This is a genomic window from Paraburkholderia sp. CNPSo 3281, assembly GCF_024206515.1.
Taxonomy (GTDB): domain Bacteria; phylum Pseudomonadota; class Gammaproteobacteria; order Burkholderiales; family Burkholderiaceae; genus Paraburkholderia; species Paraburkholderia nodosa.
The window spans coordinates 1-112723 of sequence record NZ_JAMBPS010000013.1 but is presented as its reverse complement, the minus strand read 5'-3'; the positions used below and the strand labels follow the sequence as shown (position 1 = coordinate 112723).

The 112723-nt window shown below is 64.8% G+C and carries 105 protein-coding genes and 4 pseudogenes (1 of these 109 cut by a window edge); 47 read left to right on the top strand and 62 right to left on the bottom strand.

What is annotated here, in order from left to right; genetic code table 11:
* The 14 genes from M3I56_RS16085 to M3I56_RS16020 all read right to left on the bottom strand — a co-directional run.
* Nucleotides 1-312, bottom strand: the start of a protein-coding gene (locus M3I56_RS16085) for a hypothetical protein (RefSeq protein ID WP_254354830.1). It extends 336 nt beyond the left edge of the window; the window shows 312 of its 648 coding nt (coding positions 1-312); it begins with the start codon at nucleotides 310-312; the stop codon falls past the left edge of the window.
* 112 nt (nucleotides 313-424) lie between these two features.
* Nucleotides 425-1921, bottom strand: coding sequence for a DUF2235 domain-containing protein (locus M3I56_RS16080; protein WP_254354829.1), 1497 nt, complete (start codon nucleotides 1919-1921; stop codon nucleotides 425-427).
* A complete protein-coding gene (locus tag M3I56_RS16075; RefSeq protein ID WP_254354828.1) occupies nucleotides 1921-2271 on the bottom strand; it encodes a DUF3304 domain-containing protein in 351 nt (116 codons plus the stop codon). The genes M3I56_RS16080 and M3I56_RS16075 overlap by 1 nt, the downstream gene beginning before the upstream one ends.
* A gap of 178 nt (nucleotides 2272-2449) precedes the next feature.
* The gene (locus M3I56_RS16070) at nucleotides 2450-3352 is read right to left on the bottom strand and encodes a DUF4123 domain-containing protein (protein WP_254354827.1); all 903 of its coding nucleotides are present in this window, start codon (nucleotides 3350-3352) and stop codon (nucleotides 2450-2452) included.
* Between the two features lie 110 nt (nucleotides 3353-3462).
* On the bottom strand, nucleotides 3463-6015 hold the full coding sequence (locus M3I56_RS16065) for a type VI secretion system Vgr family protein (RefSeq protein ID WP_254354826.1): 2553 nt from the start codon (nucleotides 6013-6015) through the stop codon (nucleotides 3463-3465).
* A gap of 84 nt (nucleotides 6016-6099) precedes the next feature.
* Nucleotides 6100-7221 carry a type VI secretion system protein TssA gene (gene tssA / locus M3I56_RS16060; protein WP_254354825.1) on the bottom strand — a complete coding sequence of 374 codons (1122 nt, stop codon included), beginning with the start codon at nucleotides 7219-7221 and terminating at the stop codon, nucleotides 6100-6102.
* A 69-nt stretch (nucleotides 7222-7290) separates the two neighbouring features.
* On the bottom strand, nucleotides 7291-9951 hold the full coding sequence (tssH, locus tag M3I56_RS16055; RefSeq protein WP_254354824.1) for a type VI secretion system ATPase TssH: 2661 nt from the start codon (nucleotides 9949-9951) through the stop codon (nucleotides 7291-7293).
* A 31-nt stretch (nucleotides 9952-9982) separates the two neighbouring features.
* A complete protein-coding gene (gene tssG / locus M3I56_RS16050; protein ID WP_254354823.1) occupies nucleotides 9983-11068 on the bottom strand; it encodes a type VI secretion system baseplate subunit TssG in 1086 nt (361 codons plus the stop codon).
* Entirely contained in the window at nucleotides 11032-12870 is a 1839-nt protein-coding gene (gene tssF, locus M3I56_RS16045; protein WP_254354822.1) for a type VI secretion system baseplate subunit TssF, read from the bottom strand. Before tssF ends, tssG begins: the two co-directional genes overlap by 37 nt.
* Nucleotides 12871-12939: 69 nt before the next feature.
* The gene (tssE, locus tag M3I56_RS16040; RefSeq protein WP_028206759.1) at nucleotides 12940-13419 is read right to left on the bottom strand and encodes a type VI secretion system baseplate subunit TssE; all 480 of its coding nucleotides are present in this window, start codon (nucleotides 13417-13419) and stop codon (nucleotides 12940-12942) included.
* A gap of 84 nt (nucleotides 13420-13503) precedes the next feature.
* Entirely contained in the window at nucleotides 13504-14007 is a 504-nt protein-coding gene (locus tag M3I56_RS16035; RefSeq protein ID WP_028206760.1) for a type VI secretion system tube protein Hcp, read from the bottom strand.
* 139 nt (nucleotides 14008-14146) lie between these two features.
* Entirely contained in the window at nucleotides 14147-15640 is a 1494-nt protein-coding gene (gene tssC, locus M3I56_RS16030) for a type VI secretion system contractile sheath large subunit (RefSeq protein ID WP_028206761.1), read from the bottom strand.
* An 18-nt stretch (nucleotides 15641-15658) separates the two neighbouring features.
* Nucleotides 15659-16213, bottom strand: a complete 555-nt coding sequence (gene tssB, locus M3I56_RS16025; RefSeq protein ID WP_254354821.1) for a type VI secretion system contractile sheath small subunit — start codon at nucleotides 16211-16213, stop codon at nucleotides 15659-15661.
* 60 nt (nucleotides 16214-16273) lie between these two features.
* On the bottom strand, nucleotides 16274-16966 hold the full coding sequence (locus M3I56_RS16020) for a M48 family metallopeptidase (protein ID WP_254354820.1): 693 nt from the start codon (nucleotides 16964-16966) through the stop codon (nucleotides 16274-16276).
* Nucleotides 16967-17319: 353 nt separating this feature from the next.
* Here M3I56_RS16020 and tssJ point away from each other — a divergent pair, with 353 nt between their 5' ends.
* The 7 genes from tssJ (at nucleotide 17320) to M3I56_RS15985 (ending at nucleotide 24085) form a co-directional block, all read left to right on the top strand.
* A complete protein-coding gene (gene tssJ / locus M3I56_RS16015; protein ID WP_254354819.1) occupies nucleotides 17320-17934 on the top strand; it encodes a type VI secretion system lipoprotein TssJ in 615 nt (204 codons plus the stop codon).
* A gap of 114 nt (nucleotides 17935-18048) precedes the next feature.
* Complete coding sequence (gene tssK, locus M3I56_RS16010; protein WP_254354818.1) at nucleotides 18049-19395, top strand: type VI secretion system baseplate subunit TssK; 1347 nt, start codon at nucleotides 18049-18051, stop codon at nucleotides 19393-19395.
* Nucleotides 19392-20174, top strand: coding sequence for a DotU family type IV/VI secretion system protein (locus M3I56_RS16005; RefSeq protein ID WP_254354817.1), 783 nt, complete (start codon nucleotides 19392-19394; stop codon nucleotides 20172-20174). Before tssK ends, M3I56_RS16005 begins: the two co-directional genes overlap by 4 nt.
* Nucleotides 20175-20415: 241 nt before the next feature.
* On the top strand, nucleotides 20416-21501 hold the full coding sequence (locus tag M3I56_RS16000; protein WP_254354816.1) for an ABC transporter substrate-binding protein: 1086 nt from the start codon (nucleotides 20416-20418) through the stop codon (nucleotides 21499-21501).
* On the top strand, nucleotides 21498-22352 hold the full coding sequence (locus tag M3I56_RS15995; protein ID WP_254354815.1) for an ABC transporter ATP-binding protein: 855 nt from the start codon (nucleotides 21498-21500) through the stop codon (nucleotides 22350-22352). The genes M3I56_RS16000 and M3I56_RS15995 overlap by 4 nt, the downstream gene beginning before the upstream one ends.
* Complete coding sequence (locus M3I56_RS15990; RefSeq protein ID WP_254354814.1) at nucleotides 22333-23193, top strand: ABC transporter permease; 861 nt, start codon at nucleotides 22333-22335, stop codon at nucleotides 23191-23193. Before M3I56_RS15995 ends, M3I56_RS15990 begins: the two co-directional genes overlap by 20 nt.
* Nucleotides 23186-24085, top strand: a complete 900-nt coding sequence (locus M3I56_RS15985; protein ID WP_254354813.1) for a transporter substrate-binding domain-containing protein — start codon at nucleotides 23186-23188, stop codon at nucleotides 24083-24085. Before M3I56_RS15990 ends, M3I56_RS15985 begins: the two co-directional genes overlap by 8 nt.
* Here the strand turns inward: M3I56_RS15985 and M3I56_RS15980 are convergent.
* Both M3I56_RS15980 and M3I56_RS15975 read right to left on the bottom strand, forming a co-directional pair.
* Entirely contained in the window at nucleotides 24082-24984 is a 903-nt protein-coding gene (locus M3I56_RS15980) for a lysozyme inhibitor LprI family protein (protein ID WP_254354812.1), read from the bottom strand. The genes M3I56_RS15985 and M3I56_RS15980 overlap by 4 nt on opposite strands.
* 41 nt (nucleotides 24985-25025) lie before the next feature.
* Nucleotides 25026-25538 (bottom strand): hypothetical protein, encoded by a 513-nt coding sequence (locus M3I56_RS15975; RefSeq protein WP_254354811.1) that lies wholly within the window; start codon nucleotides 25536-25538, stop codon nucleotides 25026-25028.
* A gap of 46 nt (nucleotides 25539-25584) precedes the next feature.
* Here M3I56_RS15975 and M3I56_RS15970 point away from each other — a divergent pair, with 46 nt between their 5' ends.
* Nucleotides 25585-27405 (top strand): EAL domain-containing protein, encoded by a 1821-nt coding sequence (locus M3I56_RS15970; RefSeq protein WP_254354810.1) that lies wholly within the window; start codon nucleotides 25585-25587, stop codon nucleotides 27403-27405.
* A 425-nt stretch (nucleotides 27406-27830) separates the two neighbouring features.
* On the opposite strand, the gene M3I56_RS15965 is transcribed toward M3I56_RS15970, so the two are convergent.
* Nucleotides 27831-30353 carry a penicillin acylase family protein gene (locus M3I56_RS15965; protein ID WP_254354809.1) on the bottom strand — a complete coding sequence of 841 codons (2523 nt, stop codon included), beginning with the start codon at nucleotides 30351-30353 and terminating at the stop codon, nucleotides 27831-27833.
* 233 nt (nucleotides 30354-30586) lie between these two features.
* Here M3I56_RS15965 and M3I56_RS15960 point away from each other — a divergent pair, with 233 nt between their 5' ends.
* Nucleotides 30587-30790 carry a DUF3079 domain-containing protein gene (locus M3I56_RS15960; RefSeq protein ID WP_028206775.1) on the top strand — a complete coding sequence of 68 codons (204 nt, stop codon included), beginning with the start codon at nucleotides 30587-30589 and terminating at the stop codon, nucleotides 30788-30790.
* 9 nt (nucleotides 30791-30799) lie between these two features.
* Here the strand turns inward: M3I56_RS15960 and M3I56_RS15955 are convergent, their stop codons facing one another.
* Nucleotides 30800-31579 carry an SDR family NAD(P)-dependent oxidoreductase gene (locus M3I56_RS15955; protein ID WP_254354868.1) on the bottom strand — a complete coding sequence of 260 codons (780 nt, stop codon included), beginning with the start codon at nucleotides 31577-31579 and terminating at the stop codon, nucleotides 30800-30802.
* Between the two features lie 154 nt (nucleotides 31580-31733).
* Here M3I56_RS15955 and M3I56_RS15950 point away from each other — a divergent pair, with 154 nt between their 5' ends.
* Nucleotides 31734-32630, top strand: a complete 897-nt coding sequence (locus M3I56_RS15950; protein ID WP_254354808.1) for an AraC family transcriptional regulator — start codon at nucleotides 31734-31736, stop codon at nucleotides 32628-32630.
* Between the two features lie 77 nt (nucleotides 32631-32707).
* On the opposite strand, the gene M3I56_RS15945 is transcribed toward M3I56_RS15950, so the two are convergent.
* The 3 genes from M3I56_RS15945 to M3I56_RS15935 all read right to left on the bottom strand — a co-directional run bounded on the left by M3I56_RS15945 (nucleotide 32708) and on the right by M3I56_RS15935 (nucleotide 34757).
* Complete coding sequence (locus tag M3I56_RS15945; RefSeq protein WP_254354807.1) at nucleotides 32708-33487, bottom strand: ABC transporter substrate-binding protein; 780 nt, start codon at nucleotides 33485-33487, stop codon at nucleotides 32708-32710.
* Between the two features lie 328 nt (nucleotides 33488-33815).
* Nucleotides 33816-34064, bottom strand: a complete 249-nt coding sequence (locus M3I56_RS15940; protein WP_254354806.1) for a hypothetical protein — start codon at nucleotides 34062-34064, stop codon at nucleotides 33816-33818.
* A gap of 267 nt (nucleotides 34065-34331) precedes the next feature.
* Complete coding sequence (locus M3I56_RS15935; RefSeq protein ID WP_254354805.1) at nucleotides 34332-34757, bottom strand: hypothetical protein; 426 nt, start codon at nucleotides 34755-34757, stop codon at nucleotides 34332-34334.
* Nucleotides 34758-35046: 289 nt separating this feature from the next.
* Between M3I56_RS15935 and M3I56_RS15930 the strand changes: the two genes are divergently transcribed.
* From M3I56_RS15930 to M3I56_RS15910, 5 genes are all read left to right on the top strand, one after another.
* The gene (locus M3I56_RS15930) at nucleotides 35047-35538 is read left to right on the top strand and encodes an LEA type 2 family protein (RefSeq protein WP_375541735.1); all 492 of its coding nucleotides are present in this window, start codon (nucleotides 35047-35049) and stop codon (nucleotides 35536-35538) included.
* A 241-nt stretch (nucleotides 35539-35779) separates the two neighbouring features.
* Nucleotides 35780-36049: a CsbD family protein gene (locus M3I56_RS15925; RefSeq protein WP_254354804.1), complete on the top strand. Its 270-nt coding sequence runs from the start codon at nucleotides 35780-35782 to the stop codon at nucleotides 36047-36049.
* Between the two features lie 100 nt (nucleotides 36050-36149).
* A complete protein-coding gene (locus tag M3I56_RS15920) occupies nucleotides 36150-37355 on the top strand; it encodes a paraquat-inducible protein A (protein WP_254354803.1) in 1206 nt (401 codons plus the stop codon).
* The gene (locus M3I56_RS15915; RefSeq protein ID WP_254354802.1) at nucleotides 37352-38647 is read left to right on the top strand and encodes an MlaD family protein; all 1296 of its coding nucleotides are present in this window, start codon (nucleotides 37352-37354) and stop codon (nucleotides 38645-38647) included. The genes M3I56_RS15920 and M3I56_RS15915 overlap by 4 nt, the downstream gene beginning before the upstream one ends.
* Nucleotides 38644-39270, top strand: coding sequence for a membrane integrity-associated transporter subunit PqiC (locus M3I56_RS15910; RefSeq protein WP_254354801.1), 627 nt, complete (start codon nucleotides 38644-38646; stop codon nucleotides 39268-39270). Before M3I56_RS15915 ends, M3I56_RS15910 begins: the two co-directional genes overlap by 4 nt.
* A gap of 36 nt (nucleotides 39271-39306) precedes the next feature.
* Here M3I56_RS15910 and M3I56_RS15905 read toward each other — a convergent pair whose 3' ends face one another.
* Complete coding sequence (locus M3I56_RS15905; protein WP_254354800.1) at nucleotides 39307-40758, bottom strand: alkaline phosphatase family protein; 1452 nt, start codon at nucleotides 40756-40758, stop codon at nucleotides 39307-39309.
* A gap of 195 nt (nucleotides 40759-40953) precedes the next feature.
* Entirely contained in the window at nucleotides 40954-41799 is an 846-nt protein-coding gene (locus M3I56_RS15900; protein ID WP_254354799.1) for a helix-turn-helix transcriptional regulator, read from the bottom strand.
* An 80-nt stretch (nucleotides 41800-41879) separates the two neighbouring features.
* Between M3I56_RS15900 and M3I56_RS15895 the strand changes: the two genes are divergently transcribed.
* Nucleotides 41880-42785, top strand: coding sequence for an SDR family oxidoreductase (locus tag M3I56_RS15895; RefSeq protein ID WP_254354798.1), 906 nt, complete (start codon nucleotides 41880-41882; stop codon nucleotides 42783-42785).
* Nucleotides 42786-42878: 93 nt separating this feature from the next.
* On the opposite strand, the gene M3I56_RS15890 is transcribed toward M3I56_RS15895, so the two are convergent.
* Nucleotides 42879-44075, bottom strand: coding sequence for a phytanoyl-CoA dioxygenase family protein (locus tag M3I56_RS15890; RefSeq protein ID WP_254354797.1), 1197 nt, complete (start codon nucleotides 44073-44075; stop codon nucleotides 42879-42881).
* A gap of 109 nt (nucleotides 44076-44184) precedes the next feature.
* A complete protein-coding gene (locus M3I56_RS15885) occupies nucleotides 44185-45126 on the bottom strand; it encodes a LysR family transcriptional regulator (protein ID WP_254354796.1) in 942 nt (313 codons plus the stop codon).
* A gap of 185 nt (nucleotides 45127-45311) precedes the next feature.
* Between M3I56_RS15885 and M3I56_RS15880 the strand changes: the two genes are divergently transcribed.
* Nucleotides 45312-46823 (top strand): CoA-acylating methylmalonate-semialdehyde dehydrogenase, encoded by a 1512-nt coding sequence (locus M3I56_RS15880; RefSeq protein ID WP_254354795.1) that lies wholly within the window; start codon nucleotides 45312-45314, stop codon nucleotides 46821-46823.
* A 65-nt stretch (nucleotides 46824-46888) separates the two neighbouring features.
* Here M3I56_RS15880 and M3I56_RS15875 read toward each other — a convergent pair whose 3' ends face one another.
* Nucleotides 46889-47206, bottom strand: a complete 318-nt coding sequence (locus tag M3I56_RS15875) for a VF_A0006 family four-cysteine protein (protein WP_254354794.1) — start codon at nucleotides 47204-47206, stop codon at nucleotides 46889-46891.
* A gap of 216 nt (nucleotides 47207-47422) precedes the next feature.
* Here M3I56_RS15875 and M3I56_RS15870 point away from each other — a divergent pair, with 216 nt between their 5' ends.
* Entirely contained in the window at nucleotides 47423-48484 is a 1062-nt protein-coding gene (locus tag M3I56_RS15870) for a LacI family DNA-binding transcriptional regulator (RefSeq protein WP_254354793.1), read from the top strand.
* A gap of 10 nt (nucleotides 48485-48494) precedes the next feature.
* Here the strand turns inward: M3I56_RS15870 and M3I56_RS15865 are convergent, their stop codons facing one another.
* Nucleotides 48495-49361 carry a sugar phosphate isomerase/epimerase gene (locus tag M3I56_RS15865; RefSeq protein WP_254354792.1) on the bottom strand — a complete coding sequence of 289 codons (867 nt, stop codon included), beginning with the start codon at nucleotides 49359-49361 and terminating at the stop codon, nucleotides 48495-48497.
* A 148-nt stretch (nucleotides 49362-49509) separates the two neighbouring features.
* The gene (locus M3I56_RS15860; protein WP_254354791.1) at nucleotides 49510-50463 is read right to left on the bottom strand and encodes a LysR family transcriptional regulator; all 954 of its coding nucleotides are present in this window, start codon (nucleotides 50461-50463) and stop codon (nucleotides 49510-49512) included.
* Between the two features lie 110 nt (nucleotides 50464-50573).
* On the opposite strand from M3I56_RS15860, the gene M3I56_RS15855 reads away from it, so the two are divergent.
* Nucleotides 50574-51590: an NAD(P)-dependent alcohol dehydrogenase gene (locus M3I56_RS15855; RefSeq protein WP_254354790.1), complete on the top strand. Its 1017-nt coding sequence runs from the start codon at nucleotides 50574-50576 to the stop codon at nucleotides 51588-51590.
* A 68-nt stretch (nucleotides 51591-51658) separates the two neighbouring features.
* On the opposite strand, the gene M3I56_RS15850 is transcribed toward M3I56_RS15855, so the two are convergent.
* The 5 genes and pseudogenes from M3I56_RS15850 to M3I56_RS15830 form a co-directional block, all read right to left on the bottom strand.
* The gene (locus M3I56_RS15850) at nucleotides 51659-53011 is read right to left on the bottom strand and encodes a TRAP transporter large permease (RefSeq protein WP_254354789.1); all 1353 of its coding nucleotides are present in this window, start codon (nucleotides 53009-53011) and stop codon (nucleotides 51659-51661) included.
* A 7-nt stretch (nucleotides 53012-53018) separates the two neighbouring features.
* Nucleotides 53019-53498, bottom strand: coding sequence for a TRAP transporter small permease (locus M3I56_RS15845; RefSeq protein ID WP_254354788.1), 480 nt, complete (start codon nucleotides 53496-53498; stop codon nucleotides 53019-53021).
* A 78-nt stretch (nucleotides 53499-53576) separates the two neighbouring features.
* The gene (locus M3I56_RS15840) at nucleotides 53577-54536 is read right to left on the bottom strand and encodes a TRAP transporter substrate-binding protein (protein ID WP_254354866.1); all 960 of its coding nucleotides are present in this window, start codon (nucleotides 54534-54536) and stop codon (nucleotides 53577-53579) included.
* Nucleotides 54537-54657: 121 nt separating this feature from the next.
* Nucleotides 54658-54848: pseudogene (locus M3I56_RS15835) on the bottom strand (porin); the annotation flags it as partial.
* 204 nt (nucleotides 54849-55052) lie between these two features.
* Nucleotides 55053-56045 carry a LacI family DNA-binding transcriptional regulator gene (locus M3I56_RS15830; RefSeq protein ID WP_254354787.1) on the bottom strand — a complete coding sequence of 331 codons (993 nt, stop codon included), beginning with the start codon at nucleotides 56043-56045 and terminating at the stop codon, nucleotides 55053-55055.
* 174 nt (nucleotides 56046-56219) lie between these two features.
* On the opposite strand from M3I56_RS15830, the gene M3I56_RS15825 reads away from it, so the two are divergent.
* The 3 genes from M3I56_RS15825 (at nucleotide 56220) to M3I56_RS15815 (ending at nucleotide 59085) form a co-directional block, all read left to right on the top strand.
* Nucleotides 56220-57065 carry an NAD(P)-dependent oxidoreductase gene (locus M3I56_RS15825; protein ID WP_254354786.1) on the top strand — a complete coding sequence of 282 codons (846 nt, stop codon included), beginning with the start codon at nucleotides 56220-56222 and terminating at the stop codon, nucleotides 57063-57065.
* A gap of 293 nt (nucleotides 57066-57358) precedes the next feature.
* Nucleotides 57359-57757, top strand: coding sequence for a helix-turn-helix transcriptional regulator (locus tag M3I56_RS15820; RefSeq protein ID WP_254354785.1), 399 nt, complete (start codon nucleotides 57359-57361; stop codon nucleotides 57755-57757).
* Nucleotides 57754-59085 (top strand): type II toxin-antitoxin system HipA family toxin, encoded by a 1332-nt coding sequence (locus M3I56_RS15815; RefSeq protein ID WP_375541734.1) that lies wholly within the window; start codon nucleotides 57754-57756, stop codon nucleotides 59083-59085. The genes M3I56_RS15820 and M3I56_RS15815 overlap by 4 nt, the downstream gene beginning before the upstream one ends.
* Before the next feature lie 6 nt (nucleotides 59086-59091).
* On the opposite strand, the gene M3I56_RS15810 is transcribed toward M3I56_RS15815, so the two are convergent.
* Nucleotides 59092-60000: a LysR family transcriptional regulator gene (locus tag M3I56_RS15810; RefSeq protein ID WP_254354784.1), complete on the bottom strand. Its 909-nt coding sequence runs from the start codon at nucleotides 59998-60000 to the stop codon at nucleotides 59092-59094.
* Nucleotides 60001-60134: 134 nt separating this feature from the next.
* On the opposite strand from M3I56_RS15810, the gene M3I56_RS15805 reads away from it, so the two are divergent.
* The 3 genes from M3I56_RS15805 to M3I56_RS15795 are packed head-to-tail and all read left to right on the top strand — an operon-like array spanning nucleotide 60135 to nucleotide 64009.
* On the top strand, nucleotides 60135-61553 hold the full coding sequence (locus M3I56_RS15805) for a M20 family metallopeptidase (protein ID WP_254354783.1): 1419 nt from the start codon (nucleotides 60135-60137) through the stop codon (nucleotides 61551-61553).
* 10 nt (nucleotides 61554-61563) lie between these two features.
* Complete coding sequence (locus M3I56_RS15800; protein ID WP_254354782.1) at nucleotides 61564-62874, top strand: MFS transporter; 1311 nt, start codon at nucleotides 61564-61566, stop codon at nucleotides 62872-62874.
* A 40-nt stretch (nucleotides 62875-62914) separates the two neighbouring features.
* A complete protein-coding gene (locus M3I56_RS15795) occupies nucleotides 62915-64009 on the top strand; it encodes a serine hydrolase (RefSeq protein WP_254354781.1) in 1095 nt (364 codons plus the stop codon).
* Here M3I56_RS15795 and M3I56_RS15790 read toward each other — a convergent pair.
* From M3I56_RS15790 to M3I56_RS15780, 3 genes are all read right to left on the bottom strand, one after another.
* On the bottom strand, nucleotides 64006-67029 hold the full coding sequence (locus tag M3I56_RS15790) for an FAD-binding and (Fe-S)-binding domain-containing protein (RefSeq protein WP_254354780.1): 3024 nt from the start codon (nucleotides 67027-67029) through the stop codon (nucleotides 64006-64008). The genes M3I56_RS15795 and M3I56_RS15790 overlap by 4 nt on opposite strands.
* Nucleotides 67030-67035: 6 nt before the next feature.
* Complete coding sequence (locus M3I56_RS15785; protein WP_254354779.1) at nucleotides 67036-68322, bottom strand: MFS transporter; 1287 nt, start codon at nucleotides 68320-68322, stop codon at nucleotides 67036-67038.
* 135 nt (nucleotides 68323-68457) lie between these two features.
* Nucleotides 68458-69675 carry an alanine--glyoxylate aminotransferase family protein gene (locus tag M3I56_RS15780; RefSeq protein ID WP_254354778.1) on the bottom strand — a complete coding sequence of 406 codons (1218 nt, stop codon included), beginning with the start codon at nucleotides 69673-69675 and terminating at the stop codon, nucleotides 68458-68460.
* 162 nt (nucleotides 69676-69837) lie between these two features.
* Between M3I56_RS15780 and M3I56_RS15775 the strand changes: the two genes are divergently transcribed.
* Nucleotides 69838-70566: a GntR family transcriptional regulator gene (locus tag M3I56_RS15775; RefSeq protein ID WP_028206812.1), complete on the top strand. Its 729-nt coding sequence runs from the start codon at nucleotides 69838-69840 to the stop codon at nucleotides 70564-70566.
* Nucleotides 70567-70592: 26 nt separating this feature from the next.
* Here M3I56_RS15775 and M3I56_RS15770 read toward each other — a convergent pair whose 3' ends face one another.
* A complete protein-coding gene (locus M3I56_RS15770; protein ID WP_254354777.1) occupies nucleotides 70593-71546 on the bottom strand; it encodes a LysR family transcriptional regulator in 954 nt (317 codons plus the stop codon).
* A 165-nt stretch (nucleotides 71547-71711) separates the two neighbouring features.
* On the opposite strand from M3I56_RS15770, the gene M3I56_RS15765 reads away from it, so the two are divergent.
* Entirely contained in the window at nucleotides 71712-72902 is a 1191-nt protein-coding gene (locus tag M3I56_RS15765) for a M20 aminoacylase family protein (RefSeq protein WP_254354776.1), read from the top strand.
* The gene (locus M3I56_RS15760; protein ID WP_254354775.1) at nucleotides 72899-74203 is read left to right on the top strand and encodes an MFS transporter; all 1305 of its coding nucleotides are present in this window, start codon (nucleotides 72899-72901) and stop codon (nucleotides 74201-74203) included. Before M3I56_RS15765 ends, M3I56_RS15760 begins: the two co-directional genes overlap by 4 nt.
* A 120-nt stretch (nucleotides 74204-74323) precedes the next feature.
* Here the strand turns inward: M3I56_RS15760 and M3I56_RS15755 are convergent, their stop codons facing one another.
* Nucleotides 74324-74713: a hypothetical protein gene (locus M3I56_RS15755; protein ID WP_254354774.1), complete on the bottom strand. Its 390-nt coding sequence runs from the start codon at nucleotides 74711-74713 to the stop codon at nucleotides 74324-74326.
* A gap of 221 nt (nucleotides 74714-74934) precedes the next feature.
* On the opposite strand from M3I56_RS15755, the gene M3I56_RS15750 reads away from it, so the two are divergent.
* The gene (locus tag M3I56_RS15750; RefSeq protein ID WP_254354773.1) at nucleotides 74935-75489 is read left to right on the top strand and encodes a type 1 glutamine amidotransferase domain-containing protein; all 555 of its coding nucleotides are present in this window, start codon (nucleotides 74935-74937) and stop codon (nucleotides 75487-75489) included.
* Between the two features lie 21 nt (nucleotides 75490-75510).
* On the opposite strand, the gene M3I56_RS15745 is transcribed toward M3I56_RS15750, so the two are convergent.
* A complete protein-coding gene (locus tag M3I56_RS15745; protein ID WP_254354772.1) occupies nucleotides 75511-77445 on the bottom strand; it encodes a potassium transporter Kup in 1935 nt (644 codons plus the stop codon).
* Between the two features lie 191 nt (nucleotides 77446-77636).
* Between M3I56_RS15745 and M3I56_RS15740 the strand changes: the two genes are divergently transcribed.
* Nucleotides 77637-78617, top strand: a complete 981-nt coding sequence (locus tag M3I56_RS15740; RefSeq protein ID WP_254354771.1) for a helix-turn-helix domain-containing GNAT family N-acetyltransferase — start codon at nucleotides 77637-77639, stop codon at nucleotides 78615-78617.
* Between the two features lie 6 nt (nucleotides 78618-78623).
* On the opposite strand, the gene M3I56_RS15735 is transcribed toward M3I56_RS15740, so the two are convergent.
* The gene (locus tag M3I56_RS15735; RefSeq protein WP_254354770.1) at nucleotides 78624-79949 is read right to left on the bottom strand and encodes an MFS transporter; all 1326 of its coding nucleotides are present in this window, start codon (nucleotides 79947-79949) and stop codon (nucleotides 78624-78626) included.
* A 44-nt stretch (nucleotides 79950-79993) separates the two neighbouring features.
* Entirely contained in the window at nucleotides 79994-80878 is an 885-nt protein-coding gene (locus M3I56_RS15730) for an oxaloacetate decarboxylase (RefSeq protein WP_254354769.1), read from the bottom strand.
* 197 nt (nucleotides 80879-81075) lie between these two features.
* Here M3I56_RS15730 and prpR point away from each other — a divergent pair, with 197 nt between their 5' ends.
* The 3 genes from prpR to M3I56_RS15715 all read left to right on the top strand — a co-directional run bounded on the left by prpR (nucleotide 81076) and on the right by M3I56_RS15715 (nucleotide 84653).
* Nucleotides 81076-83037 carry a propionate catabolism operon regulatory protein PrpR gene (gene prpR, locus M3I56_RS15725; protein WP_254354768.1) on the top strand — a complete coding sequence of 654 codons (1962 nt, stop codon included), beginning with the start codon at nucleotides 81076-81078 and terminating at the stop codon, nucleotides 83035-83037.
* Nucleotides 83038-83176: 139 nt separating this feature from the next.
* Nucleotides 83177-83788: a LysE family translocator gene (locus M3I56_RS15720; RefSeq protein WP_375541733.1), complete on the top strand. Its 612-nt coding sequence runs from the start codon at nucleotides 83177-83179 to the stop codon at nucleotides 83786-83788.
* Between the two features lie 28 nt (nucleotides 83789-83816).
* Nucleotides 83817-84653 (top strand): alpha/beta hydrolase, encoded by an 837-nt coding sequence (locus tag M3I56_RS15715; protein WP_254354767.1) that lies wholly within the window; start codon nucleotides 83817-83819, stop codon nucleotides 84651-84653.
* On the opposite strand, the pseudogene M3I56_RS15710 reads toward M3I56_RS15715, so the two are convergent.
* A pseudogene (locus tag M3I56_RS15710) lies at nucleotides 84650-85045 on the bottom strand (LysR substrate-binding domain-containing protein); the annotation flags it as partial. The gene M3I56_RS15715 and the pseudogene M3I56_RS15710 overlap by 4 nt on opposite strands.
* A gap of 92 nt (nucleotides 85046-85137) precedes the next feature.
* Here M3I56_RS15710 and M3I56_RS15705 point away from each other — a divergent pair.
* A complete protein-coding gene (locus M3I56_RS15705; RefSeq protein WP_254354766.1) occupies nucleotides 85138-85341 on the top strand; it encodes a hypothetical protein in 204 nt (67 codons plus the stop codon).
* On the opposite strand, the gene M3I56_RS15700 is transcribed toward M3I56_RS15705, so the two are convergent.
* Nucleotides 85338-85610, bottom strand: a complete 273-nt coding sequence (locus M3I56_RS15700) for a hypothetical protein (protein WP_254354765.1) — start codon at nucleotides 85608-85610, stop codon at nucleotides 85338-85340. The two genes, M3I56_RS15705 and M3I56_RS15700, sit on opposite strands and share 4 nt — an antisense overlap.
* A gap of 377 nt (nucleotides 85611-85987) precedes the next feature.
* The gene (locus M3I56_RS15695; RefSeq protein ID WP_254354764.1) at nucleotides 85988-86278 is read right to left on the bottom strand and encodes a hypothetical protein; all 291 of its coding nucleotides are present in this window, start codon (nucleotides 86276-86278) and stop codon (nucleotides 85988-85990) included.
* Between the two features lie 158 nt (nucleotides 86279-86436).
* Between M3I56_RS15695 and M3I56_RS15690 the strand changes: the two genes are divergently transcribed.
* Nucleotides 86437-86823 (top strand): DUF3175 domain-containing protein, encoded by a 387-nt coding sequence (locus M3I56_RS15690; protein WP_254354763.1) that lies wholly within the window; start codon nucleotides 86437-86439, stop codon nucleotides 86821-86823.
* Nucleotides 86824-87003: 180 nt separating this feature from the next.
* Nucleotides 87004-89595, top strand: coding sequence for a bifunctional aconitate hydratase 2/2-methylisocitrate dehydratase (gene acnB, locus M3I56_RS15685; RefSeq protein ID WP_254354762.1), 2592 nt, complete (start codon nucleotides 87004-87006; stop codon nucleotides 89593-89595).
* Between the two features lie 114 nt (nucleotides 89596-89709).
* On the opposite strand, the gene M3I56_RS15680 is transcribed toward acnB, so the two are convergent.
* Entirely contained in the window at nucleotides 89710-90306 is a 597-nt protein-coding gene (locus tag M3I56_RS15680) for a TetR/AcrR family transcriptional regulator (protein WP_254354761.1), read from the bottom strand.
* Between the two features lie 115 nt (nucleotides 90307-90421).
* Between M3I56_RS15680 and M3I56_RS15675 the strand changes: the two genes are divergently transcribed.
* Together M3I56_RS15675 and M3I56_RS15670 are read left to right on the top strand one after the other, a co-directional pair.
* Entirely contained in the window at nucleotides 90422-90802 is a 381-nt protein-coding gene (locus tag M3I56_RS15675; protein ID WP_254354760.1) for a DUF4267 domain-containing protein, read from the top strand.
* Nucleotide 90803: 1 nt separating this feature from the next.
* Nucleotides 90804-91124: a DoxX family protein gene (locus M3I56_RS15670; protein ID WP_254354759.1), complete on the top strand. Its 321-nt coding sequence runs from the start codon at nucleotides 90804-90806 to the stop codon at nucleotides 91122-91124.
* A 72-nt stretch (nucleotides 91125-91196) separates the two neighbouring features.
* Here M3I56_RS15670 and M3I56_RS15665 read toward each other — a convergent pair whose 3' ends face one another.
* Both M3I56_RS15665 and M3I56_RS15660 read right to left on the bottom strand, forming a co-directional pair.
* The gene (locus M3I56_RS15665; RefSeq protein ID WP_309249162.1) at nucleotides 91197-91460 is read right to left on the bottom strand and encodes a BON domain-containing protein; all 264 of its coding nucleotides are present in this window, start codon (nucleotides 91458-91460) and stop codon (nucleotides 91197-91199) included.
* Between the two features lie 201 nt (nucleotides 91461-91661).
* Nucleotides 91662-92252 (bottom strand): LysR family transcriptional regulator substrate-binding protein, encoded by a 591-nt coding sequence (locus M3I56_RS15660; protein ID WP_254354758.1) that lies wholly within the window; start codon nucleotides 92250-92252, stop codon nucleotides 91662-91664.
* 89 nt (nucleotides 92253-92341) lie between these two features.
* Here M3I56_RS15660 and M3I56_RS15655 point away from each other — a divergent pair, with 89 nt between their 5' ends.
* Nucleotides 92342-92992 carry an ureidoglycolate lyase gene (locus tag M3I56_RS15655; RefSeq protein WP_254354757.1) on the top strand — a complete coding sequence of 217 codons (651 nt, stop codon included), beginning with the start codon at nucleotides 92342-92344 and terminating at the stop codon, nucleotides 92990-92992.
* Between the two features lie 38 nt (nucleotides 92993-93030).
* On the opposite strand, the gene tatA is transcribed toward M3I56_RS15655, so the two are convergent.
* On the bottom strand, nucleotides 93031-93258 hold the full coding sequence (gene tatA, locus M3I56_RS15650; protein WP_254354756.1) for a Sec-independent protein translocase subunit TatA: 228 nt from the start codon (nucleotides 93256-93258) through the stop codon (nucleotides 93031-93033).
* 697 nt (nucleotides 93259-93955) lie between these two features.
* On the opposite strand from tatA, the gene M3I56_RS41380 reads away from it, so the two are divergent.
* On the top strand, nucleotides 93956-94384 hold the full coding sequence (locus M3I56_RS41380) for a helix-turn-helix transcriptional regulator (RefSeq protein ID WP_309249161.1): 429 nt from the start codon (nucleotides 93956-93958) through the stop codon (nucleotides 94382-94384).
* Nucleotides 94385-94795: 411 nt separating this feature from the next.
* Nucleotides 94796-96988, top strand: a complete 2193-nt coding sequence (locus tag M3I56_RS15640; protein ID WP_254354755.1) for a glycoside hydrolase family 28 protein — start codon at nucleotides 94796-94798, stop codon at nucleotides 96986-96988.
* 310 nt (nucleotides 96989-97298) lie between these two features.
* On the opposite strand, the gene M3I56_RS15635 is transcribed toward M3I56_RS15640, so the two are convergent.
* From M3I56_RS15635 to M3I56_RS15625, 3 genes are all read right to left on the bottom strand, one after another.
* Entirely contained in the window at nucleotides 97299-97610 is a 312-nt protein-coding gene (locus M3I56_RS15635; protein ID WP_028206842.1) for a high-potential iron-sulfur protein, read from the bottom strand.
* Between the two features lie 224 nt (nucleotides 97611-97834).
* A complete protein-coding gene (locus tag M3I56_RS15630) occupies nucleotides 97835-98848 on the bottom strand; it encodes an NAD(P)-dependent alcohol dehydrogenase (RefSeq protein WP_254354754.1) in 1014 nt (337 codons plus the stop codon).
* Nucleotides 98845-99366, bottom strand: coding sequence for an SRPBCC domain-containing protein (locus M3I56_RS15625; protein WP_254354753.1), 522 nt, complete (start codon nucleotides 99364-99366; stop codon nucleotides 98845-98847). The genes M3I56_RS15630 and M3I56_RS15625 overlap by 4 nt, the downstream gene beginning before the upstream one ends.
* 120 nt (nucleotides 99367-99486) lie before the next feature.
* On the opposite strand from M3I56_RS15625, the pseudogene M3I56_RS15620 reads away from it, so the two are divergent.
* Nucleotides 99487-100190, top strand: a pseudogene (locus M3I56_RS15620) (LysR family transcriptional regulator).
* A 56-nt stretch (nucleotides 100191-100246) separates the two neighbouring features.
* Here M3I56_RS15620 and M3I56_RS15615 read toward each other — a convergent pair.
* Both M3I56_RS15615 and M3I56_RS15610 read right to left on the bottom strand, forming a co-directional pair.
* Entirely contained in the window at nucleotides 100247-100621 is a 375-nt protein-coding gene (locus M3I56_RS15615) for a hypothetical protein (protein WP_254354752.1), read from the bottom strand.
* A gap of 111 nt (nucleotides 100622-100732) precedes the next feature.
* Nucleotides 100733-101236, bottom strand: coding sequence for a LysR substrate-binding domain-containing protein (locus M3I56_RS15610; RefSeq protein WP_254354751.1), 504 nt, complete (start codon nucleotides 101234-101236; stop codon nucleotides 100733-100735).
* A 3-nt stretch (nucleotides 101237-101239) separates the two neighbouring features.
* Here M3I56_RS15610 and M3I56_RS15605 point away from each other — a divergent pair, with 3 nt between their 5' ends.
* From M3I56_RS15605 to M3I56_RS15590, 4 genes are all read left to right on the top strand, one after another.
* Nucleotides 101240-101470: a hypothetical protein gene (locus tag M3I56_RS15605; RefSeq protein WP_254354750.1), complete on the top strand. Its 231-nt coding sequence runs from the start codon at nucleotides 101240-101242 to the stop codon at nucleotides 101468-101470.
* A gap of 75 nt (nucleotides 101471-101545) precedes the next feature.
* A complete protein-coding gene (locus M3I56_RS15600) occupies nucleotides 101546-102424 on the top strand; it encodes a LysR substrate-binding domain-containing protein (RefSeq protein WP_028206849.1) in 879 nt (292 codons plus the stop codon).
* 158 nt (nucleotides 102425-102582) lie between these two features.
* Nucleotides 102583-103737: a methionine aminotransferase gene (locus M3I56_RS15595; RefSeq protein ID WP_254354749.1), complete on the top strand. Its 1155-nt coding sequence runs from the start codon at nucleotides 102583-102585 to the stop codon at nucleotides 103735-103737.
* 57 nt (nucleotides 103738-103794) lie between these two features.
* Entirely contained in the window at nucleotides 103795-104583 is a 789-nt protein-coding gene (locus M3I56_RS15590) for an ABC transporter substrate-binding protein (RefSeq protein WP_254354748.1), read from the top strand.
* 39 nt (nucleotides 104584-104622) lie between these two features.
* On the opposite strand, the gene M3I56_RS15585 is transcribed toward M3I56_RS15590, so the two are convergent.
* The 5 genes and pseudogenes from M3I56_RS15585 to M3I56_RS15565 form a co-directional block, all read right to left on the bottom strand.
* Nucleotides 104623-104859: a hypothetical protein gene (locus tag M3I56_RS15585; RefSeq protein WP_254354747.1), complete on the bottom strand. Its 237-nt coding sequence runs from the start codon at nucleotides 104857-104859 to the stop codon at nucleotides 104623-104625.
* A 33-nt stretch (nucleotides 104860-104892) separates the two neighbouring features.
* Nucleotides 104893-105471, bottom strand: a complete 579-nt coding sequence (locus M3I56_RS15580; protein WP_254354746.1) for a hypothetical protein — start codon at nucleotides 105469-105471, stop codon at nucleotides 104893-104895.
* Nucleotides 105472-105801: 330 nt separating this feature from the next.
* Nucleotides 105802-106839 carry an MFS transporter gene (locus M3I56_RS15575; protein ID WP_309249160.1) on the bottom strand — a complete coding sequence of 346 codons (1038 nt, stop codon included), beginning with the start codon at nucleotides 106837-106839 and terminating at the stop codon, nucleotides 105802-105804.
* Nucleotides 106802-108376, bottom strand: coding sequence for a bifunctional 3-(3-hydroxy-phenyl)propionate/3-hydroxycinnamic acid hydroxylase (locus tag M3I56_RS15570; RefSeq protein WP_254354745.1), 1575 nt, complete (start codon nucleotides 108374-108376; stop codon nucleotides 106802-106804). The genes M3I56_RS15575 and M3I56_RS15570 overlap by 38 nt, the downstream gene beginning before the upstream one ends.
* 73 nt (nucleotides 108377-108449) lie before the next feature.
* Nucleotides 108450-109300, bottom strand: a pseudogene (locus tag M3I56_RS15565) (fumarylacetoacetate hydrolase family protein).
* Between the two features lie 57 nt (nucleotides 109301-109357).
* Here M3I56_RS15565 and M3I56_RS15560 point away from each other — a divergent pair.
* On the top strand, nucleotides 109358-109726 hold the full coding sequence (locus M3I56_RS15560) for a hypothetical protein (protein ID WP_375541732.1): 369 nt from the start codon (nucleotides 109358-109360) through the stop codon (nucleotides 109724-109726).
* Between the two features lie 12 nt (nucleotides 109727-109738).
* On the opposite strand, the gene M3I56_RS15555 is transcribed toward M3I56_RS15560, so the two are convergent.
* The 3 genes from M3I56_RS15555 to M3I56_RS15545 all read right to left on the bottom strand — a co-directional run.
* The gene (locus M3I56_RS15555; RefSeq protein WP_254354744.1) at nucleotides 109739-110494 is read right to left on the bottom strand and encodes an IclR family transcriptional regulator; all 756 of its coding nucleotides are present in this window, start codon (nucleotides 110492-110494) and stop codon (nucleotides 109739-109741) included.
* Nucleotides 110495-110724: 230 nt separating this feature from the next.
* Nucleotides 110725-111468: an acetoacetyl-CoA reductase gene (phbB, locus tag M3I56_RS15550; RefSeq protein WP_254354743.1), complete on the bottom strand. Its 744-nt coding sequence runs from the start codon at nucleotides 111466-111468 to the stop codon at nucleotides 110725-110727.
* A gap of 258 nt (nucleotides 111469-111726) precedes the next feature.
* A partial coding sequence (locus tag M3I56_RS15545; protein WP_254354742.1) for an acetyl-CoA C-acetyltransferase occupies nucleotides 111727-112723 on the bottom strand: 997 nt, incomplete at its 5' end.

Below are 112723 nucleotides of genomic sequence, written 5' to 3'. Positions count from 1 at the left end.
CACGTAATCACTGTCGGCCTTGTAGATCAGGACATCGCAACGGCCCGAGCGCAGAGGATGATCGTCCGCGTTACCGTTGAGAACCGGCAGCAGCCATCCCTTCGTTCCCCCGGATTCGAAGGACACGATACCCACGGACTTGACATCGAACGCCTGATCGCCTCCCCGGTTGGTATAGAAGACACTGATAGACTGTTCGATCAGATCGGTAATGTCCGGCTTGTCGTGCTTCACGTGCGGCTCGGTGCCCCAGCATGCCGAGGCAAAAGCTGTAAGAATCGTGGCCGCTAACAAGGCAAATCGATATTTCATGGAGTGGCTGGGCACATCACCCTCTCAAATGCGATACTCGTTCGCGGTAGTTTTGTCGTCGTTGAGTATCAGATTGCGTTGCATGGTTAGCGCTCGCGAAGAGGATGCCAGCCTACGCTTGTTGCTCGAATACGCCGCGCGGCCGAAAATAGCTGAAAGGTTCGACATTCGCCACAAAATCGACCTTGGAGTTGTGAATGTAGTGCGAAAAAAAATTCACAATACTGTCAGGTGCGTTTGTCATCCACGCATCCAGGCGCCACTGCTCCGGCTTGAAAGCATAAAAAAAGACGCGCTCTTCGGATGTCCCACGATCAGTTACGACGACGTCGCTATGCGTCTTCAGCGCCTCAGCATAAGCAGGTGCCTCGATGTCAATAGTCCCCCACATTGCATGCTTGATGGAGCTACCATTGAACGAGGCCTGACCAGCGAGTGGTTGCTTTCGTCGTGAAAGCGTCCCGTTGCTTTCGTAGTATGCCTTCATATGGCACTTCATGTCGGCTTCCACCGACGTTCCCGGTGGGCTGGCGGCACTCATGTAACTCTGATAACTCTTCTGCGTGTCCGGCTTGACGGTAAAGCGGTCAGCGATGGGGGCGAGGGTAGCCTTGATCTCCGCAAGCGACAGCAAGCGAACACCGACCTTCAGCGCTTCCAGGTGCATATCGGCCATAGGAATCCGCGCATAATTTCCATCCAGATCTTGCTCACGTGGCCCATACCCGCCACCGATATCGGAATGCACACCGGGGTAAACCTTTTCAGTCCAACCCGCCTTGTATCGGCCGCCTTCACGAATCAAGTCCACGGGAAACGAGTACCGGAGTTCATTGGCTGCGACAAAGTGCACACAACGCTCGACACAGTTGGGAATACGCAGGTCACGTTGCTCCAGCGGCAGCGTGAGGTTGTGCGCCGGCAAACCGAACGAGGCAACGGTGTCGAATACGCCCAGAAACGTGAAGCGGACTGGGAAACCATTCAATGTCAGTGAACCATCGCCCTGCTTCTTGCACTGTCCAACCAGCATATTCACGAACGCACGTGATAGAGCCGCCCCGCGAGAGAACCCAATCACCGATATATTAATGACTTTGATAAGGCGATGTGCGCCAATCGCCTTGTTCAGATCATTCAGGCTTGCACTTCTGTTCTTGTCGACATACTGCTTGACCTCTCCCCCCATCTTCCTGGCGTTGTTAACCAGAGCCTGGCGTAGCGCCTGATTCATGCGATCTTCGCCGTCGAGCAGTCGGCGATCACCCCCTGCGCCGAACGCGCCACCTAAGACTGAATCCTCAAGCCAAACATCCGGTTTGTCCACCCAAGAGGCTTCTCCGTTGAATGGCGTGCCAACGCCGCTGATGTAGTAACTGTAGGTTCCTATTGACGGGTCATTAACCGAGGCATCGAACAATCTCGCGACATTGCTCCATCGTTGTCCTGCCGCATCGGCATCCCGATTATTTCCAGTGCCATCAAAGAAGAATGCGATGTGAACCACATCAGAACAATCCTGTTTCGCCGTTGGCGGCGCGTTCGGTACGTCGCGCGTGGCCGCTGCTATGATCTGCATCACCGAAGGAGGCTGAGGAAGCGAACTCATTATTTCTTTTCCTCCGGCTCTGGCCGCTCATCAACGTATTCTTTGGATGCTTCAGCTAAGGCAGTCTCATTTGGGTACACATGCACGGTGAGAACCTTGGAGTCCCCGGGCAATTCCTTCAGGACGGCAGTCGCATGAATTCTTTCACCCAATCTCGGAGCTCCTTCTGCGCCTCCGAGTGAATATTCGATCGATATCGGACCTGACGTCACCTTCACGCAGCAGACGATTTTTCCACCTGCTCCGCCAGGGTGATAGGCCATGAACGCGCCACCTGCGTATTGACCGTTAACAGCAACATCGTAAATCGCACGGGGCCAGTAGTTGTAAATAGCGACATCGAGATTCATGGGCCTCTCCGAGCAGGCAGTGAGTGGCAATACAGACAGCAGACCGACGAATAGGCATCGGCCTAAGGTGTTGACTGCAGCATCAGGTTTGAGCTTCATTCTTGTTGTCTCTGGTGTTTCGGTCGATATCGACAATTCGATGGGTCAACCTCAGCCGTTCGATTAGCGGGTGAAAAGATCACGAATGCGCCTCATCAATCGACGGGATATCCCGTGGAAAGTTCTTCATGAAATCGTCAAAGGTCAGGACCCTTGTCTTGACCTGCGTGAGCAACACGGCGACTTTCGGCAAGGTGTCAAATGAGTCCCCGTAAGCAAGTGCAATGCAGCAATAATTGACCAGATCGCCAGTGCCTTCCAGGCCATATTGTCGCGCATTCAGAATTTGCGAACGCACAAATGTGTACTGTGCCGATTCGGGGATTCGCAGCAGCAAGCCCGGCATGTTGAGACGGATATAGTACAGAATGCTGTCCGGCACGCTGACTTCAACCAAAGCATCGACCTGATGTTGGTCGAGATGAAATGGCGGCGGGCTTGACAACACATGATCTACGACTGAACTCTTATCCCAGTCGATCGATCGCAAGCGGCCGGCTCGATCCCAGTACCACCACTCGAGAACTGGAGCCAGGAAAGCCTGCTTCTGCTCGACCGTCAGCACCGGACCGCTAACATGCTGGGTGTCATCCCCCCTGGCTCCGTTCAGTACAGCAAGAATGCCGGGGTCCCAGAACGCAAGGGCCATAACGGTACGATCCGGCAAGACAACATCGACGAACGCGCTCAAGTGTCTGGCAAGCGCCTCTAGCGGCAGTGTAGAGAACAGTAGCGTCGCACACGGCACATTCGACACGTGACGATCCAGCCATTTCCCAGCGCGGAGATAGTTCGTCTCGTCGATCGGGATCAGATACGGAGCAACTGCTCTTACGTCGGCCCCACCGTCCAGCAGACAGACGGCCTCTGCGGATTCGAAGAGCAGTGCAGTCGGCAAAGTCTTGTCTTGGGCCGGATCGGCCAGCACATACGCGCGTGCGTGTTGGGGCCGTACCATCGAGAATACGGTTACTGCATCCATTCGTTCACGATCCCTTCTTGTTATCAAAAGCAGCCGGTGCGACTGCACGTCGTCGCAGGCATTCCGCACAGGTCGAACGCGTCGCCGGGCACTCGGGTACGAAAAGCACGTCAGACTCCCTTCGCAATAAGCGCATTGCGAGCCGCCGCGCGTTTCAACAGGCATTCGACGCAAATGGACTGAGGTAGCCCAGGCAACGGATAAGGCTGGCTTGCCGGGCCCGCAAACGAATGCTGCGCCCCCTTGATATCGATCGTCCCAGGAGCATGAATTTCTATGTTGCCATCTTTGATGCGGATATAGGCCCCGCCGGACGTCAGCAGGATTTCCTGTTTCGCGGCGGCTTCGATATTCTCTGTCGCGGAGAGCACCTTGACTGTCTTCTGTGCGGTCAACTCGATGTTGTCCGAGTGCGCTTGAACTTCGACCTTCCCTTTCGCCGCAAAGAGCTTCATCCCCGCGTTCTGCACGAACAGACTGATCTTTTCGGCCGCACTGGCCGCCAACGACTTCCCACTGGCGATGAACGTGCTCTGTCCACTGACGAGATTGGTCTGTCGATCGCTCGCCAAATGCACCGACTGCTGTGTCGATAGCGCAATACCAAACGGACTCGCCATCAGCATGACAGGCGACTTGAAGGCGTTTGCACTGCCGGTGCCGCCTCCCGCCGTTCTGCCGCCAGACGCCGTACCTTGCGCACTGCTCTGCGTCGCATCGGTAAAGGACTTGAGCGCATCGTGCCCGTCATTGAGACTCTCCGCCTGATGCGCCTCACTAGCCTGCGACATCGACTCAACCACGCTCCCGGCGCCCACGAGTTGCTGCCTGGCCTCGCTCACGTCCAGTTGGTGGCTGCCAGCCTGCTTAGGATGCGTTGTGACGTATAGCCCCTGCGAAGCACGCACCGCACCGTACGATTCCGTCTTCAGGTCGAACCCCGAGCCGAGATATGAACCGCGCGTATTCCCGCTCTGGTCGATCAGATACCCCAGGTGAAGCACGCTGTTACCCGTACTGCTGAACAACCTCGCACGATTCTGCCCCGTAGCATCGTCGAGAACCATTTCATTAAAGCCGGAACCCGAATACTCTTTCGACCGGTAGCCGGAGAGAATACCGTTGCTGTGCCACTGCGGCTGAACGCTCCCGTTGTACACGCGATGCAAAACGATCGGCCTGTCACAGTCGCCCCCCACATACCCAATGAGCACTTCCTCACCGACCCGGGGAACGTGAACGCTGCCGTACCCACCACCCGTATCCGACTGCGCGACCCGCACCCAGCACGAAGCGCCCGCATCTCCAGAATTCTGCCGGTCCCAGATGAACATCACCTTCACCCGGTTCAACTCGTCCGTGTAGACCTCTTCACCCTGTGGTCCAACGACGATAGCCGTCTCCAGGTGCATCTCCGGCTTCTTGTGCTCGAACGGGCTGCGGTACGGAACCGTCACGCGCTGCGCCTCAACTTCGACCAGATAAAAACCTGCGGAACCGTCTTCCTGGGTAACCGTCTCTCCGGTGTGCCCGGATTTGGCCCGCGCCAGTTCGTTCTGCAGGCTGTGCGGAAAACTCGCTGCGTGGTCCGAGAGCGGCAGGTTGTTTTCGATGTACCTGCGCACCTTGATCGCGGCGAATTCTCGCTGGCTCGCCGAATCGTGATCGTGCTCCGGGTGACCGGTCAATGCGAAGCGCAGTCCCGCATCGATACCGCGAACGCCACCCGCAGCGTAGAAACGCTTGGCCCGCGATTCCCACTCTTCCAGATGAACTCTTGAAAGCTGCTCGCCGCGAGTCTGGTCCGAGTACGTATAGGCACCGGTATATTCGTAAACTTCGGCCTGCTCCGGCAAATCCCCCTGGTTCGCCATCGTCGGCAGCGTTGTCCCTTTGGGATTGACCGCCGACGACGGTGCCTTGTAGTCGAACGTGCGCGTCGTATGCACCGTGCTCTGTAACGTCCGCGAACCCGACCATTGCGTGAAGGCGTCCGTTTCGCTGCCAGTGCCCGACCGGTAGAACGTAACCGGATTCGGCGACACCTCATCGAGTGAGTGGATGTCGTCGGTCACGACCAAGGTATGTGACTTGCCGTCCTTGGCCTGCCGCCAGAAGCCGAACAGGCCTTCTTCTTCCATCAGCCGGTGGACAAAGTTCCAGTCGGTTTCGCTTTGGCGACAATACGAGCGTTGCGGCAGCGGCTTGCTCAAGGCGAACTGGAACTGGCCGCGCGCCTGCGGATGCTCGTTGAATACGTCCGTGATGATGGCGTCGGCGCTCTTGTCCTGCCAGTACCGCATGTCGCTGCGGAACCGGAGAAAGTGCATCCATGAGGCGTAGGTCAGCTGGTAACTTGTGAAGCTGCCATCCGCGCCGAGCCTTCGGGCCGTATGAATATAGCCGTTGACCGGGAGATAGGACTTGTCCGCCTGCTGAATCCACAACGTCATTGGCTGCGCAATGAGCTTCTTGAGCTCGATGTCACCGGCTGTGGACACCATGTCGAGCGTGCCGCTGAAATCGCGCCCCAACTCCGAACAAAGAACTGCCCTGCGCGGCACGAGCGCAGTATCCGGTAATGCCGGAATATCTGTTTTGACCAGGCGGTCCTGCTGGATCAGACCGCCCTGAATTATCTGGACCAATTCAGTCAGGTTCATGCCAATTCCATATTGTTGTACGTTCCGGGCCATGCAAACAGCGCTGCCGACTTCCAAAACCTCGGAGCGAATGAATCAACACCCTCAACCCGCATCATCCGTCTTTACACCAAGCATCTCGCGGATCTGTGCGAGCGTGCCATCGTCTTTCACCACGGTCGAAAGCCACTTGTGCAGCGGCATTTCCGCCCACTCCGCCGCCTTGTCCGCGAGATAGGCGGCCGGGCTATGTGGTTCGGTCTCGCGAAAGAAGACCGCGACCGCACGCAGTTGCGCAACGGCTTCGGCACGGCTCTGTATGCCCGCGTACGCGCGGACCGGCATTCGAATCGGATTCGCCATGGTGTCCTCAACCGCCAAAGGTGTCTTGAAGCTCGGCTCCGCGCGCTCGACAGCAACGGTCGAAGCGGCAGGCTGCACGGCAGGCGCCAAAGCCTCCGCATTCAGGTTCACGCCCACGTCACGCGCGAACCGCTCCGCAAGTCCATTCACGCTCTCGCAGGCCTCGCGCGCTTGTCTGAAGCTCGGTGCCGCATCCCCGGCGCGCGCCTCGAGCACCGTATCGAGCGCAGCGAGCGCAGCTTCGAAGGCTTTCAGTTGCGCGAGCAACGTTCTATAGAAAGATGCGGGCGTGGCCCGTTTCGAGGCGTCGATCTGCTCGACCGAAGGCTTGCCGCGCGCGATATCGTCCGCGTGATCCGGATCGCGTTTGACAGCCTGCGCGACATGCATCGCAACATCCCAGTCGATCGCGCTGAACGCCACACCCGACTGCGTGAGCGGCACCGAGCGCAACAATTCCGCCGTGCGGCCCGCGAGCCACGCGACATTGCCGAGCCGATACTCCGTGTCGTCCCCGTCGGGCAATGGATGTACCTGCTCCCAATACTGCTCGACCAGTCCGGTCAGGAGCGCATAGCCCTGCGTGAGCCCCGGCACGCCCTCCTGAATGGCGAGCGCCTCGGTGAGCCACACGGCCAGCCGTAAGTCCTTCGTCTGCGTCCGCAGCAACGCCGTGCAACGTTCGACGACAAAAGGCCAGTCGGCCTCCTTGATCTCGGTGATCCACTCGCCCTGGTCGAGCGACGGGTCGTCGAAGCGGCGTGCATGCTGGATCGCGTCGAAATCCGCCGAAAACAGCAGGTCTGCGCCGCACGGCGACGCTTCATCAATGGGCGCTAGCAGCGCGGTCGTTTCAGTCGACATGGCGTTCTACATAAGGGCTAAGGCGGCGGGCTTCGAGCAAAGCATGGCGGCCGCGTTTCATGGTCATGGTCATTGCACCGCGTACTCGAACTCGCCTGACTCATCGGCGCGCACGCTCACGCACGCGAGCGACGTGCCCTGCGCGATGCGCTCCAGAATCTGCTGTGCGAGTTCCGGCAAGAGCGTGCCGTTCAGAATGTGATCGACGTTGCGCGCGCCCGAATCGACTTCGGTGCATCGCGCGAGCACCGCATCGACGAGTGACTCGTCCCATTCGAACGTGGCGCCGTGGTTCGCCTCGACGCGGCGGCGAATGCGTTCCAGCTTCAGCTCGATGATCTCCGCGAGCACGTCGTCGGAAATCGGGTAATACGGCACGACTTTCATGCGGCCGAGGAAAGCGGGCTTGAATGACTTGTACAGTTGCGGGCGCAGCAGTTCTGCCAGCGCCTGCGCATCGGGCAGTTCTTCATCTGACTTGTTCAGGCAGGCTTGCATGACGGCAGTGGATCCCACATTCGAAGTGAGGATGATGACCGTGTTGCGAAAGTCGATCGCACGGCCCTCGGCGTCGTCCATCGTGCCTTTGTCGAAAACCTGGAAGAACATTTCCAGCACGTCGGGATGCGCCTTCTCCACCTCGTCGAGCAGCACGACCGAATACGGGTTGCGGCGCACCGCCTCGGTCAGCACGCCACCCTCGCCATAGCCTACATAGCCGGGCGGCGACCCCTTCAGGCCCGATACGCTGTGCGCCTCCTGATACTCGCTCATGTTGATGGTGATGAGCTTGCGTTCGCCACCGTAGAGAATGTCGGCCAATGCGAGCGCCGTCTCGGTCTTGCCCACGCCGGACGGCCCCACGAACATGAAGACGCCACGCGGCTTGTTCGGGTCCTCCAGATTCGCACCCGCCGTGCGCACGCGCTGCGCGATGGCTTCGAGCGCGTGATCCTGGCCGATCACGCGCTCGGCCAGCAGCGGGTGAAGATTCAGCATGGTCTGGATCTCGTCCTTCACCATGCGGCCAAGCGGAATGCCGGTCCACGACGCAACGATTTCCGCCACGACCTGCGCGTCGACCTGCAGCGGCACCATCGGCGCGTTCTGCTGCAGCGCGTGCAGGCGCGCGATGAGCGGCGGCAACGATTCGCGCGCGGCATCGGATTCGCGTATTCGTTCGGATGACGTACTGTCTTCGCGCGCCGCGTCGATCTGGCCACGCAGTTTCGTGATCTGCGCCACGAGTTCGCGCTCCCCGGCGTGGCGCGCCTCGCCTTCGACCAATTCGCGCCCGGCGACGTCGCGCGCCTCGCGCAGCGCCGCTAGGCGCGCGTCATGCTCGGCGCCATGTACGGTTTCCCGCTCGAGCGAGGCGATCTCCGCCTCGATACGTTCGATGCGCTTCTTGCCGTCATCGATCGCACCAGGCGTCGCGCCCTGCGCGAGCGCCACTCTGGCGCACGCGGTATCGAGCACGCTCACGGCCTTGTCGGGCAGTTGCCGCGCACTGATATAGCGATGCGAAAGCCTCACGGCCTCGGTAATCGCCTCGTCGAGAATACGCACGTCGAAGTGGCGCTCCATGAGCCCCACCATGCCGCGCAGCATGGCCGCCGCAAGCGTTTCGTCGGGCTCCTCGATCTTGACCACCTGGAAACGCCGCGCCAGCGCCGCATCTTTCTCGAAGTAGCGCTTGTACTCGCTCCACGTCGTCGCGGCAATCGTGCGCAGCTCGCCACGCGCGAGCGCGGGCTTGAGCAGGTTCGCCGCATCGTTCTGGCCCGCCTGACCGCCTGCGCCGATGATGGTATGCGCCTCGTCGATGAAGAGCACAATGGGCTGCGCACTCTTCTTGACTTCGTCGATGACGCTTTTCAGGCGATTTTCGAACTCGCCTTTCACGCTCGCGCCAGCCTGCAGCAGGCCCATGTCCAGCACGCGCAATGCGACGCCGCACAGCGCCCCTGGCACATCGCCCGCGGCGATTCGCAGTGCGAGACCTTCCACCACGGCGGTCTTGCCGACGCCCGGCTCGCCGGTGAGGATCGGGTTGTTCTGGCGACGCCGCATCAGGATATCGATCGTCTGGCGGATCTCCGCTTCGCGCCCGATCACCGGGTCGACGTGCCCCTCGCGCGCACGCTGGGTCAGGTCGGTCGTGTAGGTGTCGAGTGCGGGCGTTTTCGAAGGAACGACACTTGTTGCGCTCGCAACTTCATTGCTGGCTTCTGCCGTGCCTTCACCCGGTTCGACTTCGACCGAACCTTGCGTCACCTCATCAGAGCGATGTTTAAGCTCAGCGACGGGAACCTCCGCGAAACGCGCCGACATGCGCTGCGCGAACTGGGCGAGGTCGGGCGCGCTCAACAGCGCGAGCAGCAGATGACCGGAGCGGATGCGCCCGATCTGCGAGTCGAGCGACGCGATCAGCCAGGCCTGCTCGAACAGTGCGATCAAATGCGGCGAGAACACCGGCGTGCGCGTATTGCCCGTCTTGAGGCGTTGCAGTTCGCGCTCCAGATCCGCTCGCAGCGCATGCGCATCGACGCGCGACGCACGCAGCACGCAGGCGAGATCGCTGGCCGGTTCCTCGAGCAGTGCGAGCAGCACATGCTCGAGGTCCACTTCGTAGTGCCCGCGCGACAGGCACGCGCTCGCCGCTCGCTCGGTAGCCAGCCGGCAGGTGGTGTTCAGCTTCGCGATCAGGGTCTTCAGGGGCGTGCTCATGTCGTGCTGTCTGGCCTCGGGTCTCGTGTGTTCAATGAATGACGTGCAGTTCGTAGCGTGCGTCGCGGCGGTCGCGTTCGGCTTCGTGCGTGCATAGGAAAGCGTCCCAGCCCAGGCGCGCGCCGGCGCCCAGGCGGCTTGGCCCCACTTCCTCGCGACGCAGCACCAGCAGCACCTCGTATTCGAGCGTCACGCGCGCGAGCAGCGTAAGCATGCGTTCGAGCGCGAGCGCGTGTTCCGCACCCGGCAGGAAGGCCTCATAGTCGGCCTTCGAAAGCGGCCCGATCACGAGGCGCGCACGCATGTCGCGTTGCCAGACGCGCTCGCCCGCAAGCGCCGTTGCACCGAGCATCACGTTGCGCTGGCCGAGCATGGAAAGCTGGTCGGGCGGCACGTCGTACCACTTGCCCACGAACTGCTCGACTTGCACGGGCACGCCGAAATAGTCGGAGAGCGTCTGGCGCAGATACGCGGCGGAAACCGGCTGATGACGCGCGGCCACGGCATGACCCGCGATCGCCTCGTCGAAAAGCGCACCGCCGCCGTCCTGCAGGCCCTCGCGCGACGCGTCGTTGGCCACGCCTGCAAGCGCCAGCAGCAGCGGCAGATAGCGTTCGTCGCGATCGAGCTCGTAGTGCAATGGCAGTCGGTACTTTTTCCACGCCGAATAGAACAGCGCCGTGGCGCGGTTTGAGAACACGTCAAAAAACTCGCGCGCCGCGCGGTCGCGCCGCAATTGCTCGCGCGCGACGATCTGCTCGGTATAGTTCAGCGGCAGCGCGCCTTGCGCGCCCAGCAGCCCGAAGAACGCGGGCGTGAGATCCACGCGTTCGAGTTCGCCCGCATCGAGCGCGGCCGCGCGTTGGCCGGCATCGGCCAGCGGCGCGCCAGCGGCGTCATAAGACACCGCCCCCGCAATTTCGCTGGCCGGAAACGCGAGCGACAGCGTGTTGCGAAAGACGATACGCTGCGGGAGCACGTCGCGCTGACGCGCGCCGGCCTTGTCGACGAACCAGCGTTCGAGCAGGCGCACCGCCTGGAAAAAGCCAAAGCGGTGCGGCTCCTCGAGCAGCCGCTCGATTACGCCAGAATCGATTCGCCGCTGCGCGGGTTGCATCGCATGATCTCCTCGCCGGTGCGCCGGGAGACGACGACCAGTTGCACGAAGCTGTTGATGTGCACGTAAAGCCCGAAAAACACGTCGATGACGCGCACGAACGTTCCGAGGCTAGTGCCGACGAAGTGATCTTCGTCGACGGTCAGGCGGATCTCGATGCCGCGCACGAAGGTCGCGAACGGTTTGCCGGGCAGCCATTGCACGGCGGCGCGCTGCTCGACATCGACGATACCGTCCACGTGCCGCGCCGACACCGCCGTGCGCCGCAGGTCATAGAGCGCGAGCATTTCCTTGAGCGTGGTGGCGCCGTGGTTCACCAGCGAGACGTGGTTGAGCGCGAGATGCGAAATGAGCCGCCAGTGCGCGGCCTGGCGGCGCTCGAAGCGCACGCACGGTGTTGGCCGCATCAAGAGCGCGATGCTGTTCGCAATCGCGCCGCCCTCGAGAAACAGATCGCCGCCTTCGAGTCCGGTCGCGAGCGCCGTGGGCAAGTCGCGGTTGGTACAGGTCAGCTCGAGGCTCAATGTTTCGTTTTGCTCGGTATCCACTTCGAAGTCGATATCGACGATCGAGATCTCGGTTTCGTAGCCCGGGCTCTTTTGCGCAACGGATTCGTCTCGCCGGGCGAACCAGTAGTGGCCGGCGCGCATCGATTCGCCATGCCGCAGCGAATAGAAAGGCCGGAACTCAACGACCGTTTCTTCGTGCGCGCGTTGCCGTACCAGTTGCACGGAGTCGATCGAATAGACCTCATAGGCGAATGCGCGCCGCCCCTCTGCCACCACGGGATACGAGACCGCCTGATGATCGAGGCGAATCGGCTCGCCGTGCTGCTTGAAGAGGTTCACCACGGGCGTGCAGAAGAGCCGCAGGTGGTGCGCCGCGAGCGCGTCGAGCAAGCGCGCCACGTGCGAGTCGCCGCGCACGTCCTTGAGCACGATATGAAGCGTGAGACGCTGGCAGCGGCCCGCCACTGCGGTCATTGCCGCGAGGTCGAAGTCGACGAAATCGAACTTGTCCGGAAACGCGAAATACTCCGTGAGCAGGCGGTACGCCGGGTGCGATTTCGCGGGATAGTCGATCAGCGCATCCGCCACGTCGAAGCCGGCCTGCGCGAACGGCAGCGCGGAGAGCGCGCGCCAGCGGCCATTGCGTTCGGGCTCGGCGTAAGCGGCAATCGCGTGCACGAACAGGCAGTCGCCGAGCGCCGCGATGAACGACTGCTCGCCGTGCAGGTAAGTGCGCAGCGCGCCGCTTCTCCACGCCGAGAGGTCGAACTGCGGCGACGTCGATTCGAACGTGATCGACAGGACGCCGGTTGCATTCGGCGGCAGCACGGTCGCGCTCGGTGCGATCGCCGCCGGCACGTAGCGCGCCTCCGAAATGCGGATCGGTGCGAGCGTCACGTCGTAGGCGGTGCGAAAGCGGCATTGCACGCCGCGGATCGGCCGCGACTTGAGTTCCGTGCCGCGCCCGATCACGGCCGGCTCGGTGAGATTGCCGAGCGCGCCTGCAGCGCCGAACTGGGCGATCGAGCACGAGGGGAACGGACGCAGATAATGCGGGTACAGCACCTCCAGCAGCGCCTCGGTGAACTCCGGGTAATCGTCGTCGAGACGCTTGTTGATGCGCGCGCCGAGCAACGCGAACGACTCGATCATCCGCTCGACGTGCGGGTCTTCGCAGTGCTCCCCCGTCATCGCGAGGCGGGCCGCGATCTTCGGATAGCGCTGGGCGAATTCGCGCGAATAACGCCGCAGGAACGACAGTTCGCGCTCGTAGTACGGCAACAGCTCTTCCATCGGTACGCTCCCGCCCCCCAAAACTGCCTTTATGTCAAGCCATGTCGCGCGCCGCCGGTCGCGGCCGCGTCAGGCTTTTGCGCGTGCGCGCGTGACCGAATACTGCAGCGTCGAAGGCTGCAGCATCGCGTCGAAACTCACCGGCTCCTGCGCCGGATGCACCACCAGCAACGCCTGAATCGCGAAGTACAGTGCGTTGGTCGAGCGCTCGTTCAGTTCGAGCGTCACTGAAACGCGCTGCAAACGCGGCTCGTGCCGCTCGATCGCCTGCTGGATCGACTTGCAGATGAACGCGCGATCGTAATGACTCGCAAGGCTCAAGCCAGCGAAATCGTTCAGCCCGTAGGTCAGGATCGAGCGGCGGCACTCGGGCAACAGCGCGAGTTCGTGCTCGGTGAACGCGATGCGCGAGTTCAGGATCGACTCCAGATCGCGCGCAACGCTCCCCTTGAGCTCTTCGATCGAGAACTGCCGCACTGCCGCCGGTGCCGGCGAATGCGGATCGTCGTCGAAGAGCTTGTCGAGTAGTCCTGGCTCGAAACGCTTCATCGGTTCAAATAGAGTCGGTCAGCCAGATGAAACAGGCGCAGGCAGTGCACGCGATCGCGCGCACGCCGCCTGCGCGCGATCGCGTCAGACCGCGTAGGTCTTGTCGTTCTTCGTGAGGCTCCATGCGCCTTGCGCATTGCCGCCCTGGTTGCCACCGATCTTCTGCTGCGTATACTTCCACTGCACGGCCGCATACTTCAGCGAGAACTGTTCCGTGGGCAGCCCTTCGCCGACCACTTCCGGCGTGATGCTGGAAATGATCACGTATTTGAGCTTGATTTCGAGGTACTTGATGCGGTTACCCTCGCCGTCCGAGCGCATGAAGTCGATCGTGACTTCGTCGAAGGTCGTGCCGCCCGAAGCGTGCTGATAGAGCAGCGGGCTCACGACGTCGATGTCCTTCAGGAAGCGCATGTCGGCATGCTCGCAGCGCTCGACCGTGTGACCGCCGGCCGTCGAGGCCGTTGCCGAACGCGGCTGCAGAATCGAGTGATTCCACGAATCGATTTCGATCCAGCCGGCGTGGTCCTTGTCCTGCGACTCGCCCTTGATGGCCGGATTTCCGAATTTTAGATAGATGTCCTTCATAACGCCTCGACTCCCCAGAGTGGTGGTTTACGGTAGTTTGCTAACGCGAGCCCAAAGGCGATGCCCCGGGTTGCTTCCCGGAGCGATCCGCTGGATGGCGGACCGCTCCTGCTCAACTCATTCGCGCGCTTGCGCGGTTTTATGAATTAGCCGGCTTCGGCAGATCCGCCACGAGCCGCAGCGAAATCGACAGCTCGTCGAGCTGGAAGTGCGGCCGCAGGAACGCGACCGACCGGTACGAACCCGGCTTGCCCGGAATCTCGCTGACCTGGATCGACGCCTCGCGCAACGGAAACTGCGCCTTTTGCTCTTGCGAGGCGTTGTCGTCGAGCAGCACGTACTGCGAAATCCAGCGGTTCAGGAACACTTCGACGTTCTGTGCAGACGCGAAGCTGCCGATCTTGTCGCGCATCATCGCCTTCAGATAGTGCGCCACGCGTGACACCGAGAAGATGTATTGCAGCTGCGCCGAAAGCACGGCGTTCGCGTTCGCGTTGTCGGTACTATATTTTTTGGGCTTCTGCACTGACTGTGCGGCAAAGAACGCAGCGTAGTCCGAGTTCTTGCAATGGACGAGCGGAATGAAGCCGAGGTCGCTCAGTTCCTTTTCGCGCCGGTCGGTGATGGCAATTTCGGTCGGGCATTTCAGCGCGATTTCGCCGTCGTCGGTCTTGAACGTGTGCGTGGGCAGGTCCTCCACGAGTCCGCCGCCTTCCACGCCGCGAATCGCCGCGCACCAGCCGAAGTCGTCGAATGCGGCGGTCAGGCGCGCCGCAAAGGCCCAGGCCGCGTTACACCAGAGGTATTTCGCGTGATCGGTGCCGTCCACGTCTTCGACGAAGTTGAAGCCTTCGGCCGTCGCGCCGTCCTTCGGATTGAACGGCAGGCGGCCGAGAAAGCGCGGCAGCGTGAGACCTACGTAGCGCGAATCTTCCGCGTCGCGGAACGACTTCCACTTCGTGTATTCGACGGTGTCGAACACCTTGCCGAGATCGCGCGGCTTGCCGAGGTCGGCGAACGACTCGAGCCCAAGCAGTTCCGGCGACGCCGATGCGACAAACGGCGCATGCGCCGCTGCCGCAACGTGCGACATCTGCTCGATGAAATACATGTCTTCGGGCTGGCGCGTCACTTCATAGTCGCCAATCAGCGCACCGAACGGCGCGCCGCCGAACGTGCCGAATTCTTCTTCGTAGATTTTCTTGAAGAGCGCGCTCTGGTCGAATTCGACGGCGGTCTTGAAGTCGCGCACGACGTCACGCTTGGGCGCGTGCAGCGCCTTGATCTTGATGGTCGAGCCGGTATTGCTTTCCTTGCACAGATACTCGAGGCCGCGCCAGGTGCTTTCGAGCCCCTGGAATTCCGGCGCGTGCATCACGGCGCTCAACTGCGCCGAGATCAGGCGGTCGAGTTCGGCCACGCGGGCATCGATCGTCGCGGAAAGATTGTTCGAGACGATCACGGTGCCTTCCAGCACCTGATGCACGAGCTCGCCAATGAGGTCTTTCGCGCGCGCGTGTTCGGATTCGGATTTGGCCACCTTGCTCTTTTCGACGATCTCGTCGAGCAACGAGGGCGCGGCCTGGGCTTCTTCCAGGGCCGGTGCGCGAACTGCGCCAGTCTGCTGATTCATGTCGATCTCCCCTGGCGCTTATTGCTCGTTGCCGTCGCTGGATTCGTCGCGCTCGCCACGATCCGCTTCGCCGGTGCCACTCGTTTTGCCCGCGAGCGCCTGCAACTGCTGCGTATTGGCCAGCACCTCGCTCAGCAGGTCTTCGAGCTTGTCGTTGCCGGCGAGCTTGTTGCGCAGGTCCGCGAGCTTCGAGCGCGCCTCGAGCAGACGGCGCAGCGGCTCGACCTGCGCGACGACTTCGTCGGGATTGAAGTCGGCCATCGAATGAAAGCGTAAATCCACGGCGAATTTTCCGCCCGCCTCGCTCAAGCGGTTCTCGACCTGGAACGCCGCGCGCGGCTCGATGCCCTTCATGACGTCATCGAAATTGTCACGGTCGATATTGACGAACTTGCGGTCGCGCAGCCGCGGCTGCTCGACTTCCGACTGACCCGCGAGATCGCCCATCACGCCGACTACGAACGGCAACTCCTTCACCTCAATGGCGTCGCCGAGTTCGACTTCGTACGTCAACTGGACGCGCGGCGGCCGCACTTTCTGCAAGCGCTTCTGAATACTTTCTTTCTTGGCCATCGAGGGCTCCCCTGTTCGAGTCGTTCAAGACCTGTTGTCAGCAATTCACCGCCGGGCGGTTCAGCGCAGTGCGCTGAACGGATCGGACGCACCACCGCTTGCAGCCGCTTTGGCCGGCGCCGCTTTGGCGGGCGCTGGCGCGGGAGCCGCAGCCGCGGGGGCAGCAGGCGCAGACGGTGCAGCCGGCGCGGCCTCGGCCGTTTCAACGGGCTTCGCCGCCGGCTTCTGCACGTGGCGAACGATGCGGCGCTTCTTCGGCGCGGTTTTTTCCGCCTGCTCGGGCGGGAACAGCGAATCCTCGCCGAGCGTGTCGCGCAACTGCTTCGCGAGCGCCTGCGCATCGGACTTCGCGTCGCCCTGCAGCGAGGCATCCTGGCGCAGTTCGCCGAGCGACTGCGTCGCGACACGCAGGCCGGCCACGGCCAGCACGCTCTTCGCGGCGCGGTCGGTCTGATCGCGCTGCAGCGCTTCCTGCGCCGCCACGATGGCCTGTCCATAGTGTTGCTGCTGGAACTGGATCTGCGCGATGCGCGACCACGGCTCTTCGCGCGTGGGATCCGCCGCGGCGAGTTTCTGGTAAAGCGCGATCGCGCGATCCTGATCGCCGCCCTTCGCCGCGGTATCGGCGTCGGCTAGCGCCTTGTTGAATGCGTCTGGCGACGCCGCGAGATTATGGTCCTGCGTAGCGCAGCCCGCGATTACCCCGCATGCCAGCACCACCCCGGAGAGCCTTGAAATGACCCGGTTTATCATTCTTTCACCAACGTGTAATTATTAATTCGATGGAAGGGAACTAGAGTTTTGCTTTAGCTCGAGCGCGCGGGTATAGTACAGCCCAAATTTTGATAATTCAACTTCTTAATGTAATGCGCCGACACTAAATCGCTTCTTTGATGCGGGGTTTACTGCCACAAGAAATTCACACAGGAAAGAATTTCTCACTCGTGCAATTGAAAACGCGAGCGAGCCGGAAAAGTTTGCCGCATCACATAATCAACCGCTTATCGGCGCCACGCGGGGTAAATGCGCTTTTATGCGGATAGCATTATCCGGATCGCATATCACCACTTAACGGACCCTGGGCATTCACGCCTGGCCAACAAATAATGAATGCGCGTGTTATTCGTTTCGCATCGCTCCTCGTCGCCACGGCGCAACTCGCCGGCTGCGCGGCGGCCGTGCCGGCGCTCGGCAGTGCGGCGTCGGCGGCCTTGCAGCTCGCGGGCATCGGCAAGCCCGACGTGCCGGACAGCCAGAAACCCCCGCGCGACCTCGGTATCACGCTATTGGCGGCGCAAAACCTCAACGCGGCGACCGACCGCAAGCCACTTGCGCTCGTCGTGCGGCTCTATGTGCTGAAGGACCCTACGTCATTCCAGCAGGCATCGTTCGATACGTTCACCGACCCGGCAAAAGAAAAGAGCGCGCTGGGCGCCGACCTGCTCGGCGTGCGCGAAGTGACGCTCATTCCCGGCCAGCGATATAACGCCACCGAAAAGGTTTCACGCGAGGCGCAGGCATTCGGCATCGTCGCGCTATTCCGCGATCCGGCCATGCAGCGTTGGAAGTTCGCCTTCGATCCTGCGAAATCCGAGAAATCCGGCATAATGGTCGGCCTGCATAACTGCGCAATGACCGTCACGAGCGGCACCGTGATCTCGCCGGACCAGGGATTACCGCCGCAGCAGCTGAATCTGCTTTCGTCGGTGACTTGCGGGTGAATAAAGGACAAAGCACCGGGCAGAGTAACGAGCACGCGGGATATTTAACAATTTCAGTCCGCCGATCGCCGGCGCGAGCGGCACGGGCCGAATCACGCATAAAGCCGATTTAACATGAGTTATTCCTCGAAAGTGCTTTGGGGAGAGGGCCTGTTCCTGAGGCCTCAGCACTTCCAGCGGCAGGACGCTTATCACGAAGCGCGCCTCTTCGAATCGATCCAGGCCATTGCGCCGTACAACTGGGGCGTGCGCACCGCGCGGCTCGACCACGATGCACTGGGCAGCAACATGCTGCGCATGAGCGAAGTCGCGCTCGTGTTCCCGGACGGCACGCTCTACAGCGCGCCGCAGGCCGACGACCTGCCGCCGCCCGTCGCGCTCGACACGCTGCCCGAGGGCATCAACGAATTCACGTTCTACCTGGCGCTGCACCAGATGCGCGAAACCGGTACGAACTACGCGCCGGATCGCAACGAGGGCTTCGTCACACGCTACGTGAGCGAGCAGGCGAGCGTTGCCGATCACTACACGGACGCGGCGCAGGCCGACGTGACGTTCCTGAAGACGAACGTCAAGCTGATCGCGCACAGCGAGCCGCGCGACCAGTTGCTCTCGGTGCCCGTCGCACGCGTGCGGCGCACCGCGACTTCGGGATTCGAGGTCGACGAAAGCTTCGTGCCACCGAGTCTCGCCATCGAAGCATCGCCGCTCCTGCACCAGCGGCTGCGCCGCCTCATCGACGCGCTGCAGGCCAAGGTCAATGCGCTCTATGGCTTTCATCGCGAGCCGACCAAGAACATCATCGAGTTCCGTTCGGGCGACATCGCCTCGTTCTGGCTGCTGCATACGGCGAGCGGCGCGTTCGCCACGCTCGCGCATCTCTATCAGCATGCGGCGCTTCACCCCGAGCGGCTCTTTCACGAGCTGCTGCGCCTCGCGGGCCAGCTCATGACGTTCTCCAAGGGCTACGCGCTGGCCGACCTGCCAGCGTACCGCCACGACGATCCCGGCCCCGGCTTTGCGCGCCTCGATACGATTCTGCGCGACCTGCTCGAAACGGTGATCTCCACGCAATACTTCGCCATTGCGCTCGAAGAAGTGCGCCCGTCGTTCCATATCGGCCGACTCGATTCGGGCAAGATCGACGACAAGACCACGTTCTACCTCGCCGTTTCAGCGGACATGCCCGCCGTCGATCTCGTCGAAGCCGTGCCAGCGCGCTTCAAGGTCGGCGCGCCCGACGACGTCGACAAGCTCGTGCTCTCGGCCATGCCGGGCGTGCGGCTCGTCTACACGCCCCAGGTGCCGCCCGCCATTCCCGTGCGACCCGGCGCATGCTACTTCGCGTTCGAGGCGCGCAGCACACTTTATGAGCGCATGGTGCAAGCGCAGTCGGCCATGGTCTACGCGCCCTCGGGCATCAACGATCTCAAACTCGAACTGATCGCGGTGACGTCATGAGCAACGCCCCTTCCCTTTTCGGCGACGCGGCGCCGGCCGTGAATCACCCCGCGCCCGCCACAGAACCCGCTTACCAGGTGCGCTCGCTGCTCGATCTGCTCTACGACGGCTTCTTCATGCTGTTCCTGTTGAAGAACGGCCGCGAGCCTGGCGACGCCAGCGAATTCGGCGCGCGCGTGCAGCAGTTTCTGGGCGACTTCGAGCGCGGCGCGAAGAAACTGAACGGCGCGGCCGAAGACGTGTACGCGGCCAAGTTCGCGTTCTGCGCCGCACTCGACGAATCGGTGCTGGCGTCCTCGTTCCGTATTCGCACCGAGTGGGAACGCCGCCCCTTGCAGCTCGCGCTGTTCGGCGAGCAGCTTGCCGGCGAGAAGTTCTTCCAGTATCTCGAGGAATGTCGCGCGCAGGGCGCGCCGCGACTGCAGTCGCTCGAGGTCTTCCATATGTGCCTGCTGCTCGGGTTCCAGGGCAAGTACATTCTCGAAGGGCCGGAAAAGCTCGCCTATCTCACGGCACGCCTGGGCGACGAGATCGCCCATATCAAGGGCAAGCGCGCGCCCTTCGCGCCGCATTGGCCGCTGCCCGATCAGGTTGCGCACCGCCTCAAGCGCGAGGTGCCGCTGTGGTCGATCGGCGCGGTATTCGCGCTGGTGGGTCTGCTCGCCTGGCTCGGCCTCAGCACCTGGCTGCGCGACAGCACGGTGCACATGCTCGCGCCGTACACGCAACTCATCAAGCTCGGGCCGCAATCGGCGAATCTGACGATCTCGCTGCCTTGAGCGTGTGAAAGCGGCGTGGCGCGCAGTCCGCCCCTTTCGCACCCGATCAACGCAAAAAGCAGGACCACCGCAGCAGCGGATATTTCGAAGCACCAGCAGAAGTAGCCGGATTGGCGCCTTGTCGATACGAACAACTAAGCAAATCATAATTCGTTGGTTTGCCTGAAATCGTTGCAGATCGACAATCATCGAGCATCGTCAATTCACTTACCTACCCTGCTCGTTGCCGAGTCTCCCGCTCATGAAGGCGTTCTCCCCGAAAATCCGCCGGCACTCCACCGGAACCGTCCTGCTTGCCGCCTGCGCGGCTTCGGCCCTGATTCTCGCAAGCGGTTGCAAGCCGCATGGAGAGCAGGCGCAAGACGCGTCTGCCGCGACCCAACACGCGTCGGCGCAGCAGGAAATCACCTACTTCAAGTACCCCGACAATCCCGCGTTCGACCTTGTCTATCTCGCCGACAAGCTGGGTTATTTCGACAATACGAGCACGCGGCCCAAATATGTCGGCAAGATTTCCGCGCCGCAGATCATTCCGCTCGTAGGTACCGGCGATATCGACTTCGGCACGCGCATGGTGCCGCTCGTCATCTCCGCAATCGCCAGCGGCGCCGATATCAAGGTCATTTCCGCAGGCGGCGAAACGCTGCCCGACGCACCCCACATGAAGTATTTCGTGCGCAAGGATTCGCGCATTCTCGGGCCGAAGGACTTCGAAGGCAAAACCGTGGCGTTCAACAGCTTCGGCGCGTGCGCGGAGTTCGTCACCAAGAAGTATCTGGCGCAACACGGCGCGGATGTTTCGAAGGTGAACTGGCTCGTCGTGCCCGACAATCAGTCCGAGCAGGCGCTCGTCACGAAGAACGTGGACGTCGCGATCATTCATCCGCCCTTTTCCGGCTCGGCGGAAGCCGATCCGCAACTGCGCAAGCTGTGGAGCGACTGGGACGAGGATCACGGCCTTGGCGGCATGGCGCCCTATAGCGTGAACGGCGCGTTCGCCCGCGCCCACCCGCAGGCGGTGCGCGACTTCGTCACGGCCATCGCGAAGGCGGGCAATTGGGTCAATGCGCATCCCGACGAAGCGCGCAAGCTGACGGCCGAGCGGCTCGGCATCGACGTTCGGCTCGTGGAGCGCTATGCCTACGTGAAGGATCTCGTGGTCACGGAGCCGCCCATCCAGTACTACATCGATATTCTCGAGGCGGCGGGCAAGATTCCGAAGGGCAAGGTCAACGTCAAGGATGTCTACACGAACGACTTCAATCCGTTCGCGAAGCACGAGGCCCAGGCCAGCGCGACGACCTTGCCGAGCGGAACGCGCTCGTGAGCACGGCAACTGCGCTACGCGAGAAGATCGTCGCGCGCGATCTCTCGCTCACCTATGGAAACGCGCAAACGGACACGCATCATACGGTCCTCAAGCGCTTCGATCTCGCCGTACGCGACGGCGAATTCATGGCGCTTTTGGGCCCGAGCGGCTGCGGCAAGTCGACCTTCCTCAACGTGCTCGCCGGCCTCACGCCGCCAACCTCGGGCGATGTTCGCGTGGACGGCGACCCCGTGAGCGCCGTGCGGCAAAAGCTCGGCTTCGTGTTTCAGGGCTACGCGCTCTTTCCGTGGCGCACCGTGCGCAAGAACGTGGAAGCGGGACTCGAAATTCGCGGCATGAAGCGCGCCGCGCGGCGCAGCGAAGCCGAACGCTTTTTGCGCCTCGTGGGCCTGCTGGAGTTCGCGGATCATTATCCGCATCAGCTTTCCGGCGGCATGCGCCAGCGCGTGGCGATCGCTCGCGCGCTTGCTTATGGCCCCGAGATTTTGCTGATGGACGAGCCGTTCGGCGCGCTCGATGCGCAGACGCGCGAATTGCTTCAGCAGGAATTGCTCGCGATCTGGGAGCAAAGCGCCACGACCGTCGTGTTCGTCACGCACAGCATCGACGAGGCGATCTTTCTCTCCGATCGCATCGCCATTCTCGGGCGCGGCCCTGGTCGCGTAAAAGAGATCATCGACGTCGATCTGCCGCGCCCGCGCGACGCCGCGCTGCGTCACTCGGCGGCGTTCGTCGCGCTGCGGCAGCGCGCGTGGGCGAGCCTCAGCACGGAACTCGACACACGGCTCGACGTACAGCCGCAAACCGATGCATTGACGGGAGCCGATCATGTCCGATTCGATGTCTGACTCGATGTCCAACCGGGGCGCGGTCCGCGAATCCTCGCGCAGCCTGCGGCGCGTGCATGCAGCTTCATCTATCGCACGCCTTTATGTGGGCGTGGAGCGCTCCATCGCGCTCATCGCCTTCCTGCTGTTGTGGGAGTTGCTGCCCCGGCTCGGCGTGGTCAACGCGGCGTACCTGAGCCCGCCTTCACAGGTCGCCCTCGCAATCGCGCGGCTCTTCGAAAACGGCGACGCGTGGACGCATATCGGCGCGAGCGCCGTGCGCTCCATTAGCGGCCTGCTGCTCGCCGTGGCCGGTGGCATCGTATGCGGCTTCCTGCTGGGATGGTTCCGTCGCGTCGAGCGCATCGTCGATCCCGTCTTTCAGCTGCTGCGCCAGGTGTCGGCCTTCGCGCTCTTTCCGGTTTTCATGCTGTTTCTCGGCATCGGCGAGTCGTCGAAGATCGCCATTGTCGTGTGGGCTGCGTTCTGGCCGGTGCTGCTCAATACCATTGCGGGGGTCAAGCAGGTCGAGCGCGTGCTGATCGACTGCGCGCGCTCGATGGGCGCCTCTCAGCGCTTTATCGCGACGAGGGTCGTGCTGCCGGCGGCGCTGCCGCAGATCCTCACGGGCGTGCGGCTGGCGGGCGCATACAGCATTACCGCGCTGGTGGCGGCGGAAATGATCGGGGCGCGTTCGGGGCTCGGCTTCTATACGCTCAATTCGCAGGAGACGTTTCAGATTCCCGACATGTACGCGGGCATCGTTCTGCTCGCCATCTTTGGACTGCTGATCAATCAGAGCCTGTCGATCCTCGAACGGCAACTGCTGCGCTGGCGCGTCGGGCTCGCGCAGAATGGCTAGCAACGTTCCGCTCGACGCCTCGGCAGTTCCGCGGCGCTTGCGCTGGCCGGCCACCACGCTAACGGCCACGCTCGCATTGGTCGCATCGCTCGCGCTGCTCGCGTGGGTGCTGAACGGCGACTTGCCACGCACCCTTCCCGAGAGCGACCGGCCTTTCGCCGCTGCGACAGCGCGCGGCGTGCTGATCGTGGCGGTGCCGCCGCGCCCCGCGCCCACGCTTTACGTCGGCAAGGTCGACCGCACGGCGCGCTCGCCCGATCCGTTCGCGGCGGCGCTCGCTTCGGATCTCGCTCGCCGCGCGGGGCTGCCCGTGCAGTTCCTGCTGGTCGAACCGGCCGCCGCGCGTGCCGCCCTGCAGTCGGGCAAAGCCGACGCCGCGATCGCCGGCCTGGGCTTCTCTCCCGACGCGCGGGTTGCGTTCGCGCCGGCTTCGTATTCGAGCGGCCGTGGCATGGCGCTCGTGCTGGGCCATGGCACCGTGCGGACATGGCGCGACCTGCGCGGCCGCGCGATTTGCGCATCGCAAGGCAACCCTTATGCACAGCGCGCAGCGCGCGAGTACCACACGAACATGCACGGTTTCGATCGACCGCTCGATGCCCTGCTGGCGTTCCAGGCGGGCGATTGCGCCGCCCTCGTCGACGACGAGTTCGTGATCGAGGCGCTGCTCAAGCAGGCGGACTGGTCCTACTATCGCCCGCTACCCGGAACGATCGCTGCGCAGGCCGCGTTCATCGCGACGCGCGCGGGCGACGCGGCGAGCGCCGTCTTCGTCGGCGACACGGTGACGGCCTGGCGACGTAGCCGGTGGTTGGCGACCGTGCGCAAAGATCAGGCAATCAATCTCGCGTTCGACATGTTCAACGCGGAAAACGACCTGTATTGCCACTAACCGCGCCGCTTCAGTTCTGCTACGCGAAGCCGATAGCTTTTCAACAGGCACGCCTTGTCACCGCACGCATTGCGCGAGTTTCGAAGCCATGCCCGTTGCTCTGCCCTTAGCCGGTCTTTGTTGGTCGATACCTTCAGCTTCTGGTGATAGGCTTCTGCCATGGTCTTGTCGATGCTGGCGAGTTCCGAATCTCCGCAAACCAGCTGTGCCTGAGCGGAGATGAGTTCGCTGCAATTGAAGCTTTGCGCCAGCGCCGCTTTCGTTGCGGGCTGCGCTTCCAGCAGCCCAGGCCTGCAAAGCCCGTGAAGCAAAGTGCACGCGATATTGCGCCCGACCCACGCCATGTCTGCCGCACCATACTGCTCGACGAAGCGGTTGATGCCGGCGTGGCTCACGCCCCGTTGCATGGCGTTCGCCGCGATGATTTCGTTGCAGAGCGAGTCCTCGGCGTAGGTGCTCCCGGCGCGCCGATAGCAACTGTGAAAGCCAAGCTGCCCCGTGCCCATGACACTTCTACGCTCCCCTGAGGCGAACAGAATCGAGGCGCATGCGGACGCGCACCGCGCATTGTCCGCAACGATCGTATAGACCCTGACCTGATCCATTGCATCCACCACGCGAAAAGCCGCTTCGACGTTTCCGCCGGGGCTATCCAGGACCAGGGGCACGAGTCCTTCGCGATCACGGTCGGCGAGTTTGGCGGCTGCCAGAAACTTTTCGGCATCGCCGCTCTGAATCTTTCCCTTCCCGATCACCATCTTCAGTTTTAGATCGGGCTGGTAGTAGATCTTGAACTCCATTGCCCGCAAGACGCTGGGCAGCACGAGCAGCAAAGCCAAAGCCAATAGCCACGCGCGCGCGAGGCGGTGCAGGGTCGTCGAATGCCAGGCGTTGCGCATACACGCCTCCGCGCGGCGCACGCCTCCGAACGGAACCTGGTTTAGAAGCCGCGCCTCAGGTTCCGGTCGCGTAACGGATCAGTCGTCTTCTGCGTGAGCCGCAAGATGCCCTGATCGTCGAAGTAGAAGTGAAACATCATGTAATCGATGTTGTTCTCGATGTAGCGGTAGGACCAGACTTCCCGCTGCATGCGCGAAAAGTAGGCTGTCTCCGCGGGCCGGCCGAAATTGATCAGGACATCGTTACGTGTCCATTCGTTGACTTTCGCGCGATAGAACTCGCTCTCCTGCAAGACCTGACGCAAGCTCACGACCTTGCCGCTCGCGTCGATATCGGCAACGGTGTTCGTCGACCCCATCGGCTGGGTCGGCCACATGAGCCGTTTGCCGCCGTCCGGCAGGTTATAGGTTTCGCGCGGCGGCCCGAGGCGCGCGATCAACGCGGACTGGTCGGCGCCGGGCTCGACGCTTTGCCACGGCTGGGCGCAACCGGCCACGAGCGCCACCACGGCGGCAAACCATGCGTGCTTCACGAAGTTGGACAGAGTCCCCATTCACGCTCCCCTGAGCAGCGAACCTGGCGAGCAACACAGGCAGATCGTGCCGGACGTGGCGCATGCGCACAATCGGACCATGGTCCTACCGCCAGGACAACCGTGGCGCCTGCGCAAACGCCGCCAACGTGTTTGCCCGTTGAAAACGGAACGCCGAAGAGTATGCTTGGGCCTGATGTTCGGGCTCCCGAGCATCGGTGGGGCCGCCGCCCACGTGTGCGTCCAGCCTCTGGTTCGTTCCCTAACGTTCCATCCCCCGGGGTGCGAAATGATCAAGCGCATCACGCTGATTTCCGCTTCGGTCGCACTCGGGTGCCTCGCCACCCTCGTCCCCGTTTTCACGAGTCTTTACGTTGCGAACAAGGACGCCCAGCGGCGTGATCGCGCCGAGCTCAGGGAGTTCGCCGACAAGGCGGTGATGCGTACGGACCTCGTCACGTACCAGGCTTTTGCCGCCCTTTCCGACCTGGACCGGGAACCGGGCGCGCCCTGTTCGCCGTCCAACCTCCAACTGGCCGCGCGTGTCATCTACAACTACCGCTATGTTCAGGATGCTGGCGCATACGCCAAGGGACACTATCTCTGCTCTCCGCTGCTTGGTGACGTGCGCAACCAGGATCTCACGCTGCCGCCGCCCGACTATCGCAGCGACGACGGCTACCTGGTGTGGTTCCAGCAGAAGAGCCCGCTAAGCGACGTCCGCAAGGACATTCAGATTGGCCGCAATGGCCACTACGTCTCCATCGACCCGGGCTCCTATGTCGATCTCATCGATCCGGCGAGGCGCCCTATCGCCGTGGTCCAGATTTCGACGGGAAGGCTCCTCGCCGTCTCGGCCGGCGCGGATCCGGACGACATGCTCGATGCGTGGAAGCGCAGCGGCAACGTCAACAGCAATGACTGGAATTACGCTGTCGCCCGATCGTCGACACGTCCGCTTGGCGTCGTGGTGAAGTCGCCGCGCAGCAGCGTGGCGGGCGACTGGCCCAAGCTGCTCGCCGCGTGGCTGACCATCGGCGTGTTCGCGGGCGCCGCGCTCGCCTGGCTCGCCTACAAGCGCGTTTCCCGGCAACTCTCGTTCCCGTCAACGCTGCAGTGGGCCATCACCCGGCGCAAGATCGACGTGGTTTTCCAGCCCATCGTGCGGCTCGAGGACAACCAGTGCGCAGGCGCCGAAGCGCTGGTGCGCTGGACACTGAACGGGCGCGCCATCTCGCCCGAGGTCTTCGTGCGCGTGGCCGAAGACAATCACCTCATTCAGCCGCTGACCGATCTCGTGCTCGAAAAGACCATCGCGCAGCTAGGAAAACTGCTCACGGCGAACCCAGCATTTTATGTCTCGATCAACGTGAGCGGCGAGGATCTGCAGAGCTTGCGCTTTCTGAACCTGCTTAGCGCGTCGCTCGAAGGAACCGGCATCGCGCCCGCGCAAATCCGCATCGAGGCGACGGAGCGCAGCTTCATGAACGCAGAGGCCACGCGGGGTGTCATTGCGGCCTTCCGGGCCGCGGGCCACCCCATCTATATCGACGACTTTGGAACCGGCTACTCGAGCCTGTCGTATCTGCAGACCTTCGAAATCGATGTGCTGAAGATCGACAAGTCGTTCGTCGATACGATCGTCCAGGATACTGCCTCGAGCGTCGTCGCGCCGCACATCATTTCAATGGCCCACGAGTTGGGGCTGAAAATCATCGCCGAGGGCGTGGAGTCCGGCGCACAGGTGACGTGGCTGCGTAGCAAGGGCGTGCAGTATGGCCAGGGCTGGTACTACTCAAAAGCGATGTCCGCGGCCGATCTCGCGAAATGGCTGGGTAAGCATCGCGCGCCGCGCGAGCCAAACAGCATGCCGGCGAGCTTTAGTTGACAATTCAACTCGATGTCGCAGCCATCGCGACGGCACGAGCGCTCACGTCAAGCGCCCGCAAACCTGAAAATCGACACCGCCTGCTGCAACTGCGCCGCCTGATCGGCCATCGGCCTTGCCGCGGCGGCCGCCTGCTCAACGAGGGCCGCGTTTTGCGACGGCCACCGCAAATACGATCACAACGGCGAATGCTGTCAGCAGCTTTTTGAACACCGTCATGCAATCGAGCCACTTCATGGCTGTCCCCTTATTCGATTCTGTTTTATGTGGCTCACGGCGAGAATCAGCCAGCGCTTCTAGCGTCTAGCGGTGTCAGCGGAGTTCTGCTAACCCGCCACGCGCGCTGCGTTCCGAGCGGGACGTGGCATCCATGACGCGTTGCCGGGGCGCAAGCGCTGCCAGGCCGCCCGTCAGCCTGAGAACCCTTAATTTCCGGCCTGCTGCGCGCCGGCCGGTACGAGCTTCAGCGTGTGCACCGCCGTACCCGGCAGGAACGGCGCCGCGTCGCCATGCACCCACGTTTCATGCCCCGCGAGGAAATACGGCGACATGGGATTGCCCGATTGGCCGCCCGGCATCTCGAAGATGCCGTCCTGCTCGCGCCCCGGCGACACCGCGAAGCGCTCGGACGCGCCGAACGCCGGCGTCTGCACGCGCGGCATGTTGATGTCGCCGGGCAGCGGGTCATGCGGCGCGCTGAGCCAGCCGCGAACCCACGGCAGCCACGCCGGCACCATGCGCGCGAACGGATGCGCAATTACCGAGCGGTTGCGCACGCCCCAGCGCGCCTCTTCGAGCCTGGTGCCCTTGGGCAACCGGGCGATCGCGTGATCGATGCGGTCCAGCATGAACGCACGCCAGTCCGCAAAGCCGCCCGGTATCCACGCGCGATGATCGGCCAGCGTCTCCATCGTCGCTTCGTAACGCGAGTTCGCCGCGCGATAGCTGAGGTCCGGCGCAATCGCGGCCATCTGCTTGTCCAGTACACCGAACCATGCTTCGTAGAGCGAGTCGTAGAACGCACGCATCAGCCGGTAGCCGACTGCATTCACATCGGCGCGGCCATCCCACGCCTGAACGAGGCGCTGGAATTCGGCGCGTTGGGGATGACCGTCGAGCGCGCGCGCATCGAGTGCGTCGAGCGCCACGCGGCGCCAGTGCTCGATCCAGAACGCGCGGTCGTCGGTCTGCACCGCGAGCATGTCGTGCTCGCTCGCGTGCGGCAGCGCGAGCAGGTCGTTGCGAATCTGCGTGGCGCGCGCGCCGAGATCCGTGCCGGCGTCGCCGATCTGCGCCACCCCCTCCCTCGGCAGGGTGCGGTTGTTCGCGGTCCAGATGCGGCCGGCCGGCGGATCGACGCGTACGGGATACGCGTCGGGCGTCCGATACCCTTGCCAACCGGCGTACGTCCCGGAGCGGTACGGCAAGCCCGAGAGGGCTGCCGCCTGACCGTCCGCCTCAGCGTCCGCATCGGCATGCGCGAAGCGCGGCAGCGGTCCGGCAAGCGTCCAGCCGATATGGCCTTGCGCGTCGGCCGCCATGAAGTTCTGCGTCGGCATGCCGAAGGTCTGCGCGGCGCGCAACGCGTCGGCGACGTTCGTGATGCCTTCGAGCCGCATGAAGTTCATGTTGGTCGCCTGCCGATCCTGGGCGACCCAATGCAATGCATACGCGCGCTCGCCGACCACGAGTTGCGGCCCCCAGCGCGTTTGCACGACCGGCAGATCGACGCTCGCGCCGCCGTTCACGTCGAGCCGCTCGTGAATCACCTGCGCACGCTCCCATCCGCCGCCCGGGACACGGTAGCGCAGTGGATCGGCCGGATCGCGTTGAAGTTCGACCAGATCGACGAAGCGCCCGTAGCTGTTCGTGAAGCCCCACGCGATATGACCGTTGCTGCCGGCCACGACGAACGGCGTACCCGGCAAACTGACGCCCGTGACACGCCGCTCGCCGCCGTTGGGCGCGGGATAGACGAGCGAGATCCGGTACCAGATGTTCGGCAGCGACAGGCCGAGGTGCATGTCGCTCGCGAGCAGCGCGCCGCCGTGTGCGCTGTGCGCGCCGTCGACCGCGAAACCGTTGCTGCCGACCATCGAATCGACCGCGCTCCCGGCGCCCGCGAAGGCGTTCACGAAAGCAGGCAGGCCGGCGAGCAGCGCGGTGGCATCCGGTTCGGCAACGGCACCGGACTGCGTTGACGGCAACCATGATGGCGGCGCAGCGGGCAGCGCCGCCGGCGGCAGCGCCAACGCGCGCTGCCCGTCGAGCGGGGCGTCCCAGTGGCTCGTCTCAGGCAGCAGGAACGCAAGCAGATCGGCCGGCACGCGCTCGCGCAGCGCTGCGCGCGAGAGCACGCGCCTCACCTGGTCATACTGAAGATCGAAGTACATCGCGTAGACGGCGAGCACCGTGTCTTCCGGACGCCACGGCGCCGGTTGCGCGCGCAACAGCCAGTATTCGAACGGTCGCGCGCGAAGCGAGCGCAGGCCGTCGTTGACGCCCGCCGTATAGCGCTCGATCAGCTCCCGCTGGTCGGCGCAGAGCGCGGCGAGCGCCGCCTGCGCGTGTTCGCGAAAGCGCAAGGGCCGGTCGCGGCGGTCCAGCGCCAGCGCCGCCGGGCCGATGAGCGCCGCCATCTCGCCGGCCGCGACCCGGCGCAGCAAGTCCATCTGGAAGAAGCGGTCCTGCGCGTGAAGGAAGCCGCTCGCATACGCAACGTCGCCACGCGTGCCGCCCTGCACCGTCGGCACGCCAAGTGCGTCGCGCCCGATCGTCACCGGTGCGGAGAGCGGCGCGGCACGCGTGCCGTCCAGCTGCGGCAAGCTGCCGCGCAACGTCAGCCAGGCCGCCAGCACCATGGCAGCCAGGACGATGACGACGGCGCACAACAGCATCAGCGGCCACGCACGGCGCCGCTTTGGCGGGAGAAGACTCGAACGGGTCATGGAGAAGCACGCGGGTCGTTGTGTTCAGCGCTTCCAGGCGCGGCGACCGGATCGGCCGGACGCCGTACGACCATAGCATGACCCTGTGGCAACAACACGCAGGGAGAGCGACGCGACCTTTTCCCGTCTTCACCGAGCTTCCTGGGCGCGACACTCTGCCATCCGCCACCTTGCCGCGGAAGGAAGACAATCTCAATATTGCGTTTTGTCCGAGATTGCACAGGGGCGACGACATGGCAAAGAAGTTTCCGATTCACCCGCTGCACCCCGAGCGCCTGTGCTGGGGCTGCGACCACTACTGCCCGGCCAACGACATGCGATGCGGCAACGGCCAGAGCCGCACGCAGCATCCGGCCGAACTGCTCGGCGACGACTGGCTCGAACAGGGCGACTGGGGTATCGAAGTCGACGCCTCCGGCAAAAGCGTCACGCCTTAACCCGCGAAATCAAATATGAATGCCGCCGGCCACCTCGATGCGCTGCGCGTTCACCCAGCCAAAGTCATCCGACAGTAGACCCGCAATCACGGGCCCCACGTCAGTCGGCAATCCCGCGCGGCCCAGCGCGGTATGTTCCGCCACCGCCTTGTTGACCTCCGGATTGTCCCGCACGATGCCGCCGCTAAAGTCGGTCGCAATGGCGCCCGGCGCCACGACGTTGACCGCGATCCGGCGCGGCGCGAGTTCGAGCGCCATATAGCGCGTGAGCGCTTCGACGGCCGCCTTCATCGGGCCATAAATCGCGCGGCCCGGAAACGCGAAGCGCGCAAGGCCCGAGGAGAGGTTCACGATCCGGCCGCCGTCATGAATGAGCGGCAGCAGCTTTTGCGTCAGCAGAAACGGCCCCTTGAAATGCACCGCGAACTGCGCGTCGAGCTCCGCTTCGGTGCCGGCTGCAAGCGTGGCCGTCGAAGAGATGCCGGCGTTGTTCACCAGATAATCGAAGCCCTTAGCATTCAGCGTCCCAAGCGCTTCTTGCAGGCGCGCGACGAAGTCGTCGAACGTGCCTGAATTCGCGATGTTCAATTGCAGGGCGATCGCCCGGCTGCCCGCTTGCGCGACCTCGGCACAGACCTTCTCTGCCTCGGCGCGATTGGTGTGGTAACTGAAAACCGAGTGGACGCCGCGACTCGCCAGCCGCAGCACCGTGTCGCGGCCGATCCCGCGGCTGCCTCCGGTGACGACCGCGATTTTCGGGCCCGACTGACTGCCGTTGTTCGTTGCCATTTGGCACCTCTCGCTGTGTTGGTTAGCGTCGATTCTGCGCCCGACGCCACCGGCGAGTGAATACCCGAACCTGCCCGATTCTTGCCTAATCCTGCTTCGATGACTAAGATGGGTCGACGCGCACCTTCCATCGCGCGTTTCTTGTCGAGCCCCCATGACGAACGAACTCGCCGCCGCCCTCCTGCGCTACACGCAAACGCAGCCAGGCACGAGCCCATACAGCACCGCTGTCGACGGACTGCTCATCCTGCGCTCCGACCACCCCGCGCCGCCTACGTTTCGCTCGGCGCGCCCGGCTTTGTGCATCGTCGCTCAGGGCGCCAAATGGGCCAGTTTCGGCGGGGCGCAACTCGAGTACCGGGCCGGTCAAGCGCTCGTGGTCGGCGTGGAAACGCCGTCGCGGGGCCGCGTGTTCGAGGCGAGCCCGGACAAACCTTGCCTGGTTCTGATTCTCGAGCTGGACCTGGCCATGTTGCGCGCCGTGGCGAAGGAGATGTCGCCCGCACCCGTGCCGGCGGCGGACGCAAGCCGCGGCGTGTTCGTCGCGAACTTCGACGGCGCCCTCGCCGAATGCGCGCTGCGCGCCGTGCGCCTGCTGGACACGCCCGACGCCATCGGCATGCTGTACCCCATGCTCATGCGCGAGATCTGCTACTGGTTGCTAAGCGGTCCGAATGGATCGGAAATCGCGAGGCTGGCGTCGACCGAAAGCCCTTCTCACAGCCTGCTGCGCGCGGTGGAAAATTTGCGGGCGCGGTTTGCCGAAACCGTGCGCGTGGAAGACCTGGCGGCACTCGCCCAACTCAGCGCCTCGGCGTTCCACCGGCAGTTCAAGGCGCTGACGGGGCTGCCGCCGCTTCAATACCAGAAGCAGTTGCGGCTTCTCGAAGCGCGCAGACTGCTGCTCTCGCTGTCGATGAGCGTACAGGCCGCCGCATTCGAAGTGGGATACGAGAGCGCCTCGCAGTTCAGCCGCGAATACACGCGGATGTTTGGCGCGCCGCCGAAAAAGGACTCGTCGCAAGCGCGGGCACTGCGCGAGGCCGCGTAGCCTGCTCCGGCGACACGCGGCGCGAGAGCGGGGCGTCCGCTTTCGCGCCGTGCACACGTCACGCTGGACGCATCACATCACTTGCCGTACACGTCGAAGTCGAAGTACTTCTTCTCGATCTTCTTGTACGTGCCGTCCTTGATGATGCCGGCGATCGCGCCGTCGATCTTCGTCTTGAGCGCAGTGTCTTCCTTGCGCAGGCCGATGCCGGCGCCGTTGCCGAGCGTGACCGGATCGTCGAGGTCGCCGCCCGCGAAGCTGTAGCCCTGGCCGCGCGGCGTCTTCAGGAAGCCCACTTCGGCCTGCACGGCGTCTTGCAGCGCCGCGTCCACGCGGCCGGCCAGCAGGTCCTGATAGACCTGGTCCTGGTTCTGGTAAGGCACGACCTCTACGCCAGCGGTTGCCCAGTGCGCCTTTGCGTAGGTCTCCTGAATCGTGCCCTGCTCCACGCCCACGCGCTTGCCCTTGAGCGATTCCGCCGTCGGCATGATGCCCGAACCCGTCTTCACGACAAGGCGCGTCGGCGTATTGAACAGTTTGTCCGAGAACGCAATCTGCTCCCTGCGCGCCGGGGTCATCGACATCGACGAGAGCACGCCGTCGAACTTGCGCGCCTTCAGCGCCGGGATCATGCCGTCGAAGTCGTTCTCGATCCACACGCATTTGGCATTCAGGCGGTGGCAGATCTCGTTACCGAGATCGATGTCGAAGCCGACCAGTTTGCCGTCCGGTGCTTTCGATTCAAACGGCGGATAGCTTGCATCGACACCGAAGCGAATGGTGTCCGCCGCAAAGGCGCCGGCGCTGGCCGTGGAGGCGATCAAGGCAATAGAGACGGCTGCAAACAACTTTTTCATGGGATCCCCTCGGTTCTGGATATCAGGGTGGTCAAGACACGGACACCGCCCGCATGGTTGCGGCGCGGACATTCCCCCGCGGCGCATACCACAAGCGTGATCGACGCTGCGGATGCACCTGCGCCCGGCAAGGTAGCAGTCCAGAATACTCGCGTCGAGTCGTCAAAAACAGGCGGAAACACCTATGGCCTGGGAGAACCCTGGGGGAAACTCGGGACGAGCCGGGCCAGCCCGCCTTCATGGCAGGGAAGACCCTAAAGCGGTTGAGAGCGGCGGTTGAGAGCGGCGGTTGAGAGCGGCGGTTGAAGGCCGCCGACGTATGGCCGCATTAAAGGCGCGGCGCCGGATGCATTTCGCGGCGGAGATCGCGGCGAACTTCGCGAAGCCGCCAGACGCGGCGGCGCGAGCGGGCCGCACGCATGCCCGCACTGTCACGCAATCGGGACAGACCGTTTTCCTCCTCGATGGCGGCGTCGTCTAACGCGCAGCACGGGAAGTCGATCAGAGCGGAGAAGTCGGGATTTCGCCCAGCCGGAATGAAGACGCGGGCGAGTTCGGAAAAGAGGCGCTTGAACATGGGCAGTTATCCGGCATGACCACCGTTGCGGACGCCATTGCCCGGGAAATGATTGACCTGCCCGGTACGACGCGCCGGGTCGCACGAAGCCGGCATCGATGCCAGTTTTCGCCAGCGCGAATTTTCCCTGGAATAAATTTGCCAGGCAAGCATTTCTTTAGCGCGATTCGGCGAGGTAGCGGGCTTCGCCTTCTTCGGTATCCGATGTCATGACGACGCGATTGCGCCCCGCCGCCTTCGCCACATAAAGCGCCGCGTCGGCGCGCACTATCGCGCTCTCCAGCGTATCAGCCGGCACGCGTAGCGCGTACCCTCGCGCGAAGCATGCCGCAGCACCAGCGTACCTATCGCGAACCGCCCATAGATGAGACCCAGTGAAACGAGCACGCCTCGCGCGCCGTTACTGGGCGACACCCACATGGAATAGACCAGCGCAGCGCACATCATGACCAACGCCGCGGATTCCGTGCGGCATACGGTGCGCATGCCGAAGAACTGACGCGTGCCCTGCACGAGCAGCACGACCGCGCCCAGGGTCGCGACCGACGTCGCGACGATCGTGATCGCGCCAGCACGCGGCCCGGCGAGCACGATCCAGGTGGATACCGCGGCCACCAGCGCATAACCCAGACACCAGCGGCCCACGCCCGGCAAGGCGGTTCGAACCAGCGAGCCCAGGATGGCGACGCTCATCAGGCAAGATACGATCAAGATCCCGAATAGAGCGAAGGCGCTGAGCATGAGAACGGCCCGGGCAACGAAAGGAGAGAGTCAGGACGCGTGAGGCGGCACTCGACCGATGAAAGCCAATTGAAACGATTTTCGGCCGCGTGTGGCGCATCTTGTTTAAGCGCCGGGGACGTATCGTATCGCAGGTTTGGCCTGAATCCGACCGGCGACCGCCCGGCGCACGGCAGAAACCCGCGCACGATCGACGCTACACTAAGCGGCAGCCGCGGACTCGACCAACGAGGTACTTCCCATGCCAGCACCTGACGCCAGGCGTTCAATGCGACTTGTCTGCACCTTGCTTTGCGTGCTGTTCTGGCTTGGCGGCTGCGCGGGGTTGATCGGAGACCCGCTGCGGGTCAACGTGGCGGGGCTCGAGCCGCTGCAGGGCGAAGGCATGGAGATGCGCTTCAACGTTAAGCTGCGCATCCAGAATCCCAACGACACGCCGGTCGAATTCAGCGGCGTGTCGCTGCAACTGGACCTGAACGGTCAATCGTTCGCCAGCGGCGTGAGCGACCAAAGCGGCGTCGTGCCGCGCTTCGGTGAAGCGGTGATCGTCGTGCCGCTGACCGTGCCGGCATTCGCCGCCGTGCGCCAGGCTTTCGCCTTTGCGGGCAGCGCACAGGCCGGCAACATTCCCTACGAAATACGCGGACGCCTCGCAGGCGGCATCGGCGGCGGCACGCGCTTCGCCGATCACGGCAAACTGTCGCTGCCAACGCAGGGCCTGCTCGGCCCGTGACCACCGGGCGGGCTCGTTGCAAACGCAACTGGATATAACCCTATTTACCGGCCAGCATTATCGTCGAGGCGGCCCGGCAACTCCTCGGCTCCGACGGCTCTCGATGCGCTGGAGCGGTCCACGCCCGCGATCGCTTGCTTCATCGATCGCCGTGCTGCGGGCATTAGCGTTGCTCCACCATGATTGCGCAAGTGGAGCGCGCATATTCAATGACCCACCCTGAGCACACAGGAGCACGATCATGGACACGAGACACGCACACGCCATCGCGAATGAGGTCGCGGGAGAAGCGCAGCACCTGGCCGGCCGCATGCTGGGCGACCCCGCCATGGGCCTGGCCGGCAAGGCAAAGGTGCTGTACGGCAAGTCCCAACAGGCCTTGAACAATGCCGCCGACGCCACGCGCGACAACGTCGCCGACAAGCCCATGACCGCGCTCGGGCTCGCCGCCGCCGTCGGCTTCGCGCTCGGCGCGGCATGGGCCCTGAACCGCAATAAATCCGAAGGCTGAGCATAAGCGCGGCGCGGGAACGTTTTATGCGCGTCGTCCTGAAACTGCCTCACTGATGCGAATCGTGTGTCATCGCGAGGCGTAGTCAGGAGCCCGGCCCATGACGATTGGCTGTCCCGAATGCGGCGCCCTCGAGGACATCCCTCCGCTCGGCCCGCGCATGCTCGCGCGTTGCAGAATCTGCCAGTACCCGCTGGAGCGCCGAAGCGGGCGCAGCATCACCGCTTCGCTCGCCTGCGCCACCACGACATTCGTCCTGCTGTTCCCCGCCAATCTCGTGCCGCTCATGACGGTGCACATGCTCGGCGCCGATCGCTCATCGGTTCTCGCGTCGGGCATCGTGTCGATCTGGCGCGATGGCTGGCTCGCGCTCGCGCTATTGCTAGGTGCGTTCGGCATCGTGCTGCCTTTCGTGCGCTTCGGCGTGCTCATGATCGTGCTGGGACTGGTCCGTTTCGGCGTGCAGTTCAAGCATATCGGTACGCTCTTTCGCTGGACCATCGCGCTCGACATCTGGGCCATGCCCGACGTGTATCTCGTGGGCTGCCTCGTCGGCTATGCGCGCGTCACGCAGAACCTCACGGGAACGATCGGGGCGGGCGGCTACTGTTTCATCCTCGCCGCGCTCATGTCGATGCTCACGCGCGCCTCGCTCGATCGCCGCACCGTCTGGCGCGCCATCGCCCCCGACCAGCAAGCGCCGCACGGGCATGGCGCACTGTCCTGCCCCGTGTGCGACCTCGTCGTGCCCATCTCGCATGAGGGCCTGCCATGCCCGCGCTGCGGCCTGAAACTGCGCGCGCGCAAGCCGGACGCCGTGGTGCGCGCAGCCGCGCTCACGCTCGCGGCGCTCGTGCTCACGGTGCCCGCCAATTTCTATCCGATGACCATGTCGCGGCAGCTCGGCCATTACGACTCGCACCGCATCATCGATGGCGTTTATCAGCTCTTTCATGTCGGGCTATGGCCATTCGGCATCCTGATCATCCTCACGAGCATCGTGATTCCCCTTGCGAAGCTCGGCGGCATGGTGTGGTTCATCAGCTCGGTGTTGCGCCATTCGCGCCGGCACTTGCGCGCCAAGGCCCATCTTTATCGCTGGATCGACGAACTGGGCCGCTGGTCGAACGTCGACGTCTTCACGATCGCGGCCTTCGTGCCGCTGATCCACTTCGACGGCGTGGCGGTGGCGAGACCCGCTATCGGCGCGACGGCGTTTGCGCTCGTCGTCTTCCTCACGATGATGGCTTCGCGCACCTTCGACCCGCGCATGATGTGGGACGTGCATACGCGGAGCAAGCCATGAGCGGCCCGCATCGCCACCGCACGCAAGCCGAAGTGCGGCGCACCGCCTGGCCCGGCTGGATCTGGGCTGTGCCGATCGCCGCGATCGGCGCGACGGGATGGCTCGGCGTGCGCGCGCTCATCCATAACGGCGAGACCGTTGTCGTGACGTTCGACAATGCCTACGGCATGAAGCCGGACGACACGATCGTCACGCTGCGCGGCGTGAAGGTCGGCGCCGTTTCGGACGTGTCGCTCGCGCAAGATGGTCAGCATGTCGAAGCAAAGCTCCAGATCGACCGGGCGGAAGACCCGTATTTGCGCACGGGAACGCGGTTTTTCCTGCGCGGCGCGAAGGTGGATTTGAGCGACCCTGCCTCGCTGAAGGCCATGCTTGCGGGACCCGAAATCGTCATGGAGCCGGGTCCCGGCAAGCATGCCGATCACTTCGACGGCAGCGATCGCCGGCCCCCGCTTGCGCCCGGGCACGGCCCGATGGTGAGCTATGCGGTGCGTTTCGACGGCGCGCTCGGCAACCTGCAGAGCGGCGCGGAGGTGGATCTGCGCGGCTTTCCCGTAGGGACCGTCACGAGCGTGCGCCTGAGCTACGACGCGCGCACGGGCGCGCTGAGCACGCCCGTTCAGCTCGCGCTGGACCCATCGCAGCTCGGCATCGTCGGCGCGCCGCCGCCCGCGGACGGCAACTGGCGGCCGCTCGTCAACGGCATGCTCGATCACCTCGTCGCCGACGGTCTGCGCGCGCGCCTTTCGCAGGACCCGCCGCTCGTCGGGCCGCGCAAGATCAATCTCGACTTCGTTGCGGGCGCAGCGGGCGCGACGCTCACCGCCGACAACGGGCTCCCCGTGATCCCGAGCGTCGCCCCCGCCGATTTCGACACCATGACCTCCCGCGCCAGCGACGTGATCAGGAAGATCGACGACCTGCCCATCAAGCAAACGGGCGACGAAGTGCGCAGCATTGCGGCGCACGTGAACGCCATCAGCTCCTCGCCGCAGATCCGCGACAGCCTCATGCATATCGACCGTTCGGTTGCGCAAATCGATCAGACGCTCGCGCAGGTGTCGCCCCAGATCGGCCCGCTCGTCGCGCAGCTGCGCGAGACAGCGAACGAAGCCGATCGCACTGTCGCGGCAGCCAACCGTACGCTGGGCGCCGACGCTTCGAGCCAGAATGACCTGCCCGCCGCGCTGCGCGAGCTGACCGATACCGCGCGCTCGGTTCGCGCGCTCGCCGACTATCTCGACCGGCACCCTGAAGCGCTGCTGCACGGCAAGGCAGAGGAGAGCCAATGATGCGTCGCCATGCGAGTCGCGCCGGATGCGCACTGGCTTCGATCGCGCGACTGCTGCGCGCGGTCATGCTCGTGGGCATCGGCGCCGGGGTCGCCGCATGTGGCCATAGCCCGCCCACGCGTTACGTCACGCTCGACGCGACGCCCGCGCAAGCGCCGCTTTCAACCGCCGCCATGGCGCCGGTGCAGCTGAGCGCCGTGCATATTCCCGCCGTGCTCGACCGGCCCGAAGTGGTGACGCATGTCGCCCCCAACCGGCTCGCAGTCGACGACAACGACCGCTGGGGCGCGCCGCTCGGGCAGATGATGCGAAGCACGCTCGCGCAGGACCTGCTGCCTCGCCTGCCGGCCGGCGCATTCGTTTTTCCGGACGCACCCGCGCCCGCTGGCACCCGCACCCTCGTCGTCACGGTGCTCGACTGCAACGCGAGCGCGGGCGGAACGCTCACGCTGCAAGTGGCGTGGACGCTCCTGGCGGGACAGCCTGAACGAACCACACTGACCCAGCAGGCGGCGCTGAGCGCGCCGGTCGAGGGTCACGATGCGGCGGCGCAAGCCGCTGCGCTCAGTCGCGTGCTCGGCGAGCTCGCCGACCGGATCGCAGCATCGATCGCCGTGCGCTGACACGGCGATCGCTGACACAGATGCCCCCCCGCGGCGCTAACCTCCCGTCTGGAATCCTAACGACGCCGCCTTCGCGCGCAGGTCCGCGAAGCGATCGACGTTCGGGTTGGTCGCGAGCTGCGACTGATCGATCGACGACACCGGATTCGACGACGACGACCCCGGGATCCCCGAGCACTCCCCGCCGAACGTGCCCTGGGATATTGTGAACGCCGGCGCGTCGGTGCGCGGCGCATCGGTGAAATCGAGCGCATAGGCCAGATTGAAGGTCGCCGGATCGCTGCTGCGCACGCCGAGGGGCTGCAAGCCGAAGCGCCATTGCAGCAGCGCGTGAATCGAACTCGGGTCGAACGGGTAGCGCGTGACCGTGCCCGCGCGAACGCGCGGCCCCAGCAGCGCGAGCGGTACGCGAAAACCCAGCTTGCCGTCGTTGCCGAGCGCGAGCTCGTTCTTGCTGATCGGCCTCGTGGGCGGCACCACGTGTTCGAGAAAGCCGCCCCATTCGTCGTACACGACGATCATCAGCGTGCGGCTCCAGGTCGGGCTCGTGCGCAGCGCCTCGTACACCTGCCCGAGAAACGCCTCGCCGTTGCGGATGTCCGCGTGCGGATGATCGTCCGCGGAAGTGCCTTGCGGCTCACCGGCGAAGGCCGGATCGACCATGCAGAACGCCGGCAGCGTGCCCGCCTCGGCATGCGCGACGAAATCCGCAAACGGCCGCGAAATGCCGACGTAGCGCGTGCCGTAAAGCGCCGTGAACGGCACGTCGTGATAGTAGTAGTTGCAGCCGATATTCGCGGCGCTGAGCCTGTCCCAGATCGTGGGAAGCGTCGAATCGTCGATGCTGTCGTCGAGGCGATCCGTTGCGCCGCTGTGCAGGTAAAGGCGGTTGGGAAACGTGCTGGTGAGGATGCCGCTGAAGTAGAAGTCGCCGATCGTGTAGCTGCTCGCCACGGCGTCGAAGAACTGCACATCGGCCGACGTGTAATAGCCGATGGGCAGCAAGTCGCCCTGATGCAGGCTCGTGCCCGGCGTGAGGAGAAAGCCGTTCATCTCGCCCGAAGCGAGTTGCGTACGCGCGCCGTCGTAGCTGTGATTGGGGTCCTGGTACGCGCACGCCTGGTAGCCATAGGCGGAATTCGCTGCGAGCGAAAACGGCGTTTGTGTCGCGCCGAACGCGTCCTTGAACTGCCGGTTCGCGGGCATGCCTTCGGCGCCCGGCACCCAGCCGAGGAAGTGGTCGAAGGAACGATTTTCCATCGTGACCAGCACGATGAAGTCGATGCCCGAACTCGAGGGATTCGGTAACGCCGGACGCGGCAAGCGATAACGGTCGGCGCCGTCCGGCGAGGGAACGTCGCCGTTCTGGCCGCCCGGGTCGTCACCGCCGCCGCAGCCCGTCAGCGCAACGCTGCCTGCAACCGCCGCTACGCCGGCAAGAAAACGGCGCCGGTCGTATCCGTGATGCGGGCTATTCTCGTCTCCCATGACACGTCTCCTGGTTGGATGCGGCGCTGGCAATCCGCCCATGCCTCGCTGCCGCGAAGCGAAACGCGCTCGCTACGGCGAGCAGCGGACGGCCTTTGCCCGCAAGCCTCGCGCCCGCGGTGGTGCAGCCAGGACAAGCTCGCAGTGTGGCGATGGGAGAGGAAGACGAGCGAGGTCAGGATGCGCGCGGCAGCGTCACGACTGCTCAATGAGCGCCTTGATGCGCTCGGCCTGCCCGGCATCGACCGGGTTGTAGACGATCATGTGCAGGTCGGGCCGGCCATCGACCGAAAACGCCGACTGCTCCAACGCGATGAGACCCAGCGTGGGATGGTGCAGGCGCTTCACATGGTCGGCTTCCGCATGCGCAAGCACTTCGTTCTCGCGCCACAGCGCGTCGAACTCGGGGCTCATGCTGCACAACTCGTCGACGAGTTCGCCAACGGCCGAAACGAGGCCCGCACGCGCCACGTCGGCCCTGAACGCGCCCACCACGAAGCGGGCCACGCTGTCCCAGTCGTGCTGCTTGGCACGCACGTCCGGGTTGCAGAACAGGAAACGCAGAATGTTGCGCTGACCCGGCGGCAGCTTGCCGTAGTCGGTCAGCACGATGGCTGCGGCGCGATTCCAGGCCACGACCTCCCAGGTGGCCGTCTTGACGATGGCCGGGCTGAAGCGCAGCGAGTCGAGCAGGCGTTGCAGCCGCGGATTGACCCCGTCCACGGGCTTGTAGCGCACTTCCGGCGGCCGCCCGAGCCCCAGCATGAAGAGGTGCTCGCGCTCCGGATCGGTGAGCATCAGCGCGCTGCAGATGCGCTCGAGCACTTCCGGCGAAGCCGCGCCGCCGCGCCCCTGTTCGAGCCACGTGTACCAGGTCGGACTGATATTGGCCCGCTGCGCCACTTCTTCGCGGCGCAACCCCGGCGTGCGCCTGCGACCGCTGAAACCGAAACTCGCGGGGTCGAGCCGCGTGCGGCAGCGCTTCAGGAAGTCGCCGAGCGAACCCGCCGAGTGGATCGGAATGGAGAGCCTGTTAGTCATCTTAATATGATGAACTCACTACTTTAACGGTATAGAGAATTTGGAGATAGTACGCCAGTCATGACCCAGGAGAGATGACCATGCGTATTTTTCTGACCGGCGCGACCGGCTTCATCGGCTCGGCGCTCGTTCCGGAACTCATCGAAGCCGGTCACGAGGTGATCGGCATGACCCGCTCCGAAGCCGGCGCACAGGCGCTCGCCCGCGCGGGTGCAGGCGTGCATCGCGGCACGCTGGAGGAACCGGCAAGCCTGCGCAGCGGCGCGGAGCAAGCGGACGCCGTGATCCACACGGCCTTCGACCACGACTTCTCGCGCTTCGTCGAAAACTGCGAAAAGGACAAGCGCGCCATTGCGGCGCTCGGCGCGGCGCTCGCCGGCTCTGATCGTCCGTTGCTGATCACGTCCGGCACGGGCATCGGCAATGCCCAGCCTGGCGAGCTGGCGAGCGAGGACGTCTTCAATCCGGGCCATCCCAACCCGCGCATTGCCTCCGAGCTGGCCGGGCAGGCACTGCTGGAACAAGGACTCAATGTGGGCGCAGTGCGGCTGCCCCAGGTCCACAACCCGTTCCGGCAGGGGCTCATTACGCCGCTCGTTGCGATCGCGCGCGAGAAAGGCGTTTGCGCCTACGTCGGCGACGGCCAGAACCGCTGGCCCGCCGGCCACCTCTCCGACGTCGTGCGCCTTTATCGGCTCGCCGTGGAAAAAGGTCAGCCGGGCGCACGCTACAACGCGGTCGGTGAAGAAGGTGTGACGAGCCGCGAAATCGCCGAGGCGCTGGGCCGCGGGCTCGGCCTGCCGGCCGTTTCGATCGCGCCGGAAGAGGCGGCCGCGCATTTTGGCTGGCTGGGGATGTTCGTCGGCCTGGACATGCCCGCTTCGAGCGCGCTCACCCAGGCGCGGCTCGGCTGGCGCCCGAGGGGCCCCTCGCTGATTGCCGATCTGAACGAAGCGCGCTTCGCCGAGGTGGGCGCTTCAGAATGAGCCGATAGTCATCCTGAATATTCTCACCTCAGTGTCTCGTGGCCGATAGCGGCCACGAGACAGGCTCCGTGCACGATGCCGTTATCGCTGCGCTCACGCGGGGTCGCGTCGCGCGCCCTGCGCGCGCAAGGCCTCGGCGAATCTGCCCGGCTCCCAGTCCTCGCGCAGCGCGCGCTGCATGAGCGCCTGCTGGCTTTCTGGCGCGAGACCACCCAGGGGCGGGTCACGGTCGAGATTCGTGGGAAACGGATAGCCCTCGGCACACGACGCGATGACCGCCACGGTCGCGAGGTCGACTGCATCGCCTGGGCCCTTCCCGCGCCGCTCGCGTAGCACGGGATAGATCGCCTCGCACATGCTCGCGCGGTCGAGCGCTTCCATCGCGCGCCCCATTGCCGATGAAACCTGCAGCAGGTTCGCCATGCGCTGCACGTCGGCGGTGCGGTTCGCGCCCGCCGCATGAAATAGCGCGGGATTGAAGAACAGGGCGTCGCCCCTGGCAAGCGGCAATTGCACGCAATGCGCTTCGAAATACGCGCGAAAATCGGCTCGCCGCCATGCAAGATAGCCCTCGGCGTAGCGTTGCGAGTACGGCAGGAGTTTCGTCGGCCCGCTCTCGACCGGCATGTCGCTGTGCGCCACCGCCCCCTGGAGCGTGAGGAAAGCGGATACGTGATGCACGTGCGCCGGATAACGCTGCGCTTCCTCGATCGTCTGGAATCCCAGGTGATAGTCGCGGTGCGCTTCCTGCGCGGCGCCGCCCGGACGCACCACGTTGACCTGCGAGGTCATCTGATAGCACGGTCCGAGCCACGCCTCGCATACAGCCATGAGCGGCAGGTTCGCGAAGTAATCGGCGAATACGGCCGGCGCTTCGAGGCAGAGCTTCTGTTGCGCATTCCAGATGCGGTCGTTTGCACCCGCCTTCGCAAAATGGTCAGCACCGCTCGTGCCCTGCTCCCGCTCGGCCCGGATGATCGATTCGAACACGGCGGTCGCATCGTCCACTGGCTGCGTGTTCGCGTAAGCGCGCTCGAGCACCAGCACGCCAGCGCCGTCGCGCAGCACGTGCGCCCATTCCGCCTGCAACTGCGCGCGCTGCGCCGCGTCGTGGAGCACGCCTTCGAGCGCCGCGCAGTCGTACACGGGGATGCGCTGCCTCACATCGCAGGCGTAACGCAGCGGGGTGCCGTCGTCGCGCAGCCGGTTCACGAACGCGTCTAGCGAGCATTCGCGCTCGACGTACCATTGCCGCCCCAAATCCGCCACAGGTGTTTCGCGCTGATCCATGCGTCTGCCTCCGTTTTGAGTCAAGGATAACGTCGGCACCGGGCGCTGTGGATACCAAAGATCTATCAGAAACGCATCAGGAAGGCGGCGCCGTGACTGCTTGCGCACGTCACTCCAGCGGAAAGCCATCCTTGAACGTCTGCCGCAGGAACTCCGTAAAGTGCTTGACCGCGCGCGGCACCTGCGCACCATACGGCCGCACGACGTGCAATTGCGAAGCGAACGCGCCCACGGGGCGCCAGTTGGGCAGCAGGACGACGAGCTTGCCGGCCTGCAGCGCGGCCTGCGCGCTGAAATCGGGCAACAGCGCGATGCCGAGATGTTCCAGCGAAGCGTCGCGCAACGCTTCGCTGTTGTTCGCCGAGAACGGGCCGTTCACCGTCACCGTCTCGCGCGCGCCTTCCGCGCGGCGGCCGGCTTTCTCGAACGACCAGACGCCCGCACCCAGCGCGCGTGGATAGAACAGACAGTCGTGCTGCGTCAGATCCGCGGGGGTTTGCGGCGTGCCCCGCTGCTTGAGGTAAGCCCGCGTGGCGACGATGACCGAGCGCGTGTCGCAAAGCTTCCAGGCCACGTGGGTTTCCGGCACCTGCGCGCTATGGCGAATCGCGAGATCGAAGCCTTCGGTCGCAATCGAGCTGAGCCGGTCGGAAAGCTCCAGCTGCACGCGCACTTCGGGATGCGCGCGCGAAAACTGCGCAAGACGCGGCACCAGTTGCTGGCGCGCGAACGCCACGGGCGCGGTGACGCGCACCGTGCCGCGCGCGACATCGGCCATCTCGCGCACGCTCGCAAAACTCGCGGCAATGCTGTCGAACTGCGCGCGCGTGTCCTCCACGAGCCGCAGCCCCGCCTCCGTGAAGCGTACGCTGCGCGTGGTGCGCTGCACAAGCGGAACGCCCGCCACGCGCTCCAGTTCGGCGATGCGCTGGCTCACGGCCGCCTTGCTCACGCCCAGGCGCGTCGCCGCCGCGGTATAGCTGCCCTGGGTGGCCAGCACGTTGAGCCAGTGCAAATGCGTCCAGAGTGCTTCGACTCGCTGTGTATCCATCGATAAAAAGTCCGCGTCAAACCTCGTGATCCTCGCGCCGATACTAGCATGCCGCTCGCGCACTTTTCACAGACCACGCTAGCGATTGTTCACGGCTGAAAACAATCAATTCAGCGCCAGCGTCTTTCCTCGCCCCCGCCGCGTCCGTAGACTGGCGGCACGCACTCACCTAACGAGGAGATGACATGCAGCCCTATTCCGATTCCGCAGACGTGGTCCACTTCATCGGCGGCAAGACCGAGCGCGGTGCGGGCGACCGCACGCAAGCGATCTTCAACCCCGCGACCGGCGCCGCCGCGCGCCGCCTCGTGCTGGGCGAAGTCGCCGACGTGGACGCCGCCGTGGCGAGCGCGAAAGCCGCGTTCCCGAAGTGGCGCGACACGCCGCCCATTCGCCGCGCGCGCGTCATGCTGCGGTTTCTCGAGCTGATGAATCGTCACGCAGACGAACTCGCGGCGATCATCACGGCCGAGCACGGCAAGGTCTTCTCCGACGCGCAGGGTGAAGTGGCGCGCGGCATCGACGTAATCGAATTCGCCTGCGGCATTCCGCAACTGCTCAAGGGCGACTACACCGAACAGGTTTCCACGGGCATGGACAACTGGACCGTGCGCCAGCCGCTGGGCGTGGTGGCCGGCATCACGCCGTTCAACTTCCCCTGCATGGTGCCGTGCTGGATGTTCCCGGTGGCACTTGCAGCCGGCTGCACGTTCATCCTCAAGCCTAGCGAGCGCGACCCTTCGGCGTCACTTTTCATGGCGCGTCTGCTCAAGGAAGCCGGCCTGCCCGACGGCGTGTTCAACGTCGTGCAAGGCGACAAGGTCGTGGTCGACGCCCTCCTCGCGCACCGCGACGTGAAGGCCGTGAGCTTCGTGGGCTCCACGCCGATCGCGAACTACATCTACGAGACCGGTGCGAAGCACGGCAAGCGCGTGCAGGCGCTCGGCGGCGCGAAGAACCACATGGTCGTGATGCCCGACGCGGACCTCGACAAGACCGTGGACGCCCTGATCGGGGCGGGCTACGGGTCGGCCGGCGAGCGCTGCATGGCGATCTCGGTGGCCGTGCTGGTGGGCGATGTGGCCGACAAGATCGTGCCGCGCCTCGCCGAGCGCGCGCGCAGCCTGATAGTGAAGAACGGCATGGAAGCCGACGCGGAAATGGGCCCGATCGTCACGAAGCAGGCGCTCGAGCGTATCGAAGGTTATATCGCGACCGGCGTGGAAGAAGGCGCGAAGCTAATAGTGGACGGGCGCGGCCTCAAGGTGCCGGGCCACGAAGAAGGCTTCTTCACCGGCGGCACGCTGTTCGACAACGTCACGCCCGAGATGCGCATCTACAAGGAAGAAATCTTCGGACCGGTGCTCGCCTGCGTGCGCGTGAAGGACTTCGCTGAGGCCGTGCAGCTGATCAACGATCACGAATTCGGTAACGGCGTCGCCTGCTTCACGAGCGATGGCCACGTGGCGCGCGAGTTCGGCCGCCAGATCGAAGTGGGCATGGTGGGCATCAACGTGCCGATTCCGGTGCCGATGGCATGGCACGGCTTTGGCGGCTGGAAGCGCAGCCTCTTTGGCGACATGCACGCGTATGGCGAAGAAGGCGTGCGCTTCTACACGAAGCAGAAGTCGATCATGCAGCGCTGGCCGGAAAGCACCGAAAAGGGTGCGGAGTTTTCGATGCCGGTAGCGAAGTAACGGTTGTTGGTGAGAAGAAAGCCCACTTCACGTGGGCTTTTTTTATGCTTCACAAGCGGGTGGCGTTACATCTGCCCCCGCCGCGAGCAGATCTGGGCGATGCGCGAGATCGCGGACGGCTCCCTCGCGCCCGCCATATTCTGCAGGATGCACTCGTGATATGCCTTCTCGCGCGGCAGCAGCATTTCGCCGTTCCGGTACAGCGCGTAGCACGAGCGCTGGATATAGTTCGACGCCACCTCGTTGCGGGCATCGCGCAATCCAGCCAGCATGCAGTCATCATAGGACGACTGACCATCGGCCAGCGCCGCATGCGAGGTCAGGAGGCCCAGCAGGCCAATCGCAGTCCGCAGGGTGAAGCTCCATCCGCCATTCTTTGCCATGACGTTCCTTATTATGCTTCTTGTCTGTCTGCTTGAATTTGCGTGGCGTGGACACTGGCCTCGCAGTCGCAGCAGTGTATCAAAGGACGTCATTCATGCTTTGATGGAAGTGTCACCTGGGAGTCGCCATTGGTCTCATGACGACTTCGGTATTGCGAGGTTCGTACGAGGCTCATGCGATTGAGGGAATACTGCTGCAAACGGAAGGAGTCGCCCATGAAGGACACCGCTTCGCCGCGCCGCAAGCGCACGGCGCGTTTCGTGGAGATTGCCGAAGCCGCGGGCGTGAGCCCCGCCACGGTGGACCGCGTGCTCAACGAGCGCGGCAGCGTGTCCGCCGAGATGCGCGCGCGTGTCGTAGCGGCCGCCCGCCAGCTCGGCGTGCCGCGCGTGTTACCCGAAACGCATCACGGGCTGGTGCATATCGACGTGCTGCTGCCGCAAAACAGCGCGCCGTTTTTTCAGCGCCTGACGCTGGGCCTCGAGCGCTCCATGCAAATGCTCGACCGGCGCATCGTGCTGCACCGGCAGTTCCTGCCCGAAGCCGACGACGACGTGATCACGCGCGCCGTCCTGCAGCCGAGCTACAAGCGCGCGGGCCTGATCGTCACCACGCACGACACGGCCGCGGTGCGCGACGCGCTGCGCACCGTGATCGCTCAGGGCGAGGCCGTGGTGACGATGGTCACCGACATCGACGCGGTCGAGCGCGTGCATTACGCGGGCATCGACAACCGGCTTGCGGGCCGCACGGCGGGCTATTTTGTCGGGCGCCTGGCAAAGGAACCGGGCCGCGTGCTGCTGATCTGCTCGCGCAAGGACTATCACGCGCATATCGAACGGATCAGCGGGTGCCGCGAACAGTTGGCCGAATTGTTTCCGCACCTCGTTTGCGACGAAGAGGCTGTGGAAACCCTCGATGACGTGGACCAATGCCATCGCGCGGTGCTCAAGTCGCTCAAGCGCGGCGGCGTGGTCGGCATCTACAACAGCGGCTACGCGTCGGCGGGCGAGGCTGCGTTGCGCAAGGTGGGCGCGACGGGAAAGATCGTGTGGGCAGGCCATGAAATGCTCGACCTGCACCGTCAGTACATCGAGCAGGGGACGATGGATATCGCCATCGACCAGGACCCTGACGGGCAAGTCATCTCGGCATTGCAGCACGCGCTGAACGCATGCGGTGTGCTCGAAACGCCAGCGCCTCCGGGGCCGGTGGAGTTCCGGATTTTTTGCTCGGCGAATGTGAGGCGCAACCCATATCTGGGCGTTGGGGTTTGAGTGTCCAGTTTCAGGCCGCGGCATTGTCGCGCGCAGACTCCTTCTCGACTTCTTGCCACAAATCGCAAATCCAGTCGCGCATGAGCAGCGATTCGCGCCAGCGGTCGGTCGTGTCGTTGCCATCCGGCCCGATGATCGCGTAAGGCTGCGGCCCCAGTTCGCAGGTGAACGCGAGCGTATCGTCCGCGCCCGCACGCTTGCGCCAAGAACGAAAGCCGTAGCGCCACCAGTCGAGAAAGAGATCCACCCATTTGCGGTGCGGCGCGAAAGAAAGCTCGATCTGCACCTGCTCGCGGCTCGCCACGCGGCCATGAAATGCCCACGAAGCATCGAGTATGCGATGCATGAGCGCGTGATTCTCTTGCGAAACCGGCCACGCGAACTCGCGCCCTACGAGATAGTGCGAAATGTCGCCAAGCAGCTTGAGGTCCGGCCGCGCGTCGAGCAGATCCAGCGTGAAATACAAATCCGTCGTCATGCGGTCGCGATGCATTTCGATGTAGACGGGCACGTCCACCTGCTCGGCCAGCCGCTGCCAGCCGTCCAGCAAGGCGAGCGCCTCGCGCTGCGTGCGCGGGCGCACGTCGGGCTGAAGGTCGACGTGGTGCAGGCCGAACTCGGTTGCGAGTTCGAGCACCGGTTGCAGGTCGTCGACGGTCGTCGGGAAGCATTGGCCTTCCGCCGCGAGCCCGTACGTTTTGCGCAGCTCCGCGAGGCGCTTCACGTCCTCGCGCTGCGCGCAATGCGCGCTCACGCCGTCGAAGCCCGCTTCGGCGATCATCTGCACGTTTTCCTCGAGCGTGCGCTCGTAGCCATCGGTATGGCGGCGTTCCATCGACCAGAGCGACTGGAACACCATGAGTCGTTGCGCCATCATGTCTCCGTTCTGCGTCTTAAAGGGCTTCCGTGTTCGACACCGATGTCTCCTTGATCCGGTTGGCCGTGCTTCGAGCGGCACCGTCTTCCTGGAATCCAACATAAGCGGCGCGCCTGCCGCGCTCAACGGAAACCTTGATGAAATTTCGTCAATTTTCGTCCAGGTCGATGGGGTCCATCGGGTTCGTGTGGTCCTGTTCCGTGCCGAGCATGCGCGAAATATCTGCGACGAGCGCATCCACGGCCACGCGCACCTTCGACGGCATGTGCCGCGCCTTCTGCCGCACGACGTGAACTTCGTCGCCCATCACGCTCCTGCTGTCCATGACGAGTTCGAGTCGGCCGTCGCTCAAATACGGGCCCATGAGCCAGCACGGCAGCCACGCGAGACCGGCGCCGGCGGCCGCCGCATCGGCGATCGCCAGCAGGTCGTCGAAGCACAGCCGCGACGCGAGCCGGCACTCCTCGACTTCGCCGCCGGGGCCGCGCACGCGCCACGCCGGGCTCTGTCCGGCGCGGCCATACGCGATGCCGGTATGCGTGGCGAGCGCGGCGACGTCCGCGGGCTTGCCGTGCTGCGCGAGATACGCCGGCGACGCGCAGATGCCCATCCGCTGCACACCAAGCCGGCGCGCGACGAGCATGCTGTGGTCGGGCAGCGTGCCGATGCGCACGGCGAGATCGAAGCCGTCCTCGACGAGATCGGCCACGCGGTCGCTGAACGAGAGTTCGACATTCAGACGCGGATGCTCCTCGACGAGCCGCCGCACCACGGGCGCCACGCACTGGCGCCCGAACAGCACCGGCGCGCTGATCCGCAAGCGCCCCGCAGGCTCGCGCCGCCCGTGATCGAAGGCGGCTTCCACGGCGCTCAGCTCGCCCAGCACGCGGCGGCACTGCTCGTAGTAGGCGTGGCCTTCGTCGGTGAGGCTCAAGCTGCGCGTGGTCCGCTGCAGCAGGCGCACGCCCAGGCGCTGCTCGAGCCGCGCGACGATCTTCGCCACCGCCGAGCGCGTCACGCCAAGGCGCTCGCCGGCGGCTGAGAAGCTGCCCGCGTCCACCACGTCCACGAACTCGGCCACGCCGCTCAGGCGATCGTCCATATCCTGACTCCTTTTGTATCTTTCGAGGCGACAAAGAAGCTCCAGAATCTCACCAATGTCGCCTGGCAAGCAACACTATCATAGGTGCTCCCACTCGTACTGGAGCAGTCATGAACGCATGGAAACTGAAGGCCGGCAGCGGCTATGGCGCACTCGCGCGCGCCGACTTCACGCCGCGCGCGCCCGGCCCGCATGACGTGGTCGTGAAGATTCACGCGGCCGCGCTCAACTATCGCGACCTGATGTTCGCGCGCGGCGATTACCTCGGTCTTGGCGACACGCCGCTTGTACCGCTCGCCGACGGCGCGGGCGAAGTGGTCGAAGTCGGCGCGGCGGTCACGCGCTTCAAGCCCGGTGACCGCGTGATCAACACCTACTTCCCGCATTGGGTGGACGGTGCGCCCGCGCCGTGGAAGGTGCGCGAGTCGGCGGGCGCACAGGTTGACGGCGTGCTCGCAGAGCGCTTCGTCACCGCGGAAACCTCGCTCGTGTCGATCCCCGCGCACCTGAGCTACGAGGAAGCCGCGACGATCTCGTGCGCCGGCATCACCGCCTGGAACGCGATCTTCGCCGATGGCGAGGCGCACCCTGGCGCGACCGTGGTGCTGCTCGGCACGGGCGGCGTGTCGATCTGGGCGTTGCAGCTCGCCCACGCGGCGGGCTTGCGGACCATCATCACATCGTCGAGCGACGAGAAGCTCGAACGCGCCCGCGTGCTCGGCGCGACCGAGACCATCAACTATCGTTCGCACCCCGAGTGGCAGGACGAAGTGCTGCGGCTCACGGGCGGCGAAGGCGCGGATATCGTCGTGGAAGTGGGCGGACGCGATACGCTGCCGCGCTCGGTGGCCGCCGCGAAGATGGGCGGACTCGTTTCGATCATCGGAGGCGTGACGAGTTTTGCGGGCCCCGAACTGGGGCTGCTTTCGGTGATCGGCGGAATCAAGCGCCTGCACGGCATCATGGTCGGCAGCCGCACAATGCTCGACGACGTCACGCGTTTCCTCGCCGCGCAGCAGATTCGCCCCGTGGTGGATCGCGTGTTCGCTTTCGACGAAGCGCCCGAGGCTTACGCGTGGCTGGAAGCCGGCAAGCATTTCGGCAAGGTGGTGATACGCGTGGCGTAACAGCACGCAGGCAGAAAAGCGAAGCGGGCACGCCAGGTGCCCGCTTCGTTCTACAGGTACCGGTCGCTTTAGAAAACCGGATGCCCGTTGATCAGGCTGGGCAGCCACGTCGAGAAGAACGGAAAGTAGGTGACCAGATTGATCGCGCTAAAAATCGCGAGATAGTACGGCCACGCGACCTTGGTCGTTTCCCCGATCGACACGTCGCCGATTGCACAGCCGATGAACTGCACCGAGCCGATTGGCGGATGCACGAGGCCAAGCGCGCAGTTCAGCAGGATCATGATGCCGAACTGCACCGGGCCCACGCCGCTATGCATGGCGAGCGGCAGGAAGAGCGGCGTCGTGATGAGGATGTGCGCCGCCATGTCGATGAACGTGCCCAGAAACACCTGGATGATGTTGATGTAGAGAAGCATCAGCCAGGGAAGCGTCGTGGCATGTTCGAGCACGCGCTCGATGGCCTCCGGAATCTCCAGATAAGCCATCTGATAGCGCAGCATGTTCGACACCGCGATCAGCAGCAGCACGACGCCCGTGGTCTTGGCCGCACGCGAGAGGGCGAAGAACAGCTTCTCCTTCGTCATCGAGCGATACACGACCACGGTGAGCGCGAGCGAATACACCACGGCAATCGCGGCCGCTTCTGTTGCGGTCGCAATGCCCCGCGCCACGCAGAAGAGAATGATCGCGATCACGAGCAGCCCGGGCAGCGCGCCGAGGAACGCCCGCACCACGGCGAGCCAGCCGGGAAACACCTGCAGCCTGGTCGAGCCGTCCGCGCTGCGCGGATAGCCGAAGCGGCGCGCCTGCCAGTAGGCGGCAACCAGCACGAAGCCCATCACCCACAACACCGGCAGCAGGCCCGAGAACAGCAGGTCGCCAATCGAAACGCCGCTCATCTGCTGGCCGTTCAGTGTGCCCGTAATGCCTTGCGCCGCGAACGCGTAGATGATCATGTTCGTCGAGGTGGGCATCAACGCGCCCGCCAGCGACGAGTGCGTCGTCACGTTGACGGCATAGGCTGCGCTATAACCTTCGCGCTTCATGAGCGGAATGACCACGCCGCCCATGGCCGACGTGTCGGCGGAAGGCGAACCGGAAACGCCGCCGAACAGCGTGCACGCGACGACATTGGCCATGCCGAGACCGCCGCGAAAATGCCCCACGGCGGCCTGGGCGAAGCGCAGGATGCGGTCCGCAATGCCACCGTGCAGCATCAGCTCACCGGAGAAGATGAAGAACGGCACCGCGAGAAACGAAAACGCGTTCATGCCCGAGATCATCGACTGCATGGCAGTCGCGGCCGGCAGTCCTTCGTAAAGGTACGTGCTGACGCAGGCGAGACCCAGGGAGAAAGAAACCGGCACCCCAACGGCGAGGAGCACCAAAAAACTGAGCGAAAGAATTGCGAGTTCCATGTTTGCCCTACTTTGCCTTGCGTACGAACAGTGCCAGCAGATGCTCGAGCGAAAACAGCACGATGCAGGTGCCGGCCACGATCGGAATGACATAGCGCACCGCTTCCGGCACACCGAGAATCGCGATGCGGTCGTCCATGGTCGTTTCCGCCATTTGCAGGCAGCCGAAGAAAATCGCCACGCCAAGCGCGATCAGGCAGACGTGCTGGAACGCCTCCGCGATCAGTTGTCCCCGCGGGGAGAGTTTCTTGACGAGCGAATCGAGACCGATATGCCCGCGCTCGCGTACCTTGAGCGCGGCGCCGAACATGGCGATCGTCACCACCAGCAGCAACGCGATCGGCTCGACGAAATCGGGTGCGCTCTCGAACACATAGCGCATGATCACGCCATAGAAGACGAGAATCGTCAGCGCGGCGAGCGCGACAGAGGCCAGGATCGTCAGCAGGCGAAACAGTAAATCGTTGGGGAGTTTCAGGAAGGTCATGATCCATCCTTGCACGGTACACACTACACAACTGCGTTCTTTCGGCTCCGCGCCGCTTGCGACGCGGAGCCCCGGGCTTTAGTGAATCGCCTGGATTTCGTCCACGATCTTCTTCATATCGGGCGTCTTTTCATACTTCGTCCAGACCGGCTGCATGGCCTTCACGAAGGCCGCGCGATCGACCTGCGCAGCCGGAATGATGCTCGCGCCGCCCTTTTCCACCGTCTTGCCGGCCGTATCTTCGCGCGCCGTCCAGAGCTTCACGTAGTACGGCACCGAGTCGGCAGCCGCCTTCTTGATGATCTCCTGCTCCTGCGGCGTGAGCGTGTCCCATACCTTCTTCGAGAACACGAGCACTTCCGGCGTCATGGCGTGGTCGGTCTCGGAGTACACCTGCGCCACTTCGTAGTGCCTGGTTTCCTCGTACGACGGCAGGTTGTTTTCCGCTGCGTCCACGAGGCCCGTCTTCAGGCCCGTATAGACTTCGGCGAACGGCATCGGCGTGGGCGTGCCGCCCATGGCCTTGATTTCGTCGACCATGAGGTCAGACGGCTGCACGCGCACCTTCAGGCCTTTCATGTCGGCCGGCGACTTGATCGGACGCTTCGCGTAGATCGAGCGCGCGCCGCTCTCATAGAACGTCAGCGCGATCATGCCCTTGGCCTTGAACGCGTCGAGAATCTTCTGGCCTTCGGGGCCATACATCACCTTGCGGAAATGGTCGATGTCGCGAAAGAGGAACGGCAGCGAAGGAATCATCGATTCCGGCACGATCTCGTTGAACGCGGCGCCATTGGCGCGAACCATGTCGAGCGCGCCAATGCGCACCTGATCGATCGTATCGTTCTCCGAACCGAGTGCGCTGTTGCCGAACACCTTGATGGAGTCCTTGCCGCCCGTGGCCTGCGAAATTTCCTCGCCCATGTGCTTGAGCGCCATGTTGGTCGGGAAGGTGTCGCTGTGAACGTCGGCGACGCGGAACACGCGCGCGTGCGCGGCGCCTGCGGTGAGCGCGAGCGCCGCGGCCAGAACGGTCATTGCGGTCTTCGCGGTGCGTGCACCATGTGAGTTGCGAAAGGTCTTTTTCATTGCTTGCCCCAAGAATGGAAGAGTTGTTTTCGAGCCGTGTTTGGGCTGATTCGCTGGCCAACCGGGTGTCTCAGAACCGGTGGATGATGCCTGCACCTACTGCGACCATGCTGCGGGACGAAGACGGCGTGGTCTGGAACCCGTCGCCGACGTCGCGGTCGCGTTGATGATCTGCGTAGCGTTGCCTGCCGGCGTGAGGGTCTTGCCGTTTGCACGCTGGAAAGCCTGCAACGCGTCAATTCCCGTGCGCCTGGAAAGCGCCTCCGATCTCCTTTTGTTCTTCGCGCGCCACTTCTGGAAAACGTTTTCTCGAAATTTAATGTGTTCCTTTCGAAATGGCTAGTAGGTAGTTACGCGGAGCGGCGCAGGGTTGGCGCGTCCGAGTCGGCGGATCGGGAGCAGGCGTGACGAGGCCGCCGGCCGTTGCCTGGCGGCCAGCGCGGGGGAAGTACAGCGATCAGGAAATCAGCGGCAGGCGACGGTCGAGTCGCGCACGACCAGGCGGGGTTCGAGCACGACCTGCTCGACATCCGCGCGGCCGGCGAGGACGTCGATGAGCTTTTGCATGGCCAGCTCGCCCATGCGCTCGCTCTGCCCGTCGATCGTGGTGAGGCGCGGCTCGACGTATTCGCCATACGGCACGTTGTCGATGCCGGCGACCGAGACGTCCTGCGGCACGCGAAAGCCGAGCAACCTGGCCTCCTTCATGAAGCCGAGCGCGATGAGGTCGTTGTAGCAGATCACCGCCTGCGGGCGCTTCGGCCCCAGCATCACCCGCGAGCAGGCCTGCTCGCCCGCCTGGGCGGTCGGCGCATGCGTCTCGTAGACGTCGAGCGTGAGGCCGGCCTCGGCCAGCGCCTCGGTGGCGCCGGCAATACGCTCGTCGTTGATGGTCGCCGCGGCGAACCCCAGATAGGCGACATGGCGGTGCCCGAGATTGAGCAAATGACGCACCAGCATCGACGTCGCGAGCCGGTTGTCGAACCCGACGGTGGGCATGTCGAGCCCGCGCACGGTCCGGAGCATGACGACCGGCTTGCCCAGATTCTTCGTCCACCTGGCGATCTCCTCGGAAGCCCGCGAGCTGAGGATGAGGCCGTCCACGCGCGGCGCGAGCGCTTCGATGAGCGAGCGCTCGCGCGCGAGATTCTCCTCGGCGTCCACGAGCAGCAGCGTGTAGTCGTGCTGGAGCGCCACGCGGTTCGCACCCTTGACCACGTTCGTGAAGTGCGGGTTCGCGATGTCCAGAATGGCGATGCCGATCGTGCGCGTGCGCCCCGTGATCATCGAGCGCGCCAGCGGATTGGAGCGGTAGCCGAGCAGCTCGATGGCGTCTTTGACTTTCGCCTCCACCGCCGGCGAAAAGCGCTGCGTGCCGTTCACGTACTTCGATACCGTCGCGACCGAGACGCCGGCCATGGCGGCAACATCGCGAATCGTCGGGGAACCACTTTTCATAGGTTGGCAACGCCAGGGAGGATCGACGGCGAGCATTGTCGCAGAAACAGACCTGGGGTGAACCCCGGTATTCGCCGCAGGTATTCCTCCATTGACGCTGCGACTCGCGATGGCTATATTCGGAAAACGTTTTCCTCGTGTTTTCAATATCAAAACAATTCCCAGGGAGCCCTGATGTCGCAACACTCACTTGCAGCCAAACCGTTCGGCCGTCTTCTTCTTACTGGCGCAGGCGGCAATCTGGGCCGTCAGTTGCGCGGCGCGCTCGCGAACTGGGCCGACATCGTGCGCGTCAGCGACATCACGGAACTGGGCGAGGCGGAGCCGCACGAGGAAACGCGCCGCGTCGACCTCTCGGATCGCGAGGCGGTCATGCAACTCGTGGAAGGCGTTGATGCGATCGTGCACCTGGGCGGCATCTCCATCGACGCGCCGTTCGACGATCTCCTCGAAGCCAACATTCGCGGCACGTACAACCTCTATGAAGCCGCGCGCAAGCACGGCATCAAGCGCATCGTCTACGCCAGCTCCAATCACGTCACCGGTTTTCATCCGGTGACCAGCGTGCTCGATACCGACGCCGCGCACCGGCCGGACAGCCTGTACGGCGTGACGAAATGCTTCGGCGAATCGCTGTCGCGCTATTACTTCGATCGCTTCGGCATGGAAACGGTCTGTCTGCGCATCGGTTCGTCGTTCGAAGAACCGAAGAACGCACGCATGCTCGTCACGTTCCTGAGCTATCGCGACTTCATCGAACTCGTGCGCTGCTCGCTGTTCACCAATCGCGTGGGTCATGCGATCGTCTATGGCGTGTCGGACAACCCGGCAAGCTGGTGGGACAACGGCAAGGCGGGTTTCCTCGGCTACCGGCCGCGCGACAGCTCGGCGGCGTACGCCGAGCGCTTCCCGGCGAGCGCGCCAAACGCCGAGCTTGCCGACTCTGCGCAGCAGTACCAGGGCGGCCCGTTCGTGCTGGGCGAGCCGATGCAAGGCGCCGAACTCTTATCGAAGTCCTGATAAATCGGGAGACCGCGCGGGAGACCGGCTCGGTCGCCTGAGGGCAAACCGCCCTGGCCGCGAAGCGGCTGGGGCGGGGTTGTGCGGCGATTGACAGTTAGTTGCACATTTATTGTCGCCATGCGCCCACGGCTACCCTCGCCGGGCAGCAAATACAACCTACAGGCTGTATTTTCAAATTACAGCCTGTGATTTGTATTTTTACTTTACAGGGTATAGACTGTATTCGACCGCGCCGCGCGTTTCCGTTTGCATCGGCCGTCTGCAGCGGCATTGCGCCGCCCGGAGTTGCCGTGGACTACCCTCTCAAGACCCTGAGCCAACTGCGCCCGATTCTCGTCGGCTTCCGCAAAAAAGCCGGCCTCACCCAGAAAGACCTCGCCACGCGGCTCGGTATCTCGCAGCAAAGCTATGCCTCGTTCGAGGCGAATCCCGAAGCGGCGAGCGTCGAGCGGCTCGTGCGGGTCCTGCGGCTCGTCGACGTCGAAATCAAGCTCGGCGCGCCCGAAGCCAAGGCCTCGCCGGACGCGGCGAAAGCCGCGCCCCGCCCGGCCAGAACCCCCGGGGCCGCAGCCAAGACGTCGAGCGCCGCCAAGCCTCCGGCCGCCCGCAAACGCACCCGCACTACGCCAGCGGCCCCAGCGCCGCAGCGCCAGTCCACCGCCCGCCGCAAGCCGAGGGAGGACTGGTGAGCGCACGTCCACGCCTGCCCAACCGGCTCGACCTGTGGATGAACGGCCTCCCAGTGGGCTACTGGGAGAACGCGCGCGGCAACGAACGCCTCGCGTACCTCGACAGCTGGCTCGACGACGAGCAAGGCCGCCCCCTCTCCCTCTCGCTGCCGTTCACGCCCGGCAACCAGCCCTACCGCGGCCGGATCGTCGCGGACTATTTCGACAATCTGCTGCCGGACAGCGACCGCATCCGCAGACGCATCGCCGCGCGCTACCAGACTGGCGGCACCTCGCCGTTCGAGTTGCTCGCCGCGCTCGGCCGCGATTGCGTGGGCGCGCTGCAGATACTTCCCGCAGGCGTTGCGCCTGCCGGCCTGAAGAGCATCAAGGGGCGCGCCCTGAGTGAAGGCGACATCGCGCAGCTGCTGCGCGAAACCACCGCCACGCCGCATGCGGGCGAGCCCGATGCTGTGGACAGCCTGCGGCTGTCGATCGCCGGGGCGCAGGAAAAAACCGCGCTGCTGCGGCATGGCGGCCAGTGGCTGCTTCCGCAGGGCAGCACGCCGACCACGCACATCCTGAAGCTGCCGCTAGGCCTCGTCGGCAACATGCGCGCCGACATGCGCACCTCGGTGGAAAACGAGTGGCTGTGCACGCAGATCATCGCGGCCTACGGTTTGCCCGTCGCACCGTGCGAAATCGCGCAATTCGAGGACGCGAAGGCGCTGGTCGTGGAGCGCTTCGACCGGCGTCTTGCGAGCGACGCCAGATGGATCGTGCGTCTGCCGCAGGAGGACCTGTGCCAGGCCACGGGCACATCCGGCCTCGCCAAATACGAAGCCGACGGCGGCCCCGGCATCGACACGATCATGCAGGTGCTGGACGGCTCCGCGCGGGCCACGGCCGACCGCCGCAACTTCTTCGTCACGCAAGTCATCTTCTGGCTGCTCGCGGCCACGGACGGCCACGCGAAGAACTACAGCATTGCGCTGCTGCCCGGCAGCCAGTACGCCGCCACGCCGCTCTACGACGTGCTCAGCGCACATCCGGTCGTCGGCCGGGGCCGCAATCATATTGCGCCGCAGCGCGTGAGCCTGGCGATGGCCGTGCGCGGACGCAACCGGCACTATCGCGTCGAGGAGATCTATCCGCGGCACTGGATCGCGCAAGGCCAGCGCGTGGGATTCGCCGCGGCGGAGGTCGAAGCGATGCTAGCGCAGGTAGCGGCGCAAACGCCGCGCGTGATCGAAGCCGTCGCGGCGCAGCTCCCCGCCGGTTTCCCCGCAGATGTAGCCGACGCCGTTTTCGCCGGCATGCGCCGACTCGCCGCGAGGCTCACCGCGTAGGCGAAATCAGCCGCGGGCAAGCTCCTCGCCGTCGATCGCGCGCGTGAGCAGGTCGAGAAAGGCCTGCATGGTTTGCGGCAGCGTGCGGCCCGCCATCGTCTGGATCTGCAGCGTGCGCTGATGCAGCTCCGGGTTCGTGAGCGGCACGGCGGCCAGTCCCTCCACCTCGAGACGGCCGCGCACGGTCAGAAAACCGGTGAACGTCACGGCATCGGTCAGGCGTACGAATCGTTGCAACGCCACATGATAGTTGCTGACGAACACCGGCTCGAAGATCAACCCTTCGAGGCTGCACGCGATGTCAAGCAGTTGGCGGATCGTCACGCCCTGGCTGTTCATCGCGACCGGCCACGGGATCAGATCGCGCAGCGACAACGACTCGCGCGCCGCCAGCGGATGATCGCGCCGCATGAGCGCGAATATCGGCGCGCGCTGCGAACAATGCACGGCAATCTCCGTCTCGGGCGCGACGCTGAAGCACAGCGCGATATCGGCCGTGCCCTCGCGCACGCGCTGCGTTGCAACAGAAGGCGCCGACACGTCCAGCTGAAAATGCGTTTGGGGATACGTCCTGAGAAAGTGAGCGAACACCTGTGGCAGAAAATCCGGCGCGAGGCCTTCGGAACTCGCGACACGGATGGTCGCGCGGCCGCCCTCGCTCAGCCCGCGAATCTCGCCGACCACGCGCTCCGTTTCGAGCACGCTGCGCCGCGCGTGTTCGGCGAGCATGCGCCCCGCCTCGCTCAGCACCATGCCGCGCGGGCGCCGTTCGAATAACGGCGTGCCGAGTTCTTCTTCGAGCCGGGCGATCTGGCGGCTGAGCGCCGAAACGGCGACGTAGAGCCGCTCGGACGCCTTGCTCAGCGAGCCGCTGCGGGCCACTTCCAGAAAATAGCGCAGTGCGGTGTTGTCCATGTCGATGAGCGCGGTCTCGTCCGCTTTGCCGTTTCGGCAAAGATAAATCACAAATATTGTAATTGTGCAGAAATATCGGCGGTTGCACGATCGTTCGACGGCTGCAGACGGCCTCAAACAGAGGGAGACGCGCGTTGACCCGTGACACCGCCATTCAAACCGCAGCCGTTCAATACGATTCAGGCCGCTTCCTCAACGATCTGCGCCGCCGCGTGGCGTTTCGCACCGAGAGCCAGGAGCCGGAGAGCGGCGACCGTTTGCGCAGCTATCTGGACGAGGAGCTCACGCCGCTGCTCACCCAATGGGGTTTCACCTGCCGGGTCGTCGGGAATCCCGTCAAAGGCGCGGGCCCGTTCCTGATTGCCCATCGCCACGAAGACGATGCGCTGCCCACCGTGCTCAGCTACGGCCACGGCGACGTGGTGCGCGGCTACGACGCGCAGTGGCGCGCGGGCCTCACGCCGTGGGACGTGACCGTCGACGGCGAGCGCTGGTACGGCCGCGGCACCGCAGACAACAAAGGCCAGCACAGCATCAACCTCGCGGCACTCGGGGCCGTGCTCGACGCGCGCGGCGGCCGGCTCGGCTTCAACCTCAAGCTGCTGTTCGAAACGGGCGAGGAAGTCGGCTCGCCGGGCCTGCACGAACTGTGCATGCGGTTGCGCGACGAACTCACCGCCGACGTGCTGATCGCCTCCGACGGACCGCGCGTCAGTGCGCACCGCCCGACGATCTTTCTCGGCTCGCGCGGCCTCGTCAATTTCAAGCTCGAACTCACGCTGCGCGAAGGCGGCCATCACTCGGGCAACTGGGGCGGCCTGCTGCGCAATCCGGGCGTCGTGCTCGCGAACGCGATCGCCTCGATGGTCGACGCGCACGGAAAGATCCTCGTAGAAGGCCTGCGGCCGCCGGCGATTCCGGAAGCCGTGCGCCGCGCGCTCGCCGATATTCGCGTGGGCGGCAATCCGGGCGAGCCCGAGGTCGATCGCGACTACGGCGAGCCGGGCCTCACGCCAACCGAGCGCGTGTTCGGCTGGAACAATCTGGAAGTGCTCGCGTTCCGCACGGGCAACCCCGAGAAACCCGTGAACGCGATTCCGCCGCACGCTATCGCTTACATGCAGATCCGCTTCGTCGTGGGCACGAACTGGCAAAACCTCGAACACATCGTGCGCGCGCACCTCGACGAGCACGGCTTCGACATGATCGAACTCGAGGTGGAGCGCGGCGCGCCGGCCACGCGTGTCGATCCCGACAACGCCTGGGTGCAGTGGGCGCTGCGCTCGCTGCGCGAGACCACGGGAGCCGAGCCCGTGCTGCTGCCGAACCTGGGCGGCACGCTGCCCAACGACGTATTCTCCGAGGTGCTCGGCATGCCCACGCTCTGGGTACCGCATTCGTATCCAGGCTGCTCGCAGCACGCGCCGAACGAGCACCTGCTCGGGCCTGTCGTGCGCGACGGTCTGCGCATCATGGCTGGCCTCTTCTGGGACCTCGGCGCAAGAGAGGCCGGCGCGTCCAATCCCGCACCGCATCCGACAACGCTTGCATGAGGACGTCCCAATGAGCATCGATTCCCTACCCGCGCATCACAGCAGCGAGCCCTGGTCAGAGCCCGCTCAAAGCATTTCAGGCAAGAACGTCACACGGCTCATCCTCGCGACTTCGATAGGTAACGCGCTCGAATTCTATGACCTGCTAGCGTACGGCTACTTCGCCTCGACGCTCTCGAAACTCTTCTTCCCCGTTCACAACGCGACGATGTCGCTGCTGCTCACGCTCGGCACATTCGCGCTCTCGTACCTCGCGCGGCCGTTCGGCGCGCTCGTGCTCGGCTCATACAGCGACCGCAAGGGCCGCAAGGCGTCGCTCACGCTCTCCATTGCGATGATGACGATCGGCACCGGTATGGTCGCGCTGATGCCCACCTACGCGACGATTGGCATACTCGCGCCCATCGGCCTTTTTGCCTCGCGGCTTCTGCAAGGCTTTTCGGCGGGCGGCGAGTTCGGCAGTTCCACCGCCTTCCTGATCGAGCACGCGCCGCAGCGCAGCGGTTTCATGTCGAGCTGGCAGTTCTCGAGCCAGGGCGCGAGTACGCTGCTCGTCTCCTTGTTCGGTGCGGTGCTGACGGGCACGCTCACGCAGCCGCAGCTCGAAGGCTGGGGCTGGCGCATTCCCTTCTTCTTCGGTGTGCTGATTGGCCCCGTCGGTCTATATATCCGCAGACGCATGGACGAAACGCCCGAATTCGAGCGCATCGAAAAAGCCGAGTCGCCCGTGCGTGAGTTGTTCGCCACGCAGAAGGCTGGCGTGATTGCATCGATTGGCGTGCTGATCCTGACGACGTCGGCCCAATACGTGCTCCTCTACATGCCGACCTATGCTGCGCGACAGCTCGGCCTCGCGCCTTCGTCGGGCTTTATCGCCACGCTCGTGGCCGGCCTGATCGCCATCGTGCTCACGCCGATCGTGGGCCACTGGTCGGACAAAGTGGGCCGCACGCGCATCATGTTCGTGGCGGGCGTGCTGTTCCTGCTCACCGTCTATCCTGCGTTCATGTTCGTCAACACCCATCCTTCGCTGACCACGCTACTGGCCGCCGTGGTCTGGATCGCGGTGCTGAAAGTCACCTATTTCGCCTCGATTCCGGCGCTCATGGCCAGCTTCTTCCCCACGCGCACGCGCACCACGGGCATGGCGCTCGCCTACAACGTCGGCACGACCGTGTTCGGCGGCTTCACGCCGCTGGTCGTGGCCGCGCTCATTGCGGCGACGGGCAACAATCTCGCGCCGGGGCTCTGGCTGATGTTCGCGGCCTTGTTGAGCCTCGCTACGCTGATCTGGGCGAGCGTACGCCTCGACGCCCGTTGAAACAGCACCGTACAAGAACACCAACAGGAAACACGCACGTATGCAACACGATTTGCCGCAGGAAGTTCAGGACGCCATTCAGTTTTCCGTCGATCACGAATCGGCATGGGACCGTAACGCCGACGGCAACTTCGGCGTGCACGTGAACGACCCGCCGCCGTGGAACCGCTTGCTGGGCCCCATTCACGATCGCGGCCCGGTGTCCGGCGCTGTCGCCGTGAACGGACGCCCGCTCGCGCAATGGGGCGCGCCCGATCGGCCCGATCTGACCTTCAGCATCGCGAAGACGTATCTGGCGCTGCTCGCCGGCGTGGCGCACGACCGCGGCCTGCTGCCCGATCCCGACGAGCCCGTCCACGTGCGCGTGCCCGGCATCGGCTTCGACGATGACCACAATGCGCGGGTCACGTGGACGCATCTGCTGCAACAGACGAGCGAATGGCAAGGCAAGTGCTTCGGCCTTTCCGATCAAGCCGATCACTATCGCGCCGTCACGTTCGGCGAGCCGCCCGACGGGAAAAAGGGCGACTTGCGCCCGTTGCGTGCGCCCGGCACGTATTGGGAATACAACGACGTGCGCATCAATCAGCTTTCGTTCGCGCTCCTGCGTCTGTTCGGTCGTTCGTTACCCGAAGTATTTCGCGAGACGATCATGAGGCCCGTTGGCGCGAGCGAGAACTGGCAATGGGTCGGTTACGACGACGCGTGGATCGACCAGGGCGGCAGACGCGTGCAGTCGGTGCCGGGCGGCTCGCATTGGGGCGGCGGCATGTCGGTAAGCGCAAACGACCAGTTGAAGGTCGCGCAAATGCTGCTCGACGATGGCTTAGCTTCGGGCCACCGAGTGCTGTCGAGCGAATGGATCGCGCGCATGCGCACGCCCTGCCCGCTCGCGCCGTTCTACGGCTCGCTGGTCTGGCTCAACACGGGGCGGCGCATGTTCCCGGACCTGCCCGAGTCGAGCTGGTTTGGCGTTGGCGCGGGCAGTTCGTTCATGTGGATCGAGCCCGAGCGCAAGATCGCGCTCATCGTGCGCTGGCTCGATTCACAATTCGCCGATGCGTTCTTCGGCAAGATGTTGCACGCCGTGGATGCCGTATGCGCACGCCAGGGCGCGAGCACGCCAGCGAGCTAGCTCATCGCCATTTCCAGCACCCTCGCCACGTGCAGCGCCGTGGCGTTTGCGCCGTCGTGGATCTGGTGGCGGCAACTCGTGCCATCCGCCACGATGAGATCGGCGCGATCCGCCTGGCGCACGGCGGGCAACAGCGAAAGCTCGGCCATCGCCATCGAGGCTTCGTAGTGCTCCGCTTCGTAGCCGAAGCTGCCCGCCATCCCGCAGCATGACGATTCGATCGGCTTCACCTCGAGGCCCGGAATCCAGCCCAGCACCGTGAGCACGGGACGGAAGGCGTCGAACGCTTTCTGGTGACAGTGGCCGTGCACCCACGCGCGCGGCGCGTCGAGTCCGTGCAATGCCAGATCGAACCGGCCAGCGCCTTTCTCGCGCACGAGGAATTCCTCGAACAGGAACGCCGCGGCCGACAGCTTGCGCGCTTCGTGGCCGTAGCCGTATTGCAGGAATTCGTCACGCATCGAGAGCAGGCACGAAGGTTCGAGCCCGACGATCGAAACGCCGCGCGCCACGAACGGCATGAGCGTATCGAGCAGGCGCCGCGCCTCGCGCTTCGCCTCGTCCACCAGTCCCGCTGCGAGGAACGTGCGGCCGCAGCATAGCGGGCGTTCTTCGCCGCGCACATTGAAGTGCACGAAATAGCCGGCCGCTTCGAGCACCCGCTTCGCGGCGCGGGCGTTTTCAGGCTCAAAGTTGTCGTTGAAGGTGTCGACGAACAGCACCACTTCTTTCGTTGCCGCTGCTGCGTCCGGCTTAGCGGCCGCAACCCCCGCAAGGAACGAAGGCCGGAACTGCGGCAACGAGCGTTGCGGCGCGATGCCCAGCACGCGCTTCGCCCACGCGGAGACCACGGGGATGCGCTCGCCCGCCGCCGCCAGGCCGCCGGCTTGCGCCGCGCGACGCGCATAGCGCGGCAAAAACGCAATCATCTTCTCGCGCAGCTTCAGGCCGTGCTTCGTGTTCCAGGCCGCGCGCGCCTCGATCTTCAGCTTCGCCATGTCCACGCCGGTCGGACAGTCGCGCTTGCAGCCCTTGCACGATACGCACAGGTCAAGCGTGTCCTTGACGTCGTCGCTCGCGAGTCCGTCCTCGCCCAGCTGCCCCGAAATCGCGAGCCGCAACGTATTCGCGCGGCCACGCGTCACGTGCTTCTCGTCTTTCGTCACGCGGTAGCTCGGGCACATCGTACCCGCGTCGAACTTGCGGCAGTGGCCGTTGTTGTTGCACATCTCCACGGCTTTCGCGAGGCCGCCGGACAGGTCGTCGCCGCTGCTGGGGGGCGTTTCCACACCCGTTAGCGGATCGCGGCCCACGTCCCACGCCGACCAGTCGAGCCTCGGTCGCATCTGGCGCTCGCGATAGCCCGGCGCGAAGCGGAACAGCTTCGCGTCGTCCATCTTCGGCGGCCGCACGATCTTGTCGGGATTGAAGCGGTTCTCGGGGTCGAACAGCTGCTTGATTTCCGAGAATGCGGCGTTGATCTTCGGTCCGTACTGCCAGGCAATCCATTCGCCGCGGCACAGACCGTCGCCATGCTCGCCCGAAAACGCACCCTTGTACTCGCGCACCAGTTCCGCTGCCTGCTCCCCTATCGCGCGCATTTTCAGCGCGCCGTCGCGGCGCATGTCGAGTATCGGCCGCACGTGCAGCGTGCCGACGCTCGCGTGCGCGTACCACGTGCCTTCGGTGCCATGCTGATGGAAGATGTCGGTCAGGCGGCTCGTATACTCCGCGAGATGTTCGAGCGGCACGGCGCAGTCCTCGATGAACGAGACGGGCTTGCCGTCGCCCTTCATGCTCATCATGATGTTCAGGCCTGCCTTGCGCACTTCCCATAGCGCCTTTTGCTCGTTCGCATCGGTCATCTTCACGACCGAATCCGGCAGGCCGTGGTCGCCCATCAGTTCGACCAGCTCTTCCAAACGGCGCACCTGGGCGTCGCGCTCGTCGCCCGCGAACTCCACCAGCAGGATCGCATCGGGCCTGCCCACCAGCGCCTTCTCGATCACCGGCTTGAAGCCCGGATTGCCGAGCGCGAGTTCGATCATCGTGCGATCGACCAGCTCGACCGCAGTCGGCTTGAGCTTGACGATGTGCTGCGCCGAGTCCATCGCCTGCCGAAACGTGGGAAAGCTCACCACGCCCAGCGTTTTGTGCGCGGGCAGCGGCGCGAGCTTCAGCGTGATCTGCCGGCTAAATGCGAGCGTGCCTTCGGAGCCCACGAGCAGATGCGCGAGATTCGCCACGCCGTCGTCGGTATAAGCGAGCGGGTTCTGGCAGTCGAACAGGTCGATGTTGTAGCCGGCCACACGGCGCAGCACCTTCGGCATGCGTTCGGCAATCTCGCCGCGCTCGCGCGTAGCGATGCGCTGTACGCCTTCGAGCAGCGCCGCCAGCCGCGCGCCTTCGTGCGGCAGGTTCAGCGACTGGAAGCGCGCTTCGCTGCCGTCCGCGAGAATCGCGTCGATGCCGAGCACGTTGTGCACCATGTTGCCGTATTCGATCGAACGCGAGCCGCACGAGTTGTTGCCCGCCATGCCGCCGATCGTGCACTGCGCGGCCGTCGAGACATCCACGGGAAACCACAATCCGTGCGGCTTGAGCCATGCGTTCAGATGATCGAGCACGACGCCCGGCTCGACCGTCACCGTGCTCGCAGCGGCGTCGAAATCGACGATGTTGTTGAGCCACTTCGACGTGTCGATCACGAGCGCTTCGGCCACCGTCTGCCCGCACTGGCTCGTACCCGCGCCGCGCGCCAGCACGGGGGCATGCTCGAGGCGCGCCACTTCCAGCGCGGCGCGCAAATCGTCCTGATCGCGCGGCACGACCACGCCGATGGGCATGATCTGATAGATCGAGGCGTCGGTCGCGTAACGGCCGCGGCTCGCGGCGTCGAAAAACACGTCGCCGCGCAGGGCTTCACGCAGGCGCCGCGCGAGCGGCGAGCCGTGGCCCGCGCTCGAGGGAACAAGATGAACCGGCTTGACCAGCATGCCCGAAGTGCGTGCGCCTTCCATCGCCGTTCACACTCCCTGATGAGAACCTGCGGGTTCGTCGGCCTTCTTGCCCAGCTCGAAGCGGCTGTCCGGCTGCATGCGGAACGCGAGAATCACGCCGCACCCCATCAGTATCATGCTGCCCACGAACGGCAGGTCCCAGTTGCCGAAGCGGTCGATCAGAAAGCCGCCCGCCACGGGCGAGATGATCGCAGCCAGCGCCGAGCCCGTGTTCATCATGCCGCTCGCCGTGCCCGAGAACTCCGGGGCGATATCCATGGGAATCGCCCACATCGGCCCGATCGTCATTTCGGCGAAGAAGAAACCCGCCGCGAGGCAGGCCATGGAAATGACGGGATCGTGCACGAACATCAGCGGCACGAGCACGATCAGCGTGATCAGCATGCACACGGAGACCATCCAGCTGCGCGCGCGCTTGAGGTTGCCCGTGCGCTGAAAGAGCCAGTCGGTCACGAGGCCGCCGAGCGTGTCGCCCACCACGCCCGCAAGGAACACCACGGAGGCGAAGATCGCCGACTTGCCCAACTGGAGGTGATAGTTGTGCAGGAAGTATTGCGGAATCCAGCTAAGGAAAAGCCACAGCGTCCAGCCGTAGCAGAAGTAGACGATCGTCACCGGAAGCATGCGCCTGAAGAGCGCCATCCACGGCAGGCCTGTTACGCGTGGCTTGGGCGGCGGCAGGATCGCGAGTTCGGCCTCGGTGATGCGCGGGTGATCCTTCGGGTGTTCGGTGAACGTGAACGCCCACACCACCACCCACAGCAAGCTGAGCGCGCCGCAAACATAGAACGATTCGCGCCAGCCGTAGCGCGCCATCACCAGCACGACCACCGCGGGCGCCACCGCATTGCCGATGCGCGACGCGGAGTGCGTGATGCCCTGCGCGAAGCCGCGCCGCTCTTTGGCGACCCAGCGCGACATGGCCGAGGTCGAGGCGGGAAACGTCGCGCCCTCGCCGAAGCCGAGCAAGAGGCGCGCGGCGAGCAGCGTGACCAGGCCGCCCGCCATGCCCGTGAGAATCGTCGCCACACCCCACAACGCGCCGCAGAAAAGCAGCGTGCGGCGCGCGCCGAAGCGGTCGCTCACCCAGCCGCCGATGATCTGAAACAGCAGATACGGATACGCAAACGCCGAGAAGACCAGCCCCACCTCGGTATGCGATAGCTGGAACTCCTTGCCGAAGCCCGCCGCCGCCGTGCTCACGTTCACCCGGTCGAGGTAGGTGATGAAGTACATGACGCAGAGCATGATCAGCACGATGCTGCTCGCGCTCCTCAATCGATACCGTTTCATCGTCTGTCTCCGTTGCTGCTTCTATCGGCCGCATCGCCCTTCTCGAAGTGGCGTCCGGCATGGGAACGTCCTGGCATCACCTGGAATCGGCCTGGATGCCGCGCCCCGTGCGCGGCATGGGCAAAAGCGCTCGTTTCAGGCGGCTTTCAGCGACACCACGTTGGGTTGTGCCGCGAGATATTCCATCGCGGCGGGCAAGCCGCTGTCCTTCAAGGGCACGCCCGCCACGCGCAGGCCCATCTCGCAGCCGGCCAATGCCGCCAGCAGCGTGAGATCGTTGCAGTCGCCCAGATGCCCGATGCGGAACATGCGCCCCTTGACCTTGCCGAGGCCCGTGCCGAGCGAAAGATCGAAGCGCTCGTAGATGATCTTGCGCACCGCATCCGCATCCACGCCTTCGGGCACCATCACGCCCGTGAGCACGGGACTGTAGACGGCGGGATCGGCGCACTGGATCTCGAGGCCCCATGCGCGCACCGCGCGCCGGCACGCCTCGCCCAGCCGCTGATGCCGCGCGAACACGTTGTCGAGACCTTCGTCCTGCAGCATGTCGAGCGCTTCGGAAAGGCCGTAGAGCAGGTTCGTGTTGGGCGTGTACGGCCAGTAGCCGCTCTTGTTCATCTCGATGATCTCGGCCCAGCCCCAGAAGCTGCGCGGCAGCTTTGCCTGCTCGCTCGCGGCCAGCGCCTTCGCCGAAACGGCGTTGAAGCTGATGCCCGGCGGCAGCATGAGACCCTTCTGCGAGCCGGAGACGGTCACGTCCACGCCCCATTCGTCGTGGCGATAGTCAGCGCTGGCGAGACCGGAAATCGTGTCCACGAGCAGCAGCGCCGGGTGCCCCGCGGCGTCGATCGCGCGGCGCACCGCGGCGATGTCCGAGGTCACGCCGGTCGAGGTCTCGTTATGCACGACGCAGACCGCCTTGATGGCGTGCTGCGCGTCCTCGCGCAGTCGCTTTTCGATCATGTCGGCCTGCACGCCGCGCCGCCAGCCCTCGATGCCGGGCAGGCCGAGAAATTCCGGCTTCAGGCCAAGGCGCTCGGCCATCTGCTTCCACAACGTCGCGAAATGGCCCGTCTCAAACATCAGCACCGTGTCGCCAGGGCTCAGCGTGTTGGTGAGCGCGGCTTCCCACGCGCCGGTGCCGGAGGCCGGGTAGATCACCACCGGCTGCTGCGTCTTGAAGATCTTCTTGATGCCTTCCAGCACCTTGAGCCCGAGCACGCCGAACTCGGGGCCGCGATGGTCGATGGTCGGATAGCTCATCGCATGCAGGATGCGATCGGGCACCGGGCTCGGCCCGGGAATCTGCAGGAAGTGGCGACCAGCGGGATGGAAATCGAGCTTCAACATGCAATCGCTCCTGTTTTGAATTTTGCATTCAAAAAACTATAATCCAGTCGACTCATGTGCAGACAGACAATTCTGACGTGGTTTACCCCAATCACAGCTTGCTTCTTTGGGGTCCTGTCCTTGGGCTAGAATTCGCTGGAAATCGATGGAAATGCCTTTTGCATGCAAAACCCGAACCTGAACCCCTCTGTCGTTAGCCCGGTAATTAGCCCGGAGCTGCCGCCTATTCCGCGCCCGCAACTCCATGACACCGTCGTCGACCATCTGCGACGGTTCATCGTGGAAGGCGTGCTCGAGGCTGGGCGCAAGCTCAACGAACGCGAGCTGTGCGAAACGCTGGGCATTTCGCGCACGCCGCTGCGCGAGGCGCTGAAGGTGCTCGCGTCCGAAGGGCTGATCGAGATTTCGCCGAACCGCGGCGCCTCGGTCTCGAAGATGTCGGAGGCGGAGCTGCGCGAGACCTTCGAACTCATGAGCGGGCTCGAAGCGTTTTCAGGCGAGCTGGCTTGCGAGCGGATCACCGCGGCCGAGATCGCCGAGATCAAGGCGCTGCACTACGCCATGCTCGCCTGCCGCGCGCAGAACGATCTGGCCGGTTACTACAGCCGCAATCAGGCGATTCACGACAAGATCAACGAAGCGGCGCGCAATTCGGCGCTGCGGCAAACGTATATCGCGGTGAATCGCCGTTTGCAGGCGCTGCGGTTTCGCTCGAACTTCGAAACGCCCAAGTGGGACCGCGCGATCCATGAACATGGCGAAATGCTGGAGGCGCTGGACGCGCGCGACGGCAAGCGGCTCGCGGCGATACTGCGGCAGCATTTGCTCGCCAAGCGCGATGCGGTGTTGCGGATTGGGGACACGCCGCCGGTGCAGGACGCTGGCAACTGATTCGCCGCGCGCGCAACGTCTGCCGACTACTTCGCCGCCGACTCCAGAAAACTCTGCGCAAGCTGCTTCCTCAGGTGATCGGCGGCTGGCGAGAGCCGGCGGCCCACGCGCGTGACCATCTGGCTCGAAAAGCCCGCCGCGATCGGATGATCGATCGGCACGGCCACCAACTCGCCCAGATCGATGCCACGGCGCGCCGTAATCGACGACATGAACGCCACGCCCAGCCCAGCGGCCGCGAGCGTCTGCGCCGTGTTGAACAGATCCACGCGGTAAGCCGGCATCACGTTCAGACGCGCGTCGTCGAACAGCGACTGCACGAAGTGCTGCACACCGAACGACTCGGTCATGAAGATCAGGCGCTCGCTGGCGAGTTCGGCGGGCGCCACCTTCTGCATCTTCGCAAAGCGGTGCGAGGGCGCGACGAGCGCACAGAGCGGCCGCGACGCGAACGGATGAATGCGCATGGCAGGGTCGTCGGAAGTGCGCGTGCACAGGCCGATATCGACGACGTCGTCGCGCACGAGCGAGAGCACGACCGGCGTCGGCCCCGAGCGGATCTCCACGAGAATGTCCGGGTACGTCATCGAAAAACGCTGCAGCGCCCGCGCGATCAGATTGCCGATGAAGCCCTCGCCCACGCCCAGCGCCACGCGACCGCGCCGCAGGTGCCGGTACTCCTCCAGGCGCGCGGCCAGATCGCGCTGGCGGCGCTGCCCATCGCGATAGTGGTCCACGAGCACCTGACCAATCTCGGTCACGGCCACGCTGCGCCCGCGCCGCTCGATCAGCGGAAAGCGCAGCCGCCGCTCCAGCGCCGCCACCTGCCGGCTGATCACCGACGCGTTGATGCCCAGCGCCTCGGCGGCCATGCGCACGCCGCCTGCCGCTGCGATTTCGGCCAGATAGCGCAGCGGCCGCTCGCCGATATCGTCGATTGCGCCGCGCGCTACATCTTCCCGATCTGCCTTTCCCCGCACTGCATCGCTCCTTTCGCGCGCGTTGTCTTGCTGCGCCGCGACAATCGACCGTTGACTTGAAGTCAACATTTTCGATGCTTTTCCGTCATGGGTCGAGTTTTTCGTCGATGCAATACTCGGCCTTTGGCTTGTGCCCAAAACCTATTCCAATAAAAGGAGTCCCCCGTGAGCGAGCACCACTACTGCGAAGTCGCCGACCTGGCCGAAGCCCGATCGGAACTCGACGAAATCCGTCATCACCTCCACAAGCACCCCGAGCTGTCGTACGAGGAAGCCGACACGTCGCGCTTCGTCGCCGACAAGCTCGAGTCCTGGGGCTACGACGTCACGCGCCACGTGGGCGGGCACGGCGTCGTGGCGGCGCTCAGGGCGGGCACGAGCACGCGCACCGTAGGCGTGCGCGCCGACATGGACGCCCTGCCGATCCAGGAGCTGACCGGTCTCGACTACGCAAGCGTCCACGCGGGCAAGATGCACGCGTGCGGCCACGACGGCCACACCACCGTGCTGCTCGGCGCGGCGCGCCAGCTCGCCAGAACACGCAATTTCGACGGCACCGTCCATCTGATCTTCCAGCCCGCCGAAGAGGCCGGTTCGGACAGCGGCGCCGAGCGCATGATCGCCGACGGCCTGTTCGAGCGCTTCCCCTGCGAAGCCATCTTCGGGCTGCACAACCATCCGGGCGTGCCCACCGGCACCTTCGGCTTTCGCGCCGGCCCGCTGATGGCCGCGTGCGACACCGTCAAGCTGCGCGTTCACGGCAAGGGCGGCCATGCGGCGCGCCCGCATCTGGCCGTCGACCCGGTGCTCGTGGGAAGCAGCATCGTGATGGCCCTGCAGTCGGTGGTGTCGCGCAACGTCGATCCCAACGAAGCCGCGGTCGTGACCGTCGGCGCGTTCCGTTCGGGCCACGCACCGAACGTGATTCCCGAGGACGCCGTGCTCGAAATGAGCGTGCGCTCGTTCTCGCCCGAAGTGCGCGCGACGCTCGAGGCGCGCATCCGCGCGCTCGTTCAAGCGCAGGCGCAAAGCTACGGCGCGACGGTGGACATCGAATTCATCCGCGGCTATCCCGTGCTGATCAACAGCGAAGCCGAAACCGAATTCGCACGTCAAGTCGCCGAGGAACTGGTCGGGCCGGAGCACATCATCGCGCCGTTCCCGCCGATCGCCGGCAGCGAGGACTTCGCGTACTACCTGCAGCAGCGGCCCGGTTGTTTCGTACGCCTTGGCAATGGCGACGGCCGGCCGATGCTGCACAACGCGCGCTACGACTTCAACGACGAGAACCTGACCATCGGCGCCGCGTTCTGGACGCGCCTCGTCGAACGCTTCCTCAGCAAGGACCGTGCATGAACGCCGCCACCAAACCGCTTCTGGAAGCGGCCGAAGAAGCGACGCTCTCACCTGGCTATCAGCGCAAGATCGTTCTCGCGGCGGTGATCGGCAACCTGCTCGAATTCTTCGACTTCACGGTCTATAGCTATTTCGCGCTCACGATCGGCCATCAGTTCTTTCCGGCCGACAGTCAGGTCACGTCGCTGCTGCTCGCGTTCGCGGTGTTCGCCGTGGGCTTCGTGATGCGCCCGCTCGGCGGCATCGTGCTCGGCCGCTACGCGGACCGCGCGGGCCGCAAGCCGGCGCTCACGCTCACCATCCTGCTGATGGCGGTGGGTTCCGCTTCCATCGGTCTTGCGCCCACCTATGCGCAGATCGGCCTGGCCGCGCCGCTCCTGATCGTCGTCGCCCGCCTCGTGCAGGGTTTCGCGCAAGGCGGCGAGTTCGGCGCGGCCACCGCCACCCTCCTCGAAATGGGCGGACAGGCGAGCCGCGGTTTTCGCGCGAGCTGGCAGCTCGCAAGCCAGGGCGCGGCAGCGCTGCTCGGCTCGGGCCTCGCGGCGAGCCTCGGCTTTCTGCTCTCCGCGGAAACGATGCATAGCTGGGGCTGGCGCATTCCGTTCTTGCTCGGCACACTCATTGCGCCCGTCGGCATCTATCTGCGCCGGCACATTCGCGAGGAGCCGCCGGCGCAGCGCGTGGTCGCGGACCGCGACGACCCGAAGCGCGGCCTGTACGTGCGTAACTGGTTTCTCACGATCTTCGCGATCATGGGCATGTCGGTTTCGACCTACGTGATGATGTACTACATGCCGACCTACTGCATTCAGTACCTGGGACTGCCGCCCAAGATGTCGATCCTCGCGGGCGTGGCGTCCAGCACGATCTCGCTCGTGATGTGCCCGATCTACGGCGCGTGGTCGGACCGCATGGGCCGCCGCAAGCCGCTCACGGTGATCGGTCGCGTCGCGCTGATCCTGCTGCTCTATCCGGCGTTCTGGCTCATGACGCACTTTCCGTCGCTGCCGGTCGTGCTCGCCGCGCTCGTCGTGCTCATGCTCTGCTATACGATGGGCTCCGCCCCCGCTTACGCGCTGATGCCGGAAAACTTTCCGAAGCATCTGCGCGCAGGCTATATGTCGAGCGCGTACGCGATTGCGGTGTCGGTGTTCGGCGGCACGGCTCAGCTCGTGGCCGGCTGGCTCATCCATGCGACGGGCAACAAGATGGCGCCCGCATGGTACATGATCGGCTGCGTGCTGATTTCGCTCATCGCCGTTTCGATGTTCGAGGAAACCGGCAACAAGGCGATTGACTGACTGGTCGATTGAAAAGCAGGTGGCCTTGAAAAAAGGGCAGCGAACGCAGATCGCGTCGGCCGCCCGTCACGCTACGTCCCCGATTATTCTTCAATATTTAGTTTAACTACATACCCGTCTCTACTGGCTCCCCTGCGAGCTACCGTTAGGTTGCGTGCTCATTCCGCCATTGCCGTAACCATTGTCGTTGTTATACGGCATGGTCTGGCGGGTTCCCGGTGCGGGCGCAGGCGCCGCGCCCGTCCCCGTTCCCTGGCCGCCGCCCTTCGCCGTGGTGCCGGGCGCGCCGTAGCCGCTGTTCTCATAGCGGGTGCCTGCGGTGCTGCCCGGCGGACGCGCCGTATTGATGCCCGCCGCGCCCGTCGTGCCGCCGCCCGCGCCTACGCCGTTGCTACCGCCGCTGGCTCCCCCGGCTCCTCCGCCGGCGCCGCCTGCGCTCTGCGCGAGCGCCGCTGCCGAACACGTTGCGATGACGACCCCAGCCAGCAACTGTTTGATCGATCCATTCATTTCGCTCTCCTTGAGTGTTGTGGATGGAACTGCTGCGTGGCGACCCGGTGGCGCGCCACGCCTGCCTCTTGTTCCGCAAGCGCCATGCCGCCGGCAAGTGGAGCCCGGCGGCGCGCCGTTTACGTTGATTCGCGTTCTCCGCGCCGCGTGGCATCCGCCTTGCTGCAATTGAGAATGGTTGCAAACGGTCTCAGACGGTCTCAATCGAGGAGGAAATCGCAATGGCCAACATGCTCGACAACTGCAAGGTCGCAATCCTTGCCATGGACGGATTCGAGGAAGTCGAACTTACCGAGCCGCGCCGCGCATTGAAGGAAGCGGGGGCGCAGGTGGACGTGATATCGCAGAAAAGCGGTGAAATTCAGGGCTTTCGTCACGTCGAAAAGGGCAGCAAGATCAAGGTGGACCGCACCTTCGGCAGCGCGAAGGCGGATGACTACGACGCGGTCGTGTTGCCCGGCGGGGTAGTGAACAGCGACGCGATCCGCCTGATTCCGGAAGCCCAGGCTTTCGTGCGGGCGGCCAACGACGCGCACAAGACCATTGCCGTCATCTGCCATGGAGGCTGGCTGCCTGTCTCGGCCGGTATCGTCAAGGGACACACCATGACGAGCTGGCCCTCACTGCAGGACGATATCCGCAATGCGGGCGGCAAGTGGGTCGACAAGACCATGGTCCACGACGGCAACTTCATCACGAGCCGCAAGCCCGACGATCTACCCGCCTTCAACGCGGAGATCATCTCCACGCTTTCGGCGGCGGCAGGCACGGCATGACAGCGCTGGCCGGCGTCATGCTCATAGCGCCACCTGTACGCCGAGCTCGACCACATGCGCGGGAGCCAGACCGTAATACTCGGCGCTCGAAGTGCAGTGATACGACATGAACGCGAAGAGCCGCGCACGCCAGCGGCTCACGTCCTGCTGGGCTTGCCCGCGCAGCACCTCGTCGCGCGGCAAATAGAAGGTCGTCTGTTGCGGGTCGAAACGCCAGTCGCCCAGCCTGCCTTGCAGCGATGCCAAAAGGCGCGGCAGATTGGGCCGCTCGACAAAGCCATGATGCGCGACGATCTCCCAGCAGCCCGCACCGAGGTCGCGCGCTTCAATGCGCGTTTCATCGTCCGCCTGTGGTGCGGACTCCGAAACATTGGCGAACACGATCACCGTACGATGCAGGACGTGATTGTGACGCACGTTGCTCGCGAGCGCGGCCGGCGTCATGCCGGGTGCGTTGCCCGGGTACACGGCCGTGCCCGGCACGCGAAGCGGCTTCGGATCGGCAGTGCAGATACCACGTAAAAAGGCGTCCACCGATTCGCCGCGTGCCGCATGGCGCGCCTCCAGTTCGCGGCCCCGGTTCCAGGTACTCATCGTGATGAACAGCAACGCGCCCACGGCAACCGGGAACCAGCCGCCCGTGGGAATTTTCGGCAGGTTCGCGGCGAGCAGCATGCCGTCCACGACCAGCAGCGGCACGCACGCGAGCCACGTGGCGACCCGCGGCCAGCCCCATACTTCGCGGCACACGGATAGCATCTGCATCGACGTGGTCACCATCGTCATCGCCACGGCGAGCCCATACGCGGACGTGAGCCGCTCGGAGCTGCGAAAGAACAGCACGAGAAACACCACGGCCACGAGCAACCCCGCGTTGACCGCCGGCACATAAACCTGGCCGCGCCGCGTGCTCGAAGTTTCGATCGTCCGCATGCGCGGCAGGAAGCCTAGTTCGATGGCCTGGCGCGTCATCGAAAACGCGCCCGAGATCACCGCTTGCGAAGCGATGATGGTCGCGAGCATAGCGATGCCGACCGCCGGAATGAGCGCCCAATGCGGCACCGAGCGAAAGAACGGCTGGCTGGCGCCGCGCGGCTCGAACAGCACGGTCGCGGCCTGGCCGAAATAGCCCACGACGATCGCGGGCAGCACGACACAAAAGAACGCAATGCGGATGGAGCGCGTGCCGAAGTGGCCGATGTCGGCGTAGAGCGCCTCGGCGCCCGTCAACGCAAGAATCACGGCGGCGAGCACGCCGAACGAGAGCCCCGGATGCGCGAGCGCGAGCCGCACGGCCCAGACCGGCGACGCCGCGGCGAGAATCGCCGGATTGAGGACGATGTGATAAACGCCCACCGCACCGAGGCTCAAAAACCAGAGCGCCATGACGGGCCCGAACGTGCGCCCGACCACGGCGGTGCCGCGTGGCTGGAACAGGAAGAGCGCCACGAGAATCGCCAATGAAACCGGCAGCACGGCGCTGTCGAATGCGGGATTGATTTCCTTGAGCCCTTCCACCGCGGAGAGCACGGAAATGGCGGGCGTGATCATCGAGTCGCCGTAGAACATCGCGGCGCCGACGAGCCCCGCGAGCACCAGCAGACGCGGCGCGGGCCGCCCCGCCTTCGCGAACCCGGCGCGCACGAGCGCCGTGAGCGCGACGATGCCGCCCTCGCCTTCGTTATCGGCGCGCATGACGAAGCAGGCGTACTTGAGCACCACGACGATCAGCACCGCCCACAGGATCATGGAGAGCACGCCCATCACCACCGGCTGCGCCGTGGAATGCGCCGTCTGGACGGCTTCGCGCAGCGCGTAGATCGGGCTCGTGCCGATGTCGCCGAACACCACGCCGAGCGCGCCGAGCACCAGTGCGCGCTGGCCGGAGTCGTCGTCCTGCTTGCGCGCCTCCTCTTTCGGCGAGTTTTCGTGCGGGTTGAGGCGTTCTTGAAGCATGGCTGTGCAGCGTTCGTGGAGGCGTTGCCTTCTCGCAATTGGCGTTCCTCTTGAGCCTGAGCCAGTGAAGGGTCGAACGGCAATTTCCCGGCTGCGTTGCGAACTTGCCTTATCCGTCACGCGCGCCTACATTGAATCCGAGATGGTTGCGACTCGCAACCATTAGCACGAAGTCCATCACGGAGACCATCATGGATTTTGTCGACGTGCCCGCGCAGCCCCGCGAGACGACCATCCTCGAGCTGCGCGAGTTCTCGCGGCGGCTCGTGCGCGAGCTGGGCTTCATGCGCACGACGCTCGCCGACAGCGATCTCGCCCCTTCCGCCGTGCACGCCATCATCGAGATCGGCGCGCAGCCGGGCATCAACGCGAGGGCGCTGGGCGACCTCCTGCGGCTCGACAAGTCGAACACGAGCCGGCAGGTCGCGCGGCTCGAGGCGGCCGGTCTCGTCAAACGCAGGACCGCCGACGACGACGCGCGCTCTTCCGAACTGACCCTGAGCGCGGCAGGCCAGAAGCTGCGCGCGAAGATCGACCGCTTCGCCACGGACCAGGTTTCCAACGCGCTGCGCAGGCTCGTTCCTGCCGACCAGCAGGTACTCGTGCGGGCGCTCGCGCTCTACGCCGACGCGCTCGCGCACGACAACCCCAACGAGACCAGCGCGACCGCGCCGGCGGCGGGGATGCAGATCGTGGAAGGCTACCGGCCCGGCTGCATTGGCGACATTGCGAGCCTGCACGGGCGGTTCTACGCGGCGAACTGGGGCTTCGGCGCTTACTTCGAGAAGAAGGTGGCGACGGAACTCGCCGACTTCGCCGGCGCCTTGCCAGCCGTTGGCAAGGCGCTCTGGCTCGCGGTGGAGCGAGATCGCGTGCTGGCATCGCTTGCCATCGACGGAAACGGGAGCGGCAACGCCGGCGTCGCCCACCTGCGCTGGTTCATCGTGGACGACTCATTGCGCGGCACCGGCATCGGCAGGCAGTTGATGACGAACGCGATGCAGTTCGTCGATGCGCACTACGCCGAGACCTACCTGTGGACCTTCAAGGGCCTCGACGCCGCGCGGCATCTGTACGAGTCGTTCGGCTTCCACCTCGCGGAAGAGTCCGAAGGCAACCAGTGGGGCACGAAGGTCACAGAGCAGCGCTTCGTGAGGCGACGCTCCGTTTGACTTGCATCACACGGAGCTTGCCGGGCGCCCGCGCGTCTCAGGCATGCGCAGATACACGATCAGCGAAATCGCCGCGCAGGCCGTCACGTACCAGTAGAAGTACTGCTCGTGGCCGCTCGCCTTGAAGCGCAGCGCGACGAACTCCGTCGTGCCGCCGAGAATCGCCGTCGTGAGCGCATACGGCAGGCCCACCGCGAGCGCGCGGATGCGCGTGGGGAACAGCTCCGTTTTCGCGAGCATGTGCACCGAGGTGAAGCCGCTCAGCATCACGAGACCGGCGAACGACAGCAGGAACGCCACCAGCGGATCGCGCGTATGGCTCAGCGCCGTGAAGAGCGGCACGGAAAACAGCGTGGTCGAAAGGCCAAAGCCGATCAGCACCGGGCGACGGCCGAACACGTCGGAGGCGAGTCCGAAGAGCGGCTGAAGCGGCATATACAGCAGCAGCGCGCCGGTGGAGACGAGCGTCGACATCTCCTTCGAAAGGCCCACGGTGTTCACGAGGTACTTCTGCATATAAATCGTGAACGTATAGAAGCCCACCGTGCCCCCCACGGTAATGCCGATGGCGAGCAGAATCTGCCGCCAGTGCGAGAGCAGCTGCTTCAGCACCGGCGGACCGGCCTCACGCCGGTCACGCTCGAAGGCTTCGGTTTCCGTCACGTTGCGCCGCATATAAAGCGCGAACAGCGCGAGCGCGCCGCCCAGCAGAAACGGCACGCGCCAGCCCCAGCGCTCGATCTGTTCGGCCGTCATCAGCAGGTTCTGCATGACGAGCATGAGTGCGAGCGCAACAAGTTGCCCGGCCACCACGCTCACCTGCAAAAAGCCTAGATAGAACCCGCGCCGGTTGGCGGGCGCGATCTCGCTGAGGTAAGTCGCGCTGGTGCCGTACTCGCCGCCCATGCTCAGGCCCTGCAGGAGGCGCGCCGCAATCAGCACGACAGGTGCGAGCACGCCGATGCTCGCGTAACCGGGCGTGAGCGCGATCATCAGCGAGCCGATGCACATGGCCGTGACCGACCACGTGAGCGCCGACTTGCGCCCGTGACGGTCGGCGTAGAAGCCCACGAGCCAGCTGCCGAGCGGCCTCGCAACGTAGCCCACGGCCGCGATGGCCGCCGTGTTCATGAGTTGCACGGTCGGCTTGTCGCTGGGAAAAAACGACTTCGCGAAGTAGATCGAAAAAATGCTGTACGCCAGAAAGTCGTACCACTCGATCAGGTTGCCAGCCAGGCCACCGACGATCGAACGGATGCGTGGCCGCGCGACTGACGCAGTTTCCACCGTCTCGTTGTCGATTCGGACTCCGAAATCCGCGTCGTTCGACATGCGTATCTCCTCCTCTTGTTTTTCAAAATTGCGGGGTGTGGCGTTCAGTCCTTCGGTGCGTACTCGCTATCGAGCCGGTCGAAGAGCGGCTTGTTGACGAGGCGCTGACGCTCGGCGAACGGCGCGACGATCGTCGCGTCTTCGTCGAGGCGGCCGTTTGCGCGCAACTGCCCGAGAGCACGCTGCATGCCGACCACCGCGCCCTGCAGCGCCGCGTTCGCGTACAGCACCAGCGCGTAGCCAAGGCCCGCCAGCGCTTCACGCGACTGCACGGGGGTCTTGCCACCAATCACGATGTTGATGAGCTGCGGCGCGTCGATGAGTTTGGGCAGGCGTTCGATGTCTTCGAGCTTTTCCGTGGCTTCGATAAAGAGAATGTCCGCGCCCGCCTCGATAAACGCGTGGCCGCGCGCAATCGCCTCTTCGATGCCGTGCACGGCGGCGGCATCGGTGCGCGCCATGATGAGCAGGTTGCCGTCTTCGCGCGCGTCCACGGCCGCGCGGATCTTGCCCACCATCTCGCTCGCGCCGATCACTTCCTTGTTGGCGAAGTGGCCGCACTTCTTCGGCATCACCTGGTCTTCGAACTGGATCGCATCGGCGCCGCTGCGCTCGAGCGTGCGCACGGTATGGCGCACGTTGAGCGCGTTGCCGAAGCCCGTGTCCGCGTCGACGATGAGCGGCAGGTTGACGGCGTCGCGCACGCGCGCCGTGTGCTCGGCAATGTCGCTCAAACCGATGAAGCCGAGATCGGGCAGGCCGAACGACATGTTGGTGACGCCCGCGCCCGTGAGGTAGAGCGCTTCGAAGCCGGCGTCCTCGATCACGCGGGCGCTCATGGCGTTGAAGGCGCCCGGCACGAGCAGGCCGCGGCGTTCGTTGACTTTGGCGCGGAACGCGGCGCGGCGTGCGGTAGTGGAAGTGGTCATCGCGATGACTCCGTTCAGTGGGTTTTGAGATGACCCAGACATCCGCACGATGTATGCCAACCTGCTGAAGCTGGGCCCAAGCCATATAAAACAATACTTTAGGCGCCCCCAGCGTACGACCGGCGTTTCATGCCACAATCTCTGGAACGTTTCATGAAACGTTCCAGAACACCCAACTTCGCGCCGAGGATTCCGCCGTGCCTCCCCCCAGTCCGCCCCAGGCCGCCAGTCGCCCGAGCATCGCGCTCGTGAGCATCAGCCGATTGCGCAATCTCTGCGAAACCGTGGCGCCGCGCTATGCCAGCGAGGCCCGCTTCTTCAACGTGCGCGAAGGCTATGGTGACGCCGTCACGGCGCTGCAGCCCTATATCGAAGCCGGCACGGTGGACGTGGTGCTCGCCGCCGGGTCCAACGGCGCGTACCTGCGCGACAACCTGAGCGTGCCCGTGGTCATGGTGAAGGTGAACGGCTTCGACGTGCTGGCCGGCATCACGCACGCGAACGCGACCTGGCCCGGCGCGCCGATCGGGCTGATCCTGCACGAAAGCGTTTCGCACGAACTCGCCGACCTCGGCGCGTGGCTCAACCTGCGCCTCACGCAGCGCGCCTATCGCACGGTGGACGAAGTGCGCGACGCCGTCACGGCGCTCGCCGCCGAGGGCTGCCGCGTCATCATCGGCCCCGGCATGGCCTGCGATCTTGCCCAGGCGGCGGGGCTCGAAAGCGTGTTCCTCTACTCGCTGGGCGCGGTGCACGAGGCGTTCGAGCGCTCCGTGGAACTGGCGCGCGTGAGCCGCCAGAAGGAGTCCAAGCGCGTGCGCCTGAACACGATCGTCGCGCACCTGCGCGACGGCGTGGCCGCTTTCGACGAAGCCGGTCAGCTCGAAGCGGTCAATCCGGCCATGCTCGATCTGCTCGGTCTCGACCGCGCGCGCGATGTGAGCGCGCAACTGGCCCGCTCGGTGGGCCCGCTGCTGCATGAAGTGGCCGGCAGCGTTGCGGCAGTCGATGAACGCATCGAGCAGATCGGCGGGCGCTCGCTGATCGTGAGCTGCGTGCCGATCGTCGAGCAAGGCGCGCGCTCGGGCGCGGTGGTCACGGCGCAGGATGCGCTCGTCGCGCAGCGCATCGACCGGTCGCTGCGCACGACCCAGCGACCGCGGCACCTCGTGGCGCGCTACGAACTGGACGACCTGGTCGGTGTTGCGCCCTCCATGGCGCGCGTGCGCCGCCTCGCGGCCATGAGCGCCGCGCACGACGCCACCGTGCTCCTCACGGGCGAAAGCGGCACGGGCAAGGAACTCGTCGCGCAGGGCATCCACAACGCGAGCCGGCGGCGCGGCAATCCATTCGTCGCCTTCAACTGCGCGGCGCTGCCCGAGGGGCTGATCGAAAGCGAGCTGTTCGGTCACGAAGAAGGCGCGTTCACGGGCGCGCGGCGCGGCGGCAAGCCTGGCCTCGTCGAAATCGCACATACGGGCACGATCTTTCTCGACGAAATCGGCGAGATGCCGCCCGCGCTGCAAAGCCGCCTTCTGCGCGTGCTCCAGGAGCGCGAGGTCATGAAGCTGGGCGCCAGCCGCGCAACGCCCGTGGACGTGCGCGTGATTGCCGCCACGCACCGCGACCTGCGCGCGCTGGTGCAGGAAGGCGCATTCCGGGCCGACCTGTATTTCCGGCTCAATCTGCTGCCTATTCCGTTGCCGTCCTTGCGCGAACGCCGCGAGGACATCGCTACGCTCGCGCGCCATCTGCTCGAACGCATGGCCGATCGCTACGCCCTGCGCCCCGCCGCGATCGAGCGCGTGCTCACGCTGTTCGCGCCGTACTTCGCGAGCTACGCATGGCCGGGGAATGTTCGCGAACTCGAGAATCTGCTCGCGCGCGCGGCCATCTTCCTCGCCGATGAAACCGGCTGCACACACGCAGATAGTTCGTTATACGACGTATTTCCGGAATTCGCGCAAAGTGACGCAGCGAGCGATACACCGCGGCGCGCGCCGACTGCCTCAAACGGCGCGCGACGCGACGACGCCGCGCCGGTCACGCGGGAAGACGTCGAGCGCGCGCTCGCCGCGCACGACGGCAATCGGGCCGCCGCCAGCCGCGCGCTCGGCATAGGTCGCACGACGCTTTGGCGTCTGATGAAAGGCGCCTGAGCGCGTACAACGGCTTGCCCGCCAGCAGATTCTGCCCGATCGTTTCGAGCGCCGTGCCGCGCAGGCGCACGGAGTATCATGACAACCTCGACGATGCGTCGATTGAGGGCGCATCGAACCTGCCGCGGAACCTGCCATCGTGAACTATTTCAACGTCCTGCTCGCGCTTTCGGGCGTCCTGCTGCTGAGCGTCGCCAGCCCCGGGCCGAACTTCGTCATCGTCACCTCCACCGCAGTGGCCTCGCGGCGCGCGGGCCTCGCGACCGGCCTCGGTCTCGCCGCCGCCTCCGGCACGTGGGCATGGATCGCCATCGCGGGCCTGAGCCTGATCGTCACGCACGTGGCGTGGACCGGCACCGGGCTGCGCATCGCGGGCGCGGGTTATCTGATCTGGCTCGGCGCGAAAATGCTCCTCACCGCGCGACAGCCGTTGCAGGTTGCGGCACAGGCGGGCGCATCGGGTTGGGCCGCCGCGAAGAAGGGCTACGTCGTCAGCATGACGAATCCCAAGGCCATTGCGTTCTACGGCAGCATCTTCGCGTTGATGGTGCCCGCAGCCGCGCCGCGCTGGCTCGAAGTGGCAGTCGTGGTGATCGCGATCCTCATCTCGTGCGCCTGGTATTGCTCGATGGCCCTGCTCGCCTCGCATCCCACGGTGCGCCAGTTCCTCGTCCGGCGCAAAGCCGCGCTCGACTCGGTAGTGGGCGTCGTGCTGATCGGGCTCGGCGGGCGCATGCTCGCGGGGCGCTGAGCCTCGTCACGCGGCCATGAGCGGGCGCATGGCTTCACGCTGGCTGCGCGCCGCCGCGCCGCTGGCGTCGGCATGGACACTGGCGTTCGTGCTCGCAGCGTCGTCCTTGCTGGCCCACGCGCAAAGCGCGCCCAAGGTCGTCGACCTTCCTGCCCGGCCCGGCATCACCCAGCGCTTCCTTTTCATTGCGCCCGCCGCGCCAAAAGCGGTCGCGATTCTTTACGCGGGCGGGCACGGCGGCCTGCAACTGGACCCGCAGGGAAACTTCGGCTGGGGCGCCAACAACTTTCTCGTGCGCAGCCGCATGCTGTTCGTGAATGACGGCGTTGCCGTGGCGGTCATCGACTCACCGAGCGACCGGCAAACGCCGCCCTACCTGGACGGCTTTCGCCTCACGCCGGAACACGCCGCGGACGCCCGCGCCGTGATCGCGTGGTCGCGCGAACAACTACACGTGCCGGTCTGGCTCGTCGGCACGAGCCGCGGCACGCAGTCGGTCGCGGCCATCGCCATTGCGCTAGCGAAAGACGACGCAAACCCCGGCGCGGGCCCGGACGGCATCGTGCTGACCTCGACCATCCTGCGCGAAAACCGGGGCGGCGACCCGGTCACAGGCATGAACCTCTCCGCGCTCAAGATTCCGGTGCTCGTGGTGCACAACAAGGACGACGCCTGCAAGGTGTGCCCGGTAGCCGAAACGGACACCCTCATGCAAAAGCTCACGCAATCGCCGAGAACGAAGCTGATGCTCGTTTCCGGCGGCGCTTCGCGGGGCGACCCGTGCGGGGCGTTCGCGTATCACGGCTTCAACGGCATCGAAAGCGAAGTCGTGCACGGCATCACGGCGTGGATGCTCGCGCCCTAGCGGGATTTTCGCGTCGGGCGCCGCACCTCTTCCCGCACCTCGCCTCTGAGCCAGTCACGAAACGCCGTCAGCCTCGGCAGACTCGCACACTCGGGCCGATAGACCACGTAGTACGCCAGCGCCGAAGTAAAGGCGACCTCCGGGAAGAGGCGCACGAGCCGGCCGGCCGCGAGATCGTCGCGCGCCATGACACTGCGCGCGAGCGCGACACCGTGCCCTTCTATCGCTGCCTGCAGCACCGCGGCCGAATTATTGATCTTCATGCCGCGGCTCGCCGATGCGGGCGTCATCCCCACGCTCTCGAACCACGCATGCCACGAAGCAAAGCCCGCATGGCTGTCCACGGAGAGATCGTGAATGAGCGGCGCGCGGGCGAGATCGCGTGGCGCGCGCCTTCATGACCGAGGAGCTCTTTCTCGCCTCGCCTCACGCCTGAAGCGCGAGCGGCTGATCGATTTTTCGACACGACACACAGGAGCACAGCATGGTCGATCTGCAACTCACCCTGAAGATTGCCGCCAGCCAGCGCGCGGCCGCCGCTGGCGTTTATCGGCAGTACAAGGCGCCGTTTCTCGAAACGATAGCGGGCGCGAAGTCGAACGAGATGCTCGCTGCTGGACGATGCGCCCGAAGTGCGCGTCTACGAAGCCGCGTGAAGCGAGCACGTCGGGGTATTTCGCATGACTAACCGCCCTTCCTTTTCACGGGCGCGCTGTTGTGCCCGAACGACCCCGGCGGCTCCGCCCGGCCGTGGTGACCGAGCGGCACCTCTGCCGTCTGCTCCGGATGCGGGCCGCCCTCGCGCGGCATGAACTCGGGCCGCGACTCCGGTTGATCGAAGCTGCCCGGCGCACCCCTCGCGCGTTTCTCCTGCGCCGGTTGCTTGCCGGCGGCGAGTTCGCCGCCGGTTTCGCCGGCCTCATCCGGCGTGGGGTTGTGTATCGAAAGACCCATCATTCGCTCCTGAAAGGGTGTGGATGCGAGGCATCCGGTTCATGGTTTCGGACCGCTCGCCGGCGCCACTTGCGCGCCGGCTGGCGCCGATATCTGGCTACCCAAAGCGTCCTGGGTTTGCGGGCGCGCACCTTCGTCGGCACGTTTGCAGGCCGTACAGCCGAGCGCCAGCGCGGCCGCGCCGAGCAGCCACAAACGCGGCCACGAGCGGGCGCGCGGCCTGGCCAGATTTGCACCCGATTTCGCAGTGCTTTTCATCTGATCCCTCCCTTGCGCGGCAATTGCAATTCCGCGCGCCACGCTTGTAATTCTTCTACCTCGTTCCCCGTCTGTCCGATCTTTCACTTTTGCACTGGCGCGCCCCGTCCTGCGACCATCATTTACTCCCGATAGGCCGCCATTACGATCCACATGTCGCGTTCGCCGTTGCTCACTTCAGCCGCCAGCGCATAGCGATCGTGCGGGCTGCAGGCGTTTTGCAGCGCCTTGCGCGCCTGCTCCGTGTTGTCGTACTCGCGCCTTGCCAGCGGACGCACATCGTTGCGTCCCTCAAACATCTTATGGTCCTTGCGGTAGACAAGCGTTTCATTTTTCCAATCGCGAAAGCATTCCCGGACATGCTGGAAATCGCCTCCGCAAACATTCACTTCGTAGCGTGGAGTTGACTTCATGATCGACTGCCTCCCTTGCCGGTTCGACGCGCAATGCCGTTTTCCTCACGCCGCGCGCGTGCACACCTGCGTGGACGCATGGGGCGTGCCGGGCCTCGCCCCGCTGTGCAGCCGGTATTGCATTTGCGCAGCGGGTGAATCGTCGAACGGGAGAAGTCATGAGCACGAGCCAGCATCCTTCTACGCGGCGCAAGGGCGGCCGCCCGGCGCGGCAGCGTCATGCCCACGCGAGCGCCGCCAGAGGTCACACGAAAAGCACCACGAGCGGCGCCACAAATAAATGGTCGAAGCACGTGAACGAGACGAGCGACGCCATGGACATCGAGGCCGGCGTATTCAGATCCGGCAGCGCCGAAGCGATCGCCCGTTCGCTCAAGGAGTCGTCGCTGCACAGCCGGCGGCGCAAGGGCACGCCGTTTCAGTCGGCCATGTCGATGCTGAACTTCTACATCAACCGCGCGGGTAGAAACCTGCCCAAATCGCGGCGCGAGACGCTCGCGAAAGCCAAGGGAAAGCTGCGGGAAGCGTTTGGCCGCAAGCCCTGAGGGAAAATATCAGGCTTTTTCACAGCGCCATGGGGCGTCGTACCCAACTCTTATATAAGACATAAGACATTTGACGTTATATCGCAATGCGCTTAAAATCCCGCTCAAAGCAGTGCCTGGAAAAGCCTCGGAGTGCCTGAAAAGCCTTCGCCTTCAAACGCAATACCAGTAGGTCCCCCAATGCTTGAAAACTTTCGCGCTCACGTAGCCGCACGCGCCGCGCTCGGCATTCCCCCCCTGCCGCTCACGGCTCAGCAGACTGCCGAACTGGTGGAACTGCTGACGAATCCGCCCGCTGGCGAAGAGCAGACCCTGCTCGACCTGATCACCAACCGCGTGCCCGCAGGCGTCGACGAAGCCGCCCGCGTGAAGGCCGGGTTCCTGGCCGCCGTGGCCAAGGGCGAAACCGCCTGCGCGCTGATCTCGCGCGCTCGCGCCACCGAACTGCTCGGCACGATGCTGGGCGGCTACAATATCGCCCCGCTGATCGAGCTGCTGGCCGACGCCGAAGTGGGCACCGTGGCTGCCGACGCGCTGAAGAAAACCCTGCTGATGTTCGACCAGTTCCACGACGTCAAGGAACTGGCCGACAAGGGCAACGCCAACGCAAAGGCCGTGCTGCAAAGCTGGGCCGACGCCGAATGGTTCACGAGCCGTCCGGAAGTGCCGCAAAGCCTGACCATCACCGTCTTCAAGGTCACGGGCGAAACCAACACCGACGACCTCTCGCCGGCCCCGGACGCGACCACCCGCCCGGACATCCCGATGCACGCGCTGGCGATGCTGAAGAACGCCCGTCCCGGTATCACGCCGGAAGAAGACGGCAAGCGCGGCCCGGTCAAGTTCATCGAATCGCTGAAGGAAAAGGGCCACCTGGTCGCCTACGTGGGCGACGTGGTCGGCACCGGCTCCTCGCGCAAGTCGGCCACCAACTCGGTGCTGTGGTTCACGGGCGAAGACATCCCCTTCATCCCGAACAAGCGCTTTGGCGGCGTGTGCCTCGGCGGCAAGATCGCCCCGATCTTCTACAACACGATGGAAGACGCCGGCGCCCTGCCGATCGAACTCGACGTGTCGCAAATGGAAATGGGCGACGTGGTCGAACTGCGCCCGTACGAAGGCAAGGCACTCAAGAACGGCGCAGTCATCTCCGAGTTCCAGGTCAAGTCCGACGTGCTGTTCGACGAAGTGCGCGCCGGCGGCCGCATTCCGCTGATCATCGGACGCGGCCTGACCACCAAGGCGCGTGAAGCGCTGGGTCTCGCACCGTCGACGCTGTTCCGCCTGCCGCAACAGCCTGCCAACAGCGGCAAGGGTTTCTCGCTGGCGCAGAAGATGGTTGGCCGCGCGTGCGGTCTGCCGGAAGGCCAGGGCGTGCGCCCGGGCGCGTACTGCGAGCCGAAGATGACCTCGGTGGGCTCGCAGGACACCACGGGCCCGATGACGCGCGACGAACTGAAGGACCTGGCGTGCCTGGGCTTTTCGGCCGACCTCGTCATGCAGTCGTTCTGCCACACCGCCGCGTATCCGAAGCCGGTGGACGTGAAGACGCACCAGACGCTGCCGAACTTCATCAGCAACCGCGGCGGCATCGCGCTGCGTCCGGGCGACGGCGTGATCCACTCGTGGCTGAACCGCATGCTGCTGCCCGACACCGTCGGCACCGGCGGCGACTCGCACACGCGCTTCCCGATCGGCATCAGCTTCCCGGCAGGCTCGGGTCTGGTCGCCTTCGCGGCCGCCACCGGCACGATGCCGCTGGACATGCCGGAATCGGTGCTCGTGCGCTTCAAGGGCAAGATGCAGCCGGGCGTCACGCTGCGTGACCTCGTCAACGCGATCCCGCTGTACGCCATCAAGCAAGGCACGCTGACGGTCGCCAAGCAAGGCAAGAAGAACATCTTCTCGGGCCGCATTCTCGAAATCGAAGGCCTGCCCGACCTGAAGGTCGAGCAAGCGTTCGAACTGTCGGATGCATCGGCAGAGCGTTCGGCCGCCGGTTGCACGGTGCACCTGAACAAGGAACCGATCATCGAATACCTCAACAGCAACATCACGCTGCTGAAGTGGATGATCGCCCAGGGCTACCAGGACCCGCGCAGCCTGCAGCGCCGCATCAAGGCGATGGAAGCATGGCTGGCCGACCCGCAACTGCTGCAACCGGATGCGGACGCCGAGTACGCCGCCGTCATCGAGATCGACCTGGCCGACGTGCATGAGCCGATCGTGGCCTGCCCGAACGATCCGGACGACGTGAAGACGCTGTCGGATGTCGCCGGCGCCAAGATCGACGAAGTGTTCATCGGCTCGTGCATGACCAACATCGGTCACTTCCGTGCCGCGTCGAAGCTGCTCGAAGGCAAGCGCGACATTCCGGTCAAGCTGTGGGTCGCGCCGCCGACCAAGATGGACCAGAAGCAACTGACCGAAGAAGGCCACTACGGCGTGTTCGGCACGGCAGGCGCGCGTACCGAAATGCCGGGCTGCTCGCTGTGCATGGGTAACCAGGCACAGGTGCGCGAAGGCGCGACGGTCATGTCGACCTCGACGCGTAACTTCCCGAACCGTCTGGGCAAGAACACGAACGTGTACCTCGGCTCGGCGGAACTGGCGGCGATCTGCTCGCGTCTGGGCAAGATCCCGAGCAAGGAAGAGTACATGGCCGATATGGGCGTGCTCAACGCCAACGGCGACAAGATCTATCAGTACATGAACTTCGACCAGATCGCCGACTTCAAGGACGTGGCCGATACGGTGACGATGTCAGTGTGATGCTGGGGTACGGCGCGGGGTTTGGGTTGTAGATCCGCGCCGTGGCGCCAGACAATGGCGCCGCAGGCTGAATGCCTGCGGCGCCATTTTTATTTGGTTCGCCGAGCTCCTGCCTTATGAGCCTGGGTCGAGAGAGCCGTTTCGGGAAGCGATCACTGCCCGGACGACCAGCATGACGCGTTCAACCCGCGCGCCGGTCCGGATTCGGCCTGCACGTTCGAGTTCGGCAAGCCCATGCAGGGCTGCCCAAAACGTCTCGGTCACGTTCTCGACATCGACGCAGAACGGCGCGACGACCGACGCGAGCGCTTCGAAACCAGCCCGCAGTTCCGGTCGGGTTTCAGCGTCGGCAAACCGCAGATCGGTCGGGAGGGTGAACATCGCCTCGTAAAGCGCAGGACACCGCACTGCAAAACCGAGATAGGCCATGGCGACATTCTCGACGGCGTTCTGGGGCCCGGTCGATCCACACGCCGCTTCCCGAAGCGCCACTGCGAGTTCCTGAAAGCCCTCGACTGCAACGGCTGCCACGATCGCGTCCCGGTTCTCGAAATGCGAATAGAGGACCGGCTGGCTATAGTCGATCTCGTCGGCGAGGCGGCGAACCGTGACGGCATCCCAGCCATCGCGCTCCGCAATCAGGCGCGCTGCCGCGATGATGCGGGACTCGCGCTCAGCCCGTTGCCTGCCTTTGCGCTCGGCGATACTCAATTTTTCCTCTCCCTGACCCCAATGGTCCACACGGCTTGCGATAGTACGGAAGCTTGAAAATCTAGCAATGCTAGATTATATTCCGTCACTACACCTCGAAGCAAAGGACACCGCCATGCATTGGCTTTCGTTCGGACTGGCGCTGTTCCTCGCCCTCGCGATTATCGCGATCGGCACCCAATATCTTGTGAGGCCAATGACCGCGACACGCAGTTTCGGCCTGCCGCTTCCCGAAAACGGCGCCAATATCGCCTGGTGGCTTCGGCTCAAAGGCGTGCGCGACATTGCGTCGGGATTGGCGGTCCTGGCGTTCATGGTGTGGGGCACGCCTCTTTGGATCGGCGTCGTCCTGCTCGTGGAAGCGGTCATCCCCGTTGGCGACATGCTGCTCATTCTTGCCGCGAAGGGTTCCACCAAGAGCGCCTTCGGCATGCATGGCGCGACGGCCGTGCTGATGGTCTTCACCGCGATTTCGACGATGATGGGAGGGCGCTGAGATGGTCCATACTCTTTCGATCTGGCTCCTCGCCGCCGGCTTCTTTGGCGCGGGTCTCTTCAACGCGATCGGCCCCCCCGCGACGCAAAGCGATTACGCCCGGTGGGGTTACCCGCGCTGGTGGGGTCGATTGACCGGCGCACTGGAGATGTTGTCTGCCGTGCTGATTGCGCTTGCGGCAAGTCGCGTGATTGGCCTGGCGCTTGGGGCGCTAATCATTGCGGCTGCGGTTTTGACCGTTCTGCGTCACCGCGACTTCTCGCACCTTGTGCCGCTCGGTGTTTTTGTCGCCGTGATCGCGCTCGCAGGGATCTCGTCTTGAGAGAGGCGTCGATGTGCGCCGCGCGCTGACGGCATCCCGTGCAATCAACGCGCGAACGCCAGCGCGGTGTATTCAGCCGTTGCCGCCGTGAAAGAGCGTCAGCTTGTTCGACACCGAATTCACGCCCTGCACGGAACGCGCCACCTCTTCCGCCTGCCGGATCTGGTCGCCAGTGCGCACCGTGCCGCTCAGCGTCACCGCGCCGCTGCGCGCGCGCACGAAAACGCCGGAAACGTTGAATCCCTGCGCCCTCGACAAGGCGCGCCGCACGGCACGGGCAAGTGCGCGGTCCTCCTTCTTCGCGCTGGGCGCCGCCTGGGTCGCACCCGTTGCCATCGATGCGTCCGTTGGCTCATTCGCCGACTGGGCATGGGCCATGCCAGCAGCGGTAAGTAGAAGAAACGCAGACAAGGCGCATCGCAGATTCGATTTCATGACCCACTCCTGACATTGCCGCGCAGGGATCCGCCGGCCGCGGTCCATATTGCACCACCATGCGAACACCCGCTCCGACGGCGCGCGAATCGCGCCGTCGTGCTACCCGGCCGCGGATGCCGCCGCCACGCCCAGAAAGGTCTGGACGATTCCTCGCTTGCGTTGGCTGTGAAGGCAGGCCACCGAATCGATATTGCAGCCGCGCAGTTCCTCCACCGGGATGGCAACGGCACGCGCGCCCTCGGGAATCTCGCGCTCGAGCACGAATCCGATGCCGAGGCCTTGCCGCACGGCCTCCAGAACGGCCTCGCGACTACCGAGTTTCATCGCCGTCGGGAGCAATGTCCCCGCACGCCGCAAGGCTTCGTCGACCAGTCGCTGGGTGTTGGAGCCCGCCTCCCGGCGAATCACGGCATACGCCGCGAGATCGCCGAGGGACACGCTTTTGGCCGCTGCGAGTGGATGACGCTCCGGCACGAGAACGCGCATGTCCTGCCGTGCGACGGGAATCGACGCCACACGCGCATCGCTCCTGGCATTGCCGATGACCACCGCGTCGACCCGATACGCGAGCAGATCGTCCCAGACCTCGCGCTGACTTCCGAAGAGACCGAAATTTCGATCTCGGGATACTGCGCGCGAAAGGCGGCCACCACTTGAAGCACCATAAATCTCGATGTGAAAATATAGCATCGGTATGAATTTGACTGCACAGGGGACGCGCTCTAAGCTCGATGCCGTTGCGGGTTCTGACGACCCGCCCTTTTGACGCCAGATGCGTAATGAGCAAAGAGATCGACTACCTCAATCCCGCCCTCCCGCGGGGCCTGCGGCGAGTGGCGATGCCCGTGGTCGACGCGACGCCGGCAACGCTGAATGGCTATGGCAAGCTGGTGGACGACCCGCACGCATGTCAGGTGGAAATCGTCCAGTGGCCTGCAGTGGGGTCAAGACCGATCGACCCGGGAACCGGCGACGAAGCGGGCACGACCGAAGGCACGTTCGTCAGCGAATGGCGCGGCGACATTCTCTACGGTCGAAACGAAGCGGTAGGCGGCAACTATGTTCTCGCCTACGCAACGGAGCCCGACGACGCACGCGAAGACAGCGCCGCCGCCCCGGAACGCATGTTGATATGGCATGCGAACTATCACCCCGACGGCGGCCAACTGTTCTTTCCGCTCGATCGTCGCCCGTTCTACGTGCCGCTGGCACTGCCAGGCGACGACATTGCGCCGGAGAAGTTCGTGTGCTTCCGCTTCGACGGACGGCAGGGTCTCTATATCCACCCCAACATCTGGCACGAAGGCGTGTTCACGCTCGACGGCACGCAGCGATTCTTCGACAAACAAGGCGCTGTCCATGCACGCGTCTCGGTCGAATTCGCGACAGAGTTCGGCTGTCTGCTCGAGGCCGCCATCGCACGGGACTAGCGCGCGCTGCTCCCGCAGATGCACTGCGATGGATGAGGCTAGCGGACGTCGCTCGAGCGCGTCACATCCTTTGCTTCTGGGTCGACGGCGTCGCTGTGCAGCAATGCATGCTGCCGTTCAGGCGTTTCGCTTTGCGCCATGCCTTCCTTGAATCCCTTCACCGCGACGCCCAGATCGCCTCCGATGTTGCGTAGCTTCTTCGTACCGAAAACCAGTGCCACGATCAGGAGGACGATCATCCAATGCCAAATGCTCAACGAACCCATAACTGAAAACCCTCTCTTTGCCGTCGCGCGCGTCGCTCGCGACGAATGACATGAACCTTGCTGCCCGACCCGGCGTATAGCCCGATGTTCCGCAGGCGTATTGGAACGCGCGGATGTGTCTCGCTCGTTTCCTGGAACGGCGGTTTTGTATGCGCATGTACGAGCGCGCCCTGTCGATACACGCAAATACAAAAGGGAGCCGTGTCCGCCAGTCTGCGCGCGCATGGCGCGAATCGCGGCCTCAGCGCGGTCGGCGCACGACCGCCTTTCAAACGGTTCCAGACAAGCGTTTAATATCGGCTGCAACGTCTCTTTGGGAGCCCTCCCATGCTTAGGGTACTGGAACCGGGCGACTACTTCGGCACCACCTCCCTGCGATACAGGGATGACGGCATCTCGCTCGTGGAGACCGATTTCGCAACGGATCTGATCATCCCGCAGCACGAGCATGTCAATCCGTTTTTCTGTTTCGTGCTGAACGGTTGCGGAACCCGATCCTGGCCGGCCCGCCGCGGCGAAGACGGGCCGATGGCGCTGACTTTTTCCCGCGGGCGTATCCCATGCCAATACCTGGCATGGCGCCGGCGGCAAGGCACTCCATCTCGAGTTTTCGACCTCGTGGGCACAGCAGCTTGGCGGCCGGACCCGGGTCCTCGATCGTCCCGATGACTTTGCAGGCGGCGCACCGCTGTCGTTCATGCGCCGCCTGGTCCGCGAATGCCGCGAGCAGGACTCGGCTACGTCGTTGGCAGTCGAAGGGCTGGTACTCGAACTGCTTGCCGCGTGCGAGCGCACCGTCCCGCGTACGGCGACGGCTGGCGGTTCGCGCCGCTGGCTCGCTCGCGTGGAAGCAATGCTGCACGATCGCTTTCGCGAGACGTTGACGCTGGATGAAATTGCTTCGCACAACCATGTTTGTGCCGACCACCTTGCGCGTGAATTCCGCAAGCACTTTGGCTGTACGGTCGGGGAGTACGTGCGCCAGCTTCGGCTCGATTTCGCATGCGCTGAATTGACCCGTGGACGCCTCTCGCTCGCAGCGATTGCCGAGGCCGCCGGCTTCGCCGATCAAAGCCACTTTACGCGCGTCTTTCGGCGCCGGATGGGTCTGACTGACCCGCCTTGACGTCCTGTACGCCTTCGGCGAAATCATCGACGTGCGTAAAGGCCTGCTGCATCGACCGCGCGCGCCGGAGAAGACAGTGATCCTGATGGTCGAGGCGGCGGGAATCGTTCCCACGGGCGACACAATACCCCCACTCGTCTGACAAATTTACAATAGCGTAAGCTACGCACAGCCACGGGCCATATCCCAGAAACCCAGGTACATCACCTAGATAAATCTGATTGACGATTTCGATGTCGTCTGACAACAATATCCATGTGATCGAGTCAGCCGCTCCTGTTCGATCTCGTCGCTGTAACCGTGCCTCTCCTGTTCGCATTAGCGTCGCCACGCGGCCCAATCGCCGCCGAAGTCCGGCCGTCATCCCTGCAGCAAAACAATCCCGCGAGACAACATAGGAGAACGAATCAAATGGCAACCCATGACCAGGACGATCCCCTACCCACCGAAGCCCGCAACCATGCGCCCGCCTCGCCCAAACGGCGCGCGTTCATGGCCTTTGCCGGCGCGTCCGCAGGCGCAAGCCTCCTCGCCGCCAGCCGCGCAGCGGCAGCAGCCGACTCCATGTTTCCCACGCCTGCCACATTCGGAGGAAAGATTCCGCAGCCGCCCGGGCACGCCGCGGGCGATCCGATCTGGGGCCCGGAGGGCCAGGCCACGGCGATCATCAGGAGGCTTGCCCACGTCGATCGCTCGCTGTTTTCCCGCGCCGATTTTCACGTGACGAGCTACGGTGCACGCATACTCCCCGCCTCCGCGCTGATTACGTCGACCGCCTGGCCGGGCGGCAAGATTCCATGGGTGACGGGCGGCACCGAACAGACCGCGCATCCGACCAGCGACCTGCAAAGCCCGGGCTCGGGCGTGATGGTGCCGTGCGACTACACGGGCACGCAGTACGACTCATGCACCGCGATCAATACGGCGATTGTCGACGCGAGCCGTGCCGGTGGCGGACGCGTGATGGTGCCGGCCGGTAACTGGTACTGCGGCGGTCCGATCGTGCTGCTGAGCCATGTGAACCTCCACCTGGAATCAGGCTGCACGATCTATTTCAGCCCGAATCCCGCCGACTATGCGAAAAACGGCCCGTACAAGACGGCGAACGGCAATCTGTACCACACGCGCTGGCAGGCGAACGACTGCCTGAATTTCGGCTCGCCGATTTATGCATTCCGCCAGACCAACATTGCCGTGACCGCCGATGACAATACCTGCGTGCTGAACGGTCAGGCGATGACGCCGATGCAACTGAGCACCCAGGCGCCCACCTCGTGCTGGTGGACCTACAAGGGAAGCAGCAACACATACGGCTGCGCAGGTTCTTCAACGCCGTCACAAGCCTATGTGAATCCGAACAACGTCGCGCTAACGAGCCTCCCCGCTGGCCAGATCCAGAACCCGCAGGCGAACGCTTCCTTCACGAATCAGTACGGCGTCACGACTTCGCTGATGACCCTGCTCACGGGCACGGGCTGGAACCAGGACCAGAACTATCTGCCCGCGCTCTCCGAGCTGCGCGTGCCCATCGAGAACCGCGTTTTCGGCAACGGTCATTTTCTGCGTCCGTGCATGATCGAGTTCATCGGCTGCACCAACGTGTATCTGCAGAACTACCACACCCAGAACACGCCGTTCTGGCAGCACCATCCGACCGATTGCACGAACGTGGTGATCGACGGCGTGTTTGCCGACAGCATCGGACCGAACAACGACGGCTTCGATCCGGACGCGTGCAATCACGTGCTGGTGCAAAACGTTCAGTTCAACACCGGCGACGACTGCATCGCGATCAAGTCCGGCAAGTATCTCGATACCGAGTACGGTCCGATGCAGAACATCGTCGTGCAGAACTGCACGATGCAAAGCGGCCACGGCGGTCTGACGATCGGCAGCGAAATGAGCGCGGGCGTGCGCAACGTCTACGCCCGCAACCTGATGATGCAAAACGAGAACTGGGCAAGCAATCCGCTCAATATCGCGCTGCGGTTCAAGAGCAACATGAATCGCGGCGGGTTCATCAACAACGTCTGGATCAACGGCGTGACGCTCGCCAACGGCGTGAACCTCGCGGGGAAATACGGCGGCGGCTCGCTGGGCGCGGCGATTAGCAAGATCACGGGCACGGGCACGACCGGTCTCGCAACGAACCCGTCGACGGGCCAGGGCGGCCTGATCACGTTCGACTGCGATTACAGCCCGTCCGGCGACGCGGTGCGCTGGAGTCCGTCGGTGATCCGCAACATCAACATCACCAACGTGAACGCGAGCAACGTGTCGGGCGCGGTGTCCTACTCGATGCCTTCGGGCTTCGTCGCCGGGTCGAACTCGTGCTTCCAGGCGCTCGTCATGCAGGGCCCCGAAGCGGTCGATTACAACGGTCCGCTACCGGTGCCGACCGTGAGTCCGATCAGCGGCGTCACGATCTCGAACTGCAACCTCGGCAACCCGGTGTGCACGGGCGCGGTTCCGACCACGCCTTCGACGTCGGCGACGGCCGCGCCGGGGCCGGTCTTCGCGAGCAACGTGAGCGGTATTACGCTGACCAATGTGGTGATCGCGGGCACCACGTACAACACGTCGCTGACCGCACCGGCGACCTGATGCCGACGCACATGGACGCGGGCAACCGCGTCCATGTGCGCGGCGATCGGTTCGTCAGCGTGGTTCCTTGTCTGCCGGAGGTTGCCGGCGCTTCGGCGCCGGTTCATCTCCGGACTTCACCGGCTCACGCGTACAGGCGTCCGGGGGCATGACAAAGGGAATGTCGTCGCGGCAACATGCATACACCGGAAACCCGTACGCGTTCGTCCCGACGATGGTCGTGGGTCCGTGCAGCGGGCACACCGCCTTCATGGTGCCTCCCGAAACTCATTGCTCGATGGCTTGTAGCATACCCCTCGCGGGGCATGGCTCAGGCTTTCTTCACATAGGCATTGCACCAGCCTTTGGCGTCGACGATCTTGCCGCCATAGGTCGCGCACGGGCCATTCGGCGCACCCGGCTTGCCCTGAAACAGCTGGCAGTTCGCGCAGGTCTGCCCCGCCTGGAAGCGCGGAAACTTGGTCTTGTCGACTTTGCTCGCGTCGGTTTTGTAGCCGAGCGCCATGGCGGTCGGGTCGCTCTCGGAGAGCACCGGCGCGTCGGCGCGCGATTCGCTGGAAAGCGCCGCCGTGGAAGCCACGGAGGCGGCAAGGATCATGAAGCGACGACGGGAAAGCGGCATGGTGGGGCTCCTGAGCATGGAACGTACCCGGCTCTCGTAGTTGCTGATCAGGTGGCCGATTCGTTCGTGTTTTTTCCGTGTGCTATTTATTTATATCACTTCGCGATCCGTTGTAAAGAACGGAAACATTGCAGCACCTCGCATGGCGCCCTTAATTATTTCGTTATGCCAGGCAATTTTCACGGCGATCGCAAACGCGGCGCCACAACGGCGCCGCATTGGTTTCACCACGCCGCGCAGACCTTGCCGAAATGCGCCCCGGCTTGCTGATGACGGAACGCATCGGCCAGCTCGTCCAGCCCGAACGTACGGTCGAGCACGGGGCGAATGCCAGCCTGGTCGAGCGCCGCGACGTAGTCTTGCTGCTGCCGCCGGCTGCCCACGATCAAGCCCTGCAGGCGCGCCTGCTTCGCCATGAGCACGGAGGTCGGCACGGTGCCTTCGCGTCCGGTCAACACGCCGATCAGCGCGATGTGGCCGCCCACGCGCACCGCGTCGATCGACTGGGCGAGCGTGCCCGGGCCGCCGACTTCGATCACGTGATCCACGCCCTTGCCGCCCGTCATGTCGCGCACGAGCGCGCCCCACTTTTCGTGTTGCCGGTAGTTGACCACCTCGTCGGCGCCCAGCGCTTTCGCATGCTCCAGCTTCTCGTCCGACGATGACGTGACGATGACCGAAGCGCCCATCATCCGCGCGATCTGCAACGCCGCGATCGACACGCCGCCGGTGCCGAGCGTCAGCACGGTGTCGCCGGCCTTGAGGCCGCCGTCGGCCACCAGCGCACGCCATGCGGTGAGCCCCGCCGTCGTGATCGTCGCCGCCTCGGCGTAGGTCCAGCCGCGCGGCGCGAGCGTGAAGGCGCTCGCGGGCCGCACGGCGTGCAAGGTCGCGAAGCCGTCCACGCCGTCGCCGGGCGTCTGCGCGAAGTTGCCCACGGCCTGCCACGGCAAACCGTCCGCCCATTGCGGGAAGAAGCACGACACCACGTGGTCGCCGCGCTTGAATTGCGTCACGCCCGCGCCGACCGCCGACACCACGCCCGCGCCATCGGACATCAGCACGCGTCCATCCGCCGTGGGGATCGCGCCATTGGCCACGAGCAGGTCGTGAAAATTGAGCGACGTGGCGTGAAGCTCCACGCGGATCTCGCCGGCGCCGGGCGCGCCGGGCTCGGCGATATCGCACAGCTCGATGCGGTCGAGCCCGCCCGGCGCACGCACCACGGCGGCCTTCATCGCCGCGCTCCCTTCGCGTTGCGCGCGGCGGCGATCAGGCCGTCGAGCCAGTCCTGGTGCCCGTTGATCATCGGACTCGGGCGCGTTTTCGCCAGCGTCACAGCCGGTTTGCCCTTCTGCGATTCCTGCGTGAGCACGCGCACGCGGCCGCCGGAAAGGTCTTCGATGAGCCACGCGTGAATCACGTCCAGGCGCGTTTCTGCGTCTCCCTCGGCCCAGCCGTGCCACGCCACACGTGCGGGCTGGCCCGCGGCCGGCGGCTCGTGCTCGGTCACTTTGGCCTGCACCGGAAAGCCGAAGGTCTTGAAGTGAAAACGCACGCCCGCGCTCAGTTCGGGGCCCAGGCCGTCGTGGAAGCCGACATCCGCGGAATTGCTGTAATAGCTCGGCCACACGGTCGCGTTGTTCAGCAGCGGCCAGACGTCGGCCGTGGAAAGGCCCGCCACGATCACTTCGTTGGAACAGAAGTTGTCGGTCGTGCCGGGCAGGTAGTCTTCGGGCCAGAAAATCTCGTTCATGTTCGTTACCTTTCGATGCTGTCGGTTTAGGTGCGGTCGACACGAGAAATCATGCGGGCTATGCTGAAATAAATCCAATCGCGGATCATTATCTCCGTCATAAACCGTGTTGATATCAGAATGCTCGATCTGAACCTTGCGCGCGCTCGACGCCCTGCTCGACGAACGCAACGTCACGCGCGCCGCGCAGCGCAGCGTCTGTGGCTCACGCAGCCGGCCGTGAGCGCGATGCTGACGCGTCTGCGTGACAGTTTCGGCGATCCGCTGTTCGTGCGCTCGCAACGTGGCATCGTGCCCACCGAGCGCGCGCTGCAACTGGCTGCGTCGCTCAAGCAGGTGCTCAGCGAGATCGAACGGATGCTGCAGCCGCAGGCCTTCGCGCCGGCCGAGGCCGAGATGACGCTAACTCTCGCTTCGACCGACTACGCGCTGCGCGCAGTCGTCGTGCCGTATCTCGCGCGACTGCGGGAAACGGCGCCCGGCGTGCGCGCCGCGATCGTGCCGGTGCAGCACGAGCGCCTGCAGGCGCAACTGGAAAGCGGCGACGTGGATCTGGCCCTGATCACGCCGGAGACCACGCCCGCCGACCTGCATGCGCGCCGCCTGTTCGACGAGCGCTGACGAGCGATCTGATTGCGGTCGTGCCGTCACGGCTCGTGAAGGACGCGCAGGGGCTCGCCGTGGTCGAGCCGCCGCTCGCGATACCGGGGTTCACCAAGACGCTCGCGTGGCACGAGCGCACGCATCGCTCGCCAGGGCATCACTGGGCTCGGGCGTTGTTGTTCGAGACGTGTGAGGGATTGGCGGGCGAGGCGCCGGGGTGACGTGTCACGTCTCACGCATCAGCACTTCGCAGTGAACGGCAACGCGCAAAAAGCCATCAGCAGGACGGGCTGCCATTGGCCGTGCAGAACGCCGCGGGCGCACCCGCGAAGAGAGGAAGCGGCGTGACGGGCCGCGGCGGTGGCGGCGCAGTCCTTACGGCGCCGCACCACGAGGTACGGGTGTGCCCCGCGCTGGGCACGCAGGGCGCAACGGTCGCGCGCATCTCCTCGGCCACTTCCTCGCTCAGTTCGTTGCGCTCGCGCGCTTCGAGCGCGGGCCGCAGTTGGTCGTCCAGCCATGACGCGAACGCGACGACACAGCCCGCCGCGACGGCCAGCAGCATGAGCCGCGCCTTGTGCTCGCGCAGCTTGATGAGCAGGCGCCCGGCGGCTGCCCGCACTGCCGCTCCTTCGATGATTCTCGTTGCCACTTTCTATTCGTTTTGCTCTTGTGATTGCGCCCGGCGCCCGTATCGAGGCATACGGGTTAACGGCAGGTCGGAGCAATCCGAAAGGGGCCGCACGAAAATATTTGCGCGCCTTCAGCGGTCCTCGCGCGAACGCTCCGCAAACGCAAACACGGTTTCGCGGAACCGCTCCACCGCCGGATTGCGCACGCTCTCCTGCTGGTAGCGCGTCCCCGCCAGCCGGTGGCCCACCGGCAGCACGAGCAGCATGTGCTCCTGGGCGATGCGCTCGAAGCACAGCTCAGCGGGCGTCTCAATCGGCTTGCGCAGGATCGCCACATCGACGTGCCCCTTCATCATCATCTCGATGATCTCGGCCGCGTTGATCTCGCTGAGCTCGATGGCGATGTCGGGATGCGCGTCGCGATACGCGCGGATCACGGCCGGCGCGAGCGGATGAAACGCGGCAGAACTCGTGAGCGCCACATGCAGCTTGCCTACCTGCCCGAGCGCCACCCGCCGCGCGTGTGTGACGCCCTGCTTGAGCGTGCGCAGAAGTTTGCGCGCGCAAGTCACGCTTGCCACGTTCGCGATCGGCTTCGTCGTGCGGCCGCTCGGCGGCGTCGTGATCGGTGGCATGCGATGCGATCCGCAGGGGCGAAACCGCCATCCGGTTGCGGGCGCAACGAATCGAAATACACCCAGGAAGAAAGCGCGACGGCCTGGGACGTCATCTGGAAGCTGCCGATGCCGCCACGCTCGAGCGCCGACCTCTCCGAGCCCGGTATACCCGCCCTGTTCGGCGCGCACGCCACGATCGACGCGGCACGCGCGGCAAGCACGGCGCAAAGCGCAGGCGGCGCGGACGATTGAAGTGGGCGGCCGTCGTATCATAGCGGCTCGATTCCCGCCGGCTGCGCGCACTCGCCCGGCCGCCCAACGACCGCCATGAGACGCCTTCCCCCGCTCAACGCCCTGCAGATTTTCGAAACGGTCGCCCGCTACGGCAGCTTTACGCGCGCGGCCGAGCACCTTTGCCTCACACAAGGTGCAGTCAGCCGGCAAATCCTCGCGCTCGAGCAGTACTACGGCCTGCCGCTCTTTCGCCGCTCGTCCAAAGGTCTCACGCTCACCGCCGAGGGCGAGCAATTGCTGCCCGCCGTGCGCGACGGCTTCGGGCGCATCGAGGAAGCCTCTCAGCGCCTCACGCGCCAGCGCACCGAGCTTGCGCTCAAGGTCCCGACCTGCGTGATGCGCTGGATGCTGCCGCGCATCATGCGCTTCCAGAACGAGCACCCCGACCTGCAGATCCAGATCACGACCACGTGGGGACACGAAGTCGACTTCCAGGCGGAGCCTTTCGACGCGGCGATCATTTACGGCTCGTCGCCCGGCGCCGACGTGCACGCGGTGCCGCTCTTCGACGAATACCTCACGCCCGTCTGCACGCCGGAAGTGCTCTCGCGCCGAGCGCTCGTCACGCCCGACGACCTCGCCCATCAGACCCTGCTGCACCCGACGCGCGACCACGCCGACTGGCGCTTGTGGCTCGCGCGCGCGGGCGCGAAACAGGTCGATGCCGATCTCGGTCCCACGTTCGAATCGCTCGATCTCGCGGCCACTGCCGCCATGCAGGGCTTTGGCATCGCCATTACCGACCGCACGCTCGTACGCGAGGATGTCGAGACACGGCGCCTCGTCATGCCCTTCGACCTCGCCGTGCCCACGGGCTCGCGCTACTATTTCGTGTATCCCGAGTGCGTGGCCCAGCAGCAGAAGGTGCAGCTGTTCAGCGACTGGATCGGCCAGGACCGCTCGACGCCGTAGCGCACCATGAGGGCAGCGCATGGCGGCCATGAGAATTAATCGATTGCACGCGGGTCGCTCTTTCGGCGTAATGGGGCGCTTCGCGCAAGGCCCGATCTTCCGGCAACCTCGCATTTGTCACACCATGCGGCCGCGCGCCGCCCGAAGGGAGACCGACCATGCAGAGCGCCGCGCAGGCCCGCTCGAAGCTGCCCGATGTAGGCACGACGATTTTCACGGTAATCGGCCAGCTCGCCGCCGAGCATCAGGCGCTGAACCTCTCGCAAGGCGCGCCGAATTTCGACCCGGACGCGAAACTCGTGGATGACGTGGCCGCCGCCATGCGCGCGGGCCACAACCAGTACGCGCCCATGGCGGGCCTCGGCGACCTGCGCGAAGCGCTCGCCGCGAAGTTCGAGACGCTCCATGGCGCGCACTACGACCCGTCGAGCGAAGTGACCGTGCTCGCGAGCGCGAGCGAAGGCCTGTACTCGACGATCAGCGCGCTCGTGCATCCCGGCGACGAAGTGATCTATTTCGAGCCCGCGTTCGACAGCTATGCGCCCATCGTGCGCCTGCAGGGCGCGCAGCCCGTGGCGATCAAGCTCGCGCAGCCGCATTTTCGGGTGGACTGGGACGCGGTGAGCGCGGCCATCACGCCGCGCACGCGCATGATCATCGTGAACACGCCGCACAATCCCACGGCCACGATATTCGGCGAGGACGACATCGCGCGGCTCGCGGCGCTCACGCGCAACACCGACATCGTGATTCTCTCCGACGAAGTGTACGAGCACGTGGTGTTCGACGGCGCGCCGCACCGGAGCATGGCGCGCTATCGCGAGCTTGCCGAGCGCAGCGTGATCGTCTCGTCGTTCGGCAAGTCGTATCACGTCACGGGCTGGCGCGTGGGCTATTGCCTCGCCCCCGCCGCGCTGATGGACGAGATCCGCAAGGTCCACCAGTTCGCGGTCTTTTCCGCCGACACTCCCATGCAGTATGCGTTCGCGCAGGCGCTTGCCGAGCCGCAGAGCTATCTGGGACTCGCGTCCTTCTACCAGCACAAGCGCGACCTGCTCGCGCGCGCGCTGGAAGCCTCGCGATTCGAACTGCTGCCAAGCGAAGGCAGCTTTTTCATGCTCGCACGCTTCCGGTCTTTCTCCGACGAGCGCGACAGCGACTTCGTGCTGCGGCTCATCCGCGACGCGCGCGTGGCGACGATTCCGCTCTCGGCGTTCTACACCGATGGCACCGACGAAGGCATCATCCGCCTCAGCTTTGCCAAGGATGACGAAACATTGCTCGAAGGCGCGCGCCGCCTTTGCGCGATCTAGCGCACCGGATTCGAAACACAACGGAACTGCCAGGAACTGGCAGGCAAGGAGATCACCATGAAGCGACTCAACGCGCTCCTCGCGCTGGCATGCGTGTACGGCGTACTCGGCCCGGCACCGGCATTCGCCGATGCGAACCTGCTGCGCTTCGGCGTCGAGGCGCAGTATCCGCCGTTCGAAACCAAAGCGTCGGACGGCACGCTGCAAGGCTTCGATATCGACATCGGCAATGCCGTGTGCGCGAAGGCGGCCATGACCTGCAAATGGGTCGAAACGTCATTCGACGGCCTGATTCCTGCGCTTCAGGGCCGCAAGTTCGACGCCATCAACTCGGCGATGAACGCCACCGAAAAGCGCCGCGAAGCCATCGACTTCACCACGGTGATCTATCGCGTACCGAGCCGCCTGATCGCGCGCAGCGACAGCGGGCTCGTGGCGACCGCCGCGTCGCTCAAGGGCAAACGTGTCGGCGTGCTGCAGTCCTCGATTCAGGAAACCTACGCCAAGGTGCACTGGGAGCCGGCCGGCGTGACCGTCGTACCCTACCAGGACCAGAACCAGATTTACGCGGACCTCGGCGCGGGCCGTCTCGATGCGACGCTCGTGCTCGCGCCCGCGGGCCAGAAGGGCTTTCTTTCGCAGCCCGACGGCAAGGGTTTCGCGTTCGTGGGCGATGCCGTGCGCGACGACAAGATTCTGGGCAGCGGCGTGGCGTTCGGCATCCGCAAGGGCGATACGGCCTTGCGCGAACGCCTGAACGCGGCCATCGCGAAGATCGAGTCCGACGGCACGGTCACCTCGCTGGCGCACAAATACTTCGGCGACATCGACGTTTCGCCCAAGTAATACGCCGCGCGCGGGGGCGGGGGCATGGCATGCGCAAACTCAGCGCCGCCCCTCGCGCGAATTGCGGTTCACGTGGACGTCGTTCTTCGTGCGCTCCTCGTGCGCATCGGCGCCCCAGCGGTCCGTGTCCTCCTGCCCGCTTTCCATGTCGCTATGTCCCTGGCGGCCCACCGAGCGCGGCTCATGCGGGTGACGCCGCGCGAGCGGCTCGCTGCTTTCGTGCTGCGGACGCTTGACGTTCGTGCCGTCGTCGTCCGGGGTCTCGCGATGCTTCATGGTTGCCTCCTTGTCAGCGCAACGCGCTGCCTCTCATTCCCGCAGCGGCTCGATGCTGCGGGTCGGGTCGAAGTCGGCCCAATGACCTTGCTGCCAGCGTCCGTCGGCGCACTCGATCTCCATCCCGCCCGCCGCGCCCAGGACCTGCGCCGCCGTGTGCTGCGTGCCCGGGCTCACGTGCACGGCCACCAGCACGCCGGACTCGCGTGCCTTCGGCGTGCCGTCGGGCTCGTGGCCGATGTCGGGCTGGCGCGCCTTGCCGCCGCCCCTCGTCTGCCATAGCGCGCCCGCGAGCGTGCCCACATACGCGCCGACGCCGGCGGCTACCGCCAGCACCACCAGCGAGCGGAACACGACGTACGAGATCAGTACGCCGAGCACCAGGCCGATCACCGCGCCTACCGCCGCCCCAGTGGCCGCGCCGACCGACGTGCCGCGCGCGCCCGGGTCGACGAACTCGTCGCCGCCCACCGGATACCGTGCGTGCTGGCCGCTCGGGTTCACGAAGAACGAGGCGACATCCTCGCCGACGAAGCCGTTCGAACACAGCTCGTCGACGGCCACTTCCGCTTCGTGCAGGGTCGTGAAGCGGCTTGCAACGATCATGGACATAGCGCTCTCCTTGCAGGCTTCGATGAGTGGAAGTTCCTGTGCGAGCGCGCACGCGTCGTGCCAGGCGCCTTGCGCTGCACACACGCGATTCGTGCGTTCGCCCGCCGGCTAGCGCATCGGGCGTGCCCAGGCGGGGCTGGAACGCCCGATGCGCGCTGCGCCGCCACGCCACGCTGCGCTTCGCGCGCCCGCAACTCGAGCGCTACGCCGCGATGGACACGGCGCGCCGGCGCATGATCCAGCAGCGCATTCGCGAGTGCGTGCGCGAGCGCTTCGCGGCGCGACAGGCTGAACACGACCACCGAAACGTTGTAGGCGAGCGCGATGCCGCTAAAGCGCACCTGCACCGGCAAGAGGTCGGCGAGGACGGCGGCCCACGTGCCGCTGGCGAGCGAGAAGACCAGCGGCGAGCACGAATAGCACGACCACGTTCACGCTGTGCGTCGCTAGCGCGGTATAGAACGGCCAGGCGAGCGCGGCGAGCGGCACGCACGACACACGCAGCAAGAATCGGCGCGGCACGAAGTCGCCAGCCCAGGCCGCCGCGAGCAGCCCCGCCGAACTCACGAGCAGATACGCGTTCTGGGCGAGTGCCGCCTCGCGCGGCGCGTATTTCAGCGTCTCGATCAGATACGCGGGCATGTGGCCGTAGAGCACGCCGTTGAAGCCCGCCATCACCGCGATCGAAAACGCGCCGCCCACCACCGCGCCGCGATGGTGGCGCAGCGTTTCCCGAAACGGCTGCTTCACCACGGCGCCCTGCATTTGCCGGAATTCGGGCGACTCATCGAGATTGCGGCGCAGCAGATACGAAACGATCCCGCACAGGCCGCCCACGAGGAACGCAATGCGCCAGCCATAGCTCGCGGCGTCGGCGGGGGGCAGCGCGGACTGCACGACGAGATTGACGATCGTCGCGAGCATCACGCCCGTGTTGATCGCGCAGACGATCACGCCGGCCGCGAGGCCCGCGCGGCGCGGCGCCGCTTCCACCGCGTAGGTGATCGCGCCGGGCATTTCGCCGCCCACGCAAAAGCCTTGCAGCACGCGCAGGCCGATCAGCGCGACGGGCGCGGCAATGCCCCAACGCGCGTAATTGGGCAACAGGCCAATGCAGATCGTCGCGAGCGTCACGACGACGATCGAGCCTACGAACACGGGGCGCCGCCCGATGCGGTCGCCAAGGCTGCTGAGCACGATGCCGCCGAGCGGCCGGATGATATAGCCGATGGCGAGCACCGAAAACGTGAGCAGCATGCTCACGAGCGAATCGCTCGCCGGAAAGATTTGCGCGGCGATCGAATGCGCGAAGAAGCCGTAGATCACGAAATCATAGAACTCCAGCGAGCCGCCCGGGCGCTGGGTCAAGCGCCTCGCGCCGCTGCAACGCACGCGCAACGCCTGCGCGTTCGAGCAGCGCTTCGAGTTCGCCCGCATCGTGCGCCACGCCGCCGACGTAGCGGTCTGGCCGCAGCAGCACGGCGCGCGCGCCGGCGTCCGCGAGCCAGGCGCGCAGCGGCTGGCGTGTGGCCGGCACGATCGCCACGCGCTCGCGTTGTGCGGCGTTCGTCAGCGCGTCCTGCGCGTGTTGCGCGAGCGTTTCGTCGACGATCAGCGCGAAGCGATAGCCCACGGCGTCATCGAGGCGCGAACCGTCTTCGAACACGGGTTGCGGCCCGAAATCGCCGCCCGCCGCACCAGCGTGCCAGCCCGGGCCCAGACGCGGCTGGGGCGTGCGAAACTCGCGAATCGCCGCCGTCATCTCGCGGTCGCGCGCGGCAACGGCGTCGCTGTCGGTGGCCTGGATCACGCCACCAAGCTGCACCGCCGTTTCGATGAACGTGCGCACGTGCGGCTCGCGCTCGCTCTCGTAGGTGTCGAGCAGCGCGTCGGGCAGCGCGCCATTGATCACGTCGGCGAGCTTCCATGCGAGGTTCGAGGCGTCGCGTATGCCCGCGGCCATGCCCTGCCCCATGAACGGCGGCGTCTGGTGCGCGGCATCGCCCGCGATCAGCAGCCTGCCGCGCCGCCAGCCCTGCGCGACCACCGAATGGAACGTGTAGATCGCCGAGCGTTCGAGTTGCGCGTGCTCGGGCGTGATCCATCGTGCGAGCCGCTCCCAGATCCATTCCGGTGTGCCGATGCGGCGCTCGTCGTCGCCAGGCATCACCATGATTTCCCAGCGGCGGCGGTTGTGCGGCCCGCGCGTGTACGTGATCGGCCGCGCGGGGTCGCAGTACTGGATCGAGTAGTCGCCAAGATCGGCACGCTCGCCTTCCAGCAGCACGTCCACCACGACCCAGCGCTCGTGCGATTTCAGATCGGCCAGCTCGGCGCCGATGAAGCGGCGCACGGTCGAGCGCGCGCCGTCGCAACCCACCACGTAGCGCGCCGTGGTGTGGGCAACGCGTCCTTGCGCCGTGTCCTCGAAGCGAATGCGCACGTGGTCGTCGCGTTCGTCGAGCGCGAACACCTCGTGACGCAAGTGCACGTCGGCTCCGCCGCGCGCGAATAGTTGCGCGCGCAACGCCCGTTCGAGATCCGGCTGATGAAACTTGTAGCTCGCGCACCAGCCTTGCGGGCCGATGCCGCCGGGCCGGGTCCAGTCGATCATCAGCTCGCCGCGCCCGTTCACGAACTTCATGCCGGGGCCGACGAAGAGATTGGGCAGCAGCGTTTGCGCAATCCCGGCAGCCTGGAACACGCGCATGCATTCGCCGTCGAAGTGCACGGCGCGCGGCAGCTGGAACACGTCCTTGTCGCGCTCGAATACCACGACTTTCGGGCCACGCAGCGTGAGCAGATTGGCGAGCGTCGCGCCCGTCGGCCCGAAGCCAATGATCGCGACGTCATACTCGGGATCCGGATTTGATCTGCAATCCGAATTGTTTGCGACATCCTTCATCCCATTCACCTGATCCATAGCTAACTGCGTGGATGACTGCGCTGCCCGCAGCGTGCGGGCAGCGTCCTGCGGCTTACGCTTCGTCCGCGACGGAATTCCTGAGCGTGCCGATGCGATCCACCTCGACTTCCACCACGTCGCCATGCTTCATGAAAAGCGGCGGATTGCGCTTCGCGCCCACGCCACCAGGCGTGCCGGTCACGATCACGTCGCCGGGGAAAAGCGGCGTGAAGGTGGAGAGATACGCGATCTGCTTCGCAATGCCGTGAATCGGCATTTCCGTGTCGCGCGCTGCACTTCCCGGCCGTTCAGACGCGTGACGAGCGTCATCAGCGCGTTCGGCTCGATCTCGTCGCTCGTGACCATCCACGGCCCAAACGCGCCCGTGCGGTAGAAGTTCTTGCCCGGCCCCCATTGGCCCGTGTGGCGCTGCCAGTCGCGCACCGAGCCGTCGTTGTAGCAGCTGTAGCCCGCGATATGACGCCATGCGTCGGCCTCGGCGATGCGCCGACCGCCCTCGCCGATGATCACGGCGATCTCGCCTTCATAGTCGAACTGCGTGGACTCGCGCGGACGCAGCATCGGCTCGCCGGCGCCCACCTGGGAGGGCGGCAGGCGCATGAAGATCACGGGCTGCTCGGTGGTCTCGCGGTTGGTCTCCTTCACGTGCTCCGCGTAGTTCAGGCCCACGCAGAAGATCTGCTGCGGATTCGCAATGACGGGCTCGAGCGTGACTTCGGCGAGCGGATAGTCGCCCTTGCCTTCGCTCGCGGCGCGGTCCGCTTCGGCGAACGCTGCGGCTGCGATCAGCGACTTGAGGTCGGCATAACGGCTGCCAAGGCGCTTCTTGAGGTCGAACACCACGTCGTCGCGCACGACGCCGAACGACGAACCTTCATGGGTGGAAAAGCTGGCGAGTTTCATGATGCTCAGATGATAAAAAGTGAGTTTTCTCTAGAAGCGAGATGCGCATTGTTTGCCATGTTTATCGTATTTTGCGAATACACTACGAAAATCGCGATACACAACCAGATTTCACTGGAGGCGGACAGTCTCGCCACGCTCAAGCACTTTCACCGGCGCTTCGTGGAGGAAGGGATGGAGGAGATCGTTCCGGTCACGCACGGCAATGCGATTTCGTTCTACGCGCGCGACCCGGAGGGCAACCGGCTGGAGATCTTCATCGACACGCCGTGGTACGTGGATCAGCCCATGCGCGTCGCCGTGGACTTCACGCTGCCCGACGACGCGTTGCTGGCCGAGGTCGAACGCCATGCGAGCACGTTGCCGGGCTTCCGGCCACGCGCGGTGTGGGAGAGGGAGATGGCGGTGCGCATGGGCGTAGCGTGACGCCGCGCCGCTTTATGACTCGATCAATGCACGCACGCGCGTGGAAATGCGCGCGGCGGCTTCCTTCACGGCCTCGACCACGCGCTCGAGGTTGAAGAATGCGAGGCGCTGCTCCGGCACGACGAGCGCGAGCGCGGCCACGGCTTCGCCCGATGCGTCGGTGAACAGCGGCGAAGCGACGGCGGACATGCCCGCTTCGAGTTCGCCCTTCGAGAGATAGAAGCCCGCGCGGCGGATCTTGAGCAGGCTCGCGCGGAATTCTTCGAGCGAGCCGCCGAGTCCGCTGGCCGCGATGTCCTCGGGATACTGCTCGAACAACGCGGCGAGCTTCGCCTTGGGAAACGTCGAAAGGATCGCCTTGGGCGCGGCGCCAAGAAAGAGCGGACGCGGACGGCCGCGTCCATAGCGCAGGTCGAATACGGCGTCGTGCGATTCCCGGTGCGTATCGACGAGTTCATTGCCGTACCAGCGCGACATGACCGCGTCGAAGCCCGATTGCTCCGCCAGTTCGCGCATGACCGGCTGCCCCGCTTTTAACAGCGGATCGGAAATGCGCAGATGGTAGTCGAGCGTGATGATGCGTGGGCCGAGGCCGTATTCGCCGCCCACGAAGCGCAGCAGCATGCCGGTATCGACGAGTTCACGCAGATAGCGGTAAGCGGTCGGCACCGAGCATTGCAGTTCGGCCGCCACTTGTTCGGCGGAAAGAAAAGGCCGCGCCTCGGAAAAGAGTTCGAGGATGGACAGCAGTTTCGCAATGCTCGACAAAGGCCGGTCTCCGGTCACGCGTGGGGTGGCCAATTATAGCGGCACGCCTCACCACGATCGTGCCCCGCAAACCTGGCGGCACCATGCAAAACCGCCGCATTGCAGGGCACGCTTTACGCGTCCCCTGCAATGCGGCGGTCGGTACGGATTACCGGTGCCACATGCACCGCGCATCGCCTTGGCGAAATTCGCCTGACATCATTCATTCGCGATGCATGTTTTGCATAGCTTTACTGCATATGCTGGCCACCGTTGATAGGAATATTTGCGCCCGTCACGAAGCCCGCTTCGTCCGAACACAGGAACAGCACGAGCGCCGCGACTTCGCCCGGGTGGCCGAGGCGGCCCATCGGGATCTGCGGCAGGATCTTCGTGTCGAGAATGTCCTGAGGAATGGCGGTCACCATTTTCGTGGCGAGATAGCCCGGCGAAATGGTGTTCACGGTCACGCCCTTGCGGGCCACTTCCAGCGCGAGCGACTTCGTGAAGCCGTGCATGCCGGCCTTCGCCGCGGCGTAGTTGGTCTGGCCGACCGAGCCCTTCGAACCGTTCACCGACGAAATGTTGATGATGCGGCCCCACGCGCGCTCGACCATGCTGTCGCACAGCGGCTTCGAGATATTGAAGATCGAGTCGAGATTCGTGCGCAGCACGGCGTCCCAATTGACCTTGTCGAGCTTGCGGAACGTCATGTCGCGCGTGATGCCCGCGTTGTTCACGAGAATATCGACAGGGCCGATCTCGCTCTGGATCTTCTGCGCGCCGCGCTGGCACGAATCGTAGTCGGCCACGTCCATGCCGTACGCGTGGAATTCGCGGTCGGTCTCCTTCATGCGCGCCAGCCAGTCCTTCGCGCCAGCGTTGTCGGGCGAGTGCGTCACCACAACGCGATAACCCGCATCATGCAGTTTCACGCTGATGGCCTCTCCAAGGCCGCCCATACCACCTGTCACCAATGCAATACGATTAGTCATCCTATATGTCCGCGAGAGTTGAGCATCACTAAAACCGTGGCGTTACGCGTTATGCGTGCAGGCGCCACATACACTGTTGCCCGGCTTCATCCTTCCACCCAGGACGAAGACAAGGCGAATGCCGCGCGGCTTCTGATCAATTTCTAGTATTGCGCGTGGTTGCTGCTACTGGCGGCTCGCCGCTGCTTCTCGCGCGACGAGCCGCTTGCTACGTGGTTACTACGCTGCTTCCCGCTTCGAAAGCGGGGTCAAGCAGGATCAAGCGCGCTCGAGCGCGAGCGCCACGCCCATGCCGCCGCCGATGCACAGCGAGGCCAGACCGCGCTTGGCATCGCGACGCTGCATTTCGTGCAACAGCGTCACGAGAATCCGGCAGCCCGATGCGCCGATCGGGTGTCCGATCGCAATCGCCCCGCCGTTCACGTTGATCTTCGACGTGTCCCAGCCCATCTGCTTGTTCACGGCCAGCGCCTGCGCCGCGAACGCCTCGTTGATCTCCATGAGATCGAGGTCGTTCACCGACCAGCCCGCGCGCTCCAGCGCACGCTTCGAAGCCGGCACCGGACCCATGCCCATCACCTTCGGGTCCACGCCGCCGCTGGCGTACGCCTTGATGCGCGCGAGCGGCGTGAGGCCCAGCGCCTCGGCCTTCTTCGCGGACATCACCACGACCGCGGCTGCGCCGTCGTTGAGGCCCGACGCGTTCGCCGCCGTCACCGTGCCTTCCTTGTTGAACGCGGGCTTCAGGCCCGCGAGCGACTCCGCCGTCACGCCGTGGCGCACGAATTCGTCGGTCGCGAACTGCAGCGGCTCGCCCTTGCGCTGCGGAATCGCCACCGGCACGATTTCCGCGTCGAAGCGGCCGGCCTTCTGCGCGGCTTCCGCCTTGTTCTGCGAGAGCGCCGCAAACGCGTCCTGCTCCTCGCGCGTGATGCCGTATTCCTTCGCGACGTTTTCCGCCGTCACGCCCATGTGGTACTGGTTGTACACGTCCCACAGGCCGTCCACGATCATGCTGTCGATGAGCTTCGCATCACCCATGCGGAAACCGTCGCGCGAGCCCGGCAGCACGTGCGGCGCGGCGCTCATGTTCTCCTGGCCGCCGGCCACGACGATGTCCGAATCGCCCGCGATGATCGCGTTGGCCGCGAGCATCACCGCCTTCAGGCCCGAGCCGCACACCTTGTTGATCGTCATGGCGGGAACGGCCGTGGGCAGGCCCGCCTTGATCGATGCCTGGCGCGCCACGTTCTGG

Excerpts from the sequence above, each read along its gene's own strand:
- M3I56_RS16080 (WP_254354829.1), bottom strand. The coding sequence starts at position 1,921 with ATGAGTTCGCTTCCTCAGCCTCCTTCGGTGATGCAGATCATAGCAGCG.
- M3I56_RS16075 (WP_254354828.1), bottom strand. The coding sequence starts at position 2,271 with ATGAATCTCGATGTCGCTATTTACAACTACTGGCCCCGTGCGATTTAC.
- M3I56_RS16070 (WP_254354827.1), bottom strand. The coding sequence starts at position 3,352 with ATGGATGCAGTAACCGTATTCTCGATGGTACGGCCCCAACACGCACGC.
- M3I56_RS16065 (WP_254354826.1), bottom strand. The coding sequence starts at position 6,015 with ATGAACCTGACTGAATTGGTCCAGATAATTCAGGGCGGTCTGATCCAG.
- tssA (WP_254354825.1), bottom strand. The coding sequence starts at position 7,221 with ATGTCGACTGAAACGACCGCGCTGCTAGCGCCCATTGATGAAGCGTCG.
- tssH (WP_254354824.1), bottom strand. The coding sequence starts at position 9,951 with ATGAGCACGCCCCTGAAGACCCTGATCGCGAAGCTGAACACCACCTGC.
- tssG (WP_254354823.1), bottom strand. The coding sequence starts at position 11,068 with ATGCAACCCGCGCAGCGGCGAATCGATTCTGGCGTAATCGAGCGGCTG.
- tssF (WP_254354822.1), bottom strand. The coding sequence starts at position 12,870 with ATGGAAGAGCTGTTGCCGTACTACGAGCGCGAACTGTCGTTCCTGCGG.
- tssE (WP_028206759.1), bottom strand. The coding sequence starts at position 13,419 with ATGAAGCGTTTCGAGCCAGGACTACTCGACAAGCTCTTCGACGACGAT.
- M3I56_RS16035 (WP_028206760.1), bottom strand. The coding sequence starts at position 14,007 with ATGAAGGACATCTATCTAAAATTCGGAAATCCGGCCATCAAGGGCGAG.
- tssC (WP_028206761.1), bottom strand. The coding sequence starts at position 15,640 with ATGAATCAGCAGACTGGCGCAGTTCGCGCACCGGCCCTGGAAGAAGCC.
- tssB (WP_254354821.1), bottom strand. The coding sequence starts at position 16,213 with ATGGCCAAGAAAGAAAGTATTCAGAAGCGCTTGCAGAAAGTGCGGCCG.
- M3I56_RS16020 (WP_254354820.1), bottom strand. The coding sequence starts at position 16,966 with ATGATAAACCGGGTCATTTCAAGGCTCTCCGGGGTGGTGCTGGCATGC.
- tssJ (WP_254354819.1), top strand. The coding sequence starts at position 17,320 with ATGAATGCGCGTGTTATTCGTTTCGCATCGCTCCTCGTCGCCACGGCG.
- tssK (WP_254354818.1), top strand. The coding sequence starts at position 18,049 with ATGAGTTATTCCTCGAAAGTGCTTTGGGGAGAGGGCCTGTTCCTGAGG.
- M3I56_RS16005 (WP_254354817.1), top strand. The coding sequence starts at position 19,392 with ATGAGCAACGCCCCTTCCCTTTTCGGCGACGCGGCGCCGGCCGTGAAT.
- M3I56_RS16000 (WP_254354816.1), top strand. The coding sequence starts at position 20,416 with ATGAAGGCGTTCTCCCCGAAAATCCGCCGGCACTCCACCGGAACCGTC.
- M3I56_RS15990 (WP_254354814.1), top strand. The coding sequence starts at position 22,333 with ATGTCCGATTCGATGTCTGACTCGATGTCCAACCGGGGCGCGGTCCGC.
- M3I56_RS15985 (WP_254354813.1), top strand. The coding sequence starts at position 23,186 with ATGGCTAGCAACGTTCCGCTCGACGCCTCGGCAGTTCCGCGGCGCTTG.
- M3I56_RS15980 (WP_254354812.1), bottom strand. The coding sequence starts at position 24,984 with ATGCGCAACGCCTGGCATTCGACGACCCTGCACCGCCTCGCGCGCGCG.
- M3I56_RS15975 (WP_254354811.1), bottom strand. The coding sequence starts at position 25,538 with ATGGGGACTCTGTCCAACTTCGTGAAGCACGCATGGTTTGCCGCCGTG.
- M3I56_RS15965 (WP_254354809.1), bottom strand. The coding sequence starts at position 30,353 with ATGACCCGTTCGAGTCTTCTCCCGCCAAAGCGGCGCCGTGCGTGGCCG.
- M3I56_RS15960 (WP_028206775.1), top strand. The coding sequence starts at position 30,587 with ATGGCAAAGAAGTTTCCGATTCACCCGCTGCACCCCGAGCGCCTGTGC.
- M3I56_RS15955 (WP_254354868.1), bottom strand. The coding sequence starts at position 31,579 with ATGGCAACGAACAACGGCAGTCAGTCGGGCCCGAAAATCGCGGTCGTC.
- M3I56_RS15950 (WP_254354808.1), top strand. The coding sequence starts at position 31,734 with ATGACGAACGAACTCGCCGCCGCCCTCCTGCGCTACACGCAAACGCAG.
- M3I56_RS15945 (WP_254354807.1), bottom strand. The coding sequence starts at position 33,487 with ATGAAAAAGTTGTTTGCAGCCGTCTCTATTGCCTTGATCGCCTCCACG.
- M3I56_RS15940 (WP_254354806.1), bottom strand. The coding sequence starts at position 34,064 with ATGTTCAAGCGCCTCTTTTCCGAACTCGCCCGCGTCTTCATTCCGGCT.
- M3I56_RS15935 (WP_254354805.1), bottom strand. The coding sequence starts at position 34,757 with ATGAGCGTCGCCATCCTGGGCTCGCTGGTTCGAACCGCCTTGCCGGGC.
- M3I56_RS15930 (WP_375541735.1), top strand. The coding sequence starts at position 35,047 with ATGCCAGCACCTGACGCCAGGCGTTCAATGCGACTTGTCTGCACCTTG.
- M3I56_RS15925 (WP_254354804.1), top strand. The coding sequence starts at position 35,780 with ATGGACACGAGACACGCACACGCCATCGCGAATGAGGTCGCGGGAGAA.
- M3I56_RS15920 (WP_254354803.1), top strand. The coding sequence starts at position 36,150 with ATGACGATTGGCTGTCCCGAATGCGGCGCCCTCGAGGACATCCCTCCG.
- M3I56_RS15915 (WP_254354802.1), top strand. The coding sequence starts at position 37,352 with ATGAGCGGCCCGCATCGCCACCGCACGCAAGCCGAAGTGCGGCGCACC.
- M3I56_RS15910 (WP_254354801.1), top strand. The coding sequence starts at position 38,644 with ATGATGCGTCGCCATGCGAGTCGCGCCGGATGCGCACTGGCTTCGATC.
- M3I56_RS15905 (WP_254354800.1), bottom strand. The coding sequence starts at position 40,758 with ATGGGAGACGAGAATAGCCCGCATCACGGATACGACCGGCGCCGTTTT.
- M3I56_RS15900 (WP_254354799.1), bottom strand. The coding sequence starts at position 41,799 with ATGACTAACAGGCTCTCCATTCCGATCCACTCGGCGGGTTCGCTCGGC.
- M3I56_RS15895 (WP_254354798.1), top strand. The coding sequence starts at position 41,880 with ATGCGTATTTTTCTGACCGGCGCGACCGGCTTCATCGGCTCGGCGCTC.
- M3I56_RS15890 (WP_254354797.1), bottom strand. The coding sequence starts at position 44,075 with ATGGATCAGCGCGAAACACCTGTGGCGGATTTGGGGCGGCAATGGTAC.
- M3I56_RS15885 (WP_254354796.1), bottom strand. The coding sequence starts at position 45,126 with ATGGATACACAGCGAGTCGAAGCACTCTGGACGCATTTGCACTGGCTC.
- M3I56_RS15880 (WP_254354795.1), top strand. The coding sequence starts at position 45,312 with ATGCAGCCCTATTCCGATTCCGCAGACGTGGTCCACTTCATCGGCGGC.
- M3I56_RS15875 (WP_254354794.1), bottom strand. The coding sequence starts at position 47,206 with ATGGCAAAGAATGGCGGATGGAGCTTCACCCTGCGGACTGCGATTGGC.
- M3I56_RS15870 (WP_254354793.1), top strand. The coding sequence starts at position 47,423 with ATGAAGGACACCGCTTCGCCGCGCCGCAAGCGCACGGCGCGTTTCGTG.
- M3I56_RS15865 (WP_254354792.1), bottom strand. The coding sequence starts at position 49,361 with ATGATGGCGCAACGACTCATGGTGTTCCAGTCGCTCTGGTCGATGGAA.
- M3I56_RS15860 (WP_254354791.1), bottom strand. The coding sequence starts at position 50,463 with ATGGACGATCGCCTGAGCGGCGTGGCCGAGTTCGTGGACGTGGTGGAC.
- M3I56_RS15855 (WP_254354790.1), top strand. The coding sequence starts at position 50,574 with ATGAACGCATGGAAACTGAAGGCCGGCAGCGGCTATGGCGCACTCGCG.
- M3I56_RS15850 (WP_254354789.1), bottom strand. The coding sequence starts at position 53,011 with ATGGAACTCGCAATTCTTTCGCTCAGTTTTTTGGTGCTCCTCGCCGTT.
- M3I56_RS15845 (WP_254354788.1), bottom strand. The coding sequence starts at position 53,498 with ATGACCTTCCTGAAACTCCCCAACGATTTACTGTTTCGCCTGCTGACG.
- M3I56_RS15840 (WP_254354866.1), bottom strand. The coding sequence starts at position 54,536 with ATGACCGTTCTGGCCGCGGCGCTCGCGCTCACCGCAGGCGCCGCGCAC.
- M3I56_RS15830 (WP_254354787.1), bottom strand. The coding sequence starts at position 56,045 with ATGAAAAGTGGTTCCCCGACGATTCGCGATGTTGCCGCCATGGCCGGC.
- M3I56_RS15825 (WP_254354786.1), top strand. The coding sequence starts at position 56,220 with ATGTCGCAACACTCACTTGCAGCCAAACCGTTCGGCCGTCTTCTTCTT.
- M3I56_RS15810 (WP_254354784.1), bottom strand. The coding sequence starts at position 60,000 with ATGGACAACACCGCACTGCGCTATTTTCTGGAAGTGGCCCGCAGCGGC.
- M3I56_RS15800 (WP_254354782.1), top strand. The coding sequence starts at position 61,564 with ATGAGCATCGATTCCCTACCCGCGCATCACAGCAGCGAGCCCTGGTCA.
- M3I56_RS15795 (WP_254354781.1), top strand. The coding sequence starts at position 62,915 with ATGCAACACGATTTGCCGCAGGAAGTTCAGGACGCCATTCAGTTTTCC.
- M3I56_RS15790 (WP_254354780.1), bottom strand. The coding sequence starts at position 67,029 with ATGGAAGGCGCACGCACTTCGGGCATGCTGGTCAAGCCGGTTCATCTT.
- M3I56_RS15785 (WP_254354779.1), bottom strand. The coding sequence starts at position 68,322 with ATGAAACGGTATCGATTGAGGAGCGCGAGCAGCATCGTGCTGATCATG.
- M3I56_RS15780 (WP_254354778.1), bottom strand. The coding sequence starts at position 69,675 with ATGTTGAAGCTCGATTTCCATCCCGCTGGTCGCCACTTCCTGCAGATT.
- M3I56_RS15775 (WP_028206812.1), top strand. The coding sequence starts at position 69,838 with ATGCAAAACCCGAACCTGAACCCCTCTGTCGTTAGCCCGGTAATTAGC.
- M3I56_RS15760 (WP_254354775.1), top strand. The coding sequence starts at position 72,899 with ATGAACGCCGCCACCAAACCGCTTCTGGAAGCGGCCGAAGAAGCGACG.
- M3I56_RS15755 (WP_254354774.1), bottom strand. The coding sequence starts at position 74,713 with ATGAATGGATCGATCAAACAGTTGCTGGCTGGGGTCGTCATCGCAACG.
- M3I56_RS15750 (WP_254354773.1), top strand. The coding sequence starts at position 74,935 with ATGGCCAACATGCTCGACAACTGCAAGGTCGCAATCCTTGCCATGGAC.
- M3I56_RS15745 (WP_254354772.1), bottom strand. The coding sequence starts at position 77,445 with ATGCTTCAAGAACGCCTCAACCCGCACGAAAACTCGCCGAAAGAGGAG.
- M3I56_RS15740 (WP_254354771.1), top strand. The coding sequence starts at position 77,637 with ATGGATTTTGTCGACGTGCCCGCGCAGCCCCGCGAGACGACCATCCTC.
- M3I56_RS15735 (WP_254354770.1), bottom strand. The coding sequence starts at position 79,949 with ATGTCGAACGACGCGGATTTCGGAGTCCGAATCGACAACGAGACGGTG.
- M3I56_RS15730 (WP_254354769.1), bottom strand. The coding sequence starts at position 80,878 with ATGACCACTTCCACTACCGCACGCCGCGCCGCGTTCCGCGCCAAAGTC.
- M3I56_RS15715 (WP_254354767.1), top strand. The coding sequence starts at position 83,817 with ATGGCTTCACGCTGGCTGCGCGCCGCCGCGCCGCTGGCGTCGGCATGG.
- M3I56_RS15705 (WP_254354766.1), top strand. The coding sequence starts at position 85,138 with ATGGTCGATCTGCAACTCACCCTGAAGATTGCCGCCAGCCAGCGCGCG.
- M3I56_RS15700 (WP_254354765.1), bottom strand. The coding sequence starts at position 85,610 with ATGATGGGTCTTTCGATACACAACCCCACGCCGGATGAGGCCGGCGAA.
- M3I56_RS15695 (WP_254354764.1), bottom strand. The coding sequence starts at position 86,278 with ATGAAGTCAACTCCACGCTACGAAGTGAATGTTTGCGGAGGCGATTTC.
- M3I56_RS15690 (WP_254354763.1), top strand. The coding sequence starts at position 86,437 with ATGAGCACGAGCCAGCATCCTTCTACGCGGCGCAAGGGCGGCCGCCCG.
- acnB (WP_254354762.1), top strand. The coding sequence starts at position 87,004 with ATGCTTGAAAACTTTCGCGCTCACGTAGCCGCACGCGCCGCGCTCGGC.
- M3I56_RS15675 (WP_254354760.1), top strand. The coding sequence starts at position 90,422 with ATGCATTGGCTTTCGTTCGGACTGGCGCTGTTCCTCGCCCTCGCGATT.
- M3I56_RS15670 (WP_254354759.1), top strand. The coding sequence starts at position 90,804 with ATGGTCCATACTCTTTCGATCTGGCTCCTCGCCGCCGGCTTCTTTGGC.
- M3I56_RS15665 (WP_309249162.1), bottom strand. The coding sequence starts at position 91,460 with ATGGCAACGGGTGCGACCCAGGCGGCGCCCAGCGCGAAGAAGGAGGAC.
- M3I56_RS15660 (WP_254354758.1), bottom strand. The coding sequence starts at position 92,252 with ATGCTATATTTTCACATCGAGATTTATGGTGCTTCAAGTGGTGGCCGC.
- M3I56_RS15655 (WP_254354757.1), top strand. The coding sequence starts at position 92,342 with ATGAGCAAAGAGATCGACTACCTCAATCCCGCCCTCCCGCGGGGCCTG.
- tatA (WP_254354756.1), bottom strand. The coding sequence starts at position 93,258 with ATGGGTTCGTTGAGCATTTGGCATTGGATGATCGTCCTCCTGATCGTG.
- M3I56_RS41380 (WP_309249161.1), top strand. The coding sequence starts at position 93,956 with ATGCGCCGCCTGGTCCGCGAATGCCGCGAGCAGGACTCGGCTACGTCG.
- M3I56_RS15640 (WP_254354755.1), top strand. The coding sequence starts at position 94,796 with ATGGCAACCCATGACCAGGACGATCCCCTACCCACCGAAGCCCGCAAC.
- M3I56_RS15635 (WP_028206842.1), bottom strand. The coding sequence starts at position 97,610 with ATGCCGCTTTCCCGTCGTCGCTTCATGATCCTTGCCGCCTCCGTGGCT.
- M3I56_RS15630 (WP_254354754.1), bottom strand. The coding sequence starts at position 98,848 with ATGAAGGCCGCCGTGGTGCGTGCGCCGGGCGGGCTCGACCGCATCGAG.
- M3I56_RS15625 (WP_254354753.1), bottom strand. The coding sequence starts at position 99,366 with ATGAACGAGATTTTCTGGCCCGAAGACTACCTGCCCGGCACGACCGAC.
- M3I56_RS15610 (WP_254354751.1), bottom strand. The coding sequence starts at position 101,236 with ATGCCACCGATCACGACGCCGCCGAGCGGCCGCACGACGAAGCCGATC.
- M3I56_RS15605 (WP_254354750.1), top strand. The coding sequence starts at position 101,240 with ATGCGATCCGCAGGGGCGAAACCGCCATCCGGTTGCGGGCGCAACGAA.
- M3I56_RS15600 (WP_028206849.1), top strand. The coding sequence starts at position 101,546 with ATGAGACGCCTTCCCCCGCTCAACGCCCTGCAGATTTTCGAAACGGTC.
- M3I56_RS15595 (WP_254354749.1), top strand. The coding sequence starts at position 102,583 with ATGCAGAGCGCCGCGCAGGCCCGCTCGAAGCTGCCCGATGTAGGCACG.
- M3I56_RS15590 (WP_254354748.1), top strand. The coding sequence starts at position 103,795 with ATGAAGCGACTCAACGCGCTCCTCGCGCTGGCATGCGTGTACGGCGTA.
- M3I56_RS15585 (WP_254354747.1), bottom strand. The coding sequence starts at position 104,859 with ATGAAGCATCGCGAGACCCCGGACGACGACGGCACGAACGTCAAGCGT.
- M3I56_RS15580 (WP_254354746.1), bottom strand. The coding sequence starts at position 105,471 with ATGTCCATGATCGTTGCAAGCCGCTTCACGACCCTGCACGAAGCGGAA.
- M3I56_RS15570 (WP_254354745.1), bottom strand. The coding sequence starts at position 108,376 with ATGAAGGATGTCGCAAACAATTCGGATTGCAGATCAAATCCGGATCCC.
- M3I56_RS15560 (WP_375541732.1), top strand. The coding sequence starts at position 109,358 with ATGTTTATCGTATTTTGCGAATACACTACGAAAATCGCGATACACAAC.
- phbB (WP_254354743.1), bottom strand. The coding sequence starts at position 111,468 with ATGACTAATCGTATTGCATTGGTGACAGGTGGTATGGGCGGCCTTGGA.